Source organism: Nocardia sp. CY41 (genome assembly GCF_009829325.1).
In the GTDB taxonomy this organism is placed as follows: Bacteria; Actinomycetota; Actinomycetes; order Mycobacteriales; family Mycobacteriaceae; genus Nocardia.
In genome coordinates this window covers 226,070-341,412 of sequence record NZ_VUOS01000001.1, presented here as the reverse complement: position 1 = coordinate 341,412, position 115,343 = coordinate 226,070, and the positions used below count along the sequence as shown (strand labels likewise).

Annotated in this window: 111 protein-coding genes (1 of these 111 cut by a window edge); 79 read left to right on the top strand and 32 right to left on the bottom strand. The window is 69.3% G+C overall.

Annotated elements, in window-relative coordinates:
- The first annotated feature begins 82 nt into the window (after positions 1–82).
- Positions 83–577 carry a hypothetical protein gene (locus tag GVY64_RS01640; RefSeq protein WP_201297850.1) on the top strand — a complete coding sequence of 165 codons (495 nt, stop codon included), beginning with the start codon at positions 83–85 and terminating at the stop codon, positions 575–577.
- 138 nt (positions 578–715) lie between these two features.
- The gene (locus GVY64_RS01635; protein ID WP_159837969.1) at positions 716–1,450 is read left to right on the top strand and encodes an SDR family oxidoreductase; all 735 of its coding nucleotides are present in this window, start codon (positions 716–718) and stop codon (positions 1,448–1,450) included.
- Between the two features lie 108 nt (positions 1,451–1,558).
- Here the strand turns inward: GVY64_RS01635 and GVY64_RS01630 are convergent, their stop codons facing one another.
- Positions 1,559–2,185, bottom strand: coding sequence for a hypothetical protein (locus GVY64_RS01630; protein ID WP_159837967.1), 627 nt, complete (start codon positions 2,183–2,185; stop codon positions 1,559–1,561).
- Between the two features lie 106 nt (positions 2,186–2,291).
- On the opposite strand from GVY64_RS01630, the gene GVY64_RS01625 reads away from it, so the two are divergent.
- From GVY64_RS01625 to GVY64_RS01615, 3 genes are all read left to right on the top strand, one after another.
- A complete protein-coding gene (locus tag GVY64_RS01625) occupies positions 2,292–3,113 on the top strand; it encodes an acyl-CoA thioesterase (RefSeq protein ID WP_159837965.1) in 822 nt (273 codons plus the stop codon).
- A gap of 76 nt (positions 3,114–3,189) precedes the next feature.
- The gene (gene pdxT, locus GVY64_RS01620; RefSeq protein ID WP_159837963.1) at positions 3,190–3,840 is read left to right on the top strand and encodes a pyridoxal 5'-phosphate synthase glutaminase subunit PdxT; all 651 of its coding nucleotides are present in this window, start codon (positions 3,190–3,192) and stop codon (positions 3,838–3,840) included.
- 162 nt (positions 3,841–4,002) lie between these two features.
- Entirely contained in the window at positions 4,003–4,755 is a 753-nt protein-coding gene (locus GVY64_RS01615; protein ID WP_063020994.1) for a YebC/PmpR family DNA-binding transcriptional regulator, read from the top strand.
- Here GVY64_RS01615 and GVY64_RS01610 read toward each other — a convergent pair.
- From GVY64_RS01610 to GVY64_RS01595, 4 genes are all read right to left on the bottom strand, one after another.
- Positions 4,752–5,255, bottom strand: coding sequence for an SRPBCC family protein (locus GVY64_RS01610; RefSeq protein ID WP_159837961.1), 504 nt, complete (start codon positions 5,253–5,255; stop codon positions 4,752–4,754). The two genes, GVY64_RS01615 and GVY64_RS01610, sit on opposite strands and share 4 nt — an antisense overlap.
- A 70-nt stretch (positions 5,256–5,325) precedes the next feature.
- Entirely contained in the window at positions 5,326–5,682 is a 357-nt protein-coding gene (locus tag GVY64_RS01605) for a metalloregulator ArsR/SmtB family transcription factor (RefSeq protein ID WP_159837959.1), read from the bottom strand.
- Between the two features lie 108 nt (positions 5,683–5,790).
- Entirely contained in the window at positions 5,791–5,997 is a 207-nt protein-coding gene (locus GVY64_RS01600) for a DUF5988 family protein (RefSeq protein ID WP_195083639.1), read from the bottom strand.
- Positions 5,998–6,039: 42 nt separating this feature from the next.
- Entirely contained in the window at positions 6,040–6,975 is a 936-nt protein-coding gene (locus GVY64_RS01595) for an NADP-dependent oxidoreductase (RefSeq protein WP_159838253.1), read from the bottom strand.
- Positions 6,976–7,072: 97 nt separating this feature from the next.
- On the opposite strand from GVY64_RS01595, the gene GVY64_RS01590 reads away from it, so the two are divergent.
- Entirely contained in the window at positions 7,073–8,047 is a 975-nt protein-coding gene (locus tag GVY64_RS01590; RefSeq protein ID WP_159837957.1) for a GlxA family transcriptional regulator, read from the top strand.
- 16 nt (positions 8,048–8,063) lie between these two features.
- On the opposite strand, the gene GVY64_RS39020 is transcribed toward GVY64_RS01590, so the two are convergent.
- Entirely contained in the window at positions 8,064–8,255 is a 192-nt protein-coding gene (locus GVY64_RS39020) for a hypothetical protein (RefSeq protein WP_236566531.1), read from the bottom strand.
- A gap of 132 nt (positions 8,256–8,387) precedes the next feature.
- Positions 8,388–9,071 carry an alpha/beta hydrolase-fold protein gene (locus tag GVY64_RS39015; protein ID WP_442939497.1) on the bottom strand — a complete coding sequence of 228 codons (684 nt, stop codon included), beginning with the start codon at positions 9,069–9,071 and terminating at the stop codon, positions 8,388–8,390.
- Between GVY64_RS39015 and GVY64_RS01580 the strand changes: the two genes are divergently transcribed.
- From GVY64_RS01580 to ruvB, 5 genes are all read left to right on the top strand, one after another.
- Positions 9,070–9,585: an O-acetyl-ADP-ribose deacetylase gene (locus tag GVY64_RS01580; protein ID WP_159837955.1), complete on the top strand. Its 516-nt coding sequence runs from the start codon at positions 9,070–9,072 to the stop codon at positions 9,583–9,585. The two genes, GVY64_RS39015 and GVY64_RS01580, sit on opposite strands and share 2 nt — an antisense overlap.
- A 189-nt stretch (positions 9,586–9,774) precedes the next feature.
- The gene (locus tag GVY64_RS01575; protein WP_159837953.1) at positions 9,775–10,227 is read left to right on the top strand and encodes an acyl-CoA thioesterase; all 453 of its coding nucleotides are present in this window, start codon (positions 9,775–9,777) and stop codon (positions 10,225–10,227) included.
- An 82-nt stretch (positions 10,228–10,309) separates the two neighbouring features.
- Positions 10,310–10,879, top strand: a complete 570-nt coding sequence (gene ruvC, locus GVY64_RS01570; RefSeq protein WP_159837951.1) for a crossover junction endodeoxyribonuclease RuvC — start codon at positions 10,310–10,312, stop codon at positions 10,877–10,879.
- Entirely contained in the window at positions 10,876–11,481 is a 606-nt protein-coding gene (ruvA, locus tag GVY64_RS01565; protein ID WP_159837949.1) for a Holliday junction branch migration protein RuvA, read from the top strand. The genes ruvC and ruvA overlap by 4 nt, the downstream gene beginning before the upstream one ends.
- A 6-nt stretch (positions 11,482–11,487) precedes the next feature.
- Entirely contained in the window at positions 11,488–12,570 is a 1,083-nt protein-coding gene (gene ruvB, locus GVY64_RS01560; protein ID WP_159837947.1) for a Holliday junction branch migration DNA helicase RuvB, read from the top strand.
- Positions 12,571–12,587: 17 nt separating this feature from the next.
- Here the strand turns inward: ruvB and GVY64_RS38845 are convergent, their stop codons facing one another.
- Positions 12,588–13,151 (bottom strand): DivIVA domain-containing protein, encoded by a 564-nt coding sequence (locus GVY64_RS38845; protein WP_159837945.1) that lies wholly within the window; start codon positions 13,149–13,151, stop codon positions 12,588–12,590.
- A 151-nt stretch (positions 13,152–13,302) separates the two neighbouring features.
- A complete protein-coding gene (locus tag GVY64_RS01550; protein ID WP_159837943.1) occupies positions 13,303–13,968 on the bottom strand; it encodes a TetR/AcrR family transcriptional regulator in 666 nt (221 codons plus the stop codon).
- A gap of 36 nt (positions 13,969–14,004) precedes the next feature.
- Here GVY64_RS01550 and GVY64_RS01545 point away from each other — a divergent pair, with 36 nt between their 5' ends.
- The 8 genes from GVY64_RS01545 to GVY64_RS01510 all read left to right on the top strand — a co-directional run bounded on the left by GVY64_RS01545 (position 14,005) and on the right by GVY64_RS01510 (position 23,851).
- The gene (locus GVY64_RS01545) at positions 14,005–15,495 is read left to right on the top strand and encodes a flavin-containing monooxygenase (RefSeq protein WP_159837941.1); all 1,491 of its coding nucleotides are present in this window, start codon (positions 14,005–14,007) and stop codon (positions 15,493–15,495) included.
- Positions 15,496–15,662: 167 nt separating this feature from the next.
- Positions 15,663–16,022 (top strand): preprotein translocase subunit YajC, encoded by a 360-nt coding sequence (yajC, locus tag GVY64_RS01540; protein WP_159837939.1) that lies wholly within the window; start codon positions 15,663–15,665, stop codon positions 16,020–16,022.
- Between the two features lie 120 nt (positions 16,023–16,142).
- Positions 16,143–17,825: a protein translocase subunit SecD gene (secD, locus tag GVY64_RS01535; RefSeq protein WP_159837937.1), complete on the top strand. Its 1,683-nt coding sequence runs from the start codon at positions 16,143–16,145 to the stop codon at positions 17,823–17,825.
- A 7-nt stretch (positions 17,826–17,832) separates the two neighbouring features.
- On the top strand, positions 17,833–19,068 hold the full coding sequence (secF, locus tag GVY64_RS01530; RefSeq protein ID WP_159837935.1) for a protein translocase subunit SecF: 1,236 nt from the start codon (positions 17,833–17,835) through the stop codon (positions 19,066–19,068).
- Positions 19,069–19,086: 18 nt separating this feature from the next.
- Positions 19,087–20,808, top strand: coding sequence for an ABC transporter substrate-binding protein (locus tag GVY64_RS01525; RefSeq protein ID WP_159837933.1), 1,722 nt, complete (start codon positions 19,087–19,089; stop codon positions 20,806–20,808).
- A 38-nt stretch (positions 20,809–20,846) separates the two neighbouring features.
- Complete coding sequence (locus tag GVY64_RS01520) at positions 20,847–21,419, top strand: adenine phosphoribosyltransferase (RefSeq protein WP_159837931.1); 573 nt, start codon at positions 20,847–20,849, stop codon at positions 21,417–21,419.
- Between the two features lie 82 nt (positions 21,420–21,501).
- Positions 21,502–22,107: a DUF4291 domain-containing protein gene (locus GVY64_RS01515; RefSeq protein ID WP_159837929.1), complete on the top strand. Its 606-nt coding sequence runs from the start codon at positions 21,502–21,504 to the stop codon at positions 22,105–22,107.
- Between the two features lie 163 nt (positions 22,108–22,270).
- Positions 22,271–23,851, top strand: a complete 1,581-nt coding sequence (locus tag GVY64_RS01510) for an ABC-F family ATP-binding cassette domain-containing protein (protein WP_159837927.1) — start codon at positions 22,271–22,273, stop codon at positions 23,849–23,851.
- A gap of 153 nt (positions 23,852–24,004) precedes the next feature.
- Here GVY64_RS01510 and GVY64_RS01505 read toward each other — a convergent pair whose 3' ends face one another.
- Positions 24,005–24,415: a nuclear transport factor 2 family protein gene (locus GVY64_RS01505; RefSeq protein WP_159837925.1), complete on the bottom strand. Its 411-nt coding sequence runs from the start codon at positions 24,413–24,415 to the stop codon at positions 24,005–24,007.
- Positions 24,416–24,495: 80 nt separating this feature from the next.
- On the opposite strand from GVY64_RS01505, the gene GVY64_RS01500 reads away from it, so the two are divergent.
- From GVY64_RS01500 to GVY64_RS01485, 4 genes are all read left to right on the top strand, one after another.
- On the top strand, positions 24,496–25,005 hold the full coding sequence (locus tag GVY64_RS01500; protein ID WP_159837923.1) for a winged helix-turn-helix transcriptional regulator: 510 nt from the start codon (positions 24,496–24,498) through the stop codon (positions 25,003–25,005).
- Between the two features lie 147 nt (positions 25,006–25,152).
- Positions 25,153–26,100: a hypothetical protein gene (locus GVY64_RS01495; protein WP_159837921.1), complete on the top strand. Its 948-nt coding sequence runs from the start codon at positions 25,153–25,155 to the stop codon at positions 26,098–26,100.
- 16 nt (positions 26,101–26,116) lie between these two features.
- Positions 26,117–27,370: an adenylosuccinate synthetase gene (locus GVY64_RS01490; protein WP_159838251.1), complete on the top strand. Its 1,254-nt coding sequence runs from the start codon at positions 26,117–26,119 to the stop codon at positions 27,368–27,370.
- Between the two features lie 74 nt (positions 27,371–27,444).
- The gene (locus GVY64_RS01485; RefSeq protein ID WP_159837919.1) at positions 27,445–28,071 is read left to right on the top strand and encodes an NUDIX hydrolase; all 627 of its coding nucleotides are present in this window, start codon (positions 27,445–27,447) and stop codon (positions 28,069–28,071) included.
- A gap of 330 nt (positions 28,072–28,401) precedes the next feature.
- On the opposite strand, the gene GVY64_RS01480 is transcribed toward GVY64_RS01485, so the two are convergent.
- Positions 28,402–29,187: a metallophosphoesterase family protein gene (locus tag GVY64_RS01480; protein WP_236566529.1), complete on the bottom strand. Its 786-nt coding sequence runs from the start codon at positions 29,185–29,187 to the stop codon at positions 28,402–28,404.
- Positions 29,188–29,436: 249 nt separating this feature from the next.
- Here GVY64_RS01480 and GVY64_RS01475 point away from each other — a divergent pair, with 249 nt between their 5' ends.
- The 19 genes from GVY64_RS01475 to GVY64_RS01385 all read left to right on the top strand — a co-directional run bounded on the left by GVY64_RS01475 (position 29,437) and on the right by GVY64_RS01385 (position 50,602).
- Positions 29,437–30,414, top strand: coding sequence for an alkaline phosphatase family protein (locus GVY64_RS01475; RefSeq protein ID WP_159837915.1), 978 nt, complete (start codon positions 29,437–29,439; stop codon positions 30,412–30,414).
- Positions 30,415–30,774: 360 nt separating this feature from the next.
- Positions 30,775–33,183, top strand: coding sequence for a RelA/SpoT family protein (locus GVY64_RS01470; protein WP_159837913.1), 2,409 nt, complete (start codon positions 30,775–30,777; stop codon positions 33,181–33,183).
- 295 nt (positions 33,184–33,478) lie between these two features.
- Complete coding sequence (locus GVY64_RS01465) at positions 33,479–35,074, top strand: cutinase family protein (protein ID WP_159837911.1); 1,596 nt, start codon at positions 33,479–33,481, stop codon at positions 35,072–35,074.
- A gap of 57 nt (positions 35,075–35,131) precedes the next feature.
- Entirely contained in the window at positions 35,132–36,094 is a 963-nt protein-coding gene (locus GVY64_RS01460; protein WP_159837909.1) for a hypothetical protein, read from the top strand.
- Between the two features lie 15 nt (positions 36,095–36,109).
- A complete protein-coding gene (locus GVY64_RS01455; protein WP_159837907.1) occupies positions 36,110–36,988 on the top strand; it encodes a MinD/ParA family ATP-binding protein in 879 nt (292 codons plus the stop codon).
- Positions 36,985–37,647, top strand: a complete 663-nt coding sequence (locus tag GVY64_RS01450) for a DUF6668 family protein (RefSeq protein ID WP_159837905.1) — start codon at positions 36,985–36,987, stop codon at positions 37,645–37,647. The genes GVY64_RS01455 and GVY64_RS01450 overlap by 4 nt, the downstream gene beginning before the upstream one ends.
- A 51-nt stretch (positions 37,648–37,698) precedes the next feature.
- On the top strand, positions 37,699–37,995 hold the full coding sequence (locus GVY64_RS01445) for a hypothetical protein (protein WP_039799032.1): 297 nt from the start codon (positions 37,699–37,701) through the stop codon (positions 37,993–37,995).
- A gap of 23 nt (positions 37,996–38,018) precedes the next feature.
- Entirely contained in the window at positions 38,019–38,279 is a 261-nt protein-coding gene (locus GVY64_RS01440; RefSeq protein ID WP_228829053.1) for a hypothetical protein, read from the top strand.
- A gap of 31 nt (positions 38,280–38,310) precedes the next feature.
- The gene (locus tag GVY64_RS01435) at positions 38,311–38,967 is read left to right on the top strand and encodes a hypothetical protein (RefSeq protein WP_236566528.1); all 657 of its coding nucleotides are present in this window, start codon (positions 38,311–38,313) and stop codon (positions 38,965–38,967) included.
- A complete protein-coding gene (locus GVY64_RS01430; RefSeq protein ID WP_159837901.1) occupies positions 38,964–39,776 on the top strand; it encodes a hypothetical protein in 813 nt (270 codons plus the stop codon). The genes GVY64_RS01435 and GVY64_RS01430 overlap by 4 nt, the downstream gene beginning before the upstream one ends.
- A gap of 110 nt (positions 39,777–39,886) precedes the next feature.
- Positions 39,887–40,612, top strand: coding sequence for a hypothetical protein (locus GVY64_RS01425; protein WP_159837899.1), 726 nt, complete (start codon positions 39,887–39,889; stop codon positions 40,610–40,612).
- The gene (locus GVY64_RS01420; protein WP_159837897.1) at positions 40,606–42,078 is read left to right on the top strand and encodes a hypothetical protein; all 1,473 of its coding nucleotides are present in this window, start codon (positions 40,606–40,608) and stop codon (positions 42,076–42,078) included. The genes GVY64_RS01425 and GVY64_RS01420 overlap by 7 nt, the downstream gene beginning before the upstream one ends.
- The gene (locus GVY64_RS01415) at positions 42,075–43,565 is read left to right on the top strand and encodes an SCO6880 family protein (protein ID WP_063017581.1); all 1,491 of its coding nucleotides are present in this window, start codon (positions 42,075–42,077) and stop codon (positions 43,563–43,565) included. Before GVY64_RS01420 ends, GVY64_RS01415 begins: the two co-directional genes overlap by 4 nt.
- A 7-nt stretch (positions 43,566–43,572) precedes the next feature.
- Positions 43,573–45,717: a hypothetical protein gene (locus tag GVY64_RS01410; protein WP_159837895.1), complete on the top strand. Its 2,145-nt coding sequence runs from the start codon at positions 43,573–43,575 to the stop codon at positions 45,715–45,717.
- Positions 45,714–46,022, top strand: coding sequence for a transposase (locus GVY64_RS01405; protein WP_040867646.1), 309 nt, complete (start codon positions 45,714–45,716; stop codon positions 46,020–46,022). Before GVY64_RS01410 ends, GVY64_RS01405 begins: the two co-directional genes overlap by 4 nt.
- A gap of 37 nt (positions 46,023–46,059) precedes the next feature.
- Entirely contained in the window at positions 46,060–47,724 is a 1,665-nt protein-coding gene (locus tag GVY64_RS01400; protein ID WP_159837893.1) for a peptidoglycan DD-metalloendopeptidase family protein, read from the top strand.
- A gap of 65 nt (positions 47,725–47,789) precedes the next feature.
- Positions 47,790–48,344, top strand: a complete 555-nt coding sequence (locus GVY64_RS01395) for a hypothetical protein (protein WP_159837891.1) — start codon at positions 47,790–47,792, stop codon at positions 48,342–48,344.
- Positions 48,345–48,386: 42 nt separating this feature from the next.
- Positions 48,387–50,222 (top strand): type IV secretory system conjugative DNA transfer family protein, encoded by a 1,836-nt coding sequence (locus GVY64_RS01390; protein ID WP_159837889.1) that lies wholly within the window; start codon positions 48,387–48,389, stop codon positions 50,220–50,222.
- Positions 50,219–50,602 (top strand): DUF4913 domain-containing protein, encoded by a 384-nt coding sequence (locus GVY64_RS01385; RefSeq protein ID WP_236566527.1) that lies wholly within the window; start codon positions 50,219–50,221, stop codon positions 50,600–50,602. Before GVY64_RS01390 ends, GVY64_RS01385 begins: the two co-directional genes overlap by 4 nt.
- An 86-nt stretch (positions 50,603–50,688) precedes the next feature.
- On the opposite strand, the gene GVY64_RS01380 is transcribed toward GVY64_RS01385, so the two are convergent.
- Both GVY64_RS01380 and GVY64_RS01375 read right to left on the bottom strand, forming a co-directional pair.
- The gene (locus tag GVY64_RS01380) at positions 50,689–51,234 is read right to left on the bottom strand and encodes a hypothetical protein (RefSeq protein ID WP_159837887.1); all 546 of its coding nucleotides are present in this window, start codon (positions 51,232–51,234) and stop codon (positions 50,689–50,691) included.
- 411 nt (positions 51,235–51,645) lie between these two features.
- Positions 51,646–52,524, bottom strand: coding sequence for a peptidylprolyl isomerase (locus tag GVY64_RS01375; protein ID WP_159837885.1), 879 nt, complete (start codon positions 52,522–52,524; stop codon positions 51,646–51,648).
- 139 nt (positions 52,525–52,663) lie between these two features.
- Between GVY64_RS01375 and hisS the strand changes: the two genes are divergently transcribed.
- From hisS to GVY64_RS01360, 3 genes are all read left to right on the top strand, one after another.
- Positions 52,664–53,935 (top strand): histidine--tRNA ligase, encoded by a 1,272-nt coding sequence (gene hisS, locus GVY64_RS01370; RefSeq protein ID WP_159837883.1) that lies wholly within the window; start codon positions 52,664–52,666, stop codon positions 53,933–53,935.
- 152 nt (positions 53,936–54,087) lie between these two features.
- A complete protein-coding gene (locus tag GVY64_RS01365; protein ID WP_159837881.1) occupies positions 54,088–54,735 on the top strand; it encodes a hypothetical protein in 648 nt (215 codons plus the stop codon).
- A 129-nt stretch (positions 54,736–54,864) separates the two neighbouring features.
- Positions 54,865–55,872 (top strand): malate dehydrogenase, encoded by a 1,008-nt coding sequence (locus GVY64_RS01360; RefSeq protein WP_159837879.1) that lies wholly within the window; start codon positions 54,865–54,867, stop codon positions 55,870–55,872.
- A 46-nt stretch (positions 55,873–55,918) separates the two neighbouring features.
- Here the strand turns inward: GVY64_RS01360 and GVY64_RS01355 are convergent, their stop codons facing one another.
- The 4 genes from GVY64_RS01355 to GVY64_RS01340 form a co-directional block, all read right to left on the bottom strand.
- A complete protein-coding gene (locus GVY64_RS01355) occupies positions 55,919–56,998 on the bottom strand; it encodes a 2-oxoacid:ferredoxin oxidoreductase subunit beta (protein WP_159837877.1) in 1,080 nt (359 codons plus the stop codon).
- A complete protein-coding gene (locus GVY64_RS01350) occupies positions 56,995–58,965 on the bottom strand; it encodes a 2-oxoacid:acceptor oxidoreductase subunit alpha (RefSeq protein ID WP_159837875.1) in 1,971 nt (656 codons plus the stop codon). Before GVY64_RS01350 ends, GVY64_RS01355 begins: the two co-directional genes overlap by 4 nt.
- A gap of 110 nt (positions 58,966–59,075) precedes the next feature.
- Entirely contained in the window at positions 59,076–60,092 is a 1,017-nt protein-coding gene (locus GVY64_RS01345) for an Rv2578c family radical SAM protein (protein ID WP_159837873.1), read from the bottom strand.
- A gap of 31 nt (positions 60,093–60,123) precedes the next feature.
- The gene (locus GVY64_RS01340) at positions 60,124–61,128 is read right to left on the bottom strand and encodes an NAD-dependent epimerase/dehydratase family protein (RefSeq protein ID WP_159837871.1); all 1,005 of its coding nucleotides are present in this window, start codon (positions 61,126–61,128) and stop codon (positions 60,124–60,126) included.
- Positions 61,129–61,335: 207 nt separating this feature from the next.
- On the opposite strand from GVY64_RS01340, the gene GVY64_RS01335 reads away from it, so the two are divergent.
- Positions 61,336–61,665 (top strand): type VII secretion target, encoded by a 330-nt coding sequence (locus GVY64_RS01335; protein WP_159837869.1) that lies wholly within the window; start codon positions 61,336–61,338, stop codon positions 61,663–61,665.
- Complete coding sequence (locus tag GVY64_RS01330; protein ID WP_159837867.1) at positions 61,662–63,275, top strand: hypothetical protein; 1,614 nt, start codon at positions 61,662–61,664, stop codon at positions 63,273–63,275. Before GVY64_RS01335 ends, GVY64_RS01330 begins: the two co-directional genes overlap by 4 nt.
- Before the next feature lie 72 nt (positions 63,276–63,347).
- Here GVY64_RS01330 and GVY64_RS01325 read toward each other — a convergent pair whose 3' ends face one another.
- The gene (locus GVY64_RS01325; protein WP_159837865.1) at positions 63,348–63,881 is read right to left on the bottom strand and encodes a hypothetical protein; all 534 of its coding nucleotides are present in this window, start codon (positions 63,879–63,881) and stop codon (positions 63,348–63,350) included.
- A gap of 118 nt (positions 63,882–63,999) precedes the next feature.
- Positions 64,000–64,917, bottom strand: a complete 918-nt coding sequence (gene ypfJ, locus GVY64_RS01320) for a KPN_02809 family neutral zinc metallopeptidase (RefSeq protein ID WP_159837863.1) — start codon at positions 64,915–64,917, stop codon at positions 64,000–64,002.
- A gap of 1,133 nt (positions 64,918–66,050) precedes the next feature.
- Here ypfJ and aspS point away from each other — a divergent pair.
- Positions 66,051–67,844, top strand: coding sequence for an aspartate--tRNA ligase (gene aspS / locus GVY64_RS01315; RefSeq protein ID WP_159837861.1), 1,794 nt, complete (start codon positions 66,051–66,053; stop codon positions 67,842–67,844).
- A 69-nt stretch (positions 67,845–67,913) separates the two neighbouring features.
- On the top strand, positions 67,914–68,882 hold the full coding sequence (locus GVY64_RS01310; RefSeq protein WP_201297849.1) for a DUF389 domain-containing protein: 969 nt from the start codon (positions 67,914–67,916) through the stop codon (positions 68,880–68,882).
- 8 nt (positions 68,883–68,890) lie between these two features.
- Here the strand turns inward: GVY64_RS01310 and GVY64_RS01305 are convergent, their stop codons facing one another.
- Positions 68,891–69,859 carry a hypothetical protein gene (locus GVY64_RS01305; protein WP_236566526.1) on the bottom strand — a complete coding sequence of 323 codons (969 nt, stop codon included), beginning with the start codon at positions 69,857–69,859 and terminating at the stop codon, positions 68,891–68,893.
- Between the two features lie 190 nt (positions 69,860–70,049).
- Between GVY64_RS01305 and GVY64_RS01300 the strand changes: the two genes are divergently transcribed.
- Complete coding sequence (locus GVY64_RS01300) at positions 70,050–71,219, top strand: phosphotransferase family protein (RefSeq protein WP_159837859.1); 1,170 nt, start codon at positions 70,050–70,052, stop codon at positions 71,217–71,219.
- Positions 71,220–71,960: 741 nt separating this feature from the next.
- Here the strand turns inward: GVY64_RS01300 and GVY64_RS01295 are convergent.
- On the bottom strand, positions 71,961–73,616 hold the full coding sequence (locus tag GVY64_RS01295) for an alkaline phosphatase D family protein (RefSeq protein ID WP_236566525.1): 1,656 nt from the start codon (positions 73,614–73,616) through the stop codon (positions 71,961–71,963).
- A gap of 139 nt (positions 73,617–73,755) precedes the next feature.
- On the opposite strand from GVY64_RS01295, the gene GVY64_RS01290 reads away from it, so the two are divergent.
- From GVY64_RS01290 to GVY64_RS01265, 6 genes are all read left to right on the top strand, one after another.
- Positions 73,756–75,099 (top strand): replication-associated recombination protein A, encoded by a 1,344-nt coding sequence (locus GVY64_RS01290; RefSeq protein ID WP_159837857.1) that lies wholly within the window; start codon positions 73,756–73,758, stop codon positions 75,097–75,099.
- Positions 75,100–75,184: 85 nt separating this feature from the next.
- A complete protein-coding gene (gene alaS / locus GVY64_RS01285; protein ID WP_159837855.1) occupies positions 75,185–77,854 on the top strand; it encodes an alanine--tRNA ligase in 2,670 nt (889 codons plus the stop codon).
- A complete protein-coding gene (ruvX, locus tag GVY64_RS01280; protein ID WP_159837853.1) occupies positions 77,854–78,417 on the top strand; it encodes a Holliday junction resolvase RuvX in 564 nt (187 codons plus the stop codon). Before alaS ends, ruvX begins: the two co-directional genes overlap by 1 nt.
- Entirely contained in the window at positions 78,414–79,922 is a 1,509-nt protein-coding gene (locus tag GVY64_RS01275) for an endolytic transglycosylase MltG (protein WP_159837851.1), read from the top strand. The genes ruvX and GVY64_RS01275 overlap by 4 nt, the downstream gene beginning before the upstream one ends.
- Positions 79,912–80,736 carry a shikimate dehydrogenase gene (locus GVY64_RS01270; RefSeq protein ID WP_159837849.1) on the top strand — a complete coding sequence of 275 codons (825 nt, stop codon included), beginning with the start codon at positions 79,912–79,914 and terminating at the stop codon, positions 80,734–80,736. The genes GVY64_RS01275 and GVY64_RS01270 overlap by 11 nt, the downstream gene beginning before the upstream one ends.
- A 185-nt stretch (positions 80,737–80,921) precedes the next feature.
- Positions 80,922–81,401 carry a B-4DMT family transporter gene (locus tag GVY64_RS01265; RefSeq protein ID WP_236566524.1) on the top strand — a complete coding sequence of 160 codons (480 nt, stop codon included), beginning with the start codon at positions 80,922–80,924 and terminating at the stop codon, positions 81,399–81,401.
- Positions 81,402–81,465: 64 nt separating this feature from the next.
- Here GVY64_RS01265 and aroB read toward each other — a convergent pair whose 3' ends face one another.
- The 5 genes from aroB to GVY64_RS01240 all read right to left on the bottom strand — a co-directional run bounded on the left by aroB (position 81,466) and on the right by GVY64_RS01240 (position 86,316).
- Complete coding sequence (gene aroB / locus GVY64_RS01260) at positions 81,466–82,587, bottom strand: 3-dehydroquinate synthase (RefSeq protein ID WP_159837845.1); 1,122 nt, start codon at positions 82,585–82,587, stop codon at positions 81,466–81,468.
- Positions 82,584–83,465 carry a shikimate kinase gene (locus GVY64_RS37605; protein ID WP_159837843.1) on the bottom strand — a complete coding sequence of 294 codons (882 nt, stop codon included), beginning with the start codon at positions 83,463–83,465 and terminating at the stop codon, positions 82,584–82,586. Before GVY64_RS37605 ends, aroB begins: the two co-directional genes overlap by 4 nt.
- Complete coding sequence (gene aroC, locus GVY64_RS01250) at positions 83,462–84,670, bottom strand: chorismate synthase (RefSeq protein WP_159838239.1); 1,209 nt, start codon at positions 84,668–84,670, stop codon at positions 83,462–83,464. Before aroC ends, GVY64_RS37605 begins: the two co-directional genes overlap by 4 nt.
- 98 nt (positions 84,671–84,768) lie before the next feature.
- Entirely contained in the window at positions 84,769–85,614 is an 846-nt protein-coding gene (locus GVY64_RS01245; protein WP_159837841.1) for a universal stress protein, read from the bottom strand.
- 228 nt (positions 85,615–85,842) lie between these two features.
- The gene (locus GVY64_RS01240) at positions 85,843–86,316 is read right to left on the bottom strand and encodes a prepilin peptidase (RefSeq protein WP_159837839.1); all 474 of its coding nucleotides are present in this window, start codon (positions 86,314–86,316) and stop codon (positions 85,843–85,845) included.
- Between the two features lie 222 nt (positions 86,317–86,538).
- Here GVY64_RS01240 and GVY64_RS01235 point away from each other — a divergent pair, with 222 nt between their 5' ends.
- From GVY64_RS01235 to GVY64_RS01220, 4 genes are read left to right on the top strand one after another with little or no spacing between them, the layout of a single operon-like run.
- Positions 86,539–87,666 (top strand): M24 family metallopeptidase, encoded by a 1,128-nt coding sequence (locus GVY64_RS01235; RefSeq protein ID WP_236566523.1) that lies wholly within the window; start codon positions 86,539–86,541, stop codon positions 87,664–87,666.
- 48 nt (positions 87,667–87,714) lie between these two features.
- Positions 87,715–88,278 (top strand): elongation factor P, encoded by a 564-nt coding sequence (efp, locus tag GVY64_RS01230; protein WP_159837837.1) that lies wholly within the window; start codon positions 87,715–87,717, stop codon positions 88,276–88,278.
- Between the two features lie 33 nt (positions 88,279–88,311).
- Complete coding sequence (gene nusB / locus GVY64_RS01225; protein WP_159837835.1) at positions 88,312–88,821, top strand: transcription antitermination factor NusB; 510 nt, start codon at positions 88,312–88,314, stop codon at positions 88,819–88,821.
- Positions 88,818–89,081, top strand: a complete 264-nt coding sequence (locus tag GVY64_RS01220) for a YciI family protein (RefSeq protein WP_159837833.1) — start codon at positions 88,818–88,820, stop codon at positions 89,079–89,081. The genes nusB and GVY64_RS01220 overlap by 4 nt, the downstream gene beginning before the upstream one ends.
- Positions 89,082–89,297: 216 nt before the next feature.
- On the opposite strand, the gene GVY64_RS01215 is transcribed toward GVY64_RS01220, so the two are convergent.
- Entirely contained in the window at positions 89,298–90,551 is a 1,254-nt protein-coding gene (locus GVY64_RS01215; RefSeq protein WP_159837831.1) for an SLC13 family permease, read from the bottom strand.
- Between the two features lie 209 nt (positions 90,552–90,760).
- Here GVY64_RS01215 and GVY64_RS01210 point away from each other — a divergent pair, with 209 nt between their 5' ends.
- The 4 genes from GVY64_RS01210 to GVY64_RS01195 all read left to right on the top strand — a co-directional run bounded on the left by GVY64_RS01210 (position 90,761) and on the right by GVY64_RS01195 (position 93,792).
- Positions 90,761–91,249 (top strand): DMT family transporter, encoded by a 489-nt coding sequence (locus tag GVY64_RS01210; protein ID WP_159837829.1) that lies wholly within the window; start codon positions 90,761–90,763, stop codon positions 91,247–91,249.
- Between the two features lie 59 nt (positions 91,250–91,308).
- On the top strand, positions 91,309–91,815 hold the full coding sequence (locus tag GVY64_RS01205) for a DMT family transporter (RefSeq protein WP_159837827.1): 507 nt from the start codon (positions 91,309–91,311) through the stop codon (positions 91,813–91,815).
- Between the two features lie 98 nt (positions 91,816–91,913).
- Positions 91,914–92,447, top strand: coding sequence for a DUF4334 domain-containing protein (locus GVY64_RS01200; protein WP_159837825.1), 534 nt, complete (start codon positions 91,914–91,916; stop codon positions 92,445–92,447).
- A 118-nt stretch (positions 92,448–92,565) separates the two neighbouring features.
- Positions 92,566–93,792, top strand: a complete 1,227-nt coding sequence (locus tag GVY64_RS01195) for an FAD-dependent oxidoreductase (protein ID WP_159837823.1) — start codon at positions 92,566–92,568, stop codon at positions 93,790–93,792.
- 17 nt (positions 93,793–93,809) lie between these two features.
- On the opposite strand, the gene GVY64_RS01190 is transcribed toward GVY64_RS01195, so the two are convergent.
- On the bottom strand, positions 93,810–94,976 hold the full coding sequence (locus tag GVY64_RS01190) for a serpin family protein (protein WP_159837821.1): 1,167 nt from the start codon (positions 94,974–94,976) through the stop codon (positions 93,810–93,812).
- A 42-nt stretch (positions 94,977–95,018) separates the two neighbouring features.
- Entirely contained in the window at positions 95,019–96,002 is a 984-nt protein-coding gene (locus GVY64_RS01185) for a quinone oxidoreductase family protein (protein WP_236566522.1), read from the bottom strand.
- 87 nt (positions 96,003–96,089) lie between these two features.
- Here GVY64_RS01185 and GVY64_RS01180 point away from each other — a divergent pair, with 87 nt between their 5' ends.
- Positions 96,090–96,665: a TetR/AcrR family transcriptional regulator gene (locus tag GVY64_RS01180; protein ID WP_159837817.1), complete on the top strand. Its 576-nt coding sequence runs from the start codon at positions 96,090–96,092 to the stop codon at positions 96,663–96,665.
- Between the two features lie 47 nt (positions 96,666–96,712).
- Here GVY64_RS01180 and GVY64_RS01175 read toward each other — a convergent pair whose 3' ends face one another.
- The 3 genes from GVY64_RS01175 to GVY64_RS01165 form a co-directional block, all read right to left on the bottom strand.
- Positions 96,713–97,426: an HD domain-containing protein gene (locus GVY64_RS01175; protein WP_159837815.1), complete on the bottom strand. Its 714-nt coding sequence runs from the start codon at positions 97,424–97,426 to the stop codon at positions 96,713–96,715.
- Between the two features lie 43 nt (positions 97,427–97,469).
- Complete coding sequence (locus GVY64_RS01170; protein ID WP_159837813.1) at positions 97,470–97,919, bottom strand: SgcJ/EcaC family oxidoreductase; 450 nt, start codon at positions 97,917–97,919, stop codon at positions 97,470–97,472.
- Positions 97,920–97,987: 68 nt separating this feature from the next.
- The gene (locus tag GVY64_RS01165) at positions 97,988–98,614 is read right to left on the bottom strand and encodes an alpha-ketoglutarate-dependent dioxygenase AlkB (protein WP_159837811.1); all 627 of its coding nucleotides are present in this window, start codon (positions 98,612–98,614) and stop codon (positions 97,988–97,990) included.
- Positions 98,615–98,753: 139 nt separating this feature from the next.
- Between GVY64_RS01165 and GVY64_RS01160 the strand changes: the two genes are divergently transcribed.
- The 14 genes from GVY64_RS01160 to GVY64_RS01095 all read left to right on the top strand — a co-directional run.
- Positions 98,754–99,611, top strand: a complete 858-nt coding sequence (locus GVY64_RS01160; protein ID WP_159837809.1) for an SAM-dependent methyltransferase — start codon at positions 98,754–98,756, stop codon at positions 99,609–99,611.
- Positions 99,612–99,757: 146 nt separating this feature from the next.
- Positions 99,758–100,390, top strand: a complete 633-nt coding sequence (gene pyrR / locus GVY64_RS01155) for a bifunctional pyr operon transcriptional regulator/uracil phosphoribosyltransferase PyrR (protein ID WP_236566521.1) — start codon at positions 99,758–99,760, stop codon at positions 100,388–100,390.
- Between the two features lie 40 nt (positions 100,391–100,430).
- Positions 100,431–101,390, top strand: coding sequence for an aspartate carbamoyltransferase catalytic subunit (locus tag GVY64_RS01150; protein WP_159837807.1), 960 nt, complete (start codon positions 100,431–100,433; stop codon positions 101,388–101,390).
- A 46-nt stretch (positions 101,391–101,436) separates the two neighbouring features.
- The gene (locus GVY64_RS01145) at positions 101,437–102,753 is read left to right on the top strand and encodes a dihydroorotase (RefSeq protein WP_159837805.1); all 1,317 of its coding nucleotides are present in this window, start codon (positions 101,437–101,439) and stop codon (positions 102,751–102,753) included.
- 38 nt (positions 102,754–102,791) lie between these two features.
- Positions 102,792–103,313, top strand: coding sequence for a PH-like domain-containing protein (locus tag GVY64_RS01140; protein ID WP_159837803.1), 522 nt, complete (start codon positions 102,792–102,794; stop codon positions 103,311–103,313).
- Positions 103,310–104,422: a glutamine-hydrolyzing carbamoyl-phosphate synthase small subunit gene (gene carA / locus GVY64_RS01135; protein WP_159837801.1), complete on the top strand. Its 1,113-nt coding sequence runs from the start codon at positions 103,310–103,312 to the stop codon at positions 104,420–104,422. Before GVY64_RS01140 ends, carA begins: the two co-directional genes overlap by 4 nt.
- Positions 104,422–107,730: a carbamoyl-phosphate synthase large subunit gene (carB, locus tag GVY64_RS01130; RefSeq protein WP_159837799.1), complete on the top strand. Its 3,309-nt coding sequence runs from the start codon at positions 104,422–104,424 to the stop codon at positions 107,728–107,730. The genes carA and carB overlap by 1 nt, the downstream gene beginning before the upstream one ends.
- Positions 107,731–107,755: 25 nt before the next feature.
- A complete protein-coding gene (pyrF, locus tag GVY64_RS01125) occupies positions 107,756–108,580 on the top strand; it encodes an orotidine-5'-phosphate decarboxylase (RefSeq protein WP_159837797.1) in 825 nt (274 codons plus the stop codon).
- 572 nt (positions 108,581–109,152) lie between these two features.
- On the top strand, positions 109,153–109,473 hold the full coding sequence (mihF, locus tag GVY64_RS01120; RefSeq protein ID WP_028476708.1) for an integration host factor, actinobacterial type: 321 nt from the start codon (positions 109,153–109,155) through the stop codon (positions 109,471–109,473).
- 8 nt (positions 109,474–109,481) lie between these two features.
- On the top strand, positions 109,482–110,066 hold the full coding sequence (gene gmk / locus GVY64_RS01115) for a guanylate kinase (RefSeq protein ID WP_159837795.1): 585 nt from the start codon (positions 109,482–109,484) through the stop codon (positions 110,064–110,066).
- A 26-nt stretch (positions 110,067–110,092) separates the two neighbouring features.
- Complete coding sequence (gene rpoZ, locus GVY64_RS01110; RefSeq protein WP_039798918.1) at positions 110,093–110,374, top strand: DNA-directed RNA polymerase subunit omega; 282 nt, start codon at positions 110,093–110,095, stop codon at positions 110,372–110,374.
- A gap of 41 nt (positions 110,375–110,415) precedes the next feature.
- Positions 110,416–111,639 carry a bifunctional phosphopantothenoylcysteine decarboxylase/phosphopantothenate--cysteine ligase CoaBC gene (gene coaBC, locus GVY64_RS01105; RefSeq protein ID WP_159837793.1) on the top strand — a complete coding sequence of 408 codons (1,224 nt, stop codon included), beginning with the start codon at positions 110,416–110,418 and terminating at the stop codon, positions 111,637–111,639.
- Between the two features lie 225 nt (positions 111,640–111,864).
- Complete coding sequence (gene metK, locus GVY64_RS01100; protein WP_159837791.1) at positions 111,865–113,076, top strand: methionine adenosyltransferase; 1,212 nt, start codon at positions 111,865–111,867, stop codon at positions 113,074–113,076.
- A gap of 103 nt (positions 113,077–113,179) precedes the next feature.
- Positions 113,180–115,343, top strand: the 5' portion of a protein-coding gene (locus tag GVY64_RS01095; protein WP_159838233.1) for a primosomal protein N'. It continues 227 nt past the right edge of the window; only the first 2,164 of its 2,391 coding nucleotides appear in the window; the start codon lies at positions 113,180–113,182; the stop codon falls past the right edge of the window.

Below are 115,343 nucleotides of genomic sequence, written 5' to 3'. Positions count from 1 at the left end.
CAGTAGCTTCGCCATTCGATGGCCGTCCCGGCCATTCGCGCCCTCTCACCGTCGGATCGATCCGAGCGCAAAGGACGAACAGTTGAAGCTTCTCAAGACCGGACGCATCGCAGCAGCGGGACTGGCCCTCATGGCCGCCCTCAGTCTCGCCGCCTGCGGCAGCGACGACAAGAGCGACTCGCCCAAGTCCACTCGCACGACAGTCGGCGCCTCGCCGACCGTGACCATGCCCGCCGCGCCCACCGCCGACGAGCTCAACGCCATGTTGCAGAAGGCGCTCGACCCCGCGGTGCCGAATGAGCAGAAGCTCGACTCCGTGCAGGGCATCGAAGCCGATCCCGGCCTGCCCAACCGTTTGGCCGAAGCGTTCCGGCAGGCGAACGCCACGGCGGTGGTCACCGGAGTGACGGCCTTCGGCGACAGCGTCACCGCCCAGGCCAAGTTCACCATCAACGGGCAGGAGAACCAGGTCGACGTTCCGTTCGTGCTGGACGGCGGCAAGTGGAAGGTGCAGAAGACCTGGGCTTGCCAAGCGCTGGCCAACTTGAACCAGCAATCCCCGGCCTGCATCCCCTGACGGGCGGAAAGGCGGCGGTGAAGTGCGCCGCCCCGTGCCCCCCGGATCGGACTTCCGGCCTGCGGCGTTAGGCCGGGGCTAAGGCGTATTCGGCAGCGTGACATGGACACTCGGCCGCCGCGATGGTCGGCTGGAGCCATGACAGCAAGCAGGACAACACCCGAACGTGTCGTCGTCGTGGGCGGCAGCTCCGGCATGGGACTGGCGCTGGCGGCCGCACTGATCGCCGAGGGCGCGGAGGTCACCATCGCTGGTCGTTCGGCAGAACGGCTGGCCGCGGCGGAGCGCACCCTGTCCGCGGGGCCGGGCACGGTGCGTTCGGCGGTCGCGGACATCACGCGCGAAGCGGACCTCGAGCGTTTGTTCACCGAGCGGGAGCCGGTCGATCACGTCGTCACCACCGCGGCCGACGTCACCGGCGCCTACCAGCCGCTGGCCGGGTTCGACCCCGATCTGGCTCGGAACCTGCTGTCATCCAAGCTGATCGGCCCCACGCTGCTGGCCAAGCACGCCCGGGTGGTCCCCGGCGGCTCGGTGACCTTCACCTCCGGCGTCGCGGCCTACCGGCCGGCGCCGGGCGGCGCCATGGTGGCGGCCGTCAACGGCGCTCTCGCCTCGCTGGCCTACGCCCTGGCCCTCGAACTCGGGCCGGTCCGGGTCAACGTGATCTCACCCGGATGGGTCGACACCCCGATCTGGGACACCATCGCGGGGCCCGCGAAGGCCGAACGTCACCGGCAGCTCGCCGCCCGCCTGCCCGTCGGTCGCATCGGCCGACCCTCCGATATCGCGCAGGCGATGCTCGGGGTGATGCGCAATCCCTTCATCACCGGCACCGTCCTGCACGTGGACGGGGGGCATCGACTGGTGTGACCGGGGCCGGAAAGTCACATGTCGATACGTTCTTATGCGCATTCGACGATTGAATCGGCTTCGTAGACGCTCATCGGTCGGGCGAGAACCGGCAGGGACGGCACGGACCTAGTCCGCCTGATTGTCGTCGACTCGAAGCGCCGGCCGATCAGGGTGGTCCCAGCGGACGAAGAAAGTCGGCGCGAAAGGGTTCTCGGCGTCGTGGCGCAGGAGGGCGGGAATGGTCCACTGTGCCTCGGGCGGGGTGCGGCGGTGGAGTGCGGCTTCGGACAGGTCCAGCCGAACGGTCACGTCTGCGTCGAGGCGGCGGCCCGCGAGCATCGGGCCCGCGACGACGAGGGTGGTCGCGGGCAGCGCCGTCCGGATCGCGGCGCGCGCGGACCGGTCGGCGGCTTCGTCCCAGAGGGCAGGCAGCCACCGGCCGTGGCCGCGGAGCGCATCGATCACTTCGCGGCGCAGCGCGGCATAGTCGAACCAGGTAGTGCGATAGGACATCTCGTCGGTGCGCCCGAACTCCATGCGCAGTGAGGCGGGTCGTACGTAGTCGTGCAGCGAGACCACGTCGGCCGAGCGGCCCGTATCGCGCAGCGCCGCGACGATCCGCCGGGCGAGCGCCACCGGGTCGGCCGCGTCCGCGCCGTCGACGGCGATCACCGTGTGCGAGGTCGCGGTCAGGACGGGACGGGACACCCGCTCGACGAGGCTGTCGGGTGTGATGGGCAGAAAGCGTGGCACCGGTCCATCTCAGCAAAATCGGGACGGCCGGGGCAGCGTGGGCGTTGCCGGGCGTTCACCGGCGGCCGACCGGTGACGCCGTGAGCGGCCGGGATAATCTCAGCGCATGGCGACAATCGAAGAGGCGCTGGAGATAGAGCGGCTGGAGCGGGACATCTTCCGTGGCGCGTCCACCAAGACCCAGCTCCCGCGCACGTTCGGCGGCCAGGTTGCCGGCCAGGCGCTCGTGTCCGCGGTGCGGACGGTGGAACCTCGATTCCAAGTGCACTCGCTGCACGGCTACTTCCTGCGGCCGGGCAATCCGCAGGAGCCGACCGTCTACCAGGTCGAGCGCATCCGCGACGGCCGCTCGTTCTGCACCCGGCGGGTCACCGGCATCCAGGACGGTGCCGCGATCTTCACCATGTCGGCGTCGTTCCACGTCGGTGACCAGGGGCCGGAGCACCAGGACGTCATGCCCGACGTCCCGATGCCGGATGATCTGCCCGACGCGAGCACCACGATGTCGCCCGAACGGCTGTGGGCGATGCGCGAGTGGGAGCACTGGGACATCCGCATGGTCCCGCAGGAGAACGTGTCCCGCCGCGACGGGGTGGTCTCCCAGCAGCAGGTGTGGTTCCGCTACCGGCACCTGTTGCCCGACGATCCGTTGGTGCACGTCTGCACCCTCGCCTACATGAGCGACATGACACTGCTGGGTTCGTCGAAGGTCATCCATCCCGACGAGCCGACCCAGAACGCCTCGCTCGATCACGCGATGTGGTTCCTGCGGCCGTTTCGCGCCGACGAGTGGCTGCTCTACGACCAGTCCTCGCCGTCAGCGGGATTCGGTCGGGGCCTGACCGGCGGCAAGATCTTCACCACGGAGGGCAGGCTGGTCGCCGCCGTGGTGCAGGAAGGTCTGATCCGGACGCTGCGCGAGGACTGACCCGGGCTGAGATGAGGTGCGCGTGGCAGGCGACCGTGAGCGGGCCCACATCGGCAGGGCTCGTAAGCTTTCCGGCGTGAACGCTACCTCGGTCGCCGCACCCGCCGCCGACACCGGACCGGAGCAGTCCCGTCCCACCATCGGCGTGCTCGCGCTGCAAGGCGACGTCCGGGAGCACGTCGCCGCGCTCGCCCGTTGTGGCGCCGAGCCGGTGCTGGTCCGGCGCGACGCGGAACTCGCGGCCGTGGACGCGCTCGTGCTGCCCGGCGGCGAGTCGACCGCGATCAGTAAGTTGCTGCAGGCCTTCGAATTGCTGGAACCGCTGCGCGCGCGGCTGCGCGACGGCATGCCCGCGTTCGGTTCCTGCGCTGGCATGATCCTGCTCGCCTCGGAGGTGCTCGACACCCGCCCGGACGCCGAGCATCTGTCCGGCATCGATATGACGGTGCGGCGCAACGCGTTCGGCCGCCAGGTCGACTCGTTCGAAACCGATCTGCCGTTCGCCGGGTTGACCGGCGGCCCGGTGCGCGCGGTGTTCATCCGGGCGCCGTGGGTCGAGCGGGCCGGCGCGAACGTCGAGGTCCTGGCCACGGTGCCGGCCGGCCCGGCGGCGGGCCGGATCGTCGCGGTCCGGCAGGGCAACGTGCTGGCTACGTCGTTCCATCCCGAAGTGACCGGCGATCTGCGGGTGCACCGCATGTTCGTGGAGATGGTCCGCGAGGCGTGAGGGCACGGGCTGATGACGTCCGCGCGGCGCGCGCAGGCGGATAGTCGGGGCCGCTGCGCACGGCCGTAGGGGCCGCCCGAGTAGGCTGGGGAAGTTGTCCGCCCGGCCGTGCCGGTACCGTACACACGACCAGACGTGCCACCGACCTGAAGGAAGTAGGGAATGAGCGGCCACTCCAAATGGGCCACCACCAAGCACAAGAAGGCTGCGATCGACGCGAAGCGCGGCAAGCTGTTCGCGAAGTTGATCAAGAACATCGAGGTGGCGGCCCGGACCGGTGGCGGTGACCCGGATGGCAATCCGACGCTGTACGACGCCATCCAGAAGGCGAAGAAGTCGTCGGTCCCCAACGACAACATCGAGCGGGCTCGCAAGCGCGGCGGCGGCGAGGAAGCCGGCGGCGCCGACTGGCAGACGATCATGTACGAGGGCTACGGCCCCAACGGTGTCGCCGTACTGATCGAATGCCTCACCGACAACCGCAACCGTGCCGCGGGTGAGGTGCGGGTCGCGATGACGCGCAACGGCGGCAACATGGCCGACCCGGGCTCGGTGGCCTACCTGTTCCATCGCAAGGGTGTCGTCACCCTGGAGAAGAACGGCCTGTCCGAGGACGATGTGTTGCTTGCGGTGCTCGACGCGGGCGCCGAGGAGGTCAACGATCTCGGTGAGTCGTTCGAAATCATCAGCGAGCCGGGCGATCTGATCGCCGTGCGCACCGCGCTGCAGAGCGCCGGGATCGATTACGACTCCGCCGAGTCGGGTTTCCAGCCCTCGGTGTCGGTCGCGGTGGACGCCGACGGCGCCCGCAAGGTGATCAAACTCGTGGACGCCCTCGAGGACAGCGACGACGTGCAGAACGTCTACACCAACGTCGACATCCCGGACGAGGTGCTCGCGCAACTCGACGACTAGTCGACCAGGCGCGCGTAGTACTCCTGCATGGCGGGATAGTAGTGGGCGAAATCGGGGCGGTCGTTCTGTGCGCGGGCCGCCCCGAGCATATCCAGGTAGTACTCCCAGCCGGGGCCGACCTGTGGCAGCTGAGTGATCTCGGTGTCGCTGCGCAGGTGATGGGTGAACCGTAGTTCGGTGGTTCCCGCCGCTTCGCGCAGGGTCAGGTCCAGCTGCCAGTCACCGTGGTCGTCGATGGCGGAGACGGCGAGGCGATGCGGAGGCTCGCAGGCGTCGATGCGCAGCTGCATCCACGGCTGCCGGTCTTCGAAAACCATCTGCAGTTCGATCGTTCGTCCCGGTCCCGCCTCGCCCTCCCACGGTCCGAACCAGCGTGCGGTGCGGTCGGGTTCGGTGACGCTGGCCCAGACGTCTTCGATCGGTGCGCGGTAGGTGCGGATCAGCACCAGATCCCGGCCCGTGTCAGCGGGGAACAGTCGTCCGGTGGGTCGCTTGGTCATGGGTTGTCCTATCTCCTGGGAGCGGAGCTCTGCGCGGTGACGCTCGGGAACCGCCTCCGGTCCGCACCGCTCAGGCGGTGCTCTGGATCGTGTCCTGGCCGCCGGAACGGCGCTCGCGTCTGGTCCGGTACACCTCGGTTTCGAGTGCGTCGAGGTGGTGTGCCCAGGTGGCCGGTTGCTGGAATCGCGCGAGCCACTCGGTGAGCGCCGCGAGCGGGCCGGTGTCGAGCACGTAGAAGCGTTCCCTGCCGACGAGTTCGTCGCGGACGAGCCCGCTTTCGCGCAGAACCCGCAGATGCCGGCTCACGGCGGGGCGGCTGATCGCGAAGTGCCCGGCGATCTCCCCGGCGGTGCGCCGGGTGCCGATCAGTAATTCCATGATCTCCCGGCGCACCGGATCGGCGATCGCGCCGGCTACCTCGTCCACGACAAAAGCGTAACCAGTTGGTTACGCTTTTGTCGAGATGGCGAGTCGAATTCGGTCAGAATTGCGCGACCGGGGGCGGGTTACCGCCCCCGAGCAGGTGAGGCCGGCTCACTCCGCGATCTTCGTGCGATCGCACCATTCGTACACGCGCAGCCGCCCCTCCGGAGTGTCCTGTTCCCGCTGGGTGACCTTGAAGTGCTCGTATCCGCCGCGGTACGGCACCTTCAGTTCCACTCCGGGCGGGGTGATCGGGACGATGCGCGCGGGCAGATCTTGCGGCCCGCCTTCGAGGACAGCTTTTGCACCAATGCTCATCCTCGGATGGTAGAAGCGCGAACGGCCTGATCGTGGCACATTTCAGGGCACGGTGAGTACCAATTTGCCGACGGTTCGCCCGGTGTCGCCCAGTGTGTGCGCTTCGGCCGCCCGCGACAGCGGGAACACTCCCGCGATCGCCGGACGCAGCGCCCCGGATTCGACCAGTCCGGCGAGGGCGAGCATGCCGGCGTGGTCGTGTTCCACCAGTAGCCGGATCGCGCGGACGCCCAGTGCCTCCGCCTCGCGCGCGAGGTCGGCCGCGCCGAACGCCCGCAGTGTCACCAGCAGTCCGCCGGGGCGCAGGGTGCGCAGTGACCGGATGCTGTGGTCGTCGTCGATCGAGTCCAGTACCACGTCGACGTCGTGGACCGCCTCGGCCACATCGGTCGTGCGGTAGTCGATCACCTCGTCGGCGCCGATCTCGCGCAGGAACGCGTGATTGGGTGCGCCGGCCGTGGCGATGACGTAGGCCCCGCGCGCTTTGGCGATCTGCACCGCGAAGTGGCCGACGCCGCCCGCGGCCGCGTGGATCAGCACGCGTTCGCCCGCTTCCAGACGCGCGGTATCGACGAGCGCCTGCCAGGCGGTGAGCGCGGCGAGCGGGATCGCCGCCGCCTGGGTGTGGTCCAGGCCGGCCGGTTTGCGGGCGAAGGCGCGGGCCGGGCCCGCGACGTACTCGGCGCAGGAGCCGTGACCGTGCGGATACGGGAGCATGCCGAACACCTCGTCGCCGGGGCGGAAGAGGGTGACGCCGATGCCGGTGGCCGCGACTTCACCGGAGACGTCCCAGCCGAGGACGAACGGCGGCTCGGGCAGGAACAGTCCCGTGGTGGCGCGGTGGCGCCAATCGGTCGGATTGAGGCCTGCGGCGCGGACCCGGACCAGGATCTGGCCGGGGCCCGGAACCGGTTGCGGGAGCGTCACTTCGGTGAGTACCTCGGGTCCGCCGAGGGTCTGCTGGCTGATCGCGCGCATGGTCGCGGTGCTGTCGATATCGGTCACGGCTGTCAGCCTGCCGGGCGCGGGCGCGACAGGAAATGGCACGATTGCCATTCTTCGATATGATCGTGCCATGGTGGACTCGACTGCACCCCATCGTGTGGTGGTGCTGGCATTGGACGGGGTCTACCCCTTCGAACTCGGCATCCCGAATCGGGTGTTCGGCAGCGCCGCGGGCAGATACGACGTGATCACCTGCTCGGTCGACGGGCGTCCGGTGCGCAGCGCCGCCGATTTCGACATCGCGGTGGCACACGACAGCGGGGCTCTGCGCAGCGCCGACACAGTCGTGCTGCCTGCGTGCGATATCAGCACCGCTCTCACCGGGACATTGCCGCAACCGGTGCTCGACGCGTTCGCGCAGATCCGGCCGGAGGCCAGGATCGTCGCCATCTGCACCGGCGCCTTCGTGGCCGCGGCCGCTGGACTGCTCGACGGCCGCCCGGCCACCACCCACTGGAACCAGGCCGGTCTGTTCCGGCGCACCTTCCCGCGCGTGCTCCTCGACCCCGACGTGCTCTACGTGGACGACGGGAACGTCCTCACCTCGGCGGGCGCGGCAGCAGGGCTCGACGTGTGCCTGCACCTGGTGCGGCGCGATCACGGCAGTGCCGTGGCGAACGCGGTCGCACGCCGCTGCGTGGTCCCGCCGTGGCGCGACGGGGGGCAGGCGCAGTACATCGAGCAGCCGGTGCCACCCGTCACCTCGGCGGGGACCGCCGCGGCCAGGCAGTGGGCGCTGGAGAACCTGCACCAGCCGCTGACCGTCGACGAATTGGCGGTGCGGGCCCGGATGAGCAAGCGCACCTTCGCCCGCCGCTTCCGCGACGAGGTGGGCATGAGCCCGGGCCGCTGGTTGATCCAGCAGCGCGTCTTCCGTGCCAGGCACCTGCTCGAAACCACCGACCTGACCGTCGATCGGATCGCGGGCGAGGTCGGCTTCGCCACCGGCACCTCGCTGCGCCAGCATCTGACCGAGGCGATCGGCGTGTCACCGCAGGCCTATCGGCGCACCTTCCGCGCGCGAGCCGCCGTGGCGGCGAGCTGAACCCGCAATCGGCGAGTCAGTCGGCCGGAACGGGCAAACCCACGCGGCCGACGATCCACGGCAGGGACGCGACGAACGCGGCCGACGCGAATTGCCAGGTGTGGCCGCTCTCGGTGGTGTGGACGGTGCACTCGATGCCGACCGCGCGTCCCGCGGCGCAGAGTTCGCCGGCGGCGTCGACCCCAACCGGTGTCGGGCACGTCGTCACGACCGCCGAGGCCCGCGTGGTCGTCGTCGGGCGCCGGAGCTGTCCGGTTCGCGCCGCCGGATCGCTGCGCGGGAAACAAGTCGTCGAACAGGCCCGCGACGCCGCTGTAGGGACCGTGCCGAGCCATGACGGTCAGCGGGTCGAACGCGGCCCACGCTTCGGCGTCGCCGCCGAAAAGACGCGCATGCTCTGCTCCTCGGTACCGGAGGACGGGCCGAGATCGCCGGCGATGTCGACGAACGTGTGCAGCAGTTCCGAGTGCCGCACCGCCAGATCCACCGCGCAGGTGCCGCCCATGGACCAGCCCACCACCGCCCAGCACGCCGGATCTGCGGAGGCGCCGAACTTCGCTTCGACGTAGGCGGGCACGTCCCCGGTCAGGTGCGCGGCGGCGTTGCCGCGCGGCCCGTCGACGCATTCGGTGTCGATGTTGAAACTGCCGCTGGAGTCGACGAAGACCAGGATCGGGGCGAGGCCGCCGTTCGCCTCGGTGAAACCGTCCAGCGTCGGCATGATCCGGCCGCTGCGGATCCGATCCGCCGGAGTGTTGAACTCGCCGCCGATCATCATCACCACCGGCAGGGCGGGCGTGTTCGGCCCGGCGAACCACGCGGGCGGGAGGTAGACGTATGGTGCAGCGCCGGACTCGCCGGAGCTATCCGCGGTGGCGCCGGAGTCGGAGGAGCGGCGAGTACTGGCACGTCCGGCATTGTCGAGGACATTCCTCGAGGCAGGCTGGGAATCGGCTGCAGCGATCCTGGGCGTCCGGCCGCGGGATGTGATCCGTCGACGGTGTGCGAGGCAGAATGCGAGCATGGTCGAACTGGTGCTGGTACGCGGCGACATCACCGAGCAGGAGGTCGACGCGGTGGTGAACGCGGCCAATTCGTCGCTGCTCGGCGGCGGGGGAGTCGACGGCGCGATCCACCGGCGCGGTGGCTCGGAAATCCTCGCGGAATGCCGCAGGCTGCGAGCGTCCCACTACGGCTCGGGTCTGCCGACCGGGGCCGCGGTCGCCACCACGGCCGGTCGACTGCCCGCGCGCTGGGTGATCCACACGGTCGGCCCCGTGTGGTCGGCCACGGAGGACCGCTCGGCTCTGCTGTCCTCGTGCTATCGAGAATCGCTGCGCGTCGCGGACGAATTGGGGGCGCGGACGGTCGCGTTTCCCGCGATCTCCACCGGCATCTTCGGCTGGCCGATGGAGGACGGGGCCCGGATCGCGGTGGACACGGTTCGCGCGACTCCTACGGCGGTGACCGAAGCACGCTTCGTCTTGTTCGACCAACGTGCTCACGATGTGTTCACGAGGCAGGTATCCGGGCTTTGAGGCCGAATGCGCCTCTCTTCGCGCACCCGCCCGTTCGTGTCGCCGGTGCTGAGGTGCGGGGCCGCCTGCCGAGGGGTGATCGATTGTTCGCCGTTGTGCTGCGAGTAGCCGGGCGGGATCCGTACGGTGTCAGCTTGTAGTTCATTCGGAGCGCCGAGTTTGTCGGTGGCCACTGGCATAGTGCGGCGGGTGTCGTTCACTACCCGCATCGAGGTCCGCGTGTCCGACCTCGATCCGCAATTGCATGTCACCGGCGCGGCCTATCACCAATTCGCCGACCACGCGCGCTTCGCTTGCGTTCAGGCCGCGGGCGTCTCGGTCGAGGAGTTGATCGCGTCCGGCCTGGGACCGGTCAATCTGGAGACCGTGCTGCGCTTCCAGCGCGAACTCCGCGGGGGCGACACCGTGGAGGTGTCCTGTGTGTGGGAGTGGGGTGCGGGCAAGACGTATCGGACCGAGCATGTCCTGACCCGCGCCGACGGCGTGGTGGCCGCGACGGTGACCAATGTCGGCGGCCTGCTCGATCTCGCGGCGCGCCGCCTGGTCGCCGATCCCGCGCGGCAATGGGCGGCACGCGCGAGCCGTCCCGAATTGCTGGGCCTGCCGGGCGTGGTGCGGGAAGCGACAGCGCTCGGCGGATAGCCGGGCCGTGTCGCTGGGCGGCGAAAGACGCAGCCTCCGCTACACTCTCGAACAGTTGTTCGCGTCTGCGAGAGGGGTTGTCGTGCGGGTGATGGGCGTCGACCCCGGACTCACCCGATGCGGCCTCAGTATCGTCGACGGCGGGTCGGGGCGGAAGGTCACCGCCGTGGACGTCGACGTGGTCCGCACGCCCGGTGACATGGAACTCGCGCACCGCCTCTTGGCGGTCGCCGATGCCGCCGAACGCTGGATGGACGCCCACAAGCCGGGGGCGGTCGCCATCGAACGCGTTTTCGCCCAGCACAATGTCCGTACCGCCATGGGCACCGCGCAGGCGGGTGGAGTGATCGCGCTGGCCGCCGCGCGCCGGGGGATCCCGGTCGCGTTTCACACACCCAGCGAGGTGAAGGCCGCGGTCACCGGCAACGGCAGCGCGGACAAGAAGCAGGTCACCGCCATGGTCACCCGGATCCTCGGGCTGCCCGCCGCGCCGAAACCGGCGGATGCGGCGGATGCGCTGGCGCTGGCGATCTGCCATTGTTGGCGGGCGCCGCTGCTGGAGCGGATGGCGGCGGCGGAGGCAAAGGCGGCCGCGGCGCAGCGCCGGTACATCGAACGGCTGGCCGAACAACGGAAGGCGGTGCACGGGTGATCGCGTCGGTACGCGGTGAAGTGCTGGAGATCGCCCTCGACCACGTGGTGATCGAGGCGGCCGGCGTCGGCTACCGGCTCAACGCCACCCCGTCCACCCTGGCCGGCCTCACTCGCGGCGAGGAAACCCGGCTCTACACCGCGATGATCGTCCGCGAGGACTCGATGACCCTCTACGGGTTCGCCGACACCGAGGCCCGCGACCTGTTCGGCCTGTTGCAAACGGTTTCCGGCGTCGGACCCCGCCTCGCCATGGCGGTGCTGGCCGTACTCGAGCCCGAAGCGCTGCGCAAAGCACTGGCCGAAAGCAATGTGGCGGCATTGACCCGGGTCCCCGGCATCGGCAAGCGTGGCGCCGAGCGCATGGTGGTGGAACTGCGCGACAAGGTGAATCTCGTTCCCGTGCCCTCCGGTGCGCCCGGATCGACGGCTGTCGCGGTGGCCACGCCGGTGCGTGAGCAGGTGGCCGAGGCGCTCGTCGGCCTCGGTTTCGCCGCCAGACAGGCCGAGCAGGCGGTCGACGCGGTGCTGGCCGACCAGCCCGCCGCCGACACCTCGGCCGCCCTGCGGGCCGCGCTCGCGTTGCTCGGCAAGAACCGGTAAGGCGAAATGGACCACCAAGCGGAACCCACCGAATCCCAGGTCAGCGCAAGCTATCTGAAGTCCGACGGCGAGATCGAGGCGAGTCTGCGCCCGAAATCGCTGGACGACTTCATCGGTCAGCCCCGAGTGCGCGAACAACTCGCGCTGGTGCTGCGCGGAGCCAAGCAACGCGGCGGCACACCGGACCACGTCCTGCTGTCCGGCCCGCCGGGCCTGGGCAAGACCAGCATGGCGATGATCATCGCCGCCGAGCTCGGCACCGCGCTGCGGATCACCTCCGGTCCCGCCTTGGAGCGGGCCGGTGACCTCGCCGCCATGCTGAGCAACCTGGTCGAGGGCGACGTGCTGTTCATCGACGAGATCCATCGGATGGCCCGTCCCGCCGAGGAGATGCTCTACCTGGCGATGGAGGACTTCCGGGTGGACGTGGTGGTCGGCAAGGGGCCGGGCGCGACCTCCATTCCGCTGGACATCGCGCCGTTCACCCTGGTCGGCGCCACCACGAGGTCCGGAGCTCTGACCGGTCCGCTGCGCGACCGGTTCGGTTTCACCGGGCACATGGATTTCTACGAGCCCGGCGAGCTGCTGCGCATCCTGCAACGGTCGGCGCAGATCCTCGGCGTCGCCATCGAGGAGGACGCGGCGGCCGAGATCGCGGGCCGTTCGCGCGGCACCCCCCGCATCGCCAACCGCTTGCTGCGCCGCGTCCGCGACTACGCGGAGGTCCGTGCCGACGGCCGGATCACCCGCCCCATCGCGCAGGCCGCGCTCGAGGTCTACGACGTCGACGTGCTCGGCCTCGATCGCCTCGACCGCGCGGTTCTCGGCGCGCTGGTCCGCAGTTTCGGCGGCGGCCCGGTGGGGGTGTCCACCTTGGCCGTGGCGGTCGGGGAGGAGGCCGCGACCGTGGAAGAGGTGTGTGAACCGTTCCTGGTGCGCGCGGGCATGGTCGCGCGCACGCCGCGCGGCCGGGTCGCCACCGCCGCCGCCTGGGAGCACCTCGGTCTCGTCCCGCCGCCGGACCTGGTGTTCGGGTCCATCGAAGTGCGCGGGCGCGAGCCGCATCCCACCCTCGACCTCTTCGAGTGAAACGTGGCCTCGGGCAGTCAGTGGCGTCGGCGCAGCGCGGCGGCCACCAGATCGAGGAAGGCGTCGACCTCGTCGCGTTGATACCCGCGAGTGCCGACGCGGGCCTCGGTGAACCGGACGGCCTCGACATCGGCGAGGGTGAGACTGCCCGGTCCGCCGTGCACGAGGGTCGCGGCGACCAGATCGAGGAACGCGCCGACCTCTTCCTCGTTGTACCCGCGCCTGCCCACCGCAGCCGGGCTGAATCGCATGCGCAGTACGTCGTCCGGTGTCAGCAGGACGTGACCGTTGCCGTTCGCGGCAGGCACCGGCCGGACGCCGCGCTGGCGGAACTCCAATTCCACGCGCAGTTGGTCGAGGTATTCATCGACCTGATCGGCGCGGTAACCGCGTTGGCCGAGCCGCGGCGCACCGAAGCTGACGTGCCGTAGATCGTCGGCGGCGAGCACGCCCTGCCCGGCCAGGGCCGCGGCGACGAGTTCGAGAAAGGCGTCCACCTCGTCCGCGTGGTAGCCGCGATACCCGAGCGTCGGGGTCGCGAAACGGGTGCGGCGCACGTCCTCGGGAGTCACGGGCGACATTCTGTCAGGCTCGGAGCGTCGGGCCGCTCGGAAGGGAATTCTGGCGTTTCCCTGGCCATTTGCGAACAAGGGCCGTCCCCCTGGCGAAAGCGTCGGATCAGTGCGCCTCACCCTAGCGCCGGTGCGGGTGTCAGGGGGATTGCCGAATTGCTCAGTCCTTGCGGACGCCGTCCACCAGCAGGCGGCGGATCGCCTCGTTGAGAGCGGTGATGGCGGCCTCGTCCGGTTCGCGCAGCGCGTAGACGATGCCTCCGATCAGCATGCCGGTCACCGCGCGCGCGGTGTTCGAGGTGTCCAGGTCGGCGCGCAGGTAGCCCTGTTCGACGCCGTGGTCGAGGTAGCCCGCGGTCAGCGCGTCGGCGGTGTCGAGCAGTCCGTACAGCCGCTGGGTGAGCTCGTCGTCGATGCCGGTGGCGTGGAACAGCAGCAGTTGCGCCACCCGGCGGTCGGCCAGCAGAATCTCGGTGAGCGCCACCCCGATGCGGTCGATCTGGGCGCGGTATTCGTCGAGGGTGGCGGCGGCGTCCGGGGCGTTCTCGGTGCCGAGGGCGGCGATGATGCGCGCGGCCAGATCGTCGATGACGTGGTCGATGATGTCGCGCTTGTTGCTGAAGTAGCGGTAGAAGGTCCCGTGACCGATGCCCAGCTGTCCCGCGATATCGGCGATGCCGGTGGCGTGATAGCCCTTCTCCGCGAAACAGGCGAACGCGGTGTCGATGATCTCCTGGCGCAGTTCGGCTTTCCGTCGCTCGGCACGCGTGGATGGCTTCGTCACCTCCCCGATGATACAGTCATCACAAACGGAATGATGTGTCATTCCGTGATATGCGGTTCAGCTAGCAGGAGGTTCGGTGTGGCGCCTCAATACGACGCGGTCGTGGTCGGTGCGGGGTTCGGGGGCATGGGAGCGGGCATTCAGCTCGATCGGCTCGGCCTGGGCAATTACGTCATCCTCGAACGCGAGGATGATCTCGGCGGTACGTGGCACGTGAACCACTATCCGGGTCTGGCGGTCGACATCGCCTCGGTCACCTACTCCTACTCCTTCGAACCGAATCCGCACTGGTCGCGGCTGTTCGCTCCGGGCGAAGAGCTGAAGAAGTACGCCCGGTACGTCGCGGACAAGTACGGCCTGCGCCGCCGGATGCGCTTCGGCACCGTCGTCGACGGCGCGCGCTGGGACGAGGAGCAGCAGCACTGGGTGGTCTCGATCGCGGGCGGGGAGACCGTCACCGGGCGCTATCTGCTGACCGCGACCGGATTCCTCTCCCAGCCCTACACGCCTCCCTTCCCGGGCATCGACTCGTTCGCGGGCAAGATCATCCACACCACCGCGTGGGAGGACGGTTTCGACCTCACCGGCCGCCGAGCCGCGATCATCGGCACCGGCGCCACCGCCGTGCAGCTGGTGCCCGAGGTTGCCAAGAAGGCGCGGGAGCTCACGGTGTTCCAGCGCACACCGATCTGGGTGGTCCCGAAGATCGATACCGCGATCCCCGCGCCGGTCCGAAAGCTGTTCGAACGGGTTCCGGTCACGCAGAAGGCCGCGCGACTGGTCAACACCAGCCTGCTGGAGGCGCTGATGGTGGTCGGGGTGCTGCATTTCAAGCAGGCCCGGCTGTTGAACAAGGGCGCGGGAGCGCTGGCCAAGGCGCATCTGCGGGCGTCCGTGCGCGACAAGGAGACGCGCAGGCAGCTCACCCCGCACTACGACTTCGGGTGCAAGCGGCCGACCTTCTCCAACCACTACTTCACCACGTTCAACCAACCGCACGTGCGGCTGGAGACGAATTCGATCGACCACATCGAACCGGACGGCATCGTCACCGCCGACGGGCACAAGACCGAGATCGACACCCTGATCCTGGCCACCGGCTTCAATCTGTGGGACGTGAACTTCCCGGCCATCGAGATCATCGGCCGGGACGGGGTGAACCTCGGAAAGTTTTGGCGGGACAACCGTTTCCAAGCCTACGAGGGCATCACGGTGCCGAAGTTCCCGAACTTCCTCAGTCTCAACAGCCCGTACTCCTACAGCGGCCTGTCCTACTTCACCACCATCGAAGCCCAGATGAAGCACATGGGCCGATTGTTCGGCGAGCTGCGCCGCCGGGGCGAGACCACCTTCGAGGTCACCGAGCAAGCGAACGCGGCCTTCCTGGACCGGGTCACCGCCAAGCTCGGCTCGTCGGTGTTCTATGGCGGCGACTGCGCCACCGCGCGCAGCTACTACTTCAACCCGCACGGCGAGGCCGCCCTGCTGCGGCCGACCAGCACGCTCAACGCGCATCGCGAAGCGGTCGCCTTCCCGCTGGAGGATTACGTCTACGGCAGGACCGCCTGACGGCGACGCCGCTCGCCCGCCGGAGCGTGTCCGGGGGGCGATCCGGTGTGCGATGGCGAAGTTGTAGCTGCCCGGCGGGCGTGCGGGTGTGGCACCCGCGCGGCGAACTGGCAGACTATGTGGGTACTTGTCCATCCCACCCACGACACTAGGGACTGACTTCGACGATGGAACTGCTGTTTCCGCTGCTACTGGTAGCCCTGCTCGTGCCGATGTTCCTCGGTGTCCGCCGTCAGAAGCGGGAAGCCGAGAAGGTCGCCAGCATGCAGGACAACCTGAAGATCGGCGATCAGGTCGTCACCACGTCGGGTCTGTACGGCACCGTGGTCGAACTCGACGACACCACGGTCGACCTCGAGATCGCCGAGGACGTGGTCACCACGTGGCTGCGCCAGGCCATCCGTGAGGTGCGCACCGACGATGCGGTGAGCACCGAGGAGACCGGCTCGGAGGCCACCGGCTCGGACACCACCGACGCCGTCGAGGAATCCGCCGAGCAGACCGAGACCCGCCTGACCAAGGACTGATCGTTCCGGTAGTGCCCCGGCTCGCCGGATGTCGCCGCGGCCGTCCGTCCGCGCACCCGGCGTAGCTGGAGCACGTCCGCATGTTCCATCCTCGACTTCCCGCCTAGGAGATGACGTACTGTGCCACCTTCCCAGGGATCGGCGCACCCGCTGCGGCTGCTCGGTGTCTACGCCGCGCTGCTGGCCGTGATCTATGCGCTGGTGTTCTTCACCGGTGACAAGTCCCCGACACCCAAACTCGGTATCGACCTGCAGGGCGGCACCCGCGTCACGCTGTCCGCGCGCACGCCGGACGGCAGCAAGCCGAGCCAGGACAGCTTGAAGAAGGCGCAGGACATCATCGAGAACCGGGTGAACGGGCTCGGCGTCGGCGGCTCGGAAGTCGTCATCGACGGCGACAACATCGTGATCACCGTGCCCGGCGACGACGGGCAGCAGGCGCGCGCGCTGGCGACCACCGCCAAGCTGTACATCCGCCCCGTGTTGCAGGCGGTGCCCGCGGCCGGTCGCGGCGCGACGCCCCCGCAGACCACGCCGGGCACGCAGCCCGCGCCCGCCGCGCAGCCCACGACGCCGGAGACGACGCAGCCCGCCGCGCCGGAGACCGACCAGCAGGCACCCGCGCCGCAGCAGCGCGTGTTCCCCGCTCAGCAGCCGACGCAGCCGCCCGCCGATCCCTCGCTGACGCCCACCGAAGAAGCCACCAAGGAGATCCAGGCCGCCAAGGCGCTGCGCCAGAGCACCGACGCGTCGGTGCAGCAGGCCGCGCTGGCCACCCTGGACTGCGGGAAGGCCGATCCACTCACGGGCAACGACGACCCGGCGCTGCCGTTGGTGACCTGCTCGACCGACGGCACCGAGGTCTTCCTGCTGGACAAGAGCCGCATCGACGGCCAAGAAATCAAGGACGCCACCTCGGGCCTGAACCAGCAGCAGGCCAGGCACGAGGTCTACCTGGACTTCAAGTCCGGCGGCAGCGACGCGTGGGCGGCGCTGACCGGCGAGTACGTCTACAAGCGGGTCGCCTTCGTGCTCGACTCGAAGGTGGTCAGCGCGCCGGTCGTGCAGCAGGGCCCGCAGCAGGGCGGCCGCACCCAGATCTCGGGCAACTTCACCGCCACGTCGGCGAAAGAACTGGCGAACACGCTGAAGTACGGCTCGCTGCCGCTGTCGTTCCAGACCTCCGAGGCCGAGACGGTCTCCGCGACGCTCGGCCTGTCCTCGCTGAAGGCGGGTCTGCTCGCCGGAGCGATGGGCTTGGCGGTGGTGTTGCTCTACTGCCTCGCCTACTACCGGATGCTCGGCTTTGTCACCGGTCTGTCGCTGGTGGCCTCCGGATTCGCGGTCTACGGCATCATGGTGCTGCTCGGACGCTGGATCGGATTCACGCTGGACCTCGCCGGCATCGCGGGTCTGATCATCGGTATCGGCATGACCGCCGACTCGTTCGTGGTGTTCTTCGAACGCATCAAGGACGAGATGCGTGAGGGGCGCAGCTTCCGTTCCGCTGCTCCGCGCGGTTGGCAGCGTGCCCGCCGGACCATCCTGTCCGGCAACGCGGTCAGCTTCATCGCCGCCGCGGTGCTGTACATCCTGGCCGTCGGCCAGGTCAAGGGCTTCGCGTTCACCCTCGGTCTCACCACGATTCTCGACGTCGTCGTGGTGTTCCTGGTCACTTCGCCGCTGGTGCTGCTCGCTTCGCGCACGGCGTTCTGGTCCAAGCCGTCGGTGAACGGCCTCGGCGCGATCCAGCAGATCGCCCGTGAGCGGAAGGCGGCCGAGGCCGCCCTCGGGAAGGCGTGAGGACGCGATGACCAACAGCCACACCACTCCCTCGCTCGACAAGACGAGCGCCACCGAGACCACCGACGTGTTCGCGGCGGTCGGCGAGCCGCAGCCGCCCAAGCACGGCTTCTTCAACCGCCTCTACACCGGCACCGGCGCGGTCGACGTCATCGGCAAGCGCCGCATGTGGTATCTGATCACCGCCGCGATCGTGCTCGTCTCGCTGGGCAGCATCATCTTCCGCGGGTTCAACTTCGGTATCGACTTCGAGGGCGGTTCGCGCATCCAGTTCCCGGCGGGGGACGCGACCACCAGCGCGGTGGAGGACGTCTACCGCGGCGCCATCGGCACCGACCCGGTCTCGGTGCAGACCGTCGGCACCGGCGGATCGGCCACCATGCTGATCCGTTCCGAGGCGCTGGACCAGAATCAAGTGGAGGCGCTGAACAACGCGCTGTTCACGAAGTTCCAGCCGAAGGACAAGAACGGCAACCCGAGCCTGGCCGCGATCAGCACGTCCGACGTCAGCGAGACCTGGGGCGATCAGATCACCCGCAAGGCGCTGATCGCGCTCGCGGTCTTCCTCGTGCTGGTCGCGGTCTACATCGCGATCCGCTTCGAGACGCACATGGCCATCGCGGCGCTGGCGGCGCTGGCCTTCGACGTCACCGTCACCGCGGGCGTGTACTCGCTGGTCGGTTTGGAGGTCACCCCGGCCACGGTGATCGGCATCCTCACCATTCTCGGCTTCTCGCTCTACGACTCCGTCGTCGTGTTCGACAAGGTCGAGGAGAACACCCACGGTATCCTGCACCTGACCCGCCGCACCTACGGCGAGCAGGCCAACCTCGCGGTGAACCAGACGCTCATGCGCTCGATCAACACCGCCTTGATCGGCATCCTGCCGATCGTCGGTTTGATGGTGATCGCGGTCTGGATGCTGGGGGTGGGCACGCTCAAGGACTTGGCGCTGGTGCAGCTGGTGGGTCTGCTGGTCGGCACGTACTCCTCGATCTTCTTCGCGACCCCGCTGCTGGTCTCGATCAAGGAACGCTGGGGGCCCGTGGCGGCGCACACGAAGAAGGTCATGGCCAAGCGGGCCGGGGCGGCGAGCGCCCGGGCGAGCGCCGTGGCCGAGCGCCGGGCGAGCATGGCGGCGGGCCGGGATTTCGACGAGACGCCGCGCAGGCAGCGCGCGGCCGGGCAGACGCCGCGACCCGGTGCGCGCCCGAGCGGTAAACGGCACAAGAGGCGGAACTGACACCAGGCAAGGGGTTTCATGCGACAGCCACGCAGTGCGGTACGACTGATCGGAGCGCTTGCTGCGGGCACGCTGGCCGCCGGGCTGATGGTCGGCTGCTCCAGCAAGAATCAGGTGCCCTCCATCGGCTACGCGACAGATGCCATCATCGCCACCTATAACGGCGGCAGCACGCTAGGGGCGAGTTCCGGATCCCCCGCGGTGTTCTCCCGGGTGCTCACGGGGTTCTTCTACACCGGTCCCGATGGCCAGCAGGTCGCCGACACCGACTTCGGCACCGCCAAGGAGGTGCCGGGCGAGTCGCAGACCATTCAGTACCGCCTCAATCCCGACGGCGTCTACTCCGACGGTGTGCCGACCTCCTGCGACGACTTGGTGCTGGCGTGGGCCGCCCGCAGCGGGCGGTACACCAAACCGGGGGACCGGGGTCCGGTTCCCCTGTTCGACGCCGCGAGCACCAGCGGCTACGACGCCATCGAGCGAGTCGACTGCCAGCCCGGCTCACGGGATGCCACGGTGGTGTTCCGGCCCGGGCGGCGTTATCTGCCGTGGCGCACCTTGTTCACGGCGGGTGAGCTGATGCCCGCGCACGTCGCGGCCCGGGTGGCGAACGTGCCCAACGTCGTGTCGGCGTTGCAGACCGGCGACCCGAACGCTCTCGGCCGGATCGCGGAATTCTGGAACACCGGCTGGACCATTCCGGCCGACGGCCGGCTGGACCTGTCGCGCTTCCCGTCGTCGGGGCCCTACCGCATCGAGTCCTTCGGCAGCGAGGACGGCTTGGTGCTGGTGGCCAACGAACGATGGTGGGGCAACAAACCGGCGACCGGGCGGATCGTGGTGTGGCCCAAGACCTTCGACCTGAAGAAGAAGGTCGGCGAGAACGCCGTAGGCGTGCTCGACATCGGTGCGCAGTCGGTGAAAGACCTGAATCTGAGCGGCTTCTCGGTGCAGACCGTGCCCGGCCGGGGCGCCGAGCAGCTGGTGCTGGCGACCGGCGGCGTCTTCTCCTCGATCGAGGCGCGCCGGGCGTTCGCGTTGTGCCTGCCGCGTCAGACGCTGTTCGACAAGCTCGGCAAGGCGCCGGACGCGCCGAAGACCGGGCTCGGCTCGGGTCCGTTGAACGCGCATGTCGTGCAACAGGATTCCCTGTTCTACCCGGCCGTGATCGGCGCGTCGAAGAATTACTCCGGCGGCGATGTGGCGAACGCGACCAGGGCGGTGGCGGCTTCCGGCGCGCCGAACCCCACGGTGCGGATCGGCTACGCGGGTCCGGACGATCGGCGTGCGCAGACCGTCGCCCTGATCGCCGAGGCCTGCAAACCGGCGGGCATCACCGTGGTGGACGCCGGTGCACCCGACTTCACCCCCGCCCGGCTCGCCGAGGGCAAGGTCGACGCCGTCCTCGGCAGCACCGCGTCGGCGCCCGGTCCGGCGGGCTCGCTGGGGGGAGTGGCCGCGACCAGCGCGTTGCGCACCGGTAGCGGTCTCAATTTCGGACGGTTCGGCAACGGCCGTTACGATGCGATCACCGATCAGCTCGGGGCCGACGACAATTCGGCCGTACAGCTGAATCTGCTCACCGAGGCGGAGAACCTGCTGTGGGCGGAGCTGCCGAGTATCCCGTTGTTCGCCACCCCGCGCACGATCGCCTTCGGCAAGGGGCTGCGCAACGGGATCGCCGCCCCCACCCAGGCCGGATCCGGCTGGAACATGGACCGGTGGGTGCTCGAGCGGTGATCGACGGTGTTGGGTGATGTGAGCATGGAGAGGTGTCGATGAGCAAGCACGCGGCAATCGAATCCGAGGACGTAGCCGCCGAACGGACCACCAAAGCCGCCGAGATGGTCGACCGTTTGACCCGTTGGCACGACGACTTTCCCTCACCCGGTGTCCGTTTCGCGGATCTCACCCCGGTGTTCGCCGATGCCGAGGGCTTCCGCGCGGTGGTCGACTGCCTGGCCGCCTGCGCCCCCGACGCCGATCTGGTGGCAGGCGTCGACGCTCGCGGCTTCCTGCTCGGAGCCGGTGTCGCCGCCTCGCTCGGTACCGGTGTGCTCGCCGTCCGCAAGGCGGGCAAGCTGCCGCCGCCGGTCATCAGCCGGGAGTACAGCCTCGAATACGGCACCGCCGCGCTGGAGATTCCCGCGGACGGCATCGAACTGGCGGGCCGTCGTGTCCTGTTGCTGGACGACGTCCTCGCCACCGGCGGCACCCTCGCCGCCGCCGCCGAACTGTTCAAGCAGGCGGGCGCCGAAGTGGCCGCCGCCGCGGTGGTGCTGGAACTAGGGTTCCTCGGCGGACGCGACCGGCAGGGCGACTACCCGCTGACGTCGATCGTCCAGCTCTGAGCGCACCGGTATCTGCCGGCGTGCGGGAGAAGTCCCGCCGAAACCTGTTGCCCCGGTTCGCGGCGGCTGTCAGGATCGCGGCATGCGACCTGACGAGCCGCCGCGCCGGATCCGGGCGGTCTACGACGAGCACACGATCGTCGTCTACCAGGCATACTCCCCGGAGATCGCCGAACCCGCCCTTGCCGCGGGAACTTTCGTGGCCCCGTTCCGCCGGGAACGGATGACGTGGATCAAGCCTTCGTTCCTGTGGATGATGTATCGCTGCGCGTGGGCGAGCAAGCCCGGCCAGGAACGGGTCCTGGCGATCACGATCACCCGTTCGGGGTTCGAGTGGGCGCTGGCGCATGCCTGTCTCAGCCACTACCAGCCGAAACTGTACCCGGATCGAGAGGTCTGGGCCGAGCGGTTGCAGGCGAGTCCGGTACGCGTCCAGTGGGACCCGGAACGCGACCTCGCGCATCGGCCGCTGTCGTACCGCTCCTTGCAAGTGGGCTTGGGCGGCATCGCCGTTGGCCACTATCTCGACCGCTGGATCACCGGAATCCGCGATGTCACCGGGGACGTGCGGCAACTGTGGAGCATGGTGGCCGCGGGGAAGCTGGATGCGGCGGCTCGCGCCCTTCCCGAGGAGCGCCCCTATCCGCTGCCCGTGGCCGTGGCCGCCGCCATCGGAGCGTCCTCCTGACCCGGACATGTGATCCGAATCGCACTGGCGCAGGCACGGCGGTTGTGTTTAACCTGTAGAGGTCTTATTCCCGTTGATCGGAGTCTGCCGTTGCTCATTTGAGGTAGCCACTCGTGCGGCCCGCCATCGCGCGCCGTGTTCGTCGCAACCTCTGGGAGCTGGCATGACCAATCTGTCTTTTTCCGATCTCACTTTCGGCTGGCCGGATGGCACTCCGGTGTTCGAGGGGCTCGACGCTGTTCTCGGCCCCGGTCACATCGGCCTCGTCGGCGGAAACGGCGCGGGCAAGTCCACGCTGCTGCGGTTGATCGCGGGGGAGCTGAAGCCCGCTCGCGGTTCGGTCACGGTCACCGGTCATCTCGGGTACTTGCGCCAAGACCTCGGGCTGAGCGCCGGGCAGCGAGTCGATGCGGTGCTCGGCATCGCGGAAGTGCGGAAAGCATTGCATCGCATCGAGTCCGGTGCAGGTGACGACACCGACTTCGACGTGGTCGGTCACCACTGGGACGTCGAGGAACGCGCGGTGGCATTGCTGGCGCGACTCGGTCTGCACTACGTCGCCGATTCGGTGCACCAGCTGGACCGGACGCTCGATACCCTCTCCGGCGGCGAGACGGTGCTGCTCGGGCTGGTCGCCGAGTTGCTCGCCGAGCCGGACGTGTTGCTGCTGGACGAACCGACGAACAACCTGGATCGGGTGGCGCGCGCACGGCTCTACGGGGTGATCGGCCAATTCTCCGGCACGGTGCTCACGGTCAGCCACGATCGGGAGCTGCTGGAGCGGATGGCGTCCATCGCCGAGCTGCGCCACGGCGAACTCCGGCTGTTCGGCGGGAATTTCAGCGAGTACGAGCGGATCGTCGCGGCCGAGCAGGAAGCCGCCCGTGCCGCGATCCGGGATGCGCGCAGCGATGTTCGCAAGCAGGCCCGCGAACTCGTCGAGGCGCGCATCAAACTGGACCGCCGACAGCGGTACGGGCAGAAGATGTGGGACCAGAAGCGTGAGCCGAAGATCGTCATGGCCGAACGCAAACGGCAGGCGCAAGTGTCCGCGGGCAAGTTGCGCAACAACCACATCGAGAAGCTCGACACCGCCAAGGATCAGCTCGAGCAGGCCAAGGAGTTGCTGCGCGACGACCGGGAGATCCGCGTGGAGTTGCCCGACACCCGGCTGTACCCCGGTCAAGACGTCATCGAACTGGACGAGGTCGAGCTGGCGTGCGGGCCGACGGTGACGTTGCGGGTGTCGGGTCCGGAGCGGATCGCGCTGACCGGACGCAACGGCGTCGGCAAGACGACGTTGCTGCGGCGTATCACGCAGGAAGGGCCGAAGGTGCCGTGGCGGATGCTGCCGCAGCGGCTGGACGTGTTCGACGAGCAGCGATCGGTGTTCGAGAACGTCGCCTCGACGGCGCCGCATGCGTCCGCGGAGCGGATCCGGGCGCAATTGGCTCGCTTCCTGTTCCGCGGCACGGACGCCGATGTCGCGGCCGCGGCGTTGTCGGGTGGTGAGCGATTGCGGGCGGCGTTGGCGATGCTGTTGCTGGCGGATCCGGCGCCGCGGTTGCTGCTGCTGGACGAGCCGACCAACAATCTCGACCTGCCCAGTCTCGAGCACCTCACGCAGGCGCTGGCGAGCTTCGAGGGCGCGCTGATCGTGGTGAGTCACGATGCGCGCTTCCTCGACGACATCGGGGTGACCCGGCGCCTGGAGCTCACCGAGGAGGGTTTGGCGGAGACGTAGGCGGCCGTACGCCGAACCGTCCGCGGTCCGCCGGCGGGCGGGACGAAGAACCGGTCCGGTTCGGCGGCGACCAGTTCGGCCTGTACGGCTACGGGAACCGGGCACCTGATCGTCGTGCCCGGTTCTCCGTGCCGGTCCGCGAGGGGCGCGAGTTCACGCCCGGGCCGCACGCCGGAGGATGGCGGGGTGTGCGAGCAGGCGGGGCGCCAGTCGCACCGCGAGATAGGTGAGCGTCAGCCAGGGACGCAGGTGCGGCTGCAACGTGCGGATGCGGCCCTGCTCGTCGAGCCCGACCACCAGCGCTTCGGTCAGCCGGAACGGTCCGATCGTGGCGCCGGCCAGCAGGACGCGCCGCGCGCCGTCGCCGATCTCCTCCGTCCAACGCAGACCGGTGAGGCTTCCGTAGGCCGCCGCGAGCAGCACACGCAGGTCGTCGCGGCCGCGGAAGACCAGTCGGCCGGACAGCGGCGAGACCAATTCGGCATCGGGTGCGAGGACCCGTGTCAGCGCGTCGATGTCACCGCTTTCGGTCGCCCTGCGGAATTCGGCGATCGCGTCGGACATAGTGGTCGGCCCCTTCCCTCGTCGATGGGTCCGAACCTAGTTCAAGTCACTTGCAAAAAGCAACGGACTAGACTGGCCGAATGCCCAAGGCCGCTTTCTCCGACATCGTCTGCTCGATCGCGCGCACGGTCGACGCGATCGGCGAGCGCTGGACACCGCTCATCCTGCGCGACCTGTTCATCGGGCTGACCCGGTTCGAAGATCTGCGCCGCGATCTAGGCATCGCTTCCAATGTGCTCGCCGCGCGCTTGGACGCACTGCACGAGCACGGCATCGTGGAAAAGCGTCCGTACCAGTCGAATCCGGTTCGTTACGAGTATCTGCTGACCGAACGTGGCCGTGATCTGTACCCGGTGCTGACCGTGTTGATCACGTGGGGCGACAAGTGGCTCGCGGGCGCGGAAGGTCCGCCCGCCGTCGTGGTCCATCGCGAATGCGGGCGCCCGACGTCCGGTGTGGTGGTGTGCCGCGAGTGCGGAGAGCCGCTCACCGCGGGAAACGTTCGGTGGCTTCCCGGCCCCGGTGGACGGCAAGGCCCGGGAACGATGCTGATCGGTGACCTGCTCGAAGCCGGGGGCGCCACGGGCTGATCGGGTCTCGCTCGGGCGGCTGTCGTCGCCCTCGGGCTCGATGGCGCGGTGTGGACCCGTCCGGGGCGGGATCGGACGCCGGCTGCGGCGATCCTTGACCGTTCTAGTTTTAGTCAGATAGACTAAAACTAGAGAGGACGTGATCACATGGGATACGGACATTGGGACGACTCCGCTTACCGCGCGGCCAAGACCTTCCGCGCCGCCCGAGGAATCGATGATTTCGGCTACACCGCCGACATGCGGGCCGAGCCGCACGCGAACTGGCGAGTGCATCCGATCCTGGACCCGCTCGGCGTCGCGGCCCGTGAGTGCCGGGATTCGGCCGAGCACGGCAACTCACTGCCCATCGCGGTGCTGTTCGACGTGACCGGATCGATGGGCCGGGTTCCGCGCATCATGCAGGACAAGCTGGGCACCCTGCACGGTCTGTTGCGCCGAAAGGGCTATGCGGAGGATCCACAGATCCTGTTCGGCGCGATCGGCGACGCGGACACCGACCGCGTGCCACTGCAGATCGGTCAGTTCGAATCCGACAATCGGATGGACGAACAATTGCGCGCCGTCTTCCTGGAAGGCGGGGGCGGTGGGCAGAAATCCGAGAGCTATGAATTGGCCGCCTATTTCCTGGCGACGCATATCGCGACCGACGCCTGGGAGAAGCGACGCAAGAAGGGCTATCTGTTCCTGATCGGCGACGAACTGAACAAGCCGCGATTGGCCTCCCGCCACATCCGCGCGATCATCGGCGACAGTGTGCGCCAGGACATCGCGGTGGACTCCATCTACCGCGAGTTGGCCGAGCGCTGGCACGTGCACTACATCCTGCCCGACCAGTCGAGCTACTTCCACGATCCGGAGATCGCCGAGCACTGGCGCGGGTTGCTCGGCCAGAACTTCCTGCGCCTGGACGACCCTGCGGCGGTATGCGAACTCATCGCGCTGACCATCGGATTGGCGGAGGGGCGCGTCGACCTGGCCGGCGGGCTGGCGGACTTGCGGGATGTCGGCTCCACCGCCGAGGCCGAGTCGGTCGGCAAGGCGCTCGGAGCCGACGGTGCGCGACCGCGGGCCTTGCCGCGTGGCCGCGGCTGAACCGGACGGGCGCGTGATGTCCCGGTCGCACATCATCGTCGTGGACCTCGGATTCGGGGACGCGGGCAAGGGTGCGACGGTCGACTGGCTGTGCGCGCCCGAGCAGGGCTTCGATGTCGCCGCCGTGGTCAGGTTCAACGGTGGAGCGCAGGCTGCGCACAACGTGATCGCCGACGGACGCCACCACACCTTCGCGCAGTTCGGATCGGGGACATTCGCAGGCGTGCCCACGCTGCTGTCGCGGCACATGCTGGTCGAGCCGATCGCGCTGGCCGCCGAGGCGCGCGGGCTGGCCGCGCTGGGCGTGCGCGATCCGCTGTCCTCGATACGGATCGACGGTCGAGCGTTGCTCACCACGCCGATCCATATCGCCGCCAACCGTGCTCGCGAGGATGCGCGGGGTTCCGCGCGGCACGGTTCGTGCGGCAGGGGGATCGGCGAGACCGCCGGCTACGCGCTCGCCCACCCGGCTCCCACCGTGGCGGATTGCCTGCGTCCCCTGGTGCTGCGGCGCAAGCTGCGTGCGCTGGCGGGATACTACGGATCGCTCATCGCGCCGAGTGGACATCGGTACGAACCGATCGACGACCTCGTGGAGATGTACCGGGAGTTCGCCGCGGCGGTACCGATCGTCGGCGACGAGGAACTGGCTCGGTTCGCGCGGCGCGGCACGTTGGTGTTCGAAGGGGCCCAAGGCGTCCTGCTCGACGAGTGGCGCGGGTTCCATCCGCACACCACTTGGTCGACCGTCGAACCGCGCAATGCGCGTGCGATGCTGGCCGGGATCGGCGAGCCGGGTTACGTGCTCGGCGTCACCCGCACCTATCAGACCCGCCACGGCGCGGGCCCGTTTCCCACCGAGGATTCCGGCTTGGACTTTCCCGAGCCGCACAACGCGGCCGGTCGGTATCAGGGCGAATTCCGTCTCGGCCACTTGGACGCCGTATTGCTGCGTTACGCCATCGAAGTGTCGGGCGGCGTCGACGGCCTCGCGGTCAATCACCTCGACCTGCCCGGAAGACGATACGCCGCAACAAAATACATCGTGGACGGTGTCGTTCGAGACACGGTGCCCCCTGGACGCAGGCGGGACCTGGATCACCAGCGGGAGCTGACCCGGTTGCTGACGCGCGCCGAGCCCGTCCTCGCCGAAATGCCGGACGATCCGGTGCCGTGGCTGACGCGGACACTCGGCGTGCCGGTCGTCCTCACCGGCCACGGTCCCGGCCGCCGCCACCGCGCTCGCACGGCGTATGCCGCTGCGGCGTGAATGCTCCGCGCAAGTGCCTTCCTGGTGGCACGCCGCCGGACGGGCGTGCGGCCGGTCGGGCAGGATGGATGGCCGTGGAGCAGTCCGTTGTGTCGGTGGATGTCGTGGCGTTGCGGTTCTGGGACGAGGACGGCGGGGTCCGGATCGGGATCGCGCCCCGCGCGGTGGAACCGTTCGCGGGGCAGCCGGCCTTGCCCGGTGTACTGCTCGGCCGGGGGGAGCGGTTGGCCGTCGCGGCGCGGCGAGCGGTGCACACCAAACTGGGCGTCCCGGAGGCCGCGATCGGCTCGGTGGGGCAGTTGGTGACCTTCGACGAACCGAACCGTGACCCGCGCGGTCCGACGCTCTCGATCGCGATGTGGGCGGTGGTGGGGCCGCACGAAGGACCGGCGCGGTGGACCGGCTTCGACGAGGTGCCGGAGCTGGCGTTCGACCACAATCGCATCGTCGCGGTGGCCCGCGATGTCCTGACGCGGTTGCTGTGGAAGGACCTTCCGTTCACCAGAGCGCTGCTCGGCGCGGAATTTCCCGCGACCAGGGCCGTGGCAGCCGCCACAGCGCTGTCGGGAGCCCGGCCCGACGCGGCGAACTTGAATCGCACGCTGGCGGCCATCCCGGGCCTGACGCGCACCACCGAACGACGTCGCGTCAAAGCGACCGGCAGGCCCGCGGCAGTGTGGGCTTTCGGCGCGCCGGACTGAACGACGCGAGGACTGATCCCCGTCGCGTTCGGACATCGAACCGCCATCGCGGGTGGGTGTCGCAAAGGCGAGCAAGCCGAGACGTTCTGCTCGGGCTTCGGGATGGTGCCGTGATTCTCGGCCGGCGATTCCGGGCCGGACGATCGCATCAGGCGGATGGCAGCAGCGGTGCCCCGCGGTCTGCGGCGCGGACGTGATGGCTGCGACGCCGACGAGGCCGATCACCGCCGAAATAGTCTCCACGATCGAAGGCTGATCGTGTCCACCAGCACGCCCGGGGCCGACGACCCTGCGCCAAAGACGACGCCATAGGCGACGAGACCGGGCGAGTCATGGTCGGGACGGTATGCGGTCGCGGTCCTCCGGACGATCCGAGCCGGGGACGATCTCGTATACGGCGTAGCTGCGCCCGAGTACGGGAAAGGAGACATTGCGTACCGGCACACCGCCTGGGGTGCACCCGAATTCCGTGCCACCATGGGCATGTCCGTGCACGGCGAGCGCCGCCCCGCCCGCGTCGACCGACTCGGCCAGATCATGACAGCCGAGTCCGGGATAGATCTTGGCCGGTTCACCGGCCAATGTGTCGATGACTGGAGCGAAATGCATCAGGGCGATGCGGGTTTCGCAGTCGATCGAGTCGAGCGCCTGGCGCAGGCGAAGGGCGTCGAGCGGGCCGCGGCGCATGCGGGCGCGGTGTTCGGCGGACCCCTCGTCCGGTGTGCCGGGATGGCCGGGAAAGCCGCCACTGCCGCCCATGACGCCGGCGATGCCCAGCCGCATACCTTCGATCTCGAAGGTGATCGCGGTGCCGTCCAGCACGTGGACGCCCAGTGCGGTGAGCCGTGCCGCGATCAGGTAGCCCGATCGCTGATCGTGATCGTGATTGCCGAGCACGGCGACCACCGGTACGGGAAGGCCGTCGAGTTCGGCGCACAGCAGATCTGCTTCCACTCGCGTGCCCCCATCGGTGAGATCGCCTGCCAGCAAGAGGATGTCGGCGTCCGCGGACAGGTGACGGAAATCGGGGCGGAAGCGTCCGGCCACCGCCGCGCGCATGTGCAGATCGGCGACGGCCGCGACGCGAATGCACCCGCCGGTGCGCGCTGCGGTCACGACGGTCAGTCGGCCATATCGGCGAAGGGGTGTCAAGAGACGGCGCTGAGCCGCCCATCGCGGTCGCGGGCCGGAAACTTCGTGTTCATCTGACCGCGACCGGACGTGAAGTCGGGATATAGCTTGCCGCTTTTCCGCGTTCAAGGACTGTTCAGTGAGGCTACGGGCACTGTGGCCGCCGATGAAACGTCCATGAACACTGCCGCGGCGGGCTATCGCGCGTGCCGGACGGTCCCGCATGGTCGCGGTATGAGCCGAGCGCAACTGCTGTCGAAAGTCGTTGCCGCAGTGGCGGCCGCGTCCCTTCCGCTGTCCGCGGCAGTCGGCGTCGCACGGGGGGAGGCGCCGACGGCCAAAGTAGTCGTGATCGGCTTGGACGGCCTGATGTACGGCAAGATCGAGGAGGCGAAGGCGCCGAATCTGCTGCGGTTGAGCGGCGAGGGGTTGCTGAGCCGTTCATCGATCGCCCCGCACATCACCATCTCGGGTCCGTCCTGGGCCACCGTGCTGACCGGCGTGTGGGATCGCAAGCACGGCATCACGAACAACCAGATCTCCGCCGAACCGTTCACGCGACACCCGACGGTCTTCACCCAGCTCGAACGAGCGCGGCCGGTGCTGAAGACGCAGTCCATCGCCACCTGGGACCAGATCGCCACCATGACCGGCAGCGGCAGTCCGCGCGCCGACGTCGTCGTCTCCACCGCGACCGTGCCGGACGATCCGGACGAGTCCCGCACCGACGCCGCCACCGCGGACGCCGTGGCCGCCGCGATCGGCAAGTTCGCGCCCGACCTGCTGTTCACCCATCTCGACCAGGTGGACCGCGCCGGTCACGATGCCGGTGGCGCCTCGCGCGCCTACCTCGAGGCCGTGACGCGGATCGACGTCCTGGTCGGCCGCATCGTCGCCGCCGTGGACGCTCGTGCCGCCGACCATCCGGCCGAACGGTGGACCGTGCTGGTCACCGCCGACCACGGCCACAAACCGAAGGGCGGGCACGGCGGCCAGTCCCCGGACGAGACGACCAACTTCGTCATCGCTCGCGGCCCCGACTTCCGGCCCGGCACCACCAGTATGCGAGCGACCCTGGTCGACATCACCCCCACGGTGCTCGACCTCCTCGACGTCGCTCCGGCCGCCGATCTCGACGGTCGTTCCCTGCGCGCCGAGCCCGGACCCGCCCGTACTCCGTTGTCCGGATCCCAGCCTGCCGCGATTCGCTGACCGGCGTGCGTTCGCGGACCTGGCGTTCGCGCTCGCTCGTCGGCGGGGACAGCTCTGCTTCCCGGAGCCGTCGCAACGACGCGCGCCATGAAGGGAAACCGCAGTTCATCCGCGTTTTCCTGGAGTATCGGAAGGCGTCCGGTCATGGTGCGGCCATCGAGCCGGGGAGATCGCGGTCGTCCGACTCGCGCCGGTCGCAGGCGGCGGCCGGGACCGTTTCCCTTCCTCGTCCCGACACCCCCGGGCGCAACCTTCGTCAGCGGAGCGGACGTGGGTGCTCCGCCCGGACTAAAGTTGGTGGTCCGGGAGGTTGCACCGGTCGGATAGGGTGGTCCGATCGAGGCGCGGAGAGGTGGTGGCATGACTCAGCATCTGGGCGAGGCGAAGGTCGAGCAATCGACGTCGGGCCCGCGGCCGAACGGTGCGGGCGCCACCGACGCCGCGCAGGCCGCGAAGCCGCAGGCGCCTGCGAACGCGACGCCTCCGCGTCAGCCGGGCGCTTCCTCCGCCGTGCCGTCCTCGGCCTCCCGCCGGGTGCGTGCGCGCCTGGCCAGGCGCATGACCGGGCAGCGCGGCATCGCGGCGGTCAAGCCGGTGCTCGAGCCGCTGGCCACCGTGCATCGCGAGCTGTACCCGAAAGCGAACCTGACGCTGCTGCAGCGCGCGTTCGACGTGGCCGACGAGCGGCACAAGCATCAGTTCCGCAAATCGGGTGATCCCTACATCACCCACCCGCTCGCCGTGGCCAACATCCTCGCCGAGCTCGGCATGGACACCACCACGCTGGTGGCCGCGTTGCTGCACGACACGGTGGAGGACACCGGCTACAGCCTCGAACAGCTCACCCAGGATTTCGGCTCCGAGGTCGCCCACCTCGTCGACGGCGTCACCAAGCTGGACAAGGTCAATCTGGGCGCCGCCGCCGAGGCGGAGACCATCCGCAAGATGATCATCGCGATGGCCCGCGACCCGCGCGTGCTGGTGATCAAGGTGGCCGACCGGTTGCACAACATGCGGACCATGCGGTTCCTGCCGCCGGAGAAGCAGGCCAAGAAGGCCAAGGAGACGCTGGAGGTCATCGCTCCGCTCGCCCACCGCCTCGGTATGGCGACCGTGAAGTGGGAGCTGGAGGACCTCGCCTTCGCGATCCTGCACCCGAAGAAATACGACGAGATCGTCCGGCTGGTCGCCGATCGCGCGCCCTCGCGCGACACCTACTTGGCGAAGGTGCGGGCCGAGATCGTCAACACGCTGGCCGCCTCCCGGATCAACGCGATCGTCGAGGGCCGCCCGAAGCATTACTGGTCGATCTACCAGAAGATGATCGTCAAGGGGAAGGACTTCGACGACATCCACGACCTGGTCGGCATCCGCATCCTGTGCGACGAGGTGCGCGACTGCTACGCGGCCGTCGGCGTGGTGCACTCGCTGTGGCAACCCATGGCGGGCCGGTTCAAGGACTACATCGCCCAGCCGCGCTACGGCGTCTACCAGTCGCTGCACACCACCGTGGTCGGGCCGGACGGCAAACCCCTGGAGGTGCAGATCCGCACCCAGGACATGCACCGCACCGCGGAGTTCGGCATCGCCGCGCACTGGCGCTACAAAGAGACCCGCGGCAAACACTCCAACGACACCGCCGAGGTCGACGACATGGCGTGGATGCGCCAGCTGCTGGACTGGCAACGGGAGGCCGCCGACCCGGCCGAATTCCTGGAGTCGCTGCGTTTCGACCTGAAATCGCCGGAGATCTTCGTGTTCACGCCGAAGGGCGACGTGATCACGCTCCCGCAGAAGTCGACCCCGGTGGACTTCGCCTACGCCGTGCACACCGAGGTGGGCCACCGCTGCATCGGCGCCCGGGTGAACGGGCGCCTGGTCGCGCTGGAGCGACAGCTGGAGAACGGCGAGGTCGTCGAGGTGTTCACCTCCAAGGCGCAGAATGTGGGCCCCAGCCGCGACTGGCAGAACTTCGTGGTCTCCCCGCGCGCCAAGGCGAAGATTCGCCAATGGTTCGCCAAGGAGCGGCGCGAGGAGGCGCTGGAGAGCGGCAAGGAGCAGATCTCCAAGGAAGTCCGCCGCGTCGGGCTGCCGCTGCAGCGGTTGATGAGCGTCGACGCGATGACCGCGGTCGCCCACGAACTGCACTACACCGACATCTCTACGCTCTACACCGCCGTCGGCGAGCACCAGGTCTCCGCGCACCACGTGGTGCAGCGGTTGATGGCGCAGCTCGGTGGCATCGGCGACGTGGAGAACGAGCTGGCCGAGCGCTCCACCCCATCGACGACGCCGAGCAGGCAGCGGGTCACCGGCGACGCGGGCGTGCTGATCCCCGGCGCCCCGGGGACGGTCGCCAAGCTGGCGAAGTGCTGCACCCCGGTGCCCGGTGACGAGATCATGGGCTTCGTGACCCGTGGCGGCGCGGTGAGCGTGCACCGCACCGACTGCACGAACGCCGGTTCGTTGCGTGAGCAGGCCGAGCGGATCATCGAAGTGTCCTGGGCGCCGTCGCCGTCCTCGGTGTTCCTGGTCGCGATCCAGATCGAGGCGCTGGATCGTACGCGGCTGCTGTCCGACGTTACCAAGGTGCTGGCCGACGAGAAGGTCAACATCCTGTCCGCCTCGGTGGCCACGCACGGCGACCGGGTGGCGATCAGCAAGTTCACCTTCGAGATGGGCGATCCGAAACACTTGGGGCACTTGCTGAATGTGGTGCGCAACGTGGAGGGCGTCTACGACGTCTACCGCGTCACCTCCGCGGCGTGAGCGCCCCCTCCGTGTAGTAGCTGTCAATTAGCTATTGCCGCAGGGGCTTTGGCGGGCCCCGAATTCCGCTTCGGGGTTGTCAATTCAGGCGGTCTGCCGGAAACTTGTCGGACCGATTCCAGGAACGCGCCGCGTTGTGTCGCGTTCATATCGGTGTGTCGTGGAAGTTTTCCGTCGATGCGGCAGTAATAGCCGGAATCTGTTACGGTCTATTGCGTTTCATGGCGTTGAGTACCTGCGGCTGACGACTTGATTGCGGATCGCTATGACTGGATACACGGCAAGACTCTCGGGGATGCTGGTAGCACTCGCCGTGGCTGTGGCGACCGCCGGTGTCGCCGCGGCGGAGCCGTCGAATCCCGGTCCGTCCACGAACATTCGCCTCACGACCTGTCCCGCGTTGTACGCCTTGGGGATTCAGGGGACCGGTGAATCCTCGCCGGATGCGGCACCCACCACCGACACCGGCATGCTTTCCACGGTCTTCCGGCCGATGATGGCGAAAGCGCCCGACACCGGACTGGTCGATCGGGCCTACGTGCCATACGAATCCGGTTTCGGCGGCGCGACCGCCGGTGGTGCGGCGCCCTACTCGGAATCGGTGGCCGGCGGCCTGGCCCGTTTGCGCGGCATGGCCGAAACCGTCGCCGACGCCTGCCCGAACAGCCGGTTCGCGGTGGTCGGTTATTCGCAGGGTGCGCACGTCGCCTCGATGTTCGCCCAGGAGATCGGCCAGGGCCGCGGCGTGCTGCCCGCCGAGAAGGTCGCCGCCGTCGCGTTGTTCGGCGATCCGACCCGCAATCCCGGCGCGCCGCTGTTTCCGGGCGCCCCCGGGAAAGCGACGCCGGACCCCGCGCCGGGTACCGCGGGTGACCGGCTGGAATCCCTTGCCGCCCTGCCGCAGACACCGGCGATCGGCGGCGGCATCGGCCCGGAGCGGGACAAGGCCGCGAACTTCGGGGCGCTCACCGGCCGGGTGGCGAGTTTCTGCGCGGCGGGTGATCTCGCCTGCGATGCCCCGGACGGCGCGCCGATCCTGAAGGCGGTCGCCAACGTGGTCGGCCAGTCCAAGCTCAGCGGCGGCGATCCGATCGCCTCGCTGGTGTCGATCGCGCAAGCGCTGGCGTTCACCTCGATCAAGACCGCGACCCAAGTGGTCAACCGGGACATCGAAGGCAATTCGCTGGCCACCCTGTCGATCTCGCCGGAGAAGTCGATCTCGCAGCGCCTCGCCGACGCCTCGGATCCGCGCACGCCGCTGAATCTGCCCGGCGCGCTGCAGGCGCTGCTGAAGGTCGGCATGATCGGCTTGAATTCCGTGATCGCGGTGGTCCGAGCGGTGATCAATCCGGCGAACATCGCCGAGCTGGCCACCGCGGGCCTGGCGAATCCGCCCGCCGCGTTGCTGTCGCTCGGCGCCAGGCTGGTCGGCGCGGTCACCCAGCTGATTCCGCCGACCACCGGCGTCCGGCTGGTCACCCAGGCCTTCGACGCGGTGGTGCAGAACATCACCGACAACAGCGAACTGCTGAACACGGCCACCTGGGTGCGCTACTGGGACACCGTGCAGCGCCACACCGGCTACAACAGCACCGCCGTCGCGGCGAACGGTGCCGCTCCCACCCGATTCGTCGCCGACTGGCTCGCGGCGATCGCTCGCGACCTCGCCGATGCGCTCGGCGGCAAGGCCGAGCCCCGGCCGGTGCTGGAGAAACAGTCGACCGGATTCTTCGGGGACGGCTCCGGCGCGTCTCCCACGCCGAGTTCGTCCGGTACGGGACAATTTCCGTTCGGGACAGGAGCCGATGGCGCCTCATCCAGCGGCGTGACATCGATTCCGCCCACCGACCGAACCGGCACACCCAACACCTACCCGTTCTCCACGAACTGATCGCCGAGAGGGTCCGACGATGCGATACTGCGTGCCCTGCTCTGCGGGAATGGGGGAATGTTGAAGTCGTACAAACAGCTTTCCCGCTGGTACGGCGCTCTGGAGCCGGACAACGGCGCGCCGGAGAAAAGCGAGCCGGATGCGGCGAACACCATCATCCCCGCGGACGACGACCGGCCTTCGCGCTACCCGGACCACCTCCGCGACGACGACGAGCCGTGGCAGCGCAGACCTGAAGAGGTTCCGTCGGATCTGCCCGCGCAGCGCAGCGAGTTCACCGGCGGGTGGTCGGATTGGGTGGTGACCGGTCACGCGCCCGGCCCCGACGACGACTATGTCGCGCCGCTGCATGCCGGCCCCCTGCCGTTCCCGTGGGCCGGCGACGACGAGCCGGACCCGGTCGAGCCCCCACGCCCTGCGGAGTCGCGCGCGCTGCGGCAGGCCGCTCGCGCCCACCCGGCCGTTCGCCGGGCCCGGCTGCTGATCCTCGTGATCGTGGCGGTGCTGGTCATCGTCGTCGCCGCCGTGGGTGTGCTGCTCCTGCTGCGTTCGGCCGCCGACCGCGCCGCGCAGCCGATGCACTCGCAGACCTCCGCGTCGGTGCAGCTCACCGTCGGCGGAGCCCAGGCCGTCGGCAACCCGCGCGCGGCCGGTGCCTGCCCGACGGAGCGCAGCGACGCGATCGTACGCAGCGCGGAGGCGGGCGGCACCGGCTCCGGACCGGACGCGGTGCTGTCGTTCCAGTACGCGTACTACGTCGAGCGCTCCGGGGAACGAGCCCGCGCGGCCGTCTCACCGGATGCCGACGTCCAGCCCGCGCCGGTCATCCAGCGGGGCATCGACTCCGTCCCGGCGGGCACGACGCATTGCGTGCGGATCGTGACGGTCGGCGACAACCGGTATTCGGTGGAGGTGACCGAATACCGACCCGGCGGCGCGCCCGCCACCTACAGCAGGCAGACGGTCACCACCGCGGTGATCGACGGCCGCACCCTGATCACGGGTATCACGGCCGGATAAAGGAGAGCAGAGGCGATGGGAGAGGACTGGAGCCGCTGGCTCGACGAGGCGCCCGGGGAGGGCGCGGCGTCGAGCCGGCCGGTGCGTTCCAAGGCTCCGGTGGTGCGGTTGCGGCGCGGCAAGGGCGATGGCTCGGAAGCCGATCATCCGGTGCAGCGGCCGATCCTGGTGGTCGGCGGGTGCGGTGGTGCGGGCACCACCACGACGGCGTTGGGTTTGGCAGGTGAACTCGGTTCGGGTGGCACGCCGACGGTCGCGGTGGACGCCACCTCGGCAGGTAGCGATCTCGCGCTGCGCGGCGCGGACGAGCACCTGCACCCGATCAGCTTGCAGTCCTGGCTGTACGGTCGCGGTGACGACGAACCCGCGCCCTTGAAGGAGTGCCTGTCGCGGGCGACTTCGGGCATCGGCTTGCTCTGGCGCGACGCCGCGCCGCTGCGCAGGCGTGCGACCTATCTCACGGTCGCCCGTGCGGTGCGCGAGGCCGGATACACCGGCGTCTACGACGGGGGACACCCGATTGCCGCCCGGCAACTGCTGCCTCTGCTCGATGACGCCGATGTCGCTCTGGTGCTTGCCATTCCGGCCCGCACCGACGCGGCCAACCGACTGCGGGTCGCTCTGGAATGGCTGGACGACCAGTTCGGCGACGCCGGAGAGGGGCACGGAGGCGGCATCGTCGGCGACACCACCATCGTGGTCTCGCACCAGTACCCGGGCGACGACTCCCGGGTAGCGGATCATTTGCGCGAGCATCTGTCCGGCTGGGTCCGCGACATCAGGGAGATTCCCTACGATCCGCACCTGGCCCGTGGTGAACTCGTGCGGCACACCTCGTTGGCCGCCGAGACGCGCCGGGCATATGGGCGCCTGCTCGCCGGGGTGGCATCATGACCGCCGCCATGATTTTTCCGCGTCAGCCCGACCCAGCGCCCGCCGGTGTGATCGCCCCGCCGGAGTCCCGCCGTGCCGCCGTCTGGGACCGCCCCGTGCCGGGTGTCGGCCGGGCGCCGCTGGTCTGGCTGCTGGGTGTGCACGGCGGAGCCGGAGCCAGTACCCTCGCGCATGTGCTTGCGCCCGCGGCGGATTCGGGCCGCCGCTGGCCCGGCGTCTTCGACCGCGAAAGTCCGTTCGTCGTCCTCGTCGCACGAGAGACCATCGCCGGTCTGTCCCGCGCGCACGACCTACTGCGCCAACATCTTTCGGGTTTCGCCGGTCCCTCCGACGTGCTCGGCCTGATCACGGTCGCCGCGCGGCCCGGCCGGATGGCTCCCGAGATCCGGCGCTATCGCGACGTGGTCGGCTCCTTGGCCGGACAGGTGTGGCAGGTGCCGTGGTATGAGGAATGGACGCTGGTGGAACCCGAGCAGCTGCCGGTGTGGTCGCCCGGTGACCCGATGCCGTCCAGGAAACGCAAGCTCGATCTGCTGGAGGAAGTCCCGCTCGATGTCCGGGAGCTCGGCGCCGACATCGTGGCGGCCGCGCGGACGGCACTGGAGGAGGCCAGCTACGACCGCCGGTCACCGGATCTCCGTAAGCCGTCCGATGAGTGAACGTCCGCATCGAATCGGCGACAACCACCCACTATTCGAGAAAGGCACCCGATGAGCACGCTCCTCCTCGCCGTGCAGGACACGTACGGCACCGTCCTCGCACAAGTCGGTAATCCGACGCCCGAGGCGCCGCCGGGCTCGGAGAAGATCCTGCAGCTGGTGCGCTATCTCACCTGGTTCGTCCTGTTGTCGGGCATCTGCGGCATCGTCTACGCGGGCGGCAAGTTCGCCTGGGAGAAGTGGACCGGAGGTGGCCTGGAGTCGCCGAAGATGGTGGCGGGCGCGATGATCGGCGGCGTGGTCGCCACCAGCGCGGGCACCATCATGAACGCCGTCATCGGCACCTGAGGCCGACGATGGGTACCGTACGCATGTCCGCAGTGGAGCTGCTCGCCTACAAGCAGATGCCCGCCGACGTCCTGGCACCGCTGATGCAGCTGCTGAACTGGCTGCTGTGGTTCGTCCTGCTGGTGTGCCTGGCCTGGATGATCGTGTCCGCGGGAAAGCTGTGGCTGGTCTTCCGCAGCGATCTGGCCATGAACGATGCCTCGCACGGCGTGCTGATGAGCCTGCTGGGTGCTGTGGTGGCGAGCACGGCGTCGGGGATCGCCCTGGCGTTCCTGCCCGCGTGAGCCGCCGGAGCGGGACGGGGACGACGCGGGAATGACTTCGACAGTACTGCGACCGGCGGACGCCACGGTGTCGCGGCGCGACATCCGCCGCCCCGCGGCCGGAGTGGTCGGCGCCGCGCTGCTGGTCGCGGCGGTCGGCTGCGGCGGCGGTGCGGACTCGGCGGGGCCGGATCTGTCGGCCGCGCCCACCAACGTGCGGTGGCAGCCGTTCCAAGGTGTGCAGCTGCCGCAGACCGACCAGGGGCCGCGGTCTACGGCCGACGGCGCGGCGACCGGTTTCGAACACTCGCCGCGCGGTGCGGCCGTCGCCGCGCTGACCCACTCGGTGCGGCTGGCGGTGGCCGCCGATACGCAATGGGCGAAAGTCGCTGCGGAAGAACTCGTTCCGGGTGCCGCCAAGGACGAGTGGGCGATCAACCGGGTGCAGTTGTCGATCACCGGCCCGGCAACCCCGGAGTTCGCGCCGCGTCTGCTGGGCTACAAGATCACCGGATACTCCGAGTCGCGTTCCACCGTCGACGTGTACACCGAATACTCCGACCGGTCGAAAGCTGTGCACCATACGGCCGTCGAGTGGTTCGGCGAAGACTGGAGATTACGGCTGCCCGACCCGGATTCGACAGTGCGACCCCTCGATTCGATCGACGCATTACCTACCGACATCGTGAAACTGGAGGCACCGACGTGAGCGACAGGGAGTCGTACGCGCGCGACCGTGTCTCCTTCGGAATCGTCGCCTCCGCCGCCGTGCTGGCGCTCATCGTGGTCGTCGGCATCTTCGTCTTCGTCAGCCGCGACGAGGAGCCGGTCGGGGGCGCGCCCGCCGTCACCGAAGGCTCCGGCGGTACCGGCTTCGCGAGCCCCGAGACGGATATCCTGGGCAGGCGCGTCGACATTCCGAACAACGCTGCCGGCCAACCGCTTTCGCAGGACCCCTCGCGCCAGCGCAAGCCCACCGACCCGGACTGGCTGACCGCGGCGCCGGAAGGCACCACCGAACCGCACGGCTGGCAGCGGGTGTACGGCGCCTCCGTCCCGTTCTCCACCTCGGACGGGCCGACGCGGATCGAGGACGACCTGGCCGTCGGCTACTCGCACACCCCGCAGGGCGCGGTGCTGGCCGCGGCGCAGATCACCTACCGGCTCAACGCCCGGCCCGCCGATCGCGACTTGTACGTGCGCCAGGTCCGAGTGTCCGCCCAGCAGATCGCCGCCTACGACAAGGCGCTGGCCGACGACCGCCTGCCGCAGCAGCAGCCGGAGAAGGTGACCCGCTATTTCGTGGCCTCCGACGCGTTCAAAGTGGACGACTACGCCGACGATCTGGCCATCATCCGGCTGGCCACCAGGGGACCGGTGGTGGACGGCAAACAGTTGTGGGCAGCGACGCGCCTGGTCATGGTGTGGGACGCGGGCGACTGGCGACTGAAGCCATCCACCACCAACAATGCGCAGACGGAATATCTCGAATCGCTGACGGGATGGACCAAGTGGTGACCGCGCGCAGACCCGGCCGGATGCCCCTGGCTCTGATGGGCGCGGGCGCGTTGATCAGTGTCGCACTCGCGGTGGCACTGACAGGGGTCGCGCTGCGGGACGGCGCCTCCGTGGACGAGCGGGACGCCGTTCCCGGCACATCGGCGGGAACCGCTCCCGATCCGATCGCAGGGACATCTGCGTTCGGCACACCGGAGACCGACCTGTTCGGCCGCCGAGTCGACGTGCCGGTCCGCGCTGCTGGTGTTGTCCTGCAACAAAAACCGGATCAGCGGCAGCAACCGGGCTCACCCGGGTGGACCGCTTCCGCGCCCACGCCGTCGAACGGCGAGGGGGTGTGGCAGCGGCTGTTCGGTGGTCCGGTCGTGCGCTTCTCCGCGTCCGACGGCCCATCCCGCATCGACGGCTCCGCCGCCCTGGGATTCGCGCATACGCCGCAGGGTGCCGCCCTGGCCGCCGAACAGATCTACTGGCGGACCAATGCCAATCCGAAGGATCGCGACCTGCTGACCCGGCTGGTCGACGTGACGCCGCAATATATGGCCGAGTACGACCGGCTGGTCGCCGAGGGCAAAGTGTCGGACCGCCTGCCCGAGAAGCTGAGACCCCTCTTGTTCGCTTCGGACGCGTTCCGAATCGAGAGCTATGCAGATGATTTCGCGAAAGTGCAGTTTGCGAGAAAGGCTCGAGAAACAGTTGATGGCCAACCAACATGGGTGGGCATGCGCCTGGCGGTCCGGTGGCGAGACGGAGATTGGAAGCTCACCACGGTGACAGGCGACGAGCGAGTGCAGATCGAGTCCCTGCGGAGCATCGAGGGGTGGACACAATGGTGAAGCGCCTAGTCACGATACTCGCGGTCATCTTCACGGTGATGATCGCGACGCCGACCGTGGCCTACGGCCAGACCTACGGTTTCGACGAGACGTGCAACGAAATTCACGACACGCTCGACAACGTCGGCCTGCCCGGCATTTCACTCGGCGACGCCGCGTCCGCCGCGTGCAAGGCGGGCAACGCCGCCACGCATCCCGACCAGGCGGCGACGGCGGTCAAGGACAAGGCCTGGGATTCCACCTTCGGCAAGGTGGTCGATTCGCTGATGAACGGTCTGGGCGAGGCGATCATCCTGGCGTTGACCTTCTGGATGAAGGTACCCAACGAGGCGGCCAGCGATTCCGGTTCGCTGTTCACCAAGATCAACGACTACACCTATCAAGCGCAGATCCTGTTGCTGATAGCGTCGGTGATCCTGTCCGGGGCGCGATTGGCCGAAGCCAGACGGGGGGCCGCGATGAACGAAGCGGCCGAATCGTTCCGGATGTTCACCCGCGTCGTGTTCAGCTCCTGGATGCTCGGCGCGGTGATCGTGGCGGGCACGCAGGCGTCGGATCGCTTCGCCGAGTGGATCATCGACGACTCGACCAACGGCAACGCCAAGGACTTGGCCGAGCTGATGGTGAAGACCAGCAAGCTGCAGGCGTTCTCGCCGGGACTGGTGCTGATCATCGCGATCGTCGGCCTGCTCGGCGCGCTCGCGCAGATCGTGCTCGCCATCGTCCGGCAAGGCCTGCTGGTGATCGCGGCCGGTGTGCTGCCGCTGGCGGCGGCGGCCTCCGGCATGAACATCGGCAAGCAGTCCTATCAGAAGCTCATCGGCTGGATCATCGCCTTCATGCTGTGGAAACCGGTGGCGGCGATCGTGTACATGATCGCTTTCACCACAGCGGGTCACGTCGATTCGCTCACCCCCGCCGGCGGCCTGCCCGACGGTGAGCAGGCCCAGCGCATGCTGGTCGCGATCGTGCTGCTGTGCAGCGTGGCATTCGTGCTGCCCGCGCTCATGCGACTGGTCACTCCGGCCGTCGCGATCGTCGGCAGCGGCGGTTCCGGTTTCACCGCGGCCGGTGGCACTCTGGTCGGCGTGGCGGCCTTGGGCGCCATGGGCACGAAGGCGGTCGGCGTCAAGGGCACGGCTGCCCCGGGCCGGGCCGGCTATGTGAGCGGCAGCGGCACCGGCCCCCGTCCCGGCGGCGCGGGCGGACCGCGTGGCGGCGGCGCACCTCGCCCGACCCCGCCGCGTGGCGGCGGTGGCCCGCAGGGCGGTGCGGCTCCGCGCGCCTCCGGACCCGCGGGCGCGGCCGGGGTAGCGTCCGGAGCGGCCAGGACGGCAGGCCGGATCGGCGCGGCGCGCGCTGCGAGCGGCGGGTTGAACCGGGCCGACCAAGCCATGGGTGACGTCGCGGGCGATCGCTGGACGAACCGTTCACCCGACCTCGGGAGGAGCACCATTCCGCGATGACACTCACCGACACCTACGAGCGGCGCTCGTACGGGCTTTGGCAGAAGCCGCGCAGCGCAGGTCTTTTCGGCCTGCGTTGGGAGGAGACCGTGCTCGGCTTCGCGGTCGTGATCACGGCGCTGATCACCGCGATGGTCGGCGGCTTCCAGTGGGGTGCGATCGTCGGCGGCGTCGGTGTCGTCGTGATGGTCCCGCTGGTATGGCGGACCGGAGGTCGTTCGGGCTACGAGACGGGATTGATGATGTTCAACTGGATGCGCTCGCGCAGTCGTGGCGAGCACGTGTACCGCGGTGGCCGCTTCTCCCGGATTCCCGGCGGCGTGACCCGCCTGCCCGGGTTGCTGGCGCCCTCCAAGCTGTACGAGGGCATCGACGCGGGCGGTTACAGCTTCGGCATGATCCACCTGCCGCAGTTCGCCCAGTACACGGTGGTGCTGCGGGCCTGGCCGCAAGGCCACGAGGCGGTGGACCAGCCGGTGATCGATCGGTGGGTCTCGGCGTGGGGCACCTTCCTCGCCTCGGTCGGCCAGACCAGCGACATCGTGGCCGTGGTGCCGGTCATCGACACCGTGCCGGAGACCGGAAACCGCTTGCTCACCGAGGTTTCCACGATCACCAGGCCGGAGGCGCCGGAACTGGCCCAGCAGGTGATGTACGAGCTGGCTACCGAGTTGCCGCAGGAGCGGGTGCAGTTGCTGCCGCGAGTGGCGATCACGTTCAAGGCCACCACCGCCGAGCGCCGCAAGAACCCGGCGGAAGAGGCCGTCGAGATCGGCCGCCGCCTGCCCGGCATCTGCGCCGCGCTGGCCGAAGCCGGTGTGCGCGCCCAGCCGATGTCGGCCGACGAGGTGATCGCTTTCATCCGGCGCAGTTACGATCCCGCCTCGCAGGCCGACCTGGAAGTGGCCGCGGGCGAACCCGAGGGGCACGGCCTGGACTGGGCGGACGCGGGCCCGGTGTCCCACGACGAGAAGTGGGATCATCTGGTGCACGACGGAGGCCGGTCGGTCACCTGGGAGATGGACGCCGCGCCGGAGGGCGCGGTCGACGAACGGGTGCTGCAGCGGCTGCTCGCGCCGAATCCCGAAGTACCGCGCAAACGTATCGCGATCGTGTACCGTCCGCACTCAGCCGCCGACGCCGCCGAAATCGTCGACGACGATTTCAAGAACGCGTTGGTGGCCCAGCAGAGCGAACGAGGGGTCGTGTCCGCGGCGGCGACGCTGCGGGTGGGCGCGACTCAGCAGGCCCGCGAAGAGCAGGCCCGGGGTCACGGTGTGACCCGCTTCGGGGCGCTGGTGACCATCACCGAGCCCCTGCGCGGTGACCTGCCGCGTATCGAAGCCATCACGCGCGACCTGTCGACCCAGGCGCGCTTGAAGATTCGGCGGTGCTACCGCTACCAGGCGGCGGCCTTCGCGGCCTCCCTCGGTTGCGGGGTGATCCTGCCGGAACACGCGACTATTCCGAAGGCACTGGCGGGGTGAGCGATTCATGGCACGGGACTACGAGCCACCCGTACGGGACCGGGACGAGGACGCACGCCGCAGGCGGCTCGAGCAGTCCGGCCGGGACGAGTGGGGACAGCGGCCGGAGCGCAGGCGCCCCGCGCGAGATTCGGCGCGGGTGAACGGCGAGGACCGGCGCGGCGTCGACACGTCCGACCGGCGCGGGGCCGAGCGGCGTGGGCGGCCGGGCGCGGGCCGGTCCGACGGCGTCCACACCGACCGCGGGCACACCGAACGTCCCCGCGGCGAGCGGAATCCGCGCATGTCCCGGGACGCGGTCACCGAGCGCATCGCCGCGCGGCCGGATCGCAACGGGGCCAGGAACGGCCGCGTGGCACGGCCCGCGAAGGTGGACTACACCGCCGACCGCGCCATGGGCACCCCGTACACGGACAAGGCGGCCCGCCGCGCGAAGGCGAAGGCCGATCGGCGTAAGCAGTCCGGGCCGCCCCTGCTCGACGACGCCACCCGCGCCAAGCTGGAGATGATCGCCCGCGAGGGCAGTGGTCTGCGGGCGGCGTTCGCGCAGTTCCGCGTCCGCACCGACGACATCCGCCGCCGCAACTACGCGGCGCGCGCGGAGCAGACGATCGAGGACGGCTTCGACCGCAGTACAGCGCAACTCACCGACCGCGGCTACGCGGGACCGGGAGGCGGCCGGATGAACGTGGTCGGCCGCCCGGTCGAGTACCGCGCCACCACCGCCCAGGTCGCCGGCTTGTGGCCCTGGTCGGTCGGCGCGGGCGCGCCGTTGATCGGCACGCCCCTCGGCTCGCATCTGCACACCGGTGCGCCGGTCTGCTTCGACCCGATGAACTGGTTCATGCGCGGCAGTTTCATCACCGCGCCCAGCCTTTTCGTGCTCGGCCTCAACGGTTTCGGCAAGTCCTCGCTGGTCCGCCGGATCGTGCTGGGCGGCATCGCGCAGGGGATCACGCCGTTGATCCTCGCCGACGTCAAGCCCGACTACCGGAAGATGGTCGAACTGGTCGGCGGCCAGGTGATCGACCTCGGGTACGGGCACGGCAAACTGAATCCGCTCGCGGCGGGCGTGCTCGGCGCGGTGGTCCCACGGCTGGAGGAGTTCCCGGCCTTGCAACTGCAGGTGCTGCAGGACTTGCGGGCCCGGCAGGTGACCCTGATCGCGGGCCTGGTCGAACTGGTACGCGGTGACCGAGTGCGCGACTACGAGGAGACACTGATCTCCACGGCCCTGCGCATCCTGTACCGGCCGGGCAGCGGCTACACGCCGGACAAACCGCCGATCATGGAGAACCTGCTCGAGGTGATCGTCGGCGGCGGTGAGGAATTGATGCTGGACGCGGGCGCCGACGACGTCGCGGAGTACCAGGAGGCGATCAAGGGGCTGCGCCGCTCCCTACGCGCGCTGACCCAGGGTCCGTTCGGCGCGGTCTTCAACGGGCAGACCACCGTGCCGATCGACACCAGCGCGGTCGCGGTGTGCATGGACGTCTCGCACATTCCGACCGGCGACAAGAAGCTCAAGGCGGCGGTCATGCTGGCCTGCTGGGCCGACGGGTTCGCCTCGGTCGAAGCCGCACACGTGCTCGCCGACGCGAAGCTCGGCCCGCAGCGCTATTTCCAGGTGGTGATGGACGAGCTGTGGCAGGTACTCGGCCTCGGTGACTTCATGGTCGACCGCGTCGACGAACTCACCCGGTTGCAGCGCGGCATCGCGACCGCGCTCATCATGATCAGCCACACCATCAAGGACCTGCAGGCGCTCGGTTCGGAAGCCGCCATCGCGAAGGCGCTCGGTTTTCTCGAGCGGGCGCGCGCCAAGATCTTCGGCGCGCTCCCGGCCGAGGAGATCAAACGGCTGGACAGCACGGTTCCGTTCACATCGGCCGAGGAGGAGATGGTGACCGGATGGTCCGCACCGCAAGCGCTGACCGGTGAGGCGCTCAAACCGGGACAGCAGCGGCCCTCGCCGCCTGGCACCGGCAAGTTCCTGCTGAAGATCGGTGAGGATCGTCGCCCCGGCATCCCGTTCCACATGGAATTCACGCTGTCGGAGAAGGAAAGCGGGATCCACGACACCAACCAGCGGTTCAGCGAGTTCACCGAATCGACTTCGCGGGGAACGGATTCACCGGGGAGTGCCGCATGATGCCGCACCGGTCCTACCGTCGCGTCTCTCCGGAGGTGCGCCAAGCGGCGGTCGAACAGGTCATCGCGCTGACCGGCAAGCTGCGCAGTGAATCGGAGGCCTGCCGCGTGGTCGCCGAGCAGATCGGTGTGCACACGAACTCGGTGCGGAACTGGGTGCGCGCGGCCGAAGGCCCCGGCCTGGAACGGATGGACGCGACCGCGCTGCGGCGCAAAGTCGCGCTGTTGCAGCAGCAATTGGCGGCCGCCGCCGAGATGAACCGCACGTTGGCCGACACCCTCAACGAAGCCCGGCGCCGGACGTGAGCCGCGGCTGCGCGCGGCACGATGCCGGAGTGCGGCGATGAGCGGCAAATCGGTGCTGTGGACGGCGCTGGGCGCGGTGCTCGGCCTGATGACCATCGTGCTGGTCATCGTCATGCCCGCCGTGGACGACGCCTGCGAGGGCGGGTCCGTACTCGGTTCGCAGTCGGCGCTCCCGCCACTGGGCGGCTACCCGCCGGGTGATCGGCGTGCCGCCGCGACCGCCGGTGCCGGCGCGACCCAGACCAATCCGGCCGCGACCGCCACCCCCTCGCTCGCCGCGGGAGCGGGCCCGTTGCGCCGCACTCTCCCGATGGCCACCGGAACCTTCACCGTGTCGGATACCTTCGGCTCGCGGGGCGGCGCGCACCGTGGCGTCGACCTGGCCGCGCCCGACGGCACGCCGATCTTCTCGGTCTCCGACGGCCGTGTGGTCGCCGCCGGTCCGGCGTCCGGCTTCGGCAACTGGATCGTCGTCGATTCCGTTGACATCAACGGCCGTTCGTACTCGGCGGTCTACGGGCACATGTGGGACTCCGGCGTGCTCGTCCGCGCGGGCGACACGGTGAGGGCGGGGCAGCACATCGGCGCGGTCGGTTCGGCGGGGGAGTCCAGCGGGCCCCATCTGCATTTCGAGATCGTGCCGGGCGGCAGGTTCACCGGTGGGCGCCAGATCGACCCGTTGCCGTGGCTGGACGGCGCCCCGACCCCGGATGTCGGCGGTGCGCGCGTCTACTCCAGCGATCCGCGCTGCAGCCTCGGTTTCGGCACCGCCGGTGGCGCGCTGGCCGCGGGCAAGGTGCCGCAGGAACTGGAGATCTGGTACCGCCGGGCAGGTTCCATCTGCCCGCAGATCACGCCTTCGCTGCTGGCCGCGCAGGGCAGGCAGGAGTCCGGTTTCCGCCGTGGCGCCACCTCCCCCGCGGGCGCGCAGGGCCTGGCGCAATTCCTGCCGACCACCGCGGTGAGCATCAATCCCGATGACGGTCAGCCGTACGTGATCGACGCCGACGGCAACGGCGTGGCCAGTGTGTGGGACGACGGCGACGCGATCATCGGTCAAGGGCGCTACATGTGCGCGATCGCGCACAAGATCCAGCGGTGGCAGGCCGAGGGCCGGGTGCAGGGCGACATCGTCGCGCTGGCGCTGGCGGCCTACAACGCGGGCGAAGGTGCGGTACTGGCCTCCGGCGGCATGCCGAACCAGGTTGCCGCGCACTATGCCGAGACCCAGCCGTACGTGCGCAACATCCTCACGATGGAAGCGCAGTACCGGGCGCCGGGGTCGGTCGGCCGGTTCACGCCCGGGCCGGGGACGGCAGGCGACCAGATCGTCGAAGCCGCGCACGAATGGCTCGGCACCCCGTACGTCTGGGGTGGCGGCGGACCCCAAGGCCCGAGCGGCGGCGGACTGGACGGACCGGGTCTGACCGCGGCGGCGGTGTTCGCGGCGTCCTCCGGCACGGTGACATTGCCGCGCACGGCCGAACAGCAGTGGGAGGCGGGCGCGGAAGTGCCGATGAGCAAGGCCCGGCCGGGGGACTTGGTGTTCAGCTCGTTCGGTCGGCGTGGACCGGCGCAGGTCGGCGTCTACGTGGGCAACGGACGGATGATCCAGTCCGTGCCGGGGGCGGATGCCCGATCCGCCGGTGGTGTTTCGGAAGTCGCGGTTCCGGGGGACGGACGTGCGAGGAGGGTGCTGTGAGCGGTGACGGGCCCGAACACACGGCGGCAGGACTGCCGCGACGCCCCCGTGGGCGGCTAGCCTGGATGGATAGAGGAAATGCACGGGCGAAACTGGTGGTGATGCTGGTGGCGAGCGTCGCGGTGCTGGGTGCGGCCTGCGGCCGCGCGGATACGGGATCCGATGCGGCGCACTCGGCTACGTCCACCACCCGTTTGCTGGAGGGCGTGCCCGCCCCCGATCCGGTGACGCCGGACGGTGTCGCGTTCGCGGCGTTGCGGGAGATCTACAGCTGGCAACCCGCCGCCGAGACTCAGGGCGCTTCCTTGAGCAGGGCGCGAAAGTTTCTCGGGCCCAGTTTGATTCGTATGCTGGATGCGGCGCCGACCGCGGTGGAGACGCCGAAGTCGACGCTGCAGTGGGCGGATTGGGCACGGGAGGGGGCACACGTGGAGGCATTCACGTTCGCGTCCGGGGAGAAGCCGCCGACCCTCAGCGACCCGAATGTCCAGCAGTTCAAGATCGGGATCGAACAGACCGTCGTCTATCCGAACGGACGCAAGGAGCCGCTGCCGCCCGCGACGGTGATCGCCACCGTCGTGCGCACGCCCGACGGCTGGCGGCTCGACGCATTCCGCTGACCACCCGCTTTCCGTACCGGACGGCCGACCCAGGAGGCACACATGGCGAAGAAGAAAAAGGTGACGGATCCGGCCATACCCGGACCCGACGTCAGCCTGTTACTGACCTACGCCGGCTTCGCGATCTTCGGAACTCTCTGGCTCGCGCTGCATCTGGGCAACATGCTCGAGGGCAGCCCGCAGAAGGTCCCGTTCAACCCGATCGCCATCGCGGCGGATCTGGCGCGGGGCAAGCTGCGCTGGCCGGGCGCGGCCACGGCGATCGTGTTGCTGGTGATCCTGAGCGTGGTCGCATATCTGGTGATCCGCAAGGAGCTGCAGAAGCGCCGGAGCAAGGGGAGGTTGCCGGTCGACGACAAGGCCGACGTGATGGGCAACGGTGGCGCGATCTCGATGCTCACCGAGGCGGGCGTCCGGGAGAAGGCCGAGCAGTTGGGCGTCGAACTCGGGTACGACGACGCTCCCGGTGTACCGATCGGCGTCGGTGTGGCAGACGGGGTGATGCTGTACGGCTCGTACGAGGATCTGCACTTGGACATCTGGGGTCCGCGCCAGGGCAAGTCGACGTCCCGGGTGATCCCGGCGATCCTCACCGCGATCGGTCCGGTGCTGGCCACCTCGAACAAGCGTGACGTGGTGGACGCGACCCGAGACGTGCGGGAGTCCAAAGGAAGTCCCACCTTCGTCTTCGATCCGCAGGGCGTCGCCGGAGAAGAGCCGACCTGGTTCTGGGATCCGCTGTCCTGGGTGGACGCCAAGCGGGAGGGTTGCGAGATGCGCGCGGCGCGGTTGGCGGGGCACTTCGCCGACGGCGACGACGGTAGTGACAGCAGCAACGACGCGTTCTTCGATCCCGAGGCCGAAGACCTGCTGGCCGGACTGTTCCTCGCCGCCGCGGTCGGTGATCGCAACGGCAGCAGGCCGATCGTTCAGGTGTGGGAATGGGTGACCAATCCGCAGGACACCGAGCCGATCGAGCTCCTGCGCGCCGCCCGCCATCACTACACGGCCTCGGGCCTGTCCTCGCAGTACAACGCCGATCCACGCACGCGCAGTGGCATCTTCGGCACCGCCAAGAAGATGATCCGGTGCCTGAAATTGTCGAACGTGCACCCGTGGATCACCCGTGGCGGCGATCGCAGGGAGTTCGACGAGCTGGAATTCCTGGAGAACAACGGAACGCTCTACAGCCTGTCGCTGGAAGGCCGCGGATCGGCCGCGCCGCTGGTGAGCGCGCTCACCGAGGCGGTGGTGGACGTGGCGATGCGCAAGGCGTCGCAGTCGGCCGGTGGGCGCCTGGCGATCCCGATGCTCGCGGTGCTCGACGAAGCCGCCAACGTGGTGCGCTGGAAGGACCTGCCCAAGCAGTACAGCCACTTCGGCTCGCGGGGCATCGTCGTGATGACGGTGCTGCAGTCCTGGGCCCAGGGCGCCCGCTGCTGGGGTGAGAGCGGCATGAACGCCTTGTGGTCGGCGGCGAACATCAAAGTGCTCGGTAGCGGCGTGGACGACACCAAGTTCCTGCAGGAACGTTCGGACGTGCTCGGCGAATACGATGCGATCTCGCAGTCGGTCTCCGAATCCAAGGGCGGCAAGAGCTATTCCCGCTCGCTGGGCTCGTCCAAGACGTTCTCCGTCAACGCCCTCGCGACGCTGCCGCGTGGCCGGGCGATCCTGTTCCCCTCCGGTGCGCCGCCGGTGCTCATCCGGACCGTGCCCTGGTGGGAGGGTGAGTACGCTGCCGACGTGAAGAAGTCCATCTCTCACCATGATCCACAGCGCAAGACCCAGATTGCGGACGTGATCGGTTCGCCGTCGCTGAGCAAGTCGACGCCACCGCCGGAGTACGGCCAAGTCGAGGAGGTCCGGCCGCTGTGACCGAACAGCAGCAGAACATGATCTACGCGAGCGTGGTGGCATTCGTCGAGGAATACTTGAGTGTGGTCTATCGGCGGCAGGTCACCGATCTCAGCGACACCGTGTGGTGCCCGGAGTGGTGGCAGCACGCCGAAGCGGTCGCCCGTCTGGACGCGCTGTGGCGCGCGTGGGAGCACTACCGGCAGAACCCGTCGACCGGGTTGAGCGTCTGGTTCCTCGATCATGCGGATCCGCACATGGCGAAATTGTTCGACCCCAAAGGGCCGTTCAAATACTGCAGCGTGCGCAACGGGCACAAGGACATGCTCAGCCCGCTACCGACGAAATCGCCGCAGCACGGGATGTTCGGCGATCCCACGATGGGAGACTTTCATACTTAGTCGCGATCGCACCGCGCGCTCTCGCGATATCGGCCGGAAAGACGAATGCCCGCTGGCGATTCAGCGGGCATTTCGTCCTTCTGCTGCTATCGTGTGCGCTCCAGGCCGCGGGATTCCTGTTCCCGTCCGCCCCTGGTGACCGACGGGGCCTCGCCGGGGCGGGTGCGCACGGCTTCGCCCGGCGGTTGCGCCTGCCCCACCTCGATCAGCATTCGCACGGCGGCGAGTTCCGGCGCCACACCCATTTTCGCGAGATGGGCCGCGATCGCCATGCGGCGTTCCTGAGAGTCGTACTGCAGAACCGGCTTGGCGGCGGCATTGGCCGCCATCCGCGATGCCTCGGCCTGTGCGGAAAAGCGGTCCTTCTCCAGCGACACACCCTTTTCCGGGATCGGCTTCTCGATCAGCCGGGCCAGTTCGGTGTTACGCGGATCCTTGGCCTTCGCGTCGCGCGCCTCGCGCAGCTGCAATTCCTTGGCCTCTTTGAGCCGGGCCTCGGTGAGCTTGACGCGCGCTTCGGCTTCCTTCTGGCCACGCTCGCGGGTCCGCAGGGCGACGAGCGTCGCAAGCTGCAACATTGTCCTCATCATGGCCGCGGTTTCCCGGCCGATGTCGTCCAGTTCCTCGGACATGGCTGCTCCCCGATGCTGCAGTGATCACTATGGATGATGGTGGTGCTTCGTTACGGACGCCGCCACGCGAACTGTAGTCCCGTGCAGCGGGTCCCGCCTGCAAACGTGGACACCCGGAGAACTTGTGGCGTGGCACTTCCTGTCCGGCGGATTGCCCGGCCGAGGCCGCGCTACGCTGCAAGAACTCCTTGTTTCGAGGTTACCTGACAAAGGTCGGCACAATCGAACGAGCTTGCTGCTTTATCAGCATATATCGCACATTTCCGGCGTGTCTCCGGGCGCGCCGGATGATCTTCGGACTGAGGACACCCTAACCGAAGAAAGGCTCGACTGCCTCGCACTCCGGCCGGATGGCCGTAGACATGGCTCGGGCCCGCTGCCGAGGGTCGGCGGCGGGCCCGGATGCGTGCGTCAGCGGTCGATACGGACCGACTGGATGGTGACCGGCTGCTTGGGCTTGCCGTCGCCTGGGCCGTTGGAGTCGTCCTGGCCCAGTGCGGCGATCTTGTCGAGCGTGCCGAGGCTGTTGTCGTCCACGGTGCCGAAGATCGTGTACTGCGGCGGGAGCTGCGAATCCGAGTACACGATGAAGAATTGGCTGCCGTTGGTACCGGGGCCCGCGTTGGCCATGGCCAGCACACCGCGCTTGTACGCGACCGGCTCGGAGGAGGCCGCGGGGTCGTTCGGAGCGTACTGATCGGTCGGGTATTCGTTGTCGAATTCGTAACCCGGCCCGCCCATTCCGGTGCCCGTGGGGTCACCGCACTGCAGAACCTTCAGGCCCTCGCCCGCGGTCATGCGGTGGCAGCTGGTGCCGTCGAAGTAGTTCTGTGCCGCCAGGCTGACGAAGCTGTTCACCGTGCACGGCGACTCGGCGTTGTTCAGGGTCAGCCCGATCGGGCCCTGACTGGTCTCCATGCTGACGCTGACCTCGGCATCCACGCCGGTGGTGGGGATGCCGCCGGCCTTCGGCTTGCTCGCCTGCTTGTCCGCGGGCTTGGCGCTGTCGCGGTAGGCGCAGTCGACCGTCGCGGGCTTGGCCTTCGCCGACGGCGGCGCGGCCGCGGCGGGCGTGCTGGACAGCGAGGCGTCGGCGGCGTCGGAGCTGCTGTTGTCGTCGCCGCGGGTCAAGAAGTACACCCCGGTCACGGCGGCGACCACCACGACGACACCGAGTACCGATCCGGCGATGGTGAGTTGCTTGCGCTTGCGCGCCCGCTCCGCCCGGTTGGCGAGCTGACGTTCCAGCTTGCGTTTCGCCGCTGCTCGTCGCTGTTCGTTGCTCGGCACTACCACGTTCCTCCCGTATCCGGTTACATCGGGATAAGAGTGTGCCATTTCTACCTGAGACTGCTCCGCAACCTTCCTGAGAGGCGGTTCGGCGAACCGGTTGGACTTGCGGGGCCGTAGTGGTGGAAACTGGAGCATCGTGACCAAGACCAGCAGCTTCTCCGCCCCGAAGGGGGTACCGGACTACGTGCCACCCGGCTCGGCCGAGTTCGTCGCGGTGCGCGACGGCCTGCTCCGCGCCGCCCGACTGGCCGGGTACGGGCATATCGAGCTGCCGGTCTTCGAGGACACGGGCCTGTTCGCCCGTGGTGTCGGTGAGTCCACCGACGTCGTCACCAAGGAGATGTACACCTTCCCCGACCGCGGCGATCGCAGCGTCACGCTGCGCCCCGAGGGCACCGCGGGGGTGATGCGCGCGGTGATCGAGCACGGCCTCGACCGCGGCCAGCTTCCGGTGAAGGTCTGCTACGCCGGTCCCTTCTTCCGATACGAGCGGCCGCAGGCCGGACGGTACCGGCAATTGCAGCAGGTGGGCATCGAGGCGATCGGCGTCGACGATCCGGCGTTGGACGCCGAGGTCATCGCCATCGCCGATGCCGGATTCCGCGGCCTGGGTTTGGACGGTTTCCGGCTCGAGGTCACCTCGCTGGGTGACGAGACGTGCCGTCCGCAATACCGGGAGCTGCTGCAGGATTTCCTGCTCGGGCTGCCGCTGGACGAGGAGACTCGGCGGCGTGCCCAGCTGAACCCGCTGCGCGTGCTGGACGACAAGCGGCCCCAGGTGCGCGAGATGACCGCGGATGCGCCTTTGATGATCGACCACCTCTCGGAGTCGGCCAAAGCGCACTTCGAGCAGGTGCTCGGCCACCTGGAGGCGCTGGGCGTGCCGTATGTGGTGAACCCGCGCATGGTGCGCGGCCTGGACTACTACACCAAGACCACGTTCGAATTCGTGCACGACGGTCTCGGCGCGCAGTCCGGCATCGGCGGCGGCGGCCGCTACGACGGTCTGATGGCCGAGCTGGGCGGCCAGCCGCTGTCGGGGATCGGGTTCGGCCTCGGCGTCGACCGCACCATGCTGGCGCTGGCGGCCGAGGGCAAGTCGGCGGGCGACCCGGCGCGCTGCGAGGTCTTCGGCGTGCCGCTGGGCGACGCCGCCAAGCAGCGGATGGTGGTGGTGGCCGCGCAGCTGCGCGCGGCGGGCATCCGGGTCGACCTGGCCTACGGCGGGCGCGGTGTGAAGGGCGCGATGAAGGCGGCCGATCGCTCCGGGGCGAAGTTCACCCTCGTACTCGGCGACCGGGACCTGGCGGAGAACACCATCGGGCTCAAGGACATGGCGACCGGCGACCAGCGGGAGATTCCCCTGCCCGAGGTGGTCGGTGTGATCCGGGAGTCGCTGGCCGGGTAGCGAGGTGGCGGGTGCCCGACGGTGTCGGGTTTCGCGACGCGACCGCCGGGCGCGCGGTACTGTGCGTCGAACCCGTCGCCGGCCGGGCGGCGGGTGCGGTTACGTGACCGGCGCGCAGAGTACAGCCGCCGGAGTCGCGAGAGGGCGGAGTAGTGTCCACGAATTCTGATGACCAGCAGTCGATCGCGCCGGTCGGGCTCGATCTGGTCGCGCCCGAGCTGTACGCGCCGATGTTGCGCCGCCTCGCGCTGGCCGCGTCGGGCATCGGGCTCGGCGCGGCGCTGCTGGCCGCGACCGTGGTGAGCTGGCCGATCGCCGCGGCCATCGGCGTCGTCGTCGGCGCGCCGACCGTCCTCTACGCCGTCGCGCTGCGTCGGCGGCGAATGTGGCTGACCGGCAATACTCTTCATGCCCGCAGGCTGTTCGGGGAACGGCAGGTGGAGCTGTCAGGGGCGACCGGGGTCGAGATGCTGGTGTTCCCGGCCCGATTGAGCAGGATCGCACTGCGGGTCACCGCGGGAGAGGTGTCCCAGGTCGTTCCGCTGGCGATGTACACCGACGCGGGCAGCGGTCGCGAATTGCACCTGTTGGGTCTGCGCAGGCTCGCCGACGCGCTCGCCGCCAGTCGATTGGCCGCGGCCGTAGCGGTTTCGGAGGTGCTGGTGCGCCAGTTGCGGGCCGAGGCGCGCGACGCCGGGCTCGAGGAACGGCCGCTGTATCGCGCCGTGCGGCTCGCGCGGGCGAAGGACGTGGTGTCGCCGATCGTGCTGACCGACACCGAGGTCGCCACGCTCGCCTGACCCGGCGTTCCAGGAAACGGGTGTGCGGCAGCGTACCGGTCACTGTCGCGTAGCTCACCGTGGGCGTTCGGCGGCGGTGAGAGTGGCTAGGGTGGGCAGCAGGAATCCGCCGACCGCAAGGAGTTCGTCGTGAGCACCGCCGCTGGGACCGTGACCGTCACCGTGACCGGAGCCGCGGGCCAGATCGCCTACGGGATGCTGTTCCGGATCGCCTCCGGCGCGATGCTGGGCCCGGACACGCGCGTGCGCCTGCGGCTGCTGGAAGTCCCCGCCGCGGCGGCGTCGCTGGAGGGCGTCGCGATGGAACTGGAGGACGGCGCGTTCGGGCTGCTGGAGTCCGTCGACATCAGCGACGACCCGTGGATCGGCTTCGCCGGCGCCGACATCGCCCTGCTCGTCGGCGCGCGGCCGCGCACGGCCGGGATGGAACGCTCGGATCTGCTCGCCGCCAACGGCGCGATCTTCACCGAGCAGGGGGCCGCGATCAACGCCAGCGCCGCGGACGACGTGAAAGTGCTCGTCATCGGCAACCCCGCCAACACCAACGCCTTCATCGCCATGAGCAACGCACCGGACGTGCCCGCCGAGCGTTTCACCGCCATGACCCGGCTCGACCACAACCGCGCCATCGCGCAACTCGCCGCGAAGACCGGTGCGCCCGCTGCCGACATCGCGCGGGTGGCGATCTGGGGCAATCATTCGGCGACGCAGTATCCCGATATCGCGCACGCCACCGTCGCGGGACGCCCCGCCCTCGACCTGATCGGCGATCCGGCGTGGTTGACCGAAGAGTTCGTGCCGACCGTGCAGCAGCGCGGCACCGCCATCATCCAGGCGCGCGGCGCATCGTCGGCGGCGAGTGCGGCCAGCGCGGCGATCGACCACATCCACGACTGGGTACACGGCACCCGGGACGGCGACTGGGTGTCCATGGCGGTGCCTTCGGACGGCTCCTACGGTGTGCCCGCGGGGCTGATCAGCTCGTTCCCCGTCACCTGTGCGAACGGCGAGTACACGATCGTGCCCGATCTGGCGATCGACGAACTCGCCCGCCCGCGGATCGATGCTTCGGTCGCCGAGCTGGAGCAGGAGCGCGACGCCGTCGTCGACCTCGGTTTCGTCAAGCGCGGCGCCTGACCGGCTGCGCGGACCTTCGCCGCCCGGCGCAGCCGGGTACGGCGGGTTATCCGACCGTCCAGGTCTCCGGCCCGGTGAGCAGGGCCTGCAGCGAGTCCGGGCCGACCGGCTTCTGCTCGCGCGCGCTCTCGGTCTGGTAGCGCACCGCGTCGTCGTAGGTCGGTCGAGCGACGCTGCGGAAGATGCCGGTGACGACATGCTCGAGTCCCTGGTCGCTCAGCCGCGACAGCGCGTAGGCGTACTCCGGGTCATCGGCGTAGGCGTCGTGCACCACGATGTCGGACTCCGCGACGCTGTCGGCGCGGGCCACCGCGAGCCCGAAACCGCGTCGTACCACGGCGAATTCGCCCTCGGCGCCGAAACGGATCGGCTCGGCGTGGCGCAGCGGGATGAGATGGTCCGCGGCGTTCTCCCGGCGCAGCACGTCGAACGAGCCGTCGTTGAAGATGGGGCAGTCCTGCAGGATCTCCACGAACGACGTGCCGCGATGCTCGGCGGCGGCGCGCAGCACCTCGGTGAGTCCCGCGCGATCGGAGTCGAGCGCGCGGGCGGCGAAGGTCGCTTCCGCGCCGAGTGCCACCGACAGGGTGTTGAAGGGATGGTCCACGGAGCCCATCGGCGTCGACTTGGTGATCTTGCCTTGCTCCGAGGTGGGCGAGTACTGGCCCTTGGTCAGTCCGTAGATCCGGTTGTTGAACAGCAGGATCGTCATGTTCACGTTACGGCGCAACGCGTGGATGAGGTGGTTGCCGCCGATGGACAGCGCGTCGCCGTCACCGGTCACCACCCAGACCGACAGATCCGGCCTGCTGACCGCCAACCCGGTCGCGATGGCGGGCGCACGACCGTGGATCGAGTGGATGCCGTAGGCCTCCAGGTAGTACGGGAAGCGGCTGGAGCAGCCGATCCCGGACACGAACATCAAATTCTCCCGGCGCAATCCGAGTTCGGCGAGGAAGCCGCGCACCGTCGCCAGGATCACGTAGTCACCGCAGCCGGGGCACCAGCGCACCTCCTGATCGGAGGTGAAGTCCTTCACCTTCTGCGGTCCGTCCGCGGACGGCACCCCGGATACTCCGGTCAGTCCGAGGTCGGTGCCGACCAGTGACGTTTCCACGATGGTCATGCGTTACCCCCAGCCATGCGGTACGCGGCTGCCTTGCCTGCGTCGTCCGGCAGTGTTCGATACGTGGCCTGCGCCCGTGCGGCGAAGACCTTGTTCTGTTCCATCTCCTCGATCGACCCGTCCAGCGCCGCATCGATGACCCCGACCAGCTCCTGCGCGGAGAACGCGGTGCCCGCGATCTTCGTCCACGGCCGCACGTCGACCAGGTACTTCGCCCGCAACAGCGTGGCCAGCTGGCCGCCGTTCATCTCCGGCGCGACCACCAGGCGATAGCGGCGCAGTACGTCGCCGAGATTGGCGGGCAACGGATTGAGGTGCCGAAGATGGGCCTGGGCGACCGGGACACCGCGCCGCCGCGCGCGCCGGCATGCCTCGCCGATCGGGCCGTAGGAGCTGCCCCAGCCGATCAGCAGCAGCTCGGCGGCGCCGTCCGGGTCGTCGACCGCGAGATCGGGGACGCCGATGCCGTCGATCTTGGCTTGGCGCAGGCGAACCATGAGTTCGTGGTTGGCCGGATCGTAGGAGATGTTGCCGCTGCCGTCGGCCTTCTCCAGACCGCCGATGCGGTGCGCGCGGCCCTTCGTGCCCGGGACGGCGAGCGGGCGGGCGAGGGTGTCGGGATCGCGTGCGTACGGCTGGAACGGGTCGGCGTCGTCGCCTTCCGGTTCGAAGGCCGGGTCGATCGGCTCCAGCTCGCTTACTCGGGGAATGGCCCACGGCTCCGAGCCGTTCGCGATCGCACCGTCGGACAGCAGCAGCACCGGAGTGCGGTAGGTGAGAGCGATCCGCGCGGCCTCCACCGCGGTGGCAAAGCAGTCGGCAGGGGAGCGCGGGGCCAGCACCGCCACCGGTGATTCGCCGTTGCGGCCGTAGAGCGCCTGCAACAGATCGGCCTGCTCGGTCTTGGTCGGCAGGCCGGTCGACGGTCCGCCGCGCTGCACATCGATCACGACCAGGGGCAGTTCCGTCATCACCGCCAGGCCGATGGTCTCGCTCTTGAGCGCGAGTCCGGGACCGGACGTACTGGTGACGCCCAGCGCGCCGCCGAGCGAAGCGCCCAGCGCCGCGCCGATCCCGGCGATCTCGTCCTCGGCCTGGAACGTGGTGACGCCGAAGTTCTTGTGCTTGCTCAGCTCGTGCAGGATGTCCGAGGCCGGGGTGATGGGGTAGGTGCCGAGGAAGACCGGCAGCCGCGCGATCCGGCCCGCGGCGATCAGACCGTAGGCGAGGGCGGTGTTGCCGGTGATCTGGCGATAGGTGCCCGGCGGCAGCTTGGCGGGCGCGATCTCGTAGGTGGTGGCGAAGCTCTCGGTGGTCTCGCCGTAGTTCCAGCCCGCACGGAACGCCAGGATGTTGGCCTCCGCGATGTCCGGCTTGGTGGCGAACTTCTCCCGCATGAACTGCTCGGTGCCACCGATCGGGCGCCCATACATCCAGGACAGCAGGCCGAGGGCGAACATGTTCTTCGCGCGCTGCGCATCCTTCTTGCCGACGCCGGTCGATTCGGTGGCGCCGAGGGTCAGCGAGGTCATCGGGACGCGGTGCACCACGAAGTCCGACAGTGTGTCGTCGGCCAGCGGGTCGGCGGGATAGCCGACCTTGGCGAGAGCGCGCTTGGTGAACTCGTCGGTGTTGACGATGACCGTGGCGCCGCGCGGCAGATCCTCCAGGTTCGCCTTGAGCGCGGCGGGGTTCATCGCGACCAGCACGTCGGGCTGGTCACCAGCGGTGAGGATGTCGTAGTCGGCGATCTGGATCTGGAAGGACGAGACGCCGGGCAGCGTCCCCTGCGGCGCCCGGATCTCGGCGGGGAAGCTGGGCTGGGTGGCCAGGTCGTTGCCGAAGGCGGCGGCCTCATGGGTGAAGCGATCGCCGGTCAGCTGCATTCCGTCGCCGGAGTCCCCGGCGAACCGAATGACGACCTTTTCCAACTTCGCTGTGCCGACATCGTTTTGGTGTGAAACCATATGCCTGCTTCACTTCCTCGTCGCTGAGAGGTGCCATCGCCAAACTACTCCGTCGAACGCGGTGCGCGCCCCCGAAGCGCGCGGACCGGCGAGATCCGGCGAGGATGGCGTCAGGCGAACAATGCCAGCTGCGCGCCGGTCGTGTGCGCGGTTTCGGGTCGTGTCTCCGGTTCGGCTTGGCCGCGACCCGTCAAACCGTGCTCCGCCAGCAGCGGAGCGACCCGCGCGCGCAGCCAGGCGGAGTACTCCGGCGTGACGTAGGCCCCGCGGCGGTACAGCTGGCGGTACCGCCGCAGCAAGGCCGGATGGTGCTCAGCCAGCCAGGACAGGAACCAGTCCCTGGTGCTGCCGCGCAGATGCATGGGGAATGCGACGGCCGAGTCCGCCCCGGCCGCGGCGATCGCGCCGAAGATCGCGTCCAGGTGGGCACGGCCGTCGGTGAGGCAGGGAATCACCGGCGCGACCAGGACGTTGACCGCGAATCCCGCGTCGGTGAGCGCGCGCACCAACTCCAGCCGGGCCCGGGGTGACGGCGTGCCGGGCTCCAGGCTCCGGTGCAGATCCTGGTCGAGGATCGCGATGGACACCGCGAGACTCACGCGCACCTCGCGGGCGGCCGCGGTCAGCAGCGGCAGGTCGCGACGCAGCAGGGTGCCCTTGGTGAGGACGGAGAAGGGCGTGCCGGACTCGGCCAGCGCGCGAATGATGCCCGGCATCAACCGATACCGCCCCTCGGCGCGCTGATAGGGATCGGTGTTGGTGCCGAGCGCCACCGGTTCGCGGCGCCAGGACCGCCTCCCGAGCTCTTTGCGCAGCACCGCCGCGACATTCGTCTTCACCACGATCTGCGAGTCGAAGTCCCGGCCCGCGTCCAGGTCCAGGTACTCGTGCGTGCCGCGCGCGAAACAGTAGCGGCACGCGTGCGAACACCCCCGCATGGGATTGACCGTCCAGTGGAACGGCACATTCGCGCCCTCGGGCACCCGGTTCAGCGCGCTCTTGCACAGCACCTCGTGGAACGTGATGCCTTCGAACTCCGGCGTCTGCACGGTGCGCACCAGACCGGCCCGGGACAGCCCGGGCAAGGCGCCGTCCTCGGCGTCCAGGGTCTGGCTTTGCCACCGCACACCCTCAGTCGAACATGTGTTCTATCCGCTGTCAAGCAATCTGCCTGGTGTCCGGCGGGACGAGCCGGGTCGGGTCGGCGAAGAAGGCGACCAGGTCGCGCACTGTGTCGTCGAGCGGGCGCGGCAGGTAGCCGAGCTCGCTGGACGCCTTGCCGTGGTCGACGACGGGCGCGGAGATGAGCGCGCCCAGCGCCGCCTTGGAGACGATGTCGGAGTTGAACAGCTTGCCGATCGGCGCGAGCACCGGGATGACGCCGGACACCAGCTTGGGGGAGATGGCGAATTTCGGGCCCCGCTTGCCGCCGTGGGCCGCCGCGACGCGGCACAGCTCGAGCATCGAGATCATCGATCCGCCGAGCAGGTAGTTCTCGCCGGTCCGGCCGTGCTCGCCGGCCAGGATCAGGCCCTCGGCCACGTCGCGCACGTCCACGAGGTCGAATCCCCCGCCGATCATGGCCGGTACCCGCCCGAGCGCCGCGTCCTTCAGCGTCCGGTTGATGCGCGACAGCGGCTTGCTGAAGTCCAGGGGGCCGAACACACCCGTGGGATTGCACAGCACGGCGTCCAGGCCTTGGTCGATCACCTTGCGCAGCGCGACCTCGCCCGCCCACTTCGACCGGTCGTACACCGGAAGCGCGGGATCGGTCGAGCGCGGCGCGTTCTCGTCGATCCGGCCGCCGCAGCTGTACTGGTCGAACGCGTGGATCGAGCTGGCGTGCACCATTCGCCGGGCGCCGACGGCCAGCGCCGCTTCGGCGACCACGCGCACGCCCTCGGTGTTCACCCGCCAGGCCAGATCGTTCTTCTCGGCCAGGGTGATGACGGCGACCAGGTGGTAGACCACCTCGGCGCCGCTCAGCGCGGCGCGCATCGACGCCGGGTCGAGCACGTCGCCCTGCAGCCAGGTGACACCGGGCGCCGCCGGCTCGGCGGGAATCGCCCGATCGATGGCCGTGACCTGATGGCCGCGCTCGGTGAGGAGCCGGAGCAGATTCGTGCCAAGGTAGCCGGCTGCGCCGGTCACTGCGACCTTCATGGGACAGAGAATATAGAACTTGTTCTAATTTGCAACACGTTCCAGTTCTGGCCCGTCGTCCCGGTCGGACGGTGCGTTCGGGCTCGAAACTTGCCGGTCGGGTCGGCTATATTGAGCGCAACCGTAGCGGCCCTTGCCGATCGGCAGGGAGCAAGCGGATCACAACTGCACGACGCGGATTCGTACGACGATGTGGGGGGCAACTCGATGAGTGATCTCTCGGTAGAGACCGAAGCGGTCCGGGCGTTCGCCGCCACGAACGCCGGTATCGCCGGTGATCTCGCGGGGGCGGGCAATTTCGACGCGGTGCAGAACGTCGCCGCGCTCGTTCCGGTATTCGGCCTGATCGGGGCGGACTACTTGGCGATGTTCGCCGCGGCGCAGGTGCTTCAGGCCAAGGACATCAACGATCTGTCGGCCAAGTACGCCAAGCTGTCGGACTCGGCGTTCAGCGCCGCCGCGGCCTACGACGCGGTCGATTGGTCCAACGCGGGCGCGCTCGGGTCGATCGCGGGCCAGATCGGGGGCGCGGTATGAGACCGCTCGACAGCGGGGTCATCGCCCCGGAGGACCACGCCGTAGCGCACGCGGCCGAGCAGAACGTGGCCATCGGCCAGCAGTCCGTACTGGACGCTCTGCAGAACGCGCCGGCCCAGGGGATGCCGGATCTCTCGTTGCCGCAGTTGCCCGAAGATCTGCCGCCCATCGAGCCGCCCGCGTTCGTGCTGTCGCGCAAGATCTCCGATGACCAACAGGCGGCAGGCGCGCTACCCGGCGGTCTACCCGGGCTGAACGGCACGCCGGGCGCCGAGGACGTGCCCGGCATCCCGCACGAGGTGTCCGCGCTGCTCGGCGACACGGGTACGGCGGTGAACCAGATCGCGGCGCCCGCGGTCGAGGCTGCGCTCGATCAAGCGCACGGCGTACTGAACGGAGCGCTCGCCGACGCGCCGAGCGCGGTCGCAGGCACGGTGAACCAGGCGGCGTCCGCGGCCGGAACGCTGCCCCCCTTGCCCGCCGACCCGGTGGCAGCGCTGATGCAGGGCGTCGCGGTGCCCGCGCTGCCCGGCGTCGACGTCCTGATGAAACCGATCCTGGATCTGCTGAGCAGCTTCGGCACCGGTGTCATCGGCGCGCTCGACCCGACCGCCATCCTGAGCCAATCCTCCAAGGTCATCGAGATGGCCATGCAGGTCGGCAAGGGCAGTATCGGCACGGTCGAGCAGTTGTGGCAGAGCCAGGCCGCGCGCAACGCCCAGGCCGCAGGCCAGCAGGCGAACGTGGAGGGGCAGCAGACCAGCCAGCGAGGCATCGACATCTCCGAACTCACCCAGCGCGCCGCCGCGGTGGTGCAGCAGGGCAACGCGCAGCTGCTGGGGATCGCGTCGTCGTTCGCCACCCAGGCGACCGCGCTGGCCCCGGTGATCCTGACCCCGCCCGCGCAGGCGACGCTGATCGCCTCGGCCACCGAACACCTCGGCCACGCCGTCGGCGTGGCCAACGCCACTCGCGGCGACCTGGCCGGCAAGACCGCCGAACTCAGCGGCATGGTGCAACAGCTGGTGGCGCCGGGCGGCGGTCCGGCACCGCAGGAGGTCGCCCAGGCGCTGGCGGAGAACATCGGCCAACCGATCCTGGAACAGGCGCAGTCGACCGCGTCCGACACCGCGACGCAGGCGGCCGGCCTGGACTCCGCCACTCCCGGGACGTCGAGCCCGACGACCACGCCGTCGTCGGTGCACAACACGACGCACAGCCCCAGCACCAGCCACGGCACGCCGAGCAGTCTGCTCGGCACCAGTCACGGCCGGCCCGGAAGTCCGAGCACACCCTCGGTCCCCAAAACCACCGGCCTGCCCGGCACTACGATGCCGATCCGTCCGGTGGCGGGCGTCCCAGGCGCTTCGCTCGGAACCGGCACACCCGCCGGCACCACACCCGCCGGATCGAGCAGCTTCATGGGTGGCCCCGCCGCGGCAGGGCAGCGCAGCAACGACGACGAACACTCGCGCACGGTGCAGCCGTACTCGAGCCCGATGGGCAACGACGACCTCACCGGTCCGCTGGGCGAGTCCACGCCGGACGTGATCGGCGCGACGCACTCGGACGAGATCATCAGTTCGGATTACGAGCAGGATCAGTTCTGACGCGCCGGGGGAAAGCAAGCCGCCGCACCGGGCCCGGCGGAGTGGCGGTTCGGGCCGGGTGACCAGCGGTTATCAGTCCTGCACGAACGAGTCGAGCAGTTTCCGGTAGAGGTCGGCGAAGCGTTTGCGGGCGGCCTGCTGCTCGGCCCCGAGCCCGTCGGTGGTCTCCGGCGAATACACCACCAGATGCACGTCGTCCGCGGGCGATTGCGGCATGTAGTCGATGATCCGGCTGCTCTGGTCGGTGGCCTTCGGCACGCCGAGGTCCGCCGTGGCGAGCGCTTTGGTCTCCGCCAGCGCCGCGCTCAGTACGTCGGATGGGATATGGCCGTCGAAACGCTTCGGAGGGGTCTCCGGAGCCCGATCGGCGGCCACGGCATCGGGACTGCTGACCGCGCGGCCGTCCGCGAAGATCTCCAGCTGCGGGCGCAGATCCGTGCGGGCCTGCCAGCCGTCCGGAATGGTGGTCAGGGTGAACAGCGCCAGCGGCGCGGCGATCGGCGGTAGCGCACTGGGACGGTCCAGGGCCGGGTCCGCCGTGGCGGCGCCCGAGCCCGCCGCGACGATCAGCATCACAACCAGCAGAACGGCTTTCGTTACTCGCATCGATCCCATCTTCCGGTGCTGTCCGTGTCCGCCTGCGGCGCAGGCGAACTGCCGTAGATCATGACAGCGCGCCGGGCCCTGGCGGGACTCGGCGCGCTGTATCGATCGGATTCGGTGCTTACCGCAGACCGGACGGGTTGTCCAAGTCCGGCGCCGAGTAGGTGTCGCAAGCCCGGACCTGGCCGGTCTTGTAGCCGGTGAGGAACCACTTCTGTCGCTGCGCGGACGAACCGTGTGTCCACGCCTCGGGATTCACCCGGCCCTGGGCGGCGCGCTGGATGCGGTCGTCGCCGACCGCGGCGGCCGCCGAAAGCGCGTCGTCGACGTCTTTGTCCGACAGCGGTTTCAGGAACGGCTGGTTGCTGCCCGGCGCCGGTTGCTCGTCCGCGAAATGGGCCCAGATGCCTGCGTAGCAGTCGGCCTGCAGTTCGGTCCGGACCGCGCCGGAGTCCGGGCCGCGGGGATCGCGTTGTGCCCGGCCCAGGTCGCCGAGCTGGTTCTGGATGTGATGGCCGAATTCGTGCGCCACCACGTATTCCTGCGCGAGTGGACCACCACTGGCGCCGAAACGATTGACCAGGTCCTGGAAGAAGCTGACGTCGAAGTACGCGGTCTTGTCGGCCGGGCAGTAGAACGGGCCGACCGCGCTGGTCGCATTGCCGCAGCCGGTCGCGACCGCGCCCGAGAACGGCCGTACGGCCGGCTGCGCATACTGCTTGCCGGCCTGCTTCGGCAGTTCGCTGTTCCACACCGCGTCCAGGCTCTGCACGGTGAGCGCGACACGGCAGTCGACGTACTTGTTGGCGGATCCGCTCTCCTTGCAGTGCTCCGGCAGGCTCCCGGTCCCCGGCTGCACCTGACCGGTCTCGGTGCCGGTGAGATCGCCGAGCACCGAGCCCGGGTCACCGCCGAGCAGCAGCGCCAATACCAGCAGGATGAGACCACCCGCGCCGCCGCCCAGCGCGATCTTGCCTCCTCTGCCCCCGCCCCACGAAACTCGATCCGGGTCGATCTGCATGCCCTCGTTGAAGGTCATCGTCGTCGCTCTCTGTCCTCGGTCGCGCGGCTGGAACGGGCACTCCCTGAGACGCGTGCCCGGGAAGGCATCGTGTGCTGCTCCGGACGGGGTCGGGTCCTGACCAGCCGAGCTGACGGTCTGTCTTTCCTAGCTTGGCACGGGCAGCTGGATATGGATTTGCGCCCGGCGTATGTGTCACATTCTCGGCAACCACCACTACCATCGCGCCCCGACGATCTGTCGGGCCACGCCTCCGCGTGCGGAATCCGGGTGTGGCCGACGGCGGCCGGGGCAGCGCGTCGCGGATCTCGTACTCGGACAGCGGCTCAGGAAAACTCATCGGCGGGCCGGGTCGACGACGTGAACTCTTGTGCGTGCTCCGCGTGATCTGATAAAGTTCCGCGAGTATCAAGGGGGTTCTTATAGAAGATTGTCTTTCGAATTCTGTGAATTGTGGAGCACTTCTATTCCTGGGGGAATCGAGTACAGATGACTTTCAATGACAGTGTCTATGCCGAGCCTTGTCGAGTTCAGGTTGCCGGCTGGACCTGCACTCCTACGTCGATCGATGGCGAGAGGAAGGGGGAGACATGGTGCCGCCACGATACAGGTGAATGCTATGGCAGGCCGTGTTGCAGTATTCCGAAACCAATTGCCAACGCTGCTGGTTTCGCCCCCGCTCACTCCGATAACATTTCCGCGTTCGCCTTGGTGGCGATCTTGACGGTATTTCTTGTCCGTCGTTCGGTCGGGAAGATCTGGTATTCCACCGGCCTATCGGAATTGACAAGCATGCGTAGATCGGTGTGATGCGGAGACGCCGGCGCTCGAGCCGGTTACCGTGAGGGTGCTCACGGATCGACCGGGTTGGGCGCGGCTACCGTCGTCGAAGCCGCAGCGCCGATCGGATGTATGGCCATTTCGCCGGTACGCACTGCGTCTTCTCGCTATGTCGGGCCGCGCCTGAGTGCGGTCGCTGAAATCGCTGGGCCGGCGGCAGCGCAAGGGTTTCGTTCGGCGATGAGGCCGGACCCCGTTCTGCGCGGCTCGGCGTGGAAGACCGATACGGTTTCCGCCGGTGGACGTACCCTCACTACGATGGCGAACGCACCGAGTGGTCCGCCGGTGCCAGAGTCGTCGAAAGGAACCCCGTGCTGCGCACCCACTTGGCTGGTTCGCTGCGAAGCGAGCATGCCGGTCAGACCGTCACCCTCACCGGCTGGGTGGCCCGGCGGCGTGACCACGGTGGGGTGATCTTCATCGATCTGCGCGATGCGTCCGGCGTCGCCCAGGCGGTGTTCCGCGAGGGTGAACCCGCCGAACAAGCGCACCGGCTGCGCGCGGAGTACTGCGTGCGCGTGACCGGCACCGTGGAGCCGCGGCCGAGCGGCAACGAAAACCCCGAGCTGCCGACCGGCGCCATCGAAGTGAACGTCACCGAGCTCGAGGTGCTGAACGAGAGCGCCCCGCTGCCGTTCCAGCTGGACGAGCAGCCCGGTGAGGAAGCGCGCTTGAAGCATCGCTACCTGGACCTGCGTCGCGAAGGCCCGGCGCACGCCATCCGGCTGCGGTCCAAAGTCAACGCGGCCGCGCGCGAGGTGCTCGCTCGCCACGAGTTCATCGAGGTCGAGACCCCGACGCTGACGCGGTCCACACCGGAGGGCGCCCGCGACTTCCTGGTGCCCGCGCGCCTGCAGCCGGGCAGCTTCTACGCGCTGCCGCAGAGCCCGCAGCTGTTCAAGCAGCTGCTGATGGTCGGCGGTATCGAACGCTACTTCCAGATCGCGCGGTGCTATCGGGACGAGGACTTCCGCGCCGACCGCCAGCCGGAGTTCACCCAGCTCGACATCGAGATGAGCTTCGTGCGCCAGGAGGACGTGATCCTGCTGGCGGAGGAGATCCTGGTCGCGCTGTGGAAGCTGGTGGGCCACGAGATCCAGACCCCGATCCCGCACATGACGTATGCCGAGGCCATGCGCCGCTTCGGTAGTGACAAGCCGGACCTGCGTTTCGGTGTGGAGATCACCGAGTGCACCGAGTATTTCAAGGAGACCCCGTTCCGGGTGTTCCAGGCGCCCTATGTCGGCGCGGTGGTCATGCCGGGCGGCGCGAGCCAGCCGCGGCGCCAGCTCGACGCCTGGCAGGAGTGGGCCAAGCAGCGCGGCGCCAAGGGACTGGCGTACGTGCTGGTGAACGAGGACGGCACGCTGGGCGGCCCGGTCGCCAAGAACCTCAGCGACGCCGAGCGCGAGGGCCTGGCCAAGCACGTCGGCGCGGTACCGGGTGACTGCGTGTTCTTCGCCGCGGGCGCGGCGAAGGCGCAGCGTGCGCTGCTGGGTGCGGCGCGCGTCGAAATCGCGCGCAAAGTCGGCCTCATCGATGAGGACGCCTGGTCGTTCGTCTGGATCGTGGACGCGCCGCTGTTCGAGCCCACCGTCGAGGCGACCGCGAGCGGCGATGTCGCGGTGGGCCATTCCGCCTGGACAGCGGTGCATCACGCGTTCACCTCGCCGAAGCCGGAGTCGCTGGACACTTTCGACACCGATCCGGGCTCGGCGCTGGCCTACGCCTACGACATCGTCTGCAACGGCAACGAGATCGGCGGCGGGTCGATTCGTATCCATCGCCGTGACGTGCAGGAACGCGTCTTCGAAGTGATGGGTATCACGCACGAGGAGGCGCAGGAGAAGTTCGGCTTCCTGCTGGATGCCTTCGCCTTCGGCGCGCCGCCGCACGGCGGCATCGCTTTCGGCTGGGACCGGGTCACCGCGCTGCTGGCCGGAGAGGACTCGATCCGCGAGGTCATCGCGTTCCCGAAGACCGGCGGCGGCGTCGACCCGCTGACCGACGCGCCCGCGCCGATCACCGAGCAGCAGCGCAAAGAGGCGGGGCTGCACGTCAAGCCGGAGCAGAACAAGGGTGCGCATCCCGAGACCGCGTCGTAGCGGACCGCCCGCGCGAACGGTACCTTTCCGGTCAGCCGCGTCTCCGTCAGCCGACCACGAGGAAATCCGTTGCTGCATCTGCGCATGATCAGCCCGCCGGCGAGCACCGAGGCGGTGCTCGCGGTGCTCGCCGCCGATCCCGGGGTCACGCACGTGACCCTGGCGCGCGGTGCCGCGCTGGAGCCCGAGGGCGACCTCGTGCAGGCGGATGTGGCTCGCGAGGCCGCCAACGACGTGCTCGACGACCTGACCGCGCTGGGCATCTGCCGGTCCGGCGGCATGACGCTCACCCCGGTCGAGACGGTTCTGTCCGACGCGGGCGAGCGGGCGGTGCACGAGGCGCCCGGCGACCCCAGCGACGCGATCGTGTGGGAGGAATTGCTCGCGCAGACACACGAGGAGTCGAGCCTCAACGCGACGTTTCTCGCGTTCCTCACCATCGCCTGCCTGCTCGCCGCCGTGGGCGTCGCGACCGATTCGCCGGTGACGATCGTCGGCGCGATGGTCGTCGGCCCCGAGTTCGGCCCGCTGGCCGCCTTCGCGGTGGCCCTGTCACGCAGGGACTTCCGGCTCGCCGGCCGCTCGGTGGTCGCGCTCGCGGTCGGTTTTCCGGTGGCGATGGTCGTCACGCTGCTGGCGACGCTGGTCTGGGAGCAGGTCGGCTGGATCAGCATCGATGGGGTGGGCGGTATATCGGAGGTCGACTTCATCTATCAGGTCGGCCCGTTTTCCCTGGTCGTCGCGCTGCTGGCCGGTGCGGCGGGCATGTTGGCCTTGGTGACCGCGAAATCGGCCGCGCTGGTCGGGGTGTTCATCTCGGTCACGACCGTGCCGGCCGCCGGATTCGCCGTCGTCGCGGCGACTCTGGGGGAATGGCGGGTGGCCTTCCTGTCCGCGGGGCAGCTGGCGGTGAACATGGCGGGCATCGTGGCGGCCGGGGTCATCGTGCTCGCGCTGCGGCCTCGCGCGGGCAGCGAGGCCGGTCCGGTGGGACGGTTCAAGCGCTGGATCGGCAAGCGCTCATCGATCGGGAAATGAAGCGCAGCTCACCGTGCGGTGACCGGGCCGCCGGTGAGCGTGCGGTAGGCGTAGGTCACCGCGATGACCGCGACCGGGCCCGCGATCAGCAGACCGAGACCGCACAACAGCAGGCCCAGGAAGGTGACCACCAGCACGGCCAGCGCGAGCAGCAGAACCTGCCAGGCATTGGCGACCACCAGCATGAAGCTGGACTTCAGCGCTTCGAACGGACCTTGGTCCTGGTCGACGACGAAATGCAGCGAGAACATGCACAGCCATCCGGCGATCAGTCCGGGAAGCAAGCAGATCGCCGAGCCGAGAAAGGTCAGCGTGAACGCCAGGAGTGCGGTGAGCAGCACATTGCCCGCGTTCAGGAACCGGAAGTAGGCGCCGAAAGGCGGTGGGGTGCCATCGGTTTCGAACAGTGCTCCGCGCACCATCGCCGCTTGCAGCAGCCATATCCCGGCCATGACCGCCAGGAAGACGAGCAGCAGCGGAAGCATCGTCGTGGGGTCGATGAGCTGGACCACGAGCAGGGAAGCCAGGTATATGACCAGTCCCAGTGCGGTCACCCCGACCCACGGACCGGGATTGGCCCGGAACGTCGCCCAGCCGTAGCTGAGCGCCTGACCCACATCCAATGTGGTCGGACCCGTGGGGACCTGCTGGTAGCCGTAGACCGGCTTCTGCGCGGGCGCGGAGCCGGACGGTGCCCAGCCCGGTCCGGTGCCCGGCGGGCCGTAGCTCGGGTGCGCCGTGCCCACGGGCGGGGGCGGCAGCGGTTCGCTGCCGTGGTGGGCCGCGGCGGGACCTTCGAACTGCGGGTATGGTGACGAACCGGCCATCTCGTGGCGGACCTGACCGCTCCCGGGGGCCGGAGCTTGCGGATTCGGGTTCTCGTACTGCCCCGGCCGCTCCGCGTGACGTTCGTCGTCGTGCGGGGAGGACGCGCCGCCGGCTGATTGTCTGGGTGCGGGAGGCGGAGTCTCGGTCATGCGTCGACCTTTCCACTCAACTGGTTTGCGGTGTGGCGCACGGCAGTTGACGATGAGACAACCCGACGGCCGCACCGGTGTCAAGCGACCGGCGGCGGCCGTGCGGCCGTGCCGGAGACACGCCGAGCGACGCGGAAAGGTTGTGTAACCGCTCGCTAGAAGTGACCCCATGCGAGTACTTTGAGAGGCGATGACCGCACTATTGGCCGAACGCGCCGCCGAAGTCGTGTCCGCAGCGCAACAGTTGCTCACAAAGCGAATGGGTGCTCCGGTAAAGCTGAGCGATCCGATCGAACTCAGCGGTAGTGGTAGGACGACGGTCCTACGTGTGCGGGTTGCGGAGAACGCTTTCTCGTTACCGCGAACCCTGATCGTCAAGCAGGTCCGTGGTGCCGCCCAGGATCGCCGGACCGGTGGTCTGGCCCCGGGGGTGGCCAGCATAGATTCCGCATTCCTCCGTGAGACGGTCTCTTATCAGTTCACCACCGCGCTGAGCCGGGAACAGCGCCCGGGTGCGTACCTGATCGCGCACAGCCTGCCCGACCGGCTGCTGATCCTCAGCGACCTCGGGGAGAACTCGCTGCTCACCGCCGTGCTCCAGTCCGGCGCCGAGCCCGCCACCCGTAACGCCCTGATGGCGTTCGCTCAGGCGCTTGGCCGGATGCATGCCGCCACCGTCGGGCGCGAGGCGGACTTCGTCGCGTTGCTGCGCCGAGTCGACGTGGTGCACCGGGTGGACGGCATCGCCCAGCAGGCCGAGTCGGCGATCTCCGAGGTGCCCGGACTGCTCCAGCGCGAACTGGGCATCGAGGTGCCCGGCGAGATCGCCGAGCGGATCGTGCGAGGGAACCGGCTGTACTCCGCGGGGCGCTTCCGGGCGTTCAGCCCGTCGGACCTGTGCCCGGACAATGTGATCTTGAACGAGGAGGGCGCCCGCTTCCTCGACTACGAGTGGGGCGGATTCCGCGACGCCACCCTGGACATCGCCTACGCGTTGGTGTCCTTCCCCGGCTGCCTGTGCGACCTCGAGCTCTCCCGCGAGCGCGCCAGGCAGATGGTGGAGGCGTGGCGCGCCGAGGTCGTGGGTGTGTGGCCCGCGCTGGCCGACGACGACCAGCTGGCCGAACGCATCCTGGAAGCCCGGCTGATCTGGGTCTGGCTGTCCACGTACTGGTTCCTGCCGGCCGACCACACGCGCATCGCGGCCGCCCGGGAACACGGACTGTCGGTGCCGCGCTCGGCGGCGCTGATCAACCGCTGGGCCGCCCTCGCCGAGGACGCGCGGTGCACCGGGGACGACATCGTGGGTGATTTCGCCGAGGACGTGTCGGCGCGGCTGGAAGAGCGCTGGTCGGAGTAGGTCTCCGCGTCGGCGGAACCGGGCGCAGGCCGTGCCGGACCCAATCGGCGTGAATGTCGGCGCCGGCCCCGTTGTCGTCGATGGCTCCGTGCCGGGCAGTGAGGCGGTTGCGTGAAGAGCTGCCTTCGCCGATGCCATCGCCGCACTCCCGCGCTGGGTACACCTGCGTGGCGGCCACGTCATGCGGATCTGATGGACGCGGTGCCGGGGCACCCGCCGCCAGCCGTCTGCCGCAAGGCGGCGGGGCGGGTCGACGAGCAGTTCCGTTCGGCAATACAACCGCGCCGAGGCTATTCGGTGTCGGGTAGTCGGTCGACGCCACCGGAACGGATCCCCACAGGACAGCCAGGGCGATGCTCGTCTCCGGCGGCCGCCGTGCCGACGCATACGGATGCGAATCGGCTTGCAGCCCCGGCACGATGAGAGATTCGGAGTGCTCGGCCCCAGGGGCACGAACACGGGGAAGAGGGAGTGCCGGGTGGGTCACCTACTGCTCGTATTGCTCCGCTGGTTCTCGTCGCCGCGCCGCTCGGCGTCGGGATCCTCCGAAGGACCAGAAGCCCTGGCCGGATCGGCGGCGATGCGACGACGCGTGCCCGCGCGGCGGGGGCGCAACTCAGCAAGGATGCTCGCGCCTACCGGTGGCGCTACCGGCCGCACGGCAAGTCGAACAACGACAGCGGCAGCGGCGCGGGGTGCGCGGGCGGCGGGTGCGCGGGCGGGGAGTGATCGCCGCGGCGCTCAGCCGAGCGGGGTCTGCCGCGGCTCGATCCGGCCCCCGGAGCGGACGGCGAACGACGCGCCGTGCCGTACACCCGAATCGGGGTCCGCGACGTCGAGCACGTAATACCAGTCCATCTGCGCTTGGTCGGCGGTGATCTCCAGAACGCCGTAGCCGTGCGCGTCCAACTCCACATAGCGCAGATGCCGGTTGACCGTCTTGATCGATTCCGCGATGGGCGCGGAGTTCGCCTGCAGCATGTCGCCGATGCTGGTCGAGGTCACCGACGGCACGACGAACTCGGCGCCCGCCGTCGTGCCGCCCGGGTAGTTCGCCGCGTCCAGAGGCAGATCCGCGGCCCACGAGGAGTGGATATCCCCCGTCAGGAACAGCACGTCGGAAACCTGCTGGTCGACGATGGCGCGAAACAGGCGGGTGCGGTCGGCGGTATAGCCGTCCCACTGGTCGCCGTTCAGGGAGAGGCCGGACTGCGGGACGCCGACGGTGCTCGTGATCGCCGCGGTGGTGGCCGGTTCCAGCGGAGGGAAGACCAACGGGGCGATCATGACCGAGTTGCCGACCAGTTTCCACCGCACCGGCGCGGACGCCAAGCCCGCGGTCAGCCATTCCATCTGCGCCTTGCCGGTCATGGTGCGTGCCGGGTCGTCCGCCGCGCGCCAGTCCGCTCCCGGCTTCGCCTCTCGGTCGCGGTAACTGCGCAGATCCAGCATGGCGAGTTCGGCCAGGGTGCCGAAGCGCAGCCTGCGGTAGATCCGCACGTCTGCCCCGGAACCGGACGCGCGGACCGGCATCCATTCCAGGTAGGCGCGTGCGGAGGCGACTCGCCGGTCCGCCCAGTCGCCCTCCGTCGCCGGATCGTGGTTGTGCGCGCCGCCGGACCAGGAGTTGTCCGCGGATTCGTGGTCGTCCCAGGTGCAGATGAACGGCAACATGGCGTGCAGCCCGAGCAGATCCGGGTCGGTCTTGTACTGCGCGTGCCGGATGCGGTAGTCGGCCAGACTGACGATCTCGTCGGCCGGTTCGTGCGGACGCACGATGCCGTTGCGGCCGCCGTACTTGCCGCGGCCGTATTCGTAGAGGTAATCACCCAGGTGCACGATGGCGTCCAGGTCGGTGCGGGCGGCCAGGTGACGGTAGGCGCCGAAGTAGCCCGCCTCCCAGTTCGAGCACGAGACCACGCCGAATCGGAGGCGGTCGGGTGCGTCCTGCGCAGCGGGGGCGGTCCTGGTGCGCCCGACGGGAGAGGTTCGGCCGAGGGCGCTGAAGCGATAGAAGTACTGCACACCGGGCGCGAGGCCGGAGACGTCGACCTTGACGGTGTGATCGGAGTCCGCCGTGGCCGTCACCGCGCCGGACGCGGCGATCGAGACGAACCCCTCGTCCGCGGCGATCTCCCATCGCACGGTCGCGGGGTCGCCCAGGCCCGACCCGGGCGCCGCCTCGTCGGAGACGGTGACGCGCGTCCAGAGAATCACGCCGTCGGGGAGCGGGTCGCCCGAGGCGACGCCGTGCCGGAAAACCGGTGTCGCGGCGGCCGCGCGGCCGGGAGCGAGCACCGCGGTGGCGGTGGCGGCGGCCGCGGTGCCCTTCAGGAGGGTGCGCCGAGCGAGGCGCACAGCGATCGAGGGATCTGAAACGAACTCGTTTTCAGTCACGGGTACCGATCACATCCGAAGGATGTGCGACACGCAACTCGGCTCGATTCCGCGCAGGTCGGTACCGCGCCGTCGCGGCGGAAAGTGGGCGGGGGAACGGCATGTCGTGCTGTCGGTGCGGATCGGTAACGTTCGTGTCGTGAGCGATGGCTTGTTCGACGTGCCCGGTGCCGCGGTGCCCGCGGAGCATTCGATCGACGCCGTGGTGCGCCGGGACGCGGGGGCGCCGCTGGCGGTGCGCATGCGTCCGGCCGGCCTGGAGGAAGTGGTCGGCCAGCAGCACCTGCTCGGGCCCGGCTCGCCGCTGCGCAGGCTGATCGAGGGTTCGGGCGCCGCCTCGGTGCTGCTGTACGGGCCACCCGGTACGGGCAAGACCACCCTCGCCTCGCTCATCTCGCAGGCCACCGGCCGCCGGTTCGAAGCGCTGTCGGCGCTGTCGGCGGGTGTCAAAGAGGTGCGCGCGGTCATCGACATGGCGCGGCGCAGGCTGTCGGCGGGCGAGCAGACCGTGCTGTTCATCGATGAGGTGCACCGCTTCTCCAAGACCCAGCAGGATGCCCTGCTGGCCGCGGTGGAGAACCGTATCGTCCTGCTCGTCGGCGCGACCACGGAGAACCCGTCGTTCTCGGTGGTGTCGCCGTTGTTGTCGCGATCGCTGGTGCTGCAGCTGCGGTCGTTGACCGAGGCCGACATCCGCCGAGTGCTCCAGCGCGCGATCGACGACCCGCGTGGTCTCGGTGGCGAGTACACCGTCACCGACGCCGCGCTCGAGCACATCATCCGGATCGCGGGCGGCGACGCCCGCCGCGCGCTGACGGCGCTGGAAGCGTCGGCGGAATCCTCGCTCGACGGCACCGTCGACGTGGACCTGGTCGAGGCCAGTGTGGACAAGGCCGCGGTGCGCTACGACCGCGCGGGTGATCAGCACTACGACGTGATCAGCGCGTTCATCAAGTCCATCCGCGGCTCGGATGTCGACGCCGCGCTGCACTACCTCGCGCGCATGCTCAGCGCGGGCGAGGACCCTCGCTTCATCGCCCGCAGGCTGATGATCCACGCGAGCGAGGACATCGGGATGGCCGACCCGATGGCGTTGCAGACCGCGACCGCCGCCGCGCAGGTGGTGCAGCTGGTCGGCCTGCCCGAAGGCCGCCTCGCGCTCGCCCAGGCCACGATCCATCTGGCGACCGCCCCGAAGTCCGGCGCGGTCGTCGCCGCGATCGGAGCCGCCATGGCCGACGTCGCCGCAGGCAAGGCGGGCCCGGTTCCGCCGCATCTGCGCGACGGCCACTACCCGGGCGCGGCGGCGCTCGGCCACGCTCAGGGCTACCGGTACCCGCACGACGACAAAGACGGCGTCCTCGCGCAGCAGTATCCGCCCGACGAATTGGTCGGCGTCGACTACTACCAGCCCACCGATCACGGACACGAACGCGAGATCGGCCCTCGGGTCGACAAGCTGCGCCGCATCGTCCGAGGCTGACCCACCCACGACCGGGTCGCCGGGACGCACCCGGGCCCCTGGTCGATGAATATTCGCGTGCGCGGCACCGGTAGGCTGGGTATTCGTGCAGACCCACGAGATTCGACGGCGTTTCCTGGACCATTTCCTCCGTGCCGGCCATACCGAGGTGCCGAGTGCCTCGCTGATCCTGGCCGACCCGAACCTGCTGTTCGTCAACGCAGGCATGGTCCAGTTCAAGCCGTACTTCCTGGGTCAGGAGGCGCCGCCGTACCCGCGGGCGACCAGCGTGCAGAAATGCGTGCGGACCGGCGACATCGAAGAGGTCGGCGTCACCACGCGGCACAATACGTTCTTCCAGATGGCCGGGAATTTCTCCTTCGGCGACTACTTCAAGGAAGGGGCGATCGGCCTCGCCTGGGAGCTGATCTCCAAGCCGCAGGACGAGGGCGGTTACGGGTTCGACCCCGAGCGGATCTGGGTGACCGTGTATCAGGACGACCCCGAGGCCGCCGAGATCTGGAAGCGGGTCGCGGGCATCCCGGAGGAGCGCATCCAGTTCCGCGACGGCAAGGACAACTACTGGGACATGGGCGTGCCCGGCCCCGGTGGACCTTGCTCGGAGATCTACTACGACCGCGGCCCCGAGTACGGCCGTGACGGCGGGCCGGTCGCCGACGAGGACCGTTACCTCGAGATCTGGAATCTCGTCTTCATGCAGGACGTCCGCGGTGAGCTGAGCCCGAAGCAGGGGCATCCGCCCGTCGGGTCGCTGCCGAAGAAGAACATCGACACCGGTATGGGCGTCGAGCGGATCGCGTTGCTGCTGCAGGGCGTGGACAACGTCTACGAGACCGACCTGCTGCGCCCGATCATCGACAAGGCCGAGGAGCTGACCGGGCGTTCCTACGGTGTCCAGCACGAGGACGACGTACGCTTCCGCGTCATCGCCGACCACGCCCGCACCGCCGCCATGCTGATCGCCGACGGCGTGAACCCGGGCAACGACGGCCGCGGGTACGTGTTGCGGCGCCTGCTGCGCCGCATCGTGCGCTCGGCTCGCCTGCTCGGCGCGGAGAAGCCGGTGATGAGCGAGTTCGTCAAGGTCGTCAGCGATCTGATGGCCCCGTCCTACCCCGAGCTGGCGAGCGATTTCCGCCGCATCGAGACCGTGGCGGTCGGTGAGGAGACCGCGTTCCTGAAGACGCTGAACACCGGCTCCACCCTGTTCGACAACACCGCCGCCGCGGTCAAGGCCGAGGGCGGCACCACGATCGCCGGGTCGGACGCGTTCACCCTGCACGACACCTACGGCTTCCCGATCGATCTGACCCTGGAGATGGCCGCCGAGGCCGGGCTGTCGGTCGACGAGGACGGCTTCCGCTCGCTCATGGCCGAGCAGCGCAAGCGCGCCAAGGAGGACGCGCAGGCGCGCAAGCACGCCCATGCCGACCTGACGATCTACAAGGAACTGGTCGACCGCGGCGCCACCGAGTTCACCGGCTTCGACGAGCTCACCTCCGAGGCCACCGTGCTCGCCCTGATCGCCGACGGCGTGCGGGTGCCGACCGCGACGGTGGGCCAGGACGTCGAAGTCATCCTGGATCGCAGTCCGCTCTACGCGGAGTCCGGCGGCCAGATCGCCGACCGCGGTTCCATCACCGCCTCCTCGGGACTGAAGCTGCGCGTGAACGACGTGCAGAAGATCGCCAAGAAGCTCTGGGTGCACAAGACCACGGTGGAACACGGCCAGATCACCGAAGGCGACATCGTGCTCGCCCAGGCCGACCCGGCGTGGCGGCGCGGCGCCACGCAGGGCCATTCCGGCACGCACATGGTGCACGCGGCCCTGCGGCAGGTGCTCGGTCCGAACGCCGTGCAGGCCGGTTCGCTGAACAAGCCGGGCTACCTGCGCTTCGACTTCAACTGGCAGGGCCAGTTGTCCGAGCAGCAGAAGACCGACATCGAAGCCGTGTCCAACGACGCGGTCGGCGCCGACTTCCCGGTGAACACCTTCGTCACGGATCTGCCGAAGGCCAAGCAGATGGGCGCTCTGGCCCTGTTCGGCGAGAACTACGGCAACGAGGTCCGCGTGGTGGAGATCGGCGGCCCGTTCTCGATGGAGCTGTGCGGTGGCACGCACGTGCAGCATTCCTCGCAGATCGGCCCGATCACGGTGCTCGGCGAGTCGTCCGTCGGCTCCGGCGTGCGGCGCGTGGAGGCGTTCGTCGGCCTGGACTCCTACAAGTACCTGGCCAAGGAGCGCGCGCTGCTGGCCGGTGTCGCCTCCGCGCTGAAGGTGCCCTCCGAAGAGGTGCCGGGTCGCGTCGAGCAGCTGGTGGAGCGGCTCAAGGTGGCCGAGAAAGAGCTCGAGCGCACCAAGATGGCCGCCGTGCTGTCCTCGGCGGGCAGATTCGTCGAGGAGGCCGAGCGGATCGGCCGTCTGCTGCTGGTCGCGGTGGCCGCGCCGGAAGGCGTCCAAGCGGGTGACCTGCGTACCCTCGCCACCGACATCCGCGGCCGGTTCGGCAGCGAGCCCGCCGTCGTCGTGCTGCTCGGCAATGCCGACGGCAAGGTGCCGTTCGTGGTGGCGGTGAACAAGCCCGCCCAGGAGCTCGGCGTGAAGGCGGGCGATCTGGTCGGCAGCTTCGGCCCGAGCATCGCGGGCCGTGGTGGCGGTAAGCCGGAGATGGCCCAGGGCGCGGGTTCGGACCCGTCCGGCATTCCGGCGGGCCTGGCCGCGGTCCGCGCGCGGGTGGCCGAACTGGCCGGGTGATGGGCGACCCCGCGGAATCCGAGAGGTCGGCGCAGCGCGGCGCCGACCGGCCGCACCCCGCCACCGATCCCGGTCGGGGTAGGCGGATCGGAGTAGACGTCGGCAGCGTCCGGATCGGGGTCGCCGCGAGCGACCCCGACGGCGTTCTCGCCACCCCGGTGGAGACGGTGCCGCGCGCGAAACAGTCGCGACGCTCGGCTCCCGCACCCGATATCGAAAGAATTGCCGAAATTGTGCGGGAGTACGAGGCAGTCGAGGTAATCGTCGGATTACCGCGAACATTACGCGGGGAGAAGGGGACTGCGGCTACGCTGGCCAGCGCATTCGCTGAGCGATTGCGGGCTGCCGTCGCGCCGGTACCGGTCCGGCTTTCCGACGAACGTTTGACTACGGTGTCAGCTGCACGTGCATTGCGGGACAGTGGAGTTCGCGCGCGTGGCCAGCGGCAGGTGATCGATCAGGCGGCGGCCGTGTCGATCCTGCAAGGATGGTTGGACGAACGGAGTGCGGTGTTGAGGTCGGTGGAAGCGGGACGTCCTGCGTCGTCCGGGGACGATGCATGACGGATCGGTGGGCGCGGGCCGAGGAACTGTTCCGACAGCGTGAAGCTGATCGGCGTTATCGGAGAGACGACCGGGCCTGGGGCGAGTACGAGGGCGACGAGTACGACCGGTACGACGACTACGACGACGACACGACCGTCATTCCCCGCTACGTCGACGACGAGGAGGAGGAGCCCACGCCGCCGCCACCGGCCCCGCGGCGCGGTGGACAACGCGCGAGGACCACGCAGGCGGAGGCTCCACGTCGCTCGAAGGGTGAGCAGTCCAAGCGCGCCCGGCCCGAGCGTTCCGGCCGATCGCAGCGCGGCAAGCGATCCCGGGTCGCCTCGCGCAAAGCCGCCGAGCGCAAGAAGCGCCGCCGGAACCTATGGTTCGTCGCCGGGGTCTTCGTTCTGCTCTTCACCGGCGCTGTGGTCTTCGCGGGGATGAAGCTGATCGGCGGCCTTGCTCCGCCGAAGGACTACGCGGGGCCGAGCGGGCCTCTCGTGGTGGTCCAGGTGCATCCGGGCGACACCTCGCAGCAGATCGCCTCGACGATGGTCGACCGCGGTGTGGTCGCGAGCACGGGCGCGTTCTTCCAAGCGGCCGTCCGCAACTCGAACATGAGCACGGTGCAGCCGGGCTTCTACGCGATCCCCAGCCAGAGCCCTGCCGCCGAGGCGGTGTCGGCGCTGGTGAGCAAATCTTCGCGGGTCGGCAACCTGGTCGTCTCCGAGGGACGGCTGCTGCACGACCAGCACGATATGAGCACCGGCGGGCGCTATGACGGCATCTACCGCAAGATCGCGGAGGCCAGTTGCATCGGCACCGGCGCCAACCAGAAGTGCGTGACCTACGAACAGCTCGATGCCGCGGGCGCGAGCCTGGACCTCGCGGCGCTCGGGGTGCCCGCGTGGGCGTTGCAGGGTGTCAAGGACTGCCCCGACCGGACGAGGCAGCTGGAAGGCCTGATCGCCGCGGGAACTTGGGATTTCGATCCGAGCGGCACACCGGAGCAGATTCTGCGGCAGTTGGTGACCGCGAGCGCGCAGAGCTACGAGTCCACCGGACTGCTGCAGTCCGGCGCCGACACGAAACTGACGCCGTATCAGACGCTGGTGGCCGCCTCGCTGGTGGAGCGCGAGGCGAAGCCTCAGGACATGGGCAAGGTGGCGCGGGTGATCGTGAACCGGCTGCGGGCCGACCAGATGCTGCAGTTCGACTCGACGGTGAACTACACGCTGGATCGCACCGAGGTGGCGACCACCGACGCCGACCGCGCCCAGGAGACCGCCTGGAACACCTACGCGATGCGCGGCCTGCCCAAGACCCCGATCGCCGCGCCGTCGTTGAACGCGTTGCGTGCCATGGAGAATCCGGAGGCGGGGCCGTGGCTGTACTTCGTCACCGTCGACAAGCAGGGCACCACTCTGTTCACCGACGACTACCAGGAGCATCTGCGCCTGATCGCGCGGGCCCAGCGCAGCGGCATCCTCGACAGTTCCAAGGACAGTGGTGGCCGATAGTCGCAAGGCGGCGGTGCTCGGCAAGCCGATCGCGCATTCGCGATCGCCGCAGCTGCACTTGGCCGCGTATCGCGCGCTCGGGCTGAACTGGAGTTACGAGCGAATCGAATGCTCGGCCGAGCAATTGCCCGGATTGGTCGACGGCCTCGGACCCGAGTGGGTCGGACTCTCGGTGACCATGCCCGGCAAGGAAGCGGCACTGGCCTACGCGGACGAGCGCACCGACCGGGCCGTGCTGGTCGGATCGGCCAACACCCTGGTTCGCACCGACGCGGGCTGGCTGGCCGACTGCACCGACGTGGACGGCGTGTTCGGCGCACTGCGCGGCGGCGGTGTCACCGACGTGACCGAGGGCGTGGTGCTGGGTGCTGGCGGCACCGCGCGGCCGGCGCTGCTGGCGTTGTCGGAGCTGGGCGCGAAGTCGGTGACCGTGGTCGCGCGCGACGCCGGACGGGCGCGCGGCGCACTGGAACTGGCCGAGCGGCTGGGGATGGTCGCGTCCCTGGCCGGATTCGACGCCGGGACGCTGCGTGCGGTCTGTGCCGCGGCAGGCGCCGTGGTGAGCACGATCCCCGCTACGGCGGCCGCCGTCGTCGCGCCCGCGGTAGCCGAGGCCCCCGTGGTGCTCGACGCGATCTACAACCCCTGGCCGACCCCGCTGGCCGAGGCGGTGGCCCGGGCCGGGCACACGGTGGTCAGTGGTCTGCAGATGCTGTTGAACCAGGCATACGGGCAGGTCGAGCTGTTCACCGGGCAGCAGGCGCCGCGTGCGGAGATGGCGGCTGCGCTGGCGGACCCACGAGCTGGAGACTGATGCGGCACGTCTTGCTGTCGTTCGGCCGGCAGCGCACGCCCGCTCACGTCGGCCGTGCAGCGATCAGCTGTGCGTGCCGCCTAACCGCGAACCGCCTTTCGAGTGAAGCGAGACGAGCATGGGCGGCGGGCTGCGAACACGCGGAGCCGTAGGCGCTGTCCGAAAACACAGCTATGGTGTTTCGCATGAATGCTTGGTTGTTGCGGGCTGTCGTCCTCGGTGCGCTGGTGGTGGCGTTGCGTGCCGGGCTCGGGTTCGCGATGGTGTACTGGCCGACGCAGGGGGCGCTGATGCGCATCCTGTGCCTGGTCGTGCTGGTCGCGGCCATCGTGTCCTGGGGTGTGCTCGACGGTCGCCGCGACCGTATCGCCAGCGGAGACGCGGAGCGAGGCGCCGATCTGACCATGATGTGGTTGAAGGCCGCCGTCGTGGGCGGCGTGGGCAGCGGTCTGGTGGCCTGGGTCTTGGACTTCGTGCCCGGGTTCGACCTCGGTGACAACGGCGTGCTCTTCGAAGTCACGGCGGGCGCGGCGTTCATCATCCTGCTGATCTTCGTGCCCGCGCTGATCGGCGTCGGCGTCGGCCGGATGCTGGCCGAGCGGCGGAACGGCAAGGGGCGCTCCACCCCGCCGTCGACTTTTTCCGCCGCGGGAAGCGCGATCTGATTCGACGTACGACCGGCGCGCCCGATACGGGGCGCGCCGTTGTCCTATCCGGTGGCCGTGCGGGTTACAGCAGAACCGCACCGCCGCTCGGGCTTTCCTCCCTGGCGATCGCCGAGTAGGCGGCGGCCAGCAACGTCGGATCGGGTCCTTCCAGGCGTCCGGGCTTGGCCAGGCCGTCGAGCACGACGAAGCGCAGCACGCCGGAGCGGGTCTTCTTGTCCGTCTGCATCGCGTCCAGCAGCTGGGGCAGCGCGTCGGCGTCGTAGCTGGTCGGCAATCCGACTGCGGACAGGATCGCGCGGTGACGGTCGGCGGTGGCATCATCCAGACGGCCTGCGAGCCGGCCGAGTTCGGCGGCGAACACCAGGCCGACGGAGACCGCCGCGCCGTGGCGCCACCGGTAGCGCTCTCGCCGCTCGATCGCGTGCCCGAGGGTGTGACCGTAGTTCAGGATCTCGCGGAGGCTGGACTCCTTCAGATCGGCGGCCACGACGTCGGCTTTCACCTGGATCGCGCGGCGGATCAGCTCCGGCAGCACTTCGCCGGCCGGGTCGAGGGCGGCCTCCGGGTCGCGCTCCACCAAATCGAGGATCACCGGATCGGCGATGAAGCCGGCCTTGATGATCTCGGCCATGCCCGCGACGATCTCGTTGCGTGGCACGGTTTCCAGCGTGGCCAGGTCGACCAGCACGGCGGCGGGTTCGTGGAAGCAGCCGACCAGGTTCTTGCCTGCTTCGGTATTGATGCCGGTCTTGCCGCCGACCGCCGCGTCGACCATCGCCAGCAGCGTGGTGGGCACGTGCACGATGCGCACGCCGCGCATCCAGGTGGCGGCGACGAAGCCGGCGAGGTCGGTGGCCGCGCCGCCGCCCAGGCTGACCACGACGTCGTTGCGGGTCAGGCCGATGCGCCCGAGCACCTCCCAGCAGAACCCGGCGACGGCGAGGTCTTTGCCCGCCTCGGCGTCCGGGATCTCCACGCGGTGGGCGTCGATGCCGGTGTCGGCCAGCGCTTTCCGCACCACCTCGGCGGTCTCGGCCAGCGGCGGCTGATGGAAGATGGCCACCGTGCGCACGCCCTTGGCCGCGCCGTTGACCGACTCGACGAGTTCGCCGAGCAACCCGCGGCCGATGATCACCGGGTACGGGTCGGCGGTCCGGACTTCGAGACGACTCGGCTCTGTCACGTGGCTTGCTCCGATTCTGTTGATGCTGTGGTCGACTGCTGCCGTGCCCGCGAGCGGGCACGACGTGCGCGGGCGCGCCGCGAACGGCTGCTTGTCACCGCCTCACCGCCGCCCGCCCCGCTCGCGGCGTCGGGTTCGCTCGCGATGCTTCTGCGGGTGCGACGGGACCGAACGGTGGCGGTCACCGCCGATTCGGCGCCGGTGCCGGTGTCGGTGGTCTCGTCTTCATCCGCGGCCTTGCGCCGGGCCGCGGCTCTGGCCCTGGCGCGGCGCCGGGCCCGTGATCGGCTGCTGCCCTGCGGGATTCCGCTGGGCGGTGGCCGCAGATCCGCCTCGGTGGGCTCGACCGGCTCCATCCCGAGCTTGGTCATGATCATCCGCACCACCCGGCCCGGGCTGCGGCCGTCGGTGCGCACCCGGACGGTCGCCACTTCCCGGTACAGCGGCCTGCGCGTGCGCATCAACTCCCGGTACTTCGCACCGGGGTCGGCGCCGTTGAGCAGGGGCCGCTGGGTGCTCGCGCCGGTGCGACGGAGGCCCTCGGCGACGCTGATCTCCAGATAGACCACGGTGCGGCCGTGCAGGAGGGCCCTGGTGTTCGCGGACAGCACGGCGCCACCGCCGAGCGAGACCACGCCGCGCTCGGCGAGGACGGCGCGGCGCACCACTTGCTCCTCGATCCGGCGGAATTCGGGCTCACCGTCTTCGGCGAAGATCTCCGGGATCGTGCGACCGGTCTCGCGCTCGATGCCGGCATCGGTGTCGTACAGCTCGACGCCGAGTTCCCTCGCGAGCTTGCGGCCGATCGTCGACTTCCCCGCTCCCGGCGGTCCGACCAGCACCACGCGCGGGGCGCGCGGATCGGTCTGCACAATCATTGCGACCGACTGTCCGCGGACACGTGGGGGCGAGTGCTGATGCGCTTGATGTAGCTGGTGATGTTCTCGGCCGTCTCGGTGAGCGAGTCGCCGCCGAACTTCTCCAGCGCGGCTTGCGCGACGACCAGCGCCACCATCGATTCGGCGACCACGCCTGCGGCGGGCACGGCGCAGACGTCCGAGCGCTGGTGGATGGCGACGGCCTCGTCGCCCGTGGTCATGTCCACGGTGGACAGCGCGCGCGGCACGGTGGAGATCGGCTTCATGGCGGCGCGCACGCGCAGCGCCTCGCCGTTGGTCATGCCGCCCTCCAAGCCGCCCGCGCGGTTGGTGGAGCGCAGTACGCCGTCGGGGCCGGGTCGCATCTCGTCGTGCGCCTCGCTGCCGCGGCGGCGCGCGGTCTCGAACCCGTCGCCGACCTCGACGCCCTTGATGGCCTGGATGCCCATGAGCGCGGCCGCGAGACGGGCGTCGAGCCGGTTCTCACCGCTGGTGAACGAGCCGAGGCCGACCGGAAGGCCCTCCACGACCACCTCGACCACGCCGCCGAGGGTGTCGCCGTCCTTCTTGGCCGCCTCGATCTCGGCGATCATCGCGGCTTCGGCGTCCTTGTCGAATGCCCGCACCGGGCTGGCGTCCACCGCGGCGAGGTCGGCGGCGGTGGGCACGATGCCGGAGGTGTTCTGCGCCGCGCCGATGGACACGACATGCGAGACGACCTCGGCGCCGAACGCCTGACGCAGGAAGTTACGCGCGACGGTGCCCGCCGCGACGCGCGCCGCGGTCTCCCTGGCGCTGGCGCGCTCGAGCACGTTGCGGGCGTCGTCGAAGTTGTACTTGAGCATGCCGGAGTAGTCGGCGTGCCCGGGCCGGGGCCGGGTCAGCGGTGCGTTGCGGGCCAGGTCGGCGAGTTCGGCCGGATCGACCGGATCGGCGGACATCACCGTGGTCCATTTCGGCCATTCGGAGTTGGCCACCTCGATCGCCACGGGGCCGCCCATGGTGCGCCCATGCCGCACACCGCCGACGACGGTGACCTTGTCGGCCTCGAACTTCATCCGCGCGCCGCGGCCGTAGCCGAGCCTGCGGCGGGCGAGCTGCGTGGAGATCTCGTCGGACGTCACCTCGACGCCTGCCACCATCCCCTCGAGGATGGCGACGAGAGCGGGACCATGGGATTCTCCGGCAGTTATCCAACGCAGCACATCGTTCATCTTCCCATGTCGACGCCGCTGCTCCGGAACGTGGCCCGCCGTGACGACGCGCACGGTGGGGGAGGCCCGGCTACCGCGGGCCGAGGTGCTCACCGGGCGATGACGATGGGCCGATCCACCGAGCGCAGCAGCGCGTCACTCACCGAGCCGAACAGCAGCCGCCCCAGCGTCCCTCGGCCCCGGTTGCCCACCACCAGCAACTGTCCGTCGCGCGAGCGTTCGAGCAGCCGCCGCTCCGGACGGTCGCGGACGACCTCACGCCGGATGGTCAGCTCCGGGTACTGCTCCTGCCAGCCGGCCAGGCTGGTGGCGAGCAACGCTTCCTCGGTCCGGCGCAGCGCGGACCGGTCGGTACCGATCGCGGCCAGCGGCTCGACCTCGCCCCAGGTGTGCACGGCCACCAGTTCGACTCCGCGCAGCGACGCCTCGGTCGCCGCCACCTCGATGGCGGCTTGCTCGGAGGAGGACCCGTCCACCCCGACGATCACCGGGCCCGTGCTCGTCCGGTCCCACAACGGCGTGTCGTCGGGTACCACCGCCACCGGGCAGTCGGCGTCCCTGGCGACGGCGGTGCTCACCGAGCCGAGCAGGACGCGTTGCACGCGGCCGACACCACGGGTGCCGACCACCAGCATCGCCGCGCTCCGGGACCGCTCGATCAGGGCGCCCGCGATGTGCGCGGTGCGGATCTCGGTGCCGATGGCGATGTCACGCACGGTGTGCGCAGCCGCTACCGCGGCGTCCGCGGCGCGCTCGATCGCCTCGTCCGCTTCGCGCACCCGCAGCAACGCGGCAGGCCGCGGCGGATCGTCGTCGGCGGATCCGAGCGAGGACTCGACGACGAGCGAGATGTGCAGGGGCGCGTCGTGCAGCGCCGCGGTCTGTGCCGCCCAGCGGACCGCCGTGATCGAGGGATCGGAACCGTCGGTTCCCACGACGATCGGTCTCCGCGACGGATGCCTCGGATTCACTGGGCGGCTCCTTCTCGACGCTGCTTCCTGTCGTCGCGCATGCGAGGGGCGACTCGCCGAAGTGCCGCACCAGGAGCGCTGCTGCCGCGGCCGCTCGGGAAAGTCGTTGCCCGCGATTGATGCTACCGATGAATTGCCGCAAATTTGCTGGCTTCGCGATCCGCTGGAGTCGTCGGCGCGGAAGCGCCGGGCTCAGCTCGAATCGAGGGCCGATGACAGTAAGGCGAGCAAGGTCGCCAGACACATCGCGGGACCGTGCGGCACGGTGACCGCGCCGGTGCGGGGGTCGTTGGGATGGGGGCCGAATACGCTACGACAGGCCAGCGTGCCCAGCGCGACACACGCGGTCAGCGACGGTGCGCCGAGTGCGGCCCACACCCACGGTCCAGTGCCGCCGAGGGCGGCCGCCCCGCCGAGCATCGCCGCGAGTTTGACGTCCCCCGCCCCCAGTGCGGCGGGTGCGGCGAGGTGTACCAGCAGATACGGTGCCGACAGCAGCGCCGCGCCCAGCAGCGCGGCGGTGAATTGTCCTGTGTGCAGGCCATATCCGAGGACCGTCAGCGCACCCGAACCGGTCAGTCCGTTCGGTAGGCGTCGTTCGCGCAGGTCGAACACCGTCAGCGCCGCGCACCACAGGGTGAGTACGGCGCACGCGAGAGGAGTCATGTCTCCACTCTCGCCCGGTTCCGGAGTGGAAGAGTCGTGCCCGCCCGGAATGTGCACAATCCGGGTGAATGTGAACAGGCTATGGGTCAGCCGCCGTGCCGTCTTTCGAGAAGTGCTGCGGGGCAGCGTTTTCCATGAAGACGTGGTGCTTCGCCCGCGCCGGCGGCATGCCGAGTACGTGTTGCCTGTCGGCAACCGGTGTGTCGGCGGTAGTTTTGACTCATGTGTGCTGATCACCAGGGTCATGTGCCGGACTACGCGGCGCGGCGGAGCGCGCTGCGCAGCCTGCTGGTGGAGAACGGGGTGGATGCCCTGCTCGTCACCGATCTGGTGAACATCAGATATCTGACCGGGTTCACCGGTTCCAACGCGGCGTTGCTCGTGCACTCCTGGGACACGCGCGCCGCCGAGGAACGGACCGTGATCGGCACCGACGGCCGGTATCGAACCCAGGTCGCCGAACAGGTGCCCGACCTGCGGGCGGAGATCGCGCGCGCCACCGCGCGGCGGATCGTGCAGCTGGCCGGGGAGTGGCAGGTCGGCCGGGTCGGTTTCGAAAGCCATGTCGTCACCGTCGAACAGCATCGCGGTTTCCTCGAACAGCGCACCGGCCTGCAGTTCGTCGCCTCACCCGGCCTGGTCGAGCAGTTGCGCATGGTCAAGGACGCCTACGAGGTGGAACAACTGCGCGCGGCCTGCGCGGCGGGCGACGCCGGTCTGGCCGCCCTGCTGGAGCGCGGCGGACTGCGTCCCGGTCGCACGGAGCGTCAGGTGGCCAGGGATTTGGAATGGGCCATGTTCGAGCACGGCGCCGAAGCGGTGTCGTTCGAGACCATCGTGGCCACCGGCGCGAACTCTGCTGTCCCGCATCATCGCCCGACCGGCGCCGTGCTGGCCGCGGGCGATTTCGTCAAGCTGGACTTCGGGGCGGTGGTCGGCGGCTACCACTCCGACATGACCCGCACCTTCGTGCTCGGCGCGCCGACCGACTGGCAGCGCGAGGTGTACGCACTGGTCGCCGATGCGCAGCGGGCCGGGTGCCGAGCGCTGCGGCCGGGGATTCCGGTGGCCGACGTGGATGCCGCGTCGCGGGCGGTGATCGAGGCCGCGGGTCACGGCAAGTTGTTCGTGCACGGCCTCGGCCACGGGGTCGGGTTGCAGATCCACGAAGCGCCCGGAATCGCGAAAACCGGAACCGGTACACTTCTGACTGGCGTGGCGGTGACCGTCGAACCAGGTGTGTACTTTCCCGGCCGCGGCGGGGTCCGGATCGAGGACACGCTCGTGGTGCGCGAAGGGGGCCCGGAATTGCTCACCCACACCAGCAAAGACCTGACCGTCGTCGACTGACGCCGGTCTGCCCGAGACCAAGCGGTAGAACGAGGAGATCCGAAGACAGTGGCGGACACCAGCGACTTCAAGAACGGCCTTGTGCTGAAGATCGACGGTCAGCTCCAGCAGATCATCGAGTTCCAGCACGTCAAGCCGGGCAAGGGCCCCGCGTTCGTGCGGACCAAGCTGAAGAACGTCGTGTCCGGCAAGGTGGTCGACAAGACCTTCAACGCCGGCGTGAAGGTGGAGACCGCCAACGTCGACCGCCGCGACATGACCTACCTCTACCACGACGGCACCGACTACGTCTTCATGGACGGCGAGACCTTCGACCAGATCTCCATCGCCGAGGAGACCATCGGCGACGGCGCCCGTTTCCTGCTGGAGAACATGACTGTGCAGGTCGCCACGCACGAGGGCGCGCCGCTGTACGTCGAGCTCCCGGTCTCGATCGAGCTCGTGGTCCAGCACACCGACATCGGCCTGCAGGGCGACCGCTCCACCGGCGGCACCAAGCCCGCCACCTTGGAGACCGGCGCCGAGGTGCAGGTCCCGCTGTTCATCAACACCGGCGACAAGCTGCGCATCGACTCGCGCGACGGCAGCTACCTCGGCCGGGTCAACGCCTGATCACCCGGCCGGCGAATTCGGGATGATGTGACCGTGGCTGACCAGCCCGTGGACAAGAAGTCCACGTACAAGAAGCTCGGCGCGCGGCACAAGGCCCGCCGCCGCGCGGTCGACCTGTTGTTCGAGGCCGAGGCCAGGGACGTCGACGCCGCCGATCTGCTCGACGAGCGCGCCGAGCTCGCCGGTCGCGACCAGTCGGTCGCGCCGGTGCACCCCTACACCCGCACTCTGGTCGGCGGCGTCGCCGACGACCTCGACCGGGTGGACGGCACCATCGAGTCCTACCTGCAGGATTGGACCTTGGCGCGGCTCCCGGCCGTGGATCGCGCGATTCTGCGCATCGCGGTCTGGGAGCTGTTCCACGCGAGCGACGTCCCGCCGGTCGTCGCCGTGGACGAAGCGGTGGAGCTGGCCAAGGAGCTGTCCACCGACGATTCCCCGTCCTTCCTCAACGGCGTGCTGGGGCAGGTCGTCCTGGTGGCGCCGCAGGTGCGTGCGGCGGCGGCCGCGACTCGGGCTCCGCGGCCGGAGCCGGAGTCGTGAACAAGTACCTCGTTCTGGCGATGCGCACCCCGCGCTTCGACAATGCCGTGATCGAGCCGCATCGGCAGTTCCTGCGGTCGCTGGACGACCGCGGGCAGCTGCAGGAGAGCGGCCGGTTCACCGACGGCACCGGCGGCGCGTACGTGATCTACGCCGAGAGCCTGGACGCCGCCCGGGAGATCGCGTTCACCGATCCCGTGCACACCACCGGCTCCTCGGAACTCACCATCTACGAGTGGGAAATCACGGCTCCGAACTGACTCGGCTCAACCCCTGCTGCGTGCTCACCGCCCTGCCGGGTGGCCGTGGGCGCGGATGGCTCCCGCTGTTGGGTGTACGGATGACCAGCGGGAGCACGACCGGAACCGGTGGTTCCGCGCGTGAGATCGGACCTCGACGTGCGTCTCGATCCGACCCCGACGGCCATCCTGGTACCTCTACCGCACTCGAGGTCAAGCGCGGCGATGTCTCGTCACCTAGCTACCGGTGATCCACAGCGCTGCGACCGCTCCTGCGGTGGCGACCACGGCGAGGGCGGCACCGGTCAGGACGAAACGCCGCATGGGGACCCGTACACCGTGCATACGGCAGAATTCCAAGCACAGCAGAGTGGCGAGCGAGCCCCACGGCGTGACGATCGGGCCGACATTGGTGCCGATCAGCAAGGCGAGGAGCTGATCGCCGTTCTGCTCGGGAATCACCGACTCGCCTGCCGTGTAAGCGGGCAGGTTGTTCGCGACATTGGACAGAACCGCGCCCGCCGCCGCGGCGCGGAACGCGCCGGACGCGCCCGGGTCGGTGCCGATCAGGGCGTGCATCAGGTCACCGAGACCGAGTCGGCTCAGGGTGGGTACCACCAGAAACAGGCCGACCACGAAAACGAACAGCTGCCACGGGACGAGCGACCACCGCAAGGCGCCGCGGTCGAACACGGCGAACGCCGCCAACGCGATCAGCGCCGCGAGTGCCGCCGCGACACCGATCCGATCGCCGACGAGGGGGATCGCGATGATGAACAGCAGGCAGGCCCCCGCTGTGGTGAAGAACAGCGAGCGCTCTCGGAAGTTCGTGGGCCGGATCGGTTCGGGCGGCAGATAGCGGTCGGTTTCCCGGCGTCCCCGCCGCCAGTACCACACCCACAGGCACACCGTCGTCGCGGCGACCGAAACCAGCTGTGGCGCCCACATCTTCGCCGCGAACCCGGTCGCGGACAGGGCCACCCGATCGGCGGCGAGCAGATTCGTGAGATTGGAAACCGGTAGCAACAGGCTCGCGGTGTTGGCCAGCCACAGGGTGGTCATGGCCAGCGGCAGTGGCGGAATACGGGCAGGCGCCGCGAGTGCCAGCATGACCGGGGCGATGAGCACGGCTGTGGTGTCGAGGTTCAGCAGGACCGTCGTGGCGGAGGCGAACAGGACGCAGAGGCCGAACAGCGCGGGATAGTAGCCCCGCCCGAGGATCGCGAGGCGATGGGCGATGGCGTCGAAGACCTTGGCCTGCCTGGTGAGTTCGGCCAGCACGATGACGCCGGCGAGAAACAGCAACAGCGGGCCGATGCGGCGCATGTTCGCGGCGGCCTCGTCACGGGGCAGCAGCCCGGTGAGCACGCAGAGCACACCGGCCGCCAGCAAGGCGAGGCGGAACCGGTCCAGAACGCTCAGCCGCCGCCCGGCTGTGGTCGCGGGCGGGTTTCGCGTAGCGGAATCGACCAGTTCGGGCACGACTGTCATCATGGCAGCCTTTCGTGCGCGCCCCTTCCCGGCCGCGGGCGGGAGACCGAGATGGCGATTCTCGTTTACCCATTGAACGTGCCGTTAGACGATGGTACGTTATGCGGGTCACACAGGGTCGGGCAGGCCGGCCCCATTCGTCGGATGGAATCCATTGTGTCCGAGGAGATCTCGGGTTCGTCCGCCGCCGAGTCAAGGATGTATTGCCCATGAGCATCGCCATCGGACTGGTATTTCTGTTCATCCTGGTCGGAGGTAGCCTACGGTCGGCCGAGGCCGGCTGCCAGAATACGTTGATGAACCACATGAAGAACATGTGGTTGTGCGCCGTGATCTCGTATGCCGTTGCGCTGACCGGTTTTTCGATCTTCCTCGCACTGTCGTCGAAGAGTCCGTGGCCGACGCTCGACGACGTGCGGAACATGCCGTGGTGGGCGCCGTTCGGCGGTCTGCTGGGCGGCGCGGCGGTGATGGGGATGATCGCCGTCGCCCGTCATGTCGGCGTGGCGACGTTCAGCGCGCTGGTGATCGTAGGCGAGATGGTGGTCGCCGTGATCATGGACCACTTCGGACTCATGGGATTCGAAGAGCGATCCGCCAGCTTTCCGCGTCTGGTGGCCTGCGGGCTCATCACGCTCGCGATCTACCTGATGGCCGACGAGCCCGCGGCCGGTGAGCCCAGGGTCAGCGTCACCTGACGGCAGGACGCGCCCCGCTGCCGGCAAACCAACCCTCCGCACTCTCCCGAGGACTCCCCATGACGGTGCAGACCGCCGAAAAGACCCGTGCCGCGCTGCCTCGCGCCACGATGGCACTCATCTTCGCGTTCATCCTGGTCGGCGGCGCACTGCGCTCCGTGGAAGCCGGTTGCCAGAACTCGCTGAAGCTGGCATTGAAAAATGTCTGGTTGTGCGGCGTGATCTCCTACGCCGTGGCGTTCACCGGCTTCGCCATCTTCCTCACGGTGGCGCTGCTGGTTTCCACCAACCGGCCGTGGCCGACGAAGGCCGACATTCGAAGCATGCCGCGGTGGGCGCCGTTCGGCGGCCTGCTCGGCGGCGCCGCCATCCTGGCGATGATCTCCGTGGCTTCCGACGTGGGCGCAGGCACCTTCAATGCGTTGATCATCGCGGGACAGATGTTCGGGGCGCTCGCGATCGACCACTTCGGACTGATGGGCTTCCCACGGCGTGCGGTGAGCTCCAAACGCATCGCCGCGTGCGTCATGATCATCGCCGGGATCTACCTCATGGCGAGCTACTGAGCCCGCGCGGGGCACACCGGGACCTGGCCGACCGCCACGTTCTGAGAGATGGATAGGGTATCTATCGCACCGTTGCCTCGCCGAAGGAAGTAGGAGACATGGCCGCGAACGAGCTGACCGCGACGGACGTCCATACCGCGCAGGAGGCGTGGGCACTGTTCGATCGCCTCCCGGCCGCACGGGTCGAGGAGATCACGACGGGGCGCTGGCGCGGCGAGGAACTGGACACCGGTCATCCGATGGATGGCGTGCTGGTGGCTTCGGGCTGGTACGGCAAGCAGTTCGACGGTCCCGACAGCGTGCATCCGCTGCTGTTCACCTCCGGCGGCACGGTATTTCCCGTCGATCCGCGCCGCGTCCCGGTCGCATTGGCCGGGCGGGTGCCGCTGCCGGGTGTGCGTGCCGTGCGCAAGGCGCTGCCGGTCCTGCGTCCCGCGTTGCGCACCGGCAAGTACACCGCGCGTCTGCGTGCGGTCGAATACCGCGGCGTGACCAGTGCCGCGATGGTCTACGACCACCTGCCGATCATCGACCACTTCCGGCGTGCCGACGAGCACACCCTGTTCGGCGTGATGGATTTGCGCGGTATGGCGGAACCGTACTTCTTCGTCCTGCACCGGGACATCGACTGAGGCGGTTGCCGATCCGGTCGGCCACGACCGATCCGCGTCCGGCGCCGCGCCCGTCGCACTAGGATTTGCGCAAACAGGCGACACCTTGCGGCGATGGTGACCGAGGGAGGCACAGTCGATGGAACGCACGACATGCCTGGTGGTCGGCGGGGGACCGGCCGGAATGATTCTCGGGCTGCTGCTCGCACGGGGCGGTGTCGAGGTCACGGTGCTGGAGAAGCACAAGGACTTCTTCCGCGACTTCCGCGGCGACACTGTGCATCCCACGACCCTGGACCTGCTCGATGAACTGGGGCTGGGCGCCGAATTCGCGAAACTTCCCGCGCGCAGAGTGGATCAGGTGCAGCTGCCGATCGCGGGCGGCCTGCAGACACTCGCCACGCTGAAGAATCTGCCGGGCAAGCACAAGTACGTCGCCATGGTGCCGCAGTGGGATCTGCTGGATCTGCTCGCGCGGGCCGCCGCGGCCGAGCCCACCTTCCGGCTGCGGATGAACACCGAGGCCACCGACCTGATCTGGATAGACGGCAGGGTCGGCGGCGTGACCTATCGGACCGTCGACGGTGCGAGCGGCTCGATCGAAGCCGACCTGACCGTAGCCTGCGACGGCCGCGCTTCGCTGCTGCGGGCGGCCGCCGGATTGCCGACCCGCACCTGGCCGACGCCGATGGACGTCTGGTGGTTCCGCTTGCCGCGCACGGAGATCGACCCCGCGGGGGCGCTGCCGATCGTCAGCGCCCGGCGGGTGGCGGTTCTGCTCGACCGCGGCGATTACTGGCAGTGCGCGACGTTGATCGCCAAGGGCGCCGACGAGTCCGCCCGCCAGGGGCCGGTCGAGGACATCATGCGCGGCTTGGCGGAGGCCGCTCCCTGGCTTTCCGACCGGGTCGACGCCTTGACCGACTGGGACGAGGTCAAGTTGCTGGAAGTGCGTCTCGACCGGCTGACCCAGTGGTACACCAACGGCCTGCTCTGCCTCGGGGACGCCGCGCACGCGATGTCCCCGGCCGGCGGCGTCGGCATCAACCTGGCCGTGCAGGACGCCGTCGCCGCGGCCGGAATCCTCGCTCCCCGGTTGCTTTCCGGCACGCTCGGGACCAGGGATCTGGCGAAGGTACAACGGCGGCGGAGGTTTCCGACCGTCGTGACACAGGGCATACAGCGACTCCTGCATGCCTTCGCGATCGTCCCTGCCCTCGAAGGACGCGTCGACATCGCTCGTGCCCCTCGCGCACCGCTGCCGGTCCGCGTACTGCGCCGCATTCCCGTATTACGCAGCGTGCCACCGTATCTGCTCGCTCGCGGCGTCCTTCCGGAGCACGCGCCCTACTTCGCTCGGCGCTAACGGTTCGGCAGGCCTTCTCATGTCGCGGCGTCGGGGGATGTCGCGGGCGGGGTCGCAATCCAACCGGCGACGACCGCGAGGCCGGTCGGGCGATGCACGGCGAGAAAGCCGAAGGGCCGGTCGAAGACCACCGAGACGACGGGCGCGTGGTGCTGCCGCAGTGGTGCTGCCACGGCGCGTAACGCGAAGGCCGTCACGGCGGCGGCCTCGAAACCGTCGTGCCCGAACCTGGCGAGCACCTCTTGCGCTCCTTGGCCGACGCAGAGCGGGAACGACGAGATCGCCGGAAAGTGACCACGGGTGCAGTCGGCCGCGTCGGCGAGCCCGAACAAGCCTGCTGCGGCGAGGAGGTCGTGGGTGGATCGAACTTCGAAGGGCGGCAGCCTCAGGCGCAGTTGTCCGCTGCCGGTCGGCACCGGCTCACTGCGCACGGTGAGCCCCGGCCCCGTGCTGCCGACCGGTAGGTCGGAGCGGATCGGCACGGTGCCCGACAGTGCCGCCAAGCCGGTTTCGAGTACGACGCCGGCGGTGCCCGTGCCGGTCAGGAGATGGACGTCCAGATCGGCGACGCCTTCGACGACCACGCGAGTGACCGGTTCCGGCGCGTCCAGGATCGCGGCGTTGCCCGTATCGCCGCTCACCCGGGACAGGCCGGGGCCGCGATGCCCCTGCCAGGGGCCGTCTTTCGAGGTCAGCGTTCCGACGTCGAAGGGAATCGTCCACCGGGTCTTCGCGACCAGCGCGGTGGCGAGCACCAGCAGCGCACCGGGATCGACCGCGGCGGGGAACCGTTCGATGAGCCCGTCGGTGTGCCGGGCGGCCCAGCTGTCGAGCTCGGATTGCCCGGCCAGCCGGGCGAGGACTCCCTCGGGGAGCGCCCGCGACCATGCCTCGTGCAACGGCAGCTCGCGGCCCACCCACACGCCGAGTGCCGCCGACACCGCGTCCGAGCGTCGGATATCGCGCAGCAACCGGAGCGCCGAGTCTTGTCCGTCCGCCGCGGGTACGCCGACCGCTGTCGCCAGCTCATCCCGCGCCGGACCGTCCGCCGCGGAGGCGAGCAAGGCCAGCAGCGGCCAGACCCCGGCGCCGGAGACCACGAAGTCTTGCTCGCCGACCGCCGCGCACCACCGTGCCGTGAGGGCGTTGGCGGCACCGACACGGGATTCGAGGGAAGTCCGCACGCAACCCACCCTAGCCACGGCCGCGCGGGCTTCGGGCCGCTCTCAGGACACGGCGGTTCCCGGACGCAGCACGATCTTGCCCAGCGGCGCTCGATCCTCCAGCAGTCGATGCGCGTGGCTCGCCTGATCCAGCGGCAGCACCGCCTCGACCAGTGGATCGAGTCCACCCCTCGCCGCGCGGGCCAGCACGGTGTCGCGCACCCGGGCGACTCGATCCAGCCAGTCCGGTCCCGCGCAGCCGGTGAAGGTCAGGCCGCGCATGATCAGGTCGGCCGCCGACACCTGGGCGGGCGCGCCGGACAACCAGCCGTAGCCCAGCATGCGGCCACGCAGGGGTGTCATCAGGTCCAGCAGGTCCGTGGCGCTTGCGCCGCCGATCGAATCGAACACCACGTCCACCGTTGCGCCACCGAGTGTTTCGCGCAGCCGGGTGATCCACGCCGGATCGTTGTGGTCGATCACGTCGTCGGCTCCCAGCTCACGGGCTCTGGCCGCCTTTTCCGGGCTGCCGGCGGTGCCGATGACGCGAGCCGCTCCTAACTCCTTGGCCAGCTGCGTCAGGGCGCTGCCGATACCCGTGGCGGCGGCCTCGATGAGGACGGTTTCGGCACCGGTCAGCGCGGCGGTCTCCAGCAGTGGAATCGCCACCGATCCGTTCATCAGCACTGCCGCGGCGTCCACGGTGGACAGGCCGTCCGGAATGCGCGCAACGGAATCCGCGGGACCGGCGACGAATTCGGCGTAGGCGCCGAAACCTCTGGTCGCTACCACGACTCGCTGCCCGATGAGTGCAGGATCGACTTGCGCGCCGACTTCCGTGACGACTCCCGCCGCCTGGAAACCGAAGACCAGCGGTAGCGGCGCGTCGATGGGGAATTCGCCGGAGCGCAGTTTGGTCTCCGGGAACAGTACCGGGATCGCCTCGGCGCGGATGACCACCTCGTCGGCGGCCGCCCGTGGCGCCGGGACCTCCATGGCCACCAGCACGTCCGGGCTTCCCGTCGCCGTCATTACGATTGCCTGCATCATGAACTCCATAAGTTGACTGACGGTCCAATTATCGCGCCTCCGATGATATGGACCGCCGGTCAAGTTGTCTAGAAAGCGGGTGCGATGGGCGACGAACGGCCCAGGGAACGGGCGGACGCGGCGCGCAACCGGCGGGCGATCCTGGACGCCACGTTCGCGCTGCTGGCCGAGCACGGCGCCGAGGCCATCACCATGGACCGCGTCGCGGCTGCCGCCGGAGTGGGTAAAGGCACGATCTTCCATCGTTTCGGCAACCGCGCCGGGCTCTTGCACGAGATGGTGGCGCAGAGCGCGGTCGCGCTGATGGACGCGATCAGCAATGGCCCGCCGCCTCTCGGCCCGGGCGCGCCCGCCGACGCCCGCCTGATCGCCTACTTCGACGCCATGGCGCGGCTGGTGATCGACAATTCCGAGCTGATGGTCGCCTATCGCACCGAACCGCCGCATCCGAGGACCGCCGAATTCCACGCGTTCTGGGACAACCACATCACCACGTTGCTGCGCGAAGCACGTCCTGACCTGGATGCCGAAGTGGTCGGGCGGCTGCTGCTGGGCGCGCTGAGCGCCGAATCGGTGCCGGCCATGGTCCGGGCGGGCGAAACCGAGCGGTTGCTGGCGGCGGTGCGGGAGCTGGTCGAATCGGTGCTGCGCAGCCCGTGACGATCCGATGTCGCGGCATCGTCGGGTCCGCCGTACCGGCGCGGCGCTCAGTCCCGCGACAGAATGGCCTCGAAGCGCTCGTCGGCCCGGTCGAGCTGATCGAGGATGTGCTGCCGGACGTGGTCGGCCAGCGGCGTGTCCGGTCGGGTGACCAGGTCGCGGTACACGTCGGTGAGCGGGCGGTACTTGGCCGCCAGTTTCGCCATCGCGGGGCCGGTGGCGTAGAGGATGCCGACGCCGTTGTCGGTGAAGTCGGAGAGCTTGATGACGCGGGCCCACGGGTCCCGGTCCAGATTCATCGCGACATGCTCGCGGTACTGTGCCTGGCGGTCGCGCGCCGGATCCGGTTCGGGATTGGTCACCGCGGCCACGAGATCGGCCACTCGCGCACCGAAGCGATCGGTGAGCGCGCCCAGCGCGGCGTCGACGGCAGGCCCCGGTCGATCGGCGGCCAGCTCGGCGGCGTGGTCCTCGACCGAGTCGTGCAGCAGCCCCGCCGCGACCACGTCGGGGTCTCGGACCTCGTAGTGGCTGATGATCCGAATCGTCACGCGCAGTAGATGACTGAGGTACGGCTCGCGGCCGTACCGATCGTCTCGATGCAGGTCGGCCGCGAGATCGAGCGCCGCGGCCAAGCGCGGCGTGTCCGGCAGCTCGGCGATTTCCAGCAGTAGTCGTTCCCGCAGCCCGGCCTCGCCGTAGACCTCGCTGATCGTGTGCAGCGGCATCACGGCCAAGACCCCCGCCCCTGGATTGCTCATGCTGCCAGGCTAACCGGAGCGGGGGACACATGACGGACGACGATCACTCGGCCTTCGGCACCAGAGTGTTCTGCCGGGCGGCGATGTGCCAGCGCTCACCCTCCTTGACGAAGACGTACAGCGCGATCATGGCGTGGTCGTGCTCGATGAGCTCGCCGTCCGGTGTGGTCGCCCACGCGCGCTTGTGCGCGATCGCGACGTCCGGGCGCAGGAACGTGATGTCGGCGATCTCGTAACGGGCGTACTGGTCTTGCAGGAAACCGGCCAGGCCTCTGCGGCTGGAGTCGAGCAGCGCGTCGAATCCGGTGATCAGCGTGCCCATCGCGTTGACGACGGCCGCGTTGGCGGTGAAATCCGCCGACAGCAGGTCGGCATCGTTGGTGTTGAAGCCGGTCTGCGCGTTGGCCACGATCTGCCGGATCGCCACGATGTCGTCGGAGTGGTCGACCGTCGTGTCCTCGACCAGGGGTGGTGTGGATGCTGTCGTGCTCATGCCGACGAGCTTCCGACCTCAACGTCGGTTCAGGTCAAGTCGTGCACATCGTGGCTGGCGCACAAGGGTCAGCGGACGCCGTGCGGCCGGTACTGAATGCTGATCCGCGGACCGGTGGGTTTGCGCGTCTTCGGCACGGCGTGCTCCCAGGTGCGCTGACAAGACCCACCCATGACCAGTAGATCGCCATGCCCCACAACGTATTTGATACTCGGGCCACCACCGCGCGGCCGGAGCAGCAGCGCCCGCGGCGCTCCGATCGACACGATCGCGACCATCGTGTCGTGGGTGGCGCCGCGGCCGATGGTGTCGCCGTGCCAGGCGACGCTGTCGCGTCCGTCCCGGTAGTAGCACAGGCCCGCGGTGCGGAACGGTTCGCCGAGTTCGGGTCGGTAGTGCTCGCTCAATGCTGCGCGGGCGTCGGCCAGCGCCGGATCCGGCAGCGGTTCGTGCTCCGAGTAGAACCGCAGCAGCCGGGGCACCTCGACCACCCGGTCGTACATCGGCCTGCGCTCGGCTTTCCACGGCACGCCGTCGACCAGCCGGTCGAACAGCGCGTCCGCGCCCGACAGCCAGCCGGGCAGGAGGTCGATCCAGGCTCCGTGGTCCAGCACGGTGCGGCGGGCATCGCGCAGCGGCGCGAATTCGGTGTCGCCGAACCCGTCGAGCAACGATCCTTGCAGCGGTATGGACATGCGGCCGAGCCTACCGTCGATCGAACATATGTGCTAGCGGTTTTCGGTCAAGGTTGTCGAATCGTCGGGTGAAATGGCCTAGCGTCGCCGTACCGGAGCGCCCAGCCGGCCGGTGAGTCGATGGACGAGGGGAGTCGTCATGACGGAAGCAGCACCGCGAGCTCCGCGGGCCGGGGTCGCGATGACCGCGATCGGCGTCGCGGTCATCCGAGCGTGGGAATCCCGGCGGCCGGACCGTCTCTATGACGACCCCGCGGCGCAACTGTTCGTCGACGCGGCGCGCCGCAGCATCGGCGCCGGACCGGACGGTGAAGAGCGCTGGGCGCGGTTCGAGGCGCTGGCCGAACAGTTCTACGAGGGCCGCAGCGTCTCCGTCCGGCTGGTGGACGACGACGTCCTCGCGGCGGTCGAGGCGGGATGTCCGCAGCTCGTGATTCTCGGTGCCGGTCTGGACACCAGGGCCTATCGGCTGCCGCTGCCCGGCGAGCTCGACGTCTTCGAAATCGACCTGCCCGAGCTGTTCGCGTTCAAGGAGCCGCTGCTGGCCGCCGCCGACGCGCGGGCGGTTTGCGCACGTCATGTCGTGGCTGCCGATCTGCGTGGGGACTGGGCGGGCGCCCTGCGTGCGAGCGGGTTCCGGGCCGAGGTCCCGACTCACTGGATCGACGAGGGCGTCCTGGGCTATCTGCGGCGCGAGGAGGCGATCCGGGTGGTGGACACGCTCACCGACCTGTCCGCGCCGGGCAGTCGCTTCGGTGTCGCCCAGTTCGACACCGACCAGCACAGCGGGCGATACACCGAACTGCGCCGCTTGGTGCGGCCCGGGGCCGACGGGCCGCGCGAACCGAGTGGGCTGGGACCAGCGGCCGGGCAATGGCTCGGCGAGCACGGATGGCGAACCACCTTCCGGGCCTGGGACGATCTGGTGGCTCCGCTCGACCGCCCGGCCGCTCTGGGCAGCCGGGATCTGGGACTGATCCTCGCGGTGCGGCAGTAGCCCGCCGCCCGGCTTCCCCGCGGCGGCAAGTGGCCCCGCTCACAGCGCGATATGCCTGGTGAAAACGGGGTTCGACGCGCTGCTACGCTGCTTGCCGTAAGACATCCTTTAACGGACCGTCCGGTGAGGCGGGGAAGGAGGTCGGCATGGCCGTGCCCGAAGAACGGGCCGCCAAGTCCGGCGCTGCGGAGACATCGCAGCGGCACACCCCGGAGTGGGTGGCGGCGGGGCGAGAGCTGTTGTCGGCTTCGGATGTCGGGCGGACCGTCGCGCGCATCGCGCACCAGATCATCGAGAAGACCGCGCTGGACTCGGGCGAACCGGACGCACCGCGGGTGGTGCTGATCGGCATCCCCACCCGGGGGACGACCCTGGCCGCGCGACTCACCGAGAAGATCGAGGAATTCTCCGGCGTCCGCCCGGCTCTGGGCTCGCTCGACATCACGCTGTACCGCGACGATCTGCGCAGCCGCCCGCACCGCCCGCTGGAACGCACCTCCGTTCCGGAAGGGGGCATCGAGGACGCGCTGGTGGTCCTGGTCGATGACGTGCTGTTCTCCGGTCGCACCGTCCGCTCCGCCCTCGACGGCCTGCGTGATCTGGGCCGCCCGCGCGCGGTGCAGCTGGCGGTGCTCATCGACCGCGGTCATCGGGAACTGCCGATCCGCGCCGATTACGTCGGCAAGAACGTGCCGACCAACCGTTCCGAGGACATCTCGGTGCTGCTGACCGAACACGACGGGCGCGACGGCGTCTACCTGCACCAGGAGGAGGCGTGATGGGAATGCCGCACGCCGGCTCGCGGCAGGAGGCAGGCGCGTGAGGCATCTGCTGTCGGTCGCCGCGCTCGATCGCGCGGCCGCGAACGAGCTGCTCGACGAGGCCGAACGCTTCGAACAGGCCCTGCTCGGCCGTGAGGTGCACAAGCTGCCCACGCTGCGCGGACGTACCGTGATGACGGTCTTCTACGAGAACTCCACCCGGACCCGGGTGTCGTTCGAGGTGGCGGGCAAGTGGATGAGCGCGGACGTGATCAACGTCAGCGCGAGCAGTTCCTCGGTCGCCAAGGGCGAATCGCTGCGCGACACCGCGCTGACCTTGCACGCCGCGGGAGCCGACGCGCTGATCGTGCGGCACCCGGCCTCCGGCGCCGCGCACCAGATCGCGCGCTGGATGGACGAGTGGGCGGTCTCGGCCGGGCGCACCTCCGGTCCGGCGGTGATCAACGCGGGTGACGGTACGCACGAGCATCCGACCCAGGCCCTGCTGGACGCGCTCACTCTGCGGCAACGGCTCGGCGACATCGAGGGCAAACGGGTCGTCATCGTCGGTGACATCCTGCACAGCCGGGTGGCGCGATCCAACGTCTTCCTGCTGGCCACGCTCGGCGCGGAAGTCGTGCTGGTCGCCCCGCGCACACTGCTTCCGGTCGGCGTGCAGGCCTGGCCCGCTCGCGTCTCGCACCATCTGGACGCCGAGCTGATCGGCGCCGACGCGGTGCTGATGCTGCGCGTGCAGGCCGAGCGGATGAACGGCGGGTTCTTCCCGTCGGCCCGCGAGTACTCGATCAGCTACGGGCTGTCCGAGCGCAGGCTGGAGCTGCTGGAGGAACACGCCGTCGTGCTGCACCCCGGGCCGATGCTGCGCGGCATGGAAATCGCGTCCTCGGTCGCGGACTCCCCGAAAGCCGCTGTGCTGCAACAGGTCACCAACGGCGTGCATGTGCGGATGGCGGTGCTGTTCCGCCTGCTCGTCGGGACCCAGGAGGCAGTCGCATGAGCGGCGTGACCGCGCAGGGCGCCGCAGGTGCCGGAGAGGAAGCAGCATGAGCGAGCACACCGCCGTCTTGATCAAGGGCGCGCTGCTGTACGGCGAAGGCGAACCGGTCGATGTGCTCGTCGCCGACGGGGAGATCCGCCGGATCGGCACCGATCTGGATGTCGCCGACGCCGAGGTCATCGACGCGCACGGGCAGATCCTGCTGCCTGGCTTCGTCGACCTGCACACCCACCTGCGCGAGCCGGGCCGCGAGGACACCGAGACCATCGAGTCGGGATCCGCGGCCGCCGCGCTGGGCGGCTACACCGCGGTGTTCGCGATGGCCAACACCAACCCGGTCGCCGACTCGGTGGTCGTCACCGATCACGTGTGGCGGCGCGGCAGGGAGGTCGGCCTGGTCGACGTGTATCCGGTCGGCGCGGTCACCGTCGGGCTCGAGGGCAAGCAGCTCGCCGAGATGGGCACCATGGCCGCGGGCGTCGGCGCGGTGCGCATGTTCTCCGACGACGGTCATTGCGTCTACGACCCGCTGATCATGCGCCGCGCCCTGGAGTACGCGAACTCGCTCGGGGTGCTGATCGCCCAGCACGCGGAGGAGCCGCGACTGACCAAGGGCGCCATCGCGCACGAGGGGCCCACCGCGGCCCGGCTGGGGCTGGCCGGCTGGCCGCGCGCGGCGGAGGAATCCATCGTGGCGCGCGACGCCCTGCTGGCGCGGGACGCCGGGGCCAGGGTGCACATCTGTCACGCGTCCACGGCGGGCACCGTGGAGCTGGTGCGATGGGCGAAATCCCAGGGCATCTCCATCACCGCCGAGGTCACCCCGCACCACCTGCTGCTGGACGACTCGCGGCTGGAGACCTACGACGCGGTCAACAAGGTCAATCCGCCGCTGCGCGAGGCGTCCGACGCCGCCGCACTGCGGCAGGCGCTGGCGGAGGGGATCATCGACTGCGTCGCCACCGACCACGCGCCGCACGCCGAGCAGGACAAATGCTGCGAGTTCGCCGCCGCCCGGCCCGGCATGCTGGGACTGGAGACGGCGCTGTCGATCATCGTGCAGACCATGGTCGAGCCCGGGCTGCTGGACTGGCGCGGCGTCGCCCGCGTGATGAGCGAGCGCCCGGCCGCGATCGTCGGCCTGGACGAGCACGGCAGGCCGCTCGAGGCCGGCGAGCCGGCCAACCTGACGCTGGTCGATCCGAAGGCGAGCTGGACGGTGCGCGGAAAGGAACTGGCCAGCATCTCCAGCAACACGCCGTTCGAGGCGATGACCTTCCCGGCGCGGGTGACGGCGACGCTGCTGCGCGGCCGGGTCACCGCCAGGGACGGCAAGGCGCTGGCCAACCGGGCGGAGGCGTAGATGAACGACCGAGACGCAGCCGTTCGAGGAGGTTCGTAGTGGAGAGAACGCTCTGGGTGGTGGGGCTGCTGGTGCTGTTCGCGGCCTGCCTCTGGCTGATGTACCGGGGTTGGCGCAACCGCGCGGCACGTCAGGCGGAGCGCATCGGCGCCTTGCCCGCCGTGCCCGCCGAACTCGGCGCGCAGGTGCTGGAGCCGACCACCGGCCTCTACCTGGGCAGCACGATCGCGCCCAGCTGGCAGGACCGGATCACGGTAGGGGACTTGGGTTTCCGGGCCACCGCGGAACTCACGCGGTTCGAACGGGGAATTCTGCTCGAACGCGACGGCGCGACGGTGATCTGGATTCCGCAGGAATCCATCACGGCGGTGCGCACCGAACGCGGCCACGCGGGCAAAGTGATGACGGAAGATGGTGTGCTGGTCATTCGCTGGAAGCTGCCGACCGGAACCGAGATCGATACGGGTTTCCGCGGCGACGACAAGTCGGTCTACCCGGCTTGGCGCCGGCTTCCGGCGGGGGAGCAGAGCGGGACGATGACGGGAGATGACGAGGGATGACAGGAGAAGCAGCACTCGTGCTGGAGGACGGCCGGGTATTCCGCGGCCGGGCCTACGGCGCCGTGGGCCAGACGCTCGGTGAGGCGGTGTTCTGCACCGCGATGACCGGGTATCAGGAGACCCTCACCGACCCGTCCTACCACCGCCAGATCGTGGTGGCCGCCGCGCCGCAGATCGGCAACACCGGCTGGAACGACGAGGACGACGAGTCCACCAAGATCTGGGTCGCCGGGTACGCGGTGCGCGACCCCGCGCGACGGGCGTCCAACTGGCGCGCCACCAGGACGCTGCCGGACGAGCTGGAACGGCAGCAGGTCGTCGGCATCGCGGGCATCGACACCCGCGCGCTGGTCCGCCACCTGCGCACCCGCGGCTCGATGAAGGCGGGCATCTTCTCCGGCGCCGCTCTCGCGGCGGCCGACGAGCTGGTGGCCAGGGTGAACGGGCAGCCGTCCATGCTGGGCGCCGACCTGGCCGGTGAGGTGACCACCGACGCGCTCTACACGATCGAACCGGACGGCGACCACCGGCGCACGGTCGTCGCGGTCGACCTCGGGATCAAGACCAACACTCCGCGCATGTTCGCGCAACGCGGCATGCGGGTGCACGTGGTGTCCTCGACCACCACGCTGGATCAGATCCTGGAACTGAAGCCGGACGGGGTCTTCCTGTCCAACGGCCCAGGCGATCCGGCCACCGCCGACACCGCGGTCGAGCTGACCCGCGGCGTGCTCGGCCAGGGTCTGCCGCTGTTCGGCATCTGCTTCGGCAACCAGATCCTGGGCCGCGCGCTCGGGCGAGGGACCTACAAGATGAAGTTCGGCCACCGCGGCATCAACATCCCGGTGGTGGAGCACGAGACCGGCCGGATCTCGATCACCGCGCAGAACCACGGGTTCGCCCTGGAGGGCGAGCGGGGCGAGCGGTTCGACACCCCCTTCGGCACGGCCGAGGTGAGTCACGTCTGCGCCAACGACGGCACGGTGGAAGGCGTGCGGCTGGTCGACGGCCGGGCCTTCTCCGTGCAGTACCACCCGGAGGCCGCCGCCGGACCCCACGACGCCGCGTACCTGTTCGACCGTTTCGCCGGTCTCATGGAAGGAGCCTGATGCCTCGCCGCGAGGATCTGAAGCACATCCTGGTGATCGGTTCTGGCCCGATCGTCATCGGCCAGGCGTGCGAATTCGACTACTCCGGCACGCAGGCGTGCCGGGTGCTGCGGGCCGAGGGCCTGCGGGTGTCGCTGGTCAACTCGAACCCGGCGACGATCATGACCGACCCGGAGTTCGCCGACTCCACCTACGTGGAGCCGATCACGCCGGAGTTCGTGGAAAAGGTCATCGACAAGGAGCGTCCGGACGCCATCCTGGCCACCCTGGGTGGTCAGACCGCGCTGAACACCGCGGTCGCGCTGCACGAGCGCGGTGTGCTGGAGAAGTACGGCGTGGAGCTGATCGGCGCCGACTTCGACGCGATCCAGCGCGGTGAGGACCGGCAGAAGTTCAAGGACATCGTGGCCAAGGTGGGTGGCGAGAGCGCCCGCTCGCGGGTCTGCTTCACCATGGACGAGGTCCGCGAGACGGTCGCCGAACTCGGTTACCCGGTGGTGGTGCGTCCGTCGTTCACCATGGGTGGCCTCGGTTCCGGCATGGCGTACAACGAAGCCGACCTCGATCGCATCGCCGGCGGCGGTCTGGCCGCCTCGCCCACCGCGAACGTCCTCATCGAGGAGTCCATCCTCGGCTGGAAGGAATACGAGCTCGAGCTGATGCGCGACGGCCGCGACAACGTCGTGGTGGTCTGCTCGATCGAGAACGTCGACCCGATGGGCGTGCACACCGGCGACTCGATGACCGTCGCCCCGGCGATGACGCTCACCGACCGGGAGTACCAGAAGCTGCGCGATCTCGGCATCGCCATCCTGCGCGAGGTCGGCGTCGACACCGGCGGCTGCAACATCCAGTTCGCGGTGAACCCGCTCGACGGCCGCCTGATCGTCATCGAGATGAACCCGCGTGTGTCGCGTTCGTCCGCGCTGGCGTCGAAGGCCACGGGCTTCCCGATCGCGAAGATCGCCGCCAAGCTGGCCATCGGCTACACGCTCGACGAGATCGTCAACGACATCACCAAGGAAACCCCGGCCTGCTTCGAGCCGACCCTCGACTACGTGGTCGTCAAGGCGCCGCGGTTCGCGTTCGAGAAGTTCCCCGGAGCCGACGGCACGCTCACCACCACCATGAAGTCCGTCGGCGAGGCGATGTCGCTCGGCCGTAACTTCACCGAGGCGCTGGGCAAGGTGCTGCGCTCGCTGGAAACCAAGGCCGCGGGCTTCTGGACCCAGGACGACGGCGCGTGGACCGACGTCGAGGCGATTCTCGAGGATCTGCGCACCCCCACCGAGGGACGCATCTACCAGGTGGAGCGCGCTCTGCGGCTGGGCGCGAGCATCGAGGACGTCGCCGCCGCCTCCGGCATCGACCCGTGGTTCGTCGCGGAGGTGGCCGGTCTGGTCGAGCTGCGCCGGGAGATCCTCGACGCGCCCGTGCTGGACGAGCCGCTGCTGCGGCGGGCCAAGCACTACGGTCTGTCCGATCGCCAGCTGGCCGCGCTGCGGCCGGAGCTGGCGGGGGAGACCGGTGTGCGTGCGCTGCGGCACCGGCTCGGTGTCCGCCCGGTCTTCAAGACCGTCGACACCTGCGCCGCCGAGTTCGAGGCCAAGACCCCGTACCACTACTCGGCCTACGAGCTCGACCCCGCGGCCGAGTCCGAGGTGGCGCCGCAGCGCGACCGCGAGAAGGTGATCATCCTCGGGTCCGGGCCCAACCGCATCGGCCAGGGCATCGAGTTCGACTATTCGTGCGTGCACGCGGCGCAGACGCTGTCGCAGGCCGGATACGAGACGGTGATGGTCAACTGCAACCCCGAGACCGTCTCCACCGACTACGACACCGCCGACCGCCTCTACTTCGAGCCGCTGACCTTCGAAGACGTGCTCGAGGTGTACCACGCCGAGTGCGAGTCCGGCACCGTCGCAGGCGTCATCGTGCAGCTGGGCGGGCAGACCCCGCTCGGTCTCGCGCAACGGCTCACGGCGGCGGGCGTGCCGGTGGTCGGCACCAGCGCGGCCGCCATCGACCTGGCCGAGGATCGCGGCGAGTTCGGCGACGTGCTGGTCGCGGCCGGGCTGCCCGCGCCGAAGTACGGCACCGCGACCACGTTCGCGCAAGCGCGCAAGATCGCCGCCGCCATCGGCTACCCGGTCCTGGTGCGCCCGTCCTACGTGCTCGGCGGCCGCGGCATGGAGATCGTCTACGACGAGGACTCCCTGGAGGGCTACATCTCCCGCGCGACCGAGCTCAGCCCGGAGCACCCGGTGCTGGTCGACCGGTTCCTGGAGGACGCGATCGAGATCGACGTCGACGCGCTGTGCGACGGCGAGGAGGTCTACCTCGGCGGGGTGATGGAGCACATCGAGGAGGCCGGCATCCACTCCGGCGATTCCGCGTGCGCGCTGCCGCCGATCACTCTGGGCCGCAGCGACATCGAGGCGGTGCGCCGCTCGACCGTCGCACTGGCCAAGGGCATCGGCGTGCGCGGCCTGCTCAACGTGCAGTACGCACTCAAGGACGACGTGCTCTACGTCCTGGAGGCCAATCCACGGGCGAGCCGGACGGTGCCGTTCGTGTCCAAGGCCACCGCGGTGCCGCTGGCCAAGGCCGCGGCGCGGATCATGCTCGGCGCCACCATCGCCGAACTCCGCAAGGAGGGCATGCTGCCGAGCGAGGGCGACGGCGGGCACGTCGCGCTGGACGCTCCGGTCGCGGTCAAGGAGGCCGTGCTGCCGTTCCATCGCTTCCGGCGCGCCGACGGCAGCGGCGTGGATTCGCTGCTGTCGCCGGAGATGAAGTCCACCGGCGAGGTGATGGGCATCGACGCCGATTTCGGCACCGCCTTCGCCAAGAGCCAGACCGCCGCCTACGGTTCGCTGCCCACCGAGGGCACCGTGTTCGTCTCGATCGCCAACCGGGACAAGCGCGCGATGGTTTTCCCGGTGAAGCGCCTGCACGACCTGGGCTTCCGCATCCTCGCCACCGAGGGCACCGCGGAGATGCTGCGCCGCAACGGGATTCCGTGCGAGCAGGTGCGCAAGCACTCCGAGGTGAGCCCGGACGACGAGCCGACGATCGTGGAGCAGATCCGCGACGGCGAGGTCGACATGGTGTTCAACACGCCCTACGGCAACTCCGGCCCCCGCGTGGACGGCTACGAGATCCGCAGCGCGGCGGTCGGCGTGAACATCCCGTGCATCACCACCGTGCAGGGTGCGGCGGCCGCGGTGCAGGGCATCGAGGCCAGCATCAACGGCGGCATCGGGGTGCGGTCCCTGCAGGAACTGCACTCGGTGCTGCGTGGGTGAGCCGCGATCGGACGGAGCAGGCGAGATGAAGACCTTCGGTGAGCGCTTGCGGCATGCGATGCGGCACTTCGGGCCCGTCTGCGTCGGGATCGATCCGCACCCGGAACTGCTGCGGTCCTGGGGCCTCACCGAGGACGTCGAGGGTCTCGAACGCTTCGCCGAGATCTGCGTGGAGGCGTTCGACGGCCTGGTCGCCCTGGTCAAGCCGCAGGTCGCGTTCTTCGAGGCCTACGGCTCCGGCGGTCTGGCGGTTCTGGAGCGCGCCATCGCGGTGTTGCGCGCCTCGGGGACTTTGGTGCTCGCCGACGCCAAGCGCGGCGACATCGGTTCCACCATGGACGCCTACGCCCGGACCTGGCTGGCCGACGGCCCGCTCGGGTCCGACGCGGTGACGGTCTCGCCGTATCTGGGATTCGGCTCGCTGGCACCGGCGCTGACGCTCGCCGAGTCCGGTCGCCGCGGCGTCTTCGTGCTCGCGGCGACCTCGAATCCCGAGGGAGCGCAGGTGCAGCGGGCGGTCGCCGCCGACGGCCGCACGGTCGCGCAGACGATGGTCGACGAGGCCGCGGCGCGCAACGCGGGCGCGGAGTTCGGTTCGGTCGGCGTCGTGGTCGGGGCCACGCTCAGCGCGGCGCCGGACTTGTCCGCGCTCAACGGCCCGATCCTCATGCCCGGGGTGGGCGCCCAGGGCGGCGGTCCGGAAAGCATCCGTGACCTGGTGCCCGAGCCGATGCTCGGGTCCGTCGTCCCGAATGTCTCGCGCGAGGTGCTGAAGGATGGACCGACCGTCCCGGCACTGCGTGCCAGAGCGCAGGCGTTCCAGGACGCGTTCGCGTTCCTGCAGAAATGACCGCGAAAGGCCGGCGCACCCGCGCCGGTCTTTCGCCTTTTCCGCCTCCTGTGTGTGCAGGTGTTCGCACACACGTGCCCCTTACCGGGGTCTGTGCGGGCTCCTGGGCCGATTTCGGGGCCGATCGGTGCACCGGGATGGGCATATCGCTCCTGGGCCGATGTACAGGGCCGGAAACCGGCACCGGATGCCGGGTCATCGCGGCGGAATCGGCTCGGATGTGACGCCCGACACGCGCAAAAAACTCGCGACACGCGGAGAATTTCCAGAAAGTTCCTGGTAGGGCGGGCGCGGGGTTGCTGGAGAGATGCGCCGCCGTGTCGCAACCCTTCCGCAAACCATTCGGTTTGTCGAAAACGCCCTGCTGGAGGCGCATTTCGGGGATCCGGCGCGGTGATGCGCTCGGTGGCGCGGACGGGACCGGCGCCGGGCCGCCGGTGCGCGGTCCCGACCCCGAATCATGCGCTGACCTGGGGGGTGGGTTCGCAATCGGCGGACGTCGTGGGTACGGTCGCTGAGACTGCCGGGTTACCGGCAGGAGTTGATGCAATGAACGATGAGACGGAGGAACCGTGGCCCTTCCCCAGCTGACTGACGAGCAGCGCGCCGCTGCTTTGGAGAAGGCGGCTGCCGCTCGCCGCGCTCGGGCGGAGCTCAAGGAGCGCTTGAAGCGTGGCGGCACCAACCTGAAGCAGGTCCTCACCGACGCCGAGACCGACGAGATCCTCGGCAAGATGAAGGTGTCGGCGCTGCTGGAGGCCCTGCCGAAGGTGGGCAAGGTCAAGGCGGCGGAAATCATGAGCGAGCTGGAGATCGCCCCCACCCGGCGGCTGCGCGGACTCGGCGACCGGCAGCGCAAGGCGCTGCTGGCCCGGTTCGACTTCGACGCCTGACGACGAGGGTGATCGAACACACGCGGAAGGGTCGACTGGTCGTACTGGTCGGCCCCTCGGCCGTGGGCAAGTCCACCGTGGTCCGCTGTGTCCGCGAACGACTGCCCGACCTGGTCTTCAGCGTGTCGGCAACGACCCGGGCCCCGCGGCCCGGGGAGGTCGACGGCCTCGACTACCACTTCGTCTCCCGCGCGGAGTTCGACGCGATGATCGAGGCGGGTGAGCTGCTCGAATGGGCGGACATCCACGGCGGGTTGCAGCGTTCGGGCACCCCCGCCGGGCCGGTGCGCGCCGCTCTGGCGGAAGGCCTGCCGGTGCTCGTCGAAGTGGATCTGGAGGGTGCGCGGTCGGTGCGCCGGGCGATCCCGGAAGCCATCCTGGTCTTCCTGGCCCCGCCGAGCTGGGAGGAGTTGGTGGCGCGGCTGACCTCGCGCGGCACCGAGTCGCCCGAGGTGATCGAGCGCCGCCTGGAGACGGCGAGGATCGAGCTGGCCGCCTGTGACGAGTTCGACATCGTTATCGTGAACGACGAGGTGACCAGCGCCTGTGAGCAGTTGGTATCGTTGTTCGTTAGCACAAATTCGAGTTCGTGACCTCCCCAACACCAGGAGTCCCCCTAGTGAGCAGTACGGACACCAAGACCGCGCCCGCCTACGACACGCCGGTCGGCCTCACCAACCCGCCGATCGACGAGCTGCTGGAGCGCACGTCGTCCAAGTACGCCCTGGTCATCTACGCGGCCAAGCGGGCTCGGCAGATCAACGATTACTACAACCAGCTCGGCGACGGCATCCTCGAGTACGTCGGCCCGCTGGTCGAGCCGGGTCTGCAGGAGAAGCCGCTGTCGGTCGCCCTGCGCGAGATCCACTCCGACCTGCTCGAGCACTCCGAAGGCGAGTGAGGCGAACCGTTCGCCGTGACCACGACTAGGCCGGAGGCGTAGTGACCACAAGGATCGTCGTCGGCGTAGCCGGAGGAATCGCCGCCTACAAGGCGTGCTCTCTGGTCCGGCGATTCACCGAGACCGGACACGACGTCCGGGTGATCCCCACCACCTCGGCGCTGGAGTTCGTCGGCAAGGCGACCTTCGAGGCGTTGTCCGGGAACCCGGTGCACACCGGCGTGTTCTCCGACGTGCCGGAGGTCCCGCATGTTCGGCTCGGCCAGGAGGCGGACCTGGTGGTCATCGCCCCGGCGACCGCCGATCTCATGGCCCGCGCCGCGTCCGGTCGCGCCGACGACCTGCTCACCGCCACGTTGCTGACGGCCCGATGTCCGATCTTGTTCGCGCCCGCGATGCATACCGAGATGTGGGAGCATCCCGCGACCGCCGCGAACGTCGCGACGCTGCGCGCCCGCGGGGCGATCGTCATGGAGCCCGCGGCGGGCCGGCTCACTGGCGCCGACACCGGCCCGGGACGGCTGCCCGAGCCCGAGGAGATCTTCGGTCTCGCGTCGCTGCTCATGGAGCGCGCCGACGCGATCCCGCGGGATCTGGAGGGCCGCCGGGTCGTCATCACGGCGGGCGGCACCAGGGAACCGCTGGATCCGGTGCGTTTCCTCGGTAACCGCAGCTCCGGCAAGCAGGGCTACGCGCTCGCGCGGGTCGCCGCCCAGCGCGGCGCCCACGTCACGCTGATCGCGGGCAATACGATCGAGATGGCGGCGCCTGCCGCCGTCGACCTGGTGCACATCACCACCGCCGAACAGCTGAAGACCGCCGTCGACAAGCACGCCGTCGGCTCCGACGCGGTGATCATGGCCGCGGCGGTCGCCGATTTCCGGCCGACCAACGTCGCCGCCGCCAAGATCAAGAAGGGCGCGGGCGAGCCCGACGTCATTCCGCTGACCAAGACCGACGACATCCTCGCCGGACTGGTGCAGGCGCGCCGCGACGGGCAGTTGCCCGGCACCGCGATCGTCGGCTTCGCCGCCGAGACCGGTGACGAGCACGGCGACGTCCTGACCCACGCGCGGGCCAAACTCGCCCGCAAAGGCTGCGACCTGCTCGTGGTCAACGCGGTCGGGGAGGGTAAGGCGTTCGAGGTGGACACCAACGACGGCTGGCTGCTCGGCGCGGACGGCACCGAACAGGCGCTCGATCACGGCTCGAAGGCCTTGCTGGCCAGCCGTGTGCTCGACGCGCTGAGCGTGTTGTTGCGCTGAGCCGGGCGGCGCACCTGTCAGGATTGCCATCCGATCCGTGGTTCGTTCGCGGTGTCGTCGAGATTTCGGCGCCGCCTGGACACCGGGAATTCAGCTGTCCGCAGTGGCTGTGTAGTTGGGGTCCGCGCTGTCGGTGATTTGGAATAGTCTGAGATGTAAGGGTTGCGACACAGCGTTACTGTCGCAAGCCGATACGAGTAACCCGTTGAGGGAGAGGGAAGAACTGTGCGCACGTCCGGGAGCCGGCTTTTCACCAGTGAGTCCGTGACCGAAGGTCATCCGGACAAAATCTGTGATGCCATCAGCGATTCCATTCTCGACGCGTTGCTCGCGGAGGATCCGCGCAGCCGGGTCGCGGTGGAAACCCTCGTGACGACCGGCCAGGTCCACGTCGCGGGTGAGGTCACCACGTCGGCATATGCCGATATTCCCCGTATTGTCCGGGAAAAGGTCCTGGAAATCGGATATGACTCGTCGGCAAAGGGTTTCGACGGAAATTCCTGCGGTGTGAATATCGCGATCGGCGCGCAGTCTCCGGATATCGCGCAGGGCGTCGACACCTCGCACGAAGCGCGGATCGGCGGCTCCGACGACGAGATCGAGCGGCAGGGTGCGGGCGATCAGGGCCTGATGTTCGGCTACGCCACCAGGGACACTCCCGAGCTGATGCCGCTGCCGATCGCGCTCGCGCACCGGCTGTCGCGCCGCCTGACCGAGGTGCGCAAGTCCGGCGTGCTGCCCTACCTGCGCCCGGACGGCAAGACTCAGGTCACCATCGAGTACGAGGGTGATCGCCCGGTCCGCCTGGACACGGTGGTCGTCTCCACCCAGCACGCCGCCGACATCGACCTGGACAACCTGCTCGCGCCCGACATCCGCGAGAAGGTGCTCGACGCGGTGCTCGCCGACCTGGACGTGCCGAGCCTGGACGTCTCGGACATCCGCCTGCTGGTCAACCCCACCGGCAAGTTCGTACTCGGTGGCCCGATGGGCGACGCGGGCCTGACCGGCCGCAAGATCATCGTCGACACCTACGGCGGCATGGCCCGGCACGGTGGCGGCGCCTTCTCCGGCAAGGACCCGTCGAAGGTGGACCGCTCGGCCGCCTACGCCATGCGCTGGGTCGCCAAGAATGTGGTGGCGGCCGATCTGGCCGACCGGGTCGAGGTCCAGGTGGCCTACGCGATCGGCAAGGCGGCTCCGGTCGGCTTGTTCGTCGAGACCTTCGGCACCGAGAAGGTGGACCCCGCCCGCATCTCCACCGCCATCACCGAGGTCTTCGACCTGCGTCCGGGCGCGATCATCCGTGACCTGGACCTGTTGCGCCCGATCTACGCGCCGACCGCCGCGTACGGCCACTTCGGCCGCACCGACGTCGACCTGCCGTGGGAGCACACCGACCGCGCGGACAAGCTGCGCGCGGCCGTCGGGCTCTGACCTCGATCAGGTCCGAGTGAACGAACCCGCGGCGGACACCCCCGCCACCGAGGCGGACGGTCCGGCCGCGGGTGCTCCGGGCGTGGCGCTGCCGATCGCCCGGGTGCTTCCGCTGTTGTCGCCGGCGCATCTCGACCGCGACTTCGACTACCTGGTGCCCCCCGAGCTGGACGAGATCGCCCAGCCGGGGGTCCGGGTGCGTGTCCGGTTCGCCGGTCGGCTGGTCGACGGGTATCTCCTGGCGCGATCGGCGCACAGTGACCACGGCGGCAAGCTGGTCGCGCTCGAACGAGTCGTTTCCGGCGAACGGGTGCTGACCCCGGAGATTTTGGAACTGGCCGGCAAGGTGGCGGCCCGGTACGCGGGTACCCGCGCCGACGTACTGCGGCTCGCCATTCCACCGCGCCATGCCCGCACGGAAGCCGGGGGCAAGAAGAAGTCCGTTGGCGCACAGGACGATTCCGTCGATTCCCCGGATTCGTCCGCTGCTCCCGCGACGGACCCGGGGTCATCCAGGGGCGCTAGTGGCGCCGAAATGTCACGTGCACAGGCGTTTCGCGTGCAGAACGGGGAGGTGAACTCCACGCCCGCCGCGACACTCCACACTGCGCGTACTGCGAATTCTGCGGTGGTGAAATCTGATTCGGCGGTCGCCGACCACGGGTCCGCGAGAGAGACTACCGAAACCGTCGATGCGGCTGAGCCGGACGATCCGGACCTTGCGAGCGCGGATGCCGCCCGAAATGGGCGCTCGCCCGAGGGGCGCACCGCCGAGTTCGAAGCCGAGTCCGACACGCTCTCAACGGAACCGCGGTCCGACAGTGGAGTTGCGGCGACCGGCGGCGGCGCGCAGACGGGTTGTGCGGACTCGGCGCTCGACGCCGTGGATCTCGCTGCCTGGGAGCGTTACGTGCACGGATCGGCATTCGTCGGTGCGCTCGCTCGAGGAAGAGGGGCACGCGCCGCGTGGCAGGCACTCCCCGGTGAGGACTGGCCACGGCGGCTGGCGGAACTCGCCGCCGTGGTGGCCGGCCATGGGCGCAGCGCGATCCTCATGGTCCCCGACCAACGCGACCTCGACCGGGTGCTGGCGGAATGCATTCGACTGATAGGGGACTCGGCCGTCGGACTGGCCGCCGGTCTCGGCCCCGCGGCACGGTACCGGCGCTGGCTCGCGGTGCTGCGCGGTTCGGTGCGCGTGGTGGTCGGCACGCGCAGCGCGGTCTTCGCACCGGCGGTGGACCTCGGGTTGATCGCGCTCTGGGACGACGGCGACGACACCTACGCGGAACCGCGCGCACCGTATCCGCACGCACGTGAAGTGGCGATGTTGCGGGCACACGAGACCGGAGCGGCATTCGTCGCGGCGGGTTTCGCGCGGACCGCGGAGATCCAAGCGGTGGTCGATTCCGGCTGGGCGCACGATCTGGTCGCCGATCGCGCGGTGCTGCGCAAGGCCGCGCCGCGAATCAGCGCACCGGGTGACAGCGACCTCGCGTTGGAACGCGATCCGGTCGCGCGTGCCGTCCGGATTCCCGGCGTCGCCTTCGCGGCTGCCCGTGCTGCGCTGAAGGAGGGTGCGCCGGTGCTGGTCCAGGTGCCGCGCCGGGGATACATTCCGGCGCTGGCCTGCGGAAAGTGCCGTACCCCCGCGCGCTGCAGGCACTGCAACGGGCCGCTCGCGCTGCCGGAAGCCCGCCGATCGGCCGACCCCGGTGCGTCCGCGCAGAGCCCCGCTTGCCGCTGGTGCGGGATCACCGAGGCCGCCTTCCGATGTTCCACCTGCGGCTCACGTGCGCTGCGCGCCGTGGTGATCGGCGCCGCGCGCACCGCGGAGGAACTCGGCCGCGCCTTTCCCGGCGTGCCGATCCGTGGTTCCGGCGGCGGCACCGTGCTCGACACCGTGGAGCAGGGTCCGCAGGTGGTCGTCGCCACGGTCGGCGCCGAACCGGTGGTACCCGGCGGGTACGGCGTCGCGTTGCTGCTCGACGGGTGGGCCTTGCTCAGCCGCGCCGACCTGCGGGCCGCCGAGGACGCGCTGCGCCGCTGGATGGCCGCTGCGGCACTGGTCCGCGCGCATGGCCAGGTAGTCATCGTGGCCGAGCCGTCCATCCCCACCGTGCAGGCACTGGTCCGATGGGATCCGGTCGGCGCAGCGCGCGCGGAGGTCGCGGCGCGGGCCGAGGTGGGCTTCCCGCCCGCTGTCCGGCTCGCCGCGATCGATGGCACCGCCGAGACCATCGCCGAACTGCTCGCGGCGGCGGACC

Bases quoted from the DNA above. Each gene is read 5' to 3' on its own strand.
- GVY64_RS01635 (WP_159837969.1), top strand. From the start codon at position 716: ATGACAGCAAGCAGGACAACACCCGAACGTGTCGTCGTCGTGGGCGGC.
- GVY64_RS01625 (WP_159837965.1), top strand. From the start codon at position 2,292: ATGGCGACAATCGAAGAGGCGCTGGAGATAGAGCGGCTGGAGCGGGAC.
- GVY64_RS01615 (WP_063020994.1), top strand. From the start codon at position 4,003: ATGAGCGGCCACTCCAAATGGGCCACCACCAAGCACAAGAAGGCTGCG.
- GVY64_RS01610 (WP_159837961.1), bottom strand. From the start codon at position 5,255: ATGACCAAGCGACCCACCGGACGACTGTTCCCCGCTGACACGGGCCGG.
- GVY64_RS01600 (WP_195083639.1), bottom strand. From the start codon at position 5,997: ATGAGCATTGGTGCAAAAGCTGTCCTCGAAGGCGGGCCGCAAGATCTG.
- GVY64_RS01595 (WP_159838253.1), bottom strand. From the start codon at position 6,975: ATGCGCGCGATCAGCCAGCAGACCCTCGGCGGACCCGAGGTACTCACC.
- GVY64_RS01590 (WP_159837957.1), top strand. From the start codon at position 7,073: ATGGTGGACTCGACTGCACCCCATCGTGTGGTGGTGCTGGCATTGGAC.
- GVY64_RS01580 (WP_159837955.1), top strand. From the start codon at position 9,070: ATGGTCGAACTGGTGCTGGTACGCGGCGACATCACCGAGCAGGAGGTC.
- GVY64_RS39015 (WP_442939497.1), bottom strand. From the start codon at position 9,071: ATGCTCGCATTCTGCCTCGCACACCGTCGACGGATCACATCCCGCGGC.
- ruvB (WP_159837947.1), top strand. From the start codon at position 11,488: ATGGACCACCAAGCGGAACCCACCGAATCCCAGGTCAGCGCAAGCTAT.
- GVY64_RS38845 (WP_159837945.1), bottom strand. From the start codon at position 13,151: ATGTCGCCCGTGACTCCCGAGGACGTGCGCCGCACCCGTTTCGCGACC.
- GVY64_RS01550 (WP_159837943.1), bottom strand. From the start codon at position 13,968: ATGACACATCATTCCGTTTGTGATGACTGTATCATCGGGGAGGTGACG.
- yajC (WP_159837939.1), top strand. From the start codon at position 15,663: ATGGAACTGCTGTTTCCGCTGCTACTGGTAGCCCTGCTCGTGCCGATG.
- secF (WP_159837935.1), top strand. From the start codon at position 17,833: ATGACCAACAGCCACACCACTCCCTCGCTCGACAAGACGAGCGCCACC.
- GVY64_RS01525 (WP_159837933.1), top strand. From the start codon at position 19,087: ATGCGACAGCCACGCAGTGCGGTACGACTGATCGGAGCGCTTGCTGCG.
- GVY64_RS01520 (WP_159837931.1), top strand. From the start codon at position 20,847: ATGAGCAAGCACGCGGCAATCGAATCCGAGGACGTAGCCGCCGAACGG.
- GVY64_RS01515 (WP_159837929.1), top strand. From the start codon at position 21,502: ATGCGACCTGACGAGCCGCCGCGCCGGATCCGGGCGGTCTACGACGAG.
- GVY64_RS01510 (WP_159837927.1), top strand. From the start codon at position 22,271: ATGACCAATCTGTCTTTTTCCGATCTCACTTTCGGCTGGCCGGATGGC.
- GVY64_RS01505 (WP_159837925.1), bottom strand. From the start codon at position 24,415: ATGTCCGACGCGATCGCCGAATTCCGCAGGGCGACCGAAAGCGGTGAC.
- GVY64_RS01500 (WP_159837923.1), top strand. From the start codon at position 24,496: ATGCCCAAGGCCGCTTTCTCCGACATCGTCTGCTCGATCGCGCGCACG.
- GVY64_RS01495 (WP_159837921.1), top strand. From the start codon at position 25,153: ATGGGATACGGACATTGGGACGACTCCGCTTACCGCGCGGCCAAGACC.
- GVY64_RS01490 (WP_159838251.1), top strand. From the start codon at position 26,117: ATGTCCCGGTCGCACATCATCGTCGTGGACCTCGGATTCGGGGACGCG.
- GVY64_RS01475 (WP_159837915.1), top strand. From the start codon at position 29,437: ATGAGCCGAGCGCAACTGCTGTCGAAAGTCGTTGCCGCAGTGGCGGCC.
- GVY64_RS01470 (WP_159837913.1), top strand. From the start codon at position 30,775: ATGACTCAGCATCTGGGCGAGGCGAAGGTCGAGCAATCGACGTCGGGC.
- GVY64_RS01465 (WP_159837911.1), top strand. From the start codon at position 33,479: ATGCTGGTAGCACTCGCCGTGGCTGTGGCGACCGCCGGTGTCGCCGCG.
- GVY64_RS01460 (WP_159837909.1), top strand. From the start codon at position 35,132: ATGTTGAAGTCGTACAAACAGCTTTCCCGCTGGTACGGCGCTCTGGAG.
- GVY64_RS01455 (WP_159837907.1), top strand. From the start codon at position 36,110: ATGGGAGAGGACTGGAGCCGCTGGCTCGACGAGGCGCCCGGGGAGGGC.
- GVY64_RS01450 (WP_159837905.1), top strand. From the start codon at position 36,985: ATGACCGCCGCCATGATTTTTCCGCGTCAGCCCGACCCAGCGCCCGCC.
- GVY64_RS01445 (WP_039799032.1), top strand. From the start codon at position 37,699: ATGAGCACGCTCCTCCTCGCCGTGCAGGACACGTACGGCACCGTCCTC.
- GVY64_RS01440 (WP_228829053.1), top strand. From the start codon at position 38,019: ATGTCCGCAGTGGAGCTGCTCGCCTACAAGCAGATGCCCGCCGACGTC.
- GVY64_RS01435 (WP_236566528.1), top strand. From the start codon at position 38,311: ATGACTTCGACAGTACTGCGACCGGCGGACGCCACGGTGTCGCGGCGC.
- GVY64_RS01420 (WP_159837897.1), top strand. From the start codon at position 40,606: ATGGTGAAGCGCCTAGTCACGATACTCGCGGTCATCTTCACGGTGATG.
- GVY64_RS01415 (WP_063017581.1), top strand. From the start codon at position 42,075: ATGACACTCACCGACACCTACGAGCGGCGCTCGTACGGGCTTTGGCAG.
- GVY64_RS01410 (WP_159837895.1), top strand. From the start codon at position 43,573: ATGGCACGGGACTACGAGCCACCCGTACGGGACCGGGACGAGGACGCA.
- GVY64_RS01405 (WP_040867646.1), top strand. From the start codon at position 45,714: ATGATGCCGCACCGGTCCTACCGTCGCGTCTCTCCGGAGGTGCGCCAA.
- GVY64_RS01400 (WP_159837893.1), top strand. From the start codon at position 46,060: ATGAGCGGCAAATCGGTGCTGTGGACGGCGCTGGGCGCGGTGCTCGGC.
- GVY64_RS01395 (WP_159837891.1), top strand. From the start codon at position 47,790: ATGGATAGAGGAAATGCACGGGCGAAACTGGTGGTGATGCTGGTGGCG.
- GVY64_RS01390 (WP_159837889.1), top strand. From the start codon at position 48,387: ATGGCGAAGAAGAAAAAGGTGACGGATCCGGCCATACCCGGACCCGAC.
- GVY64_RS01380 (WP_159837887.1), bottom strand. From the start codon at position 51,234: ATGTCCGAGGAACTGGACGACATCGGCCGGGAAACCGCGGCCATGATG.
- GVY64_RS01355 (WP_159837877.1), bottom strand. From the start codon at position 56,998: ATGACCATCGTGGAAACGTCACTGGTCGGCACCGACCTCGGACTGACC.
- GVY64_RS01350 (WP_159837875.1), bottom strand. From the start codon at position 58,965: ATGGTTTCACACCAAAACGATGTCGGCACAGCGAAGTTGGAAAAGGTC.
- GVY64_RS01340 (WP_159837871.1), bottom strand. From the start codon at position 61,128: ATGAAGGTCGCAGTGACCGGCGCAGCCGGCTACCTTGGCACGAATCTG.
- GVY64_RS01335 (WP_159837869.1), top strand. From the start codon at position 61,336: ATGAGTGATCTCTCGGTAGAGACCGAAGCGGTCCGGGCGTTCGCCGCC.
- GVY64_RS01330 (WP_159837867.1), top strand. From the start codon at position 61,662: ATGAGACCGCTCGACAGCGGGGTCATCGCCCCGGAGGACCACGCCGTA.
- GVY64_RS01325 (WP_159837865.1), bottom strand. From the start codon at position 63,881: ATGCGAGTAACGAAAGCCGTTCTGCTGGTTGTGATGCTGATCGTCGCG.
- ypfJ (WP_159837863.1), bottom strand. From the start codon at position 64,917: ATGACCTTCAACGAGGGCATGCAGATCGACCCGGATCGAGTTTCGTGG.
- GVY64_RS01305 (WP_236566526.1), bottom strand. From the start codon at position 69,859: ATGACCGAGACTCCGCCTCCCGCACCCAGACAATCAGCCGGCGGCGCG.
- GVY64_RS01300 (WP_159837859.1), top strand. From the start codon at position 70,050: ATGACCGCACTATTGGCCGAACGCGCCGCCGAAGTCGTGTCCGCAGCG.
- ruvX (WP_159837853.1), top strand. From the start codon at position 77,854: ATGGGCGACCCCGCGGAATCCGAGAGGTCGGCGCAGCGCGGCGCCGAC.
- GVY64_RS01275 (WP_159837851.1), top strand. From the start codon at position 78,414: ATGACGGATCGGTGGGCGCGGGCCGAGGAACTGTTCCGACAGCGTGAA.
- GVY64_RS01265 (WP_236566524.1), top strand. From the start codon at position 80,922: ATGAATGCTTGGTTGTTGCGGGCTGTCGTCCTCGGTGCGCTGGTGGTG.
- GVY64_RS37605 (WP_159837843.1), bottom strand. From the start codon at position 83,465: ATGATTGTGCAGACCGATCCGCGCGCCCCGCGCGTGGTGCTGGTCGGA.
- GVY64_RS01240 (WP_159837839.1), bottom strand. From the start codon at position 86,316: ATGACTCCTCTCGCGTGCGCCGTACTCACCCTGTGGTGCGCGGCGCTG.
- GVY64_RS01235 (WP_236566523.1), top strand. From the start codon at position 86,539: ATGTGTGCTGATCACCAGGGTCATGTGCCGGACTACGCGGCGCGGCGG.
- GVY64_RS01215 (WP_159837831.1), bottom strand. From the start codon at position 90,551: ATGACAGTCGTGCCCGAACTGGTCGATTCCGCTACGCGAAACCCGCCC.
- GVY64_RS01210 (WP_159837829.1), top strand. From the start codon at position 90,761: ATGAGCATCGCCATCGGACTGGTATTTCTGTTCATCCTGGTCGGAGGT.
- GVY64_RS01205 (WP_159837827.1), top strand. From the start codon at position 91,309: ATGACGGTGCAGACCGCCGAAAAGACCCGTGCCGCGCTGCCTCGCGCC.
- GVY64_RS01200 (WP_159837825.1), top strand. From the start codon at position 91,914: ATGGCCGCGAACGAGCTGACCGCGACGGACGTCCATACCGCGCAGGAG.
- GVY64_RS01195 (WP_159837823.1), top strand. From the start codon at position 92,566: ATGGAACGCACGACATGCCTGGTGGTCGGCGGGGGACCGGCCGGAATG.
- GVY64_RS01185 (WP_236566522.1), bottom strand. From the start codon at position 96,002: ATGCAGGCAATCGTAATGACGGCGACGGGAAGCCCGGACGTGCTGGTG.
- GVY64_RS01180 (WP_159837817.1), top strand. From the start codon at position 96,090: ATGGGCGACGAACGGCCCAGGGAACGGGCGGACGCGGCGCGCAACCGG.
- GVY64_RS01175 (WP_159837815.1), bottom strand. From the start codon at position 97,426: ATGAGCAATCCAGGGGCGGGGGTCTTGGCCGTGATGCCGCTGCACACG.
- GVY64_RS01170 (WP_159837813.1), bottom strand. From the start codon at position 97,919: ATGAGCACGACAGCATCCACACCACCCCTGGTCGAGGACACGACGGTC.
- GVY64_RS01165 (WP_159837811.1), bottom strand. From the start codon at position 98,614: ATGTCCATACCGCTGCAAGGATCGTTGCTCGACGGGTTCGGCGACACC.
- GVY64_RS01160 (WP_159837809.1), top strand. From the start codon at position 98,754: ATGACGGAAGCAGCACCGCGAGCTCCGCGGGCCGGGGTCGCGATGACC.
- pyrR (WP_236566521.1), top strand. From the start codon at position 99,758: ATGGCCGTGCCCGAAGAACGGGCCGCCAAGTCCGGCGCTGCGGAGACA.
- GVY64_RS01145 (WP_159837805.1), top strand. From the start codon at position 101,437: ATGAGCGAGCACACCGCCGTCTTGATCAAGGGCGCGCTGCTGTACGGC.
- carA (WP_159837801.1), top strand. From the start codon at position 103,310: ATGACAGGAGAAGCAGCACTCGTGCTGGAGGACGGCCGGGTATTCCGC.
- carB (WP_159837799.1), top strand. From the start codon at position 104,422: ATGCCTCGCCGCGAGGATCTGAAGCACATCCTGGTGATCGGTTCTGGC.
- pyrF (WP_159837797.1), top strand. From the start codon at position 107,756: ATGAAGACCTTCGGTGAGCGCTTGCGGCATGCGATGCGGCACTTCGGG.